We start from the raw sequence: 115343 nt of genomic DNA on the forward strand, positions 1-115343 counted from the left end.
CATGTTCAATCCAAGCTTGTCTCATAGACAAACTCTTCAAAATTAACGTCTGCACATTTTGGTGGTTACCACAAATCAATCTGATCTAAACCAAATCGATCCGTCGTCTCCAGGATGCACAGACTTTTGCGCCATAACGCTGCCCGCGCATCCCTTCCTTCTGATCTACAATGTCAAAGAACTCAAAGGCCGAAGCCCCGAACCGCTCGTTCCGCGTCGCCGTCTCGTTGGCGCCGCACCCCGTCGGTGGAGGCGGGTTATAGGCCCCACTCCCAGAACTGTCAAACACCTTTTTGCAAAAAAATGACAGAAATGTCGTTACGCAAAATTTTTGCGCGAAACCATATATAGGTTTCACTTTTATGACCTGCAAGGGGAGCAAAACCCGAAAATCGGGGCCGGATCGGATTGCCCTGCGCGATAATGCCGATAAGATGTTCGCGCACCACCAAGCCGAAGAAAGAATCACCCCTGCCAAAAACGGCAATTAATCCGGATCAACGCCCATGCCCCACGACAAAACGCCCCAGACATCGCAAAGTGATTCGCAAATCAAACCGACTTACCCAAGCCAAGAGACCCCGATTGAGGTGATCGACATGCATACCGGCGGTGAGCCGTTGCGCATCGTCACATCGGGCTATCCCGATATTCCGGGCGACGACATTCTGGCCAAGCGCCGTTATGCCCGCGACCATCTTGATCATTTGCGCCGCTTTTTGATGTTCGAGCCGCGCGGTCATTACGACATGTATGGCGCGATCCTGGTTGAGCCCAGCCTTCCGGAGGCCGACCTTGCGGTGCTGTTTATTCATAATGAAGGTTATTCGACCATGTGCGGCCATGCGATTCTGGCCCTTGGTCGTTATGCGATTGATTACGGACTTGTCAAAGCCGTCGCACCAATCACCACAGTTAATATTGAATGCCCTTGCGGGCTGGTGCGCGCCGAGGTCGAGGTCAGTGACGGCAAAACCGGCAAGGTGCGGTTTTCATCGGTGCCGTCCTTTATGTTTGCCAGTGACCTTTCCTTACAGCTCGCCGATGGCACGAACTTCAAAACCGATATCGGCTATGGCGGGGCGTTCTATGCCATCCTTGATGCCGGGCAATTTGATATCGCGATTACGCCAGAAAATGTTAGCCACCTGACACGACTTTCAGAGGAGATTTGTCAGGCAGTAAATGACAGTGTGACGCTATCGCATCCCGATCATGATGATCTGGCCTTTTTATATGGCGCAATCCTGACCGACGGGGGTGATGCGTATGGGGCATCCCCGACACGTAATATATGTGTGTTTGCCAAAAACCAGGTTGATCGCAGCCCGACCGGGTCCGGGGTCAGCGCCCGGCTTGCCATCCAGCATGCCAAGGGATTGATCACACCGGGACAGGTCCGGGTGTTTGAAAGCGTGATCGGATCAAGCTTTGAAGGATCGGTTGAAGCCACAACCAGCTTCGGTCCGCATCCAGCCATCATCGCCTCGGTCAAGGGCAAGGCGCATTATAGTGGCACGGCCAGTTTCTGGCATGACGCGGATGACGCGGTCGGGCGCGGCTTTATTGTCGGGTAAGCTCAACAGCACAGAAACAAAAAAGGGATGCCAACAGCATCCCTTTTTACGTTCCGGATTTCAGTTCGCCCTATTCCCGCGCCTTGCGCAGGCATTCCATCAGACTGTCGGCCGAGCTTTGGATATGGTTGGCAAGCAGTTCGACGGCTTCGTCGACATTGCCGGCCTTGCAGGCTTCGAAAATCTGGTGATGCTCGCGTTCGGCCCGGTCGGTTGCGCCGGACAGGGCCAGCTGCGCCTGGGTAAAGCGCACTGTGTTATTGCCGATCATGCGGACAATCTCGAGCGTCTTGGGACGGTTCGAGGCGCGATACAGGCGGTCGTGGAATTCACGGTTAAGCTCCCCCCACTTGGCGACATCGCCGGAGCGGAAAGCTTCGTCATAGACCATCAGGATGTCTTCGACCGATTTCAGATCAGCCGGGGTCAGGCGCGGGACCGCGTGACGCAAAAGATCGCATTCCAGCAGCTTGCGGACTTCAAACAGTTCCTCGATCTCATCAAGCGAGAGCTGCGAGACGATGGCGCCCTTGTGCGGCTGGAAGGAAACCAGTCCTTCAGCGTCCAAACGCTGCAGGGCTTCACGGACCGGAATGCGCGAGACATTATATTCACCCGCAATGGCATCCTGCCGCAGCTGGTGACCCGCAGGGAAATCGCCCGTCAGAATGCGTGCACGAAGGTCTTCGGTCACCTGATCGGTGATGGTACGGCGGGTAAATCGCGGTGATGCGGTCATTTCAGCTCTTTTACGGTGTTATCCCGACGATACATGGCATGCCGGTCGGTCGGGTCTTTTATTCTGCCCGACAGAATTTGTCAGTTTTGCTATTCATAGCGTTGGGCCAGCCAAGTCGCAATACAATTGCATACTGTATACCCCCCCACACTTTGCCGAAATACGACGAAGGGGGCATAGAGCCCCCTTTTTATATCAAGATGTGATCAAGAACACTCTGTCCTGTTCACCTCCGACCTATTTGACGATGAAGCCATGGGCGTATGGATCGCGATCATCGATGAAGATCGTGTTGTAGCCATGCTTGCGCGCCCAGCCTTCAATACCCGGCACGACGGCATCAAATTCACCGACCTTGGTTTTCTCGACGACGGAAACGCGGAACTGCGATCCGATGATGCTTTCATGGACCAGTTCATCCTTGGGATCCCACTGCCCCTTGGCAACCAGTTGCGCCAGACGGGCTGATGTCCCGGTGCCGCATGGCGAACGGTCAATACCCTTATCGCCATAAAACACGGCATTGCGGTGCGTGCTGTCTGGCTGGGTCGGCTTACCGGTCCACTGGATGTGCGACAGCCCCTTGATATCGGGATAAAGCGGATGAACGAATTCGTTTTGTTCATTCAAACGGCGGCGGAGTTCCGGGCTGATGCGCTGCAGATCCCCGGCCGAGAAATCCGCCATGTCGCGGTAGTTTTCCTGTGGCTCGACAATCGCATAGAAATTGCCGCCATAGGCAACATCAACCTTGATCGGGCCGATATCGGGGCAATCGACTTCGATATCGGTTTTATAAAGGAAGGACGGCACGTTGGTGAGCTTGACCGATTCAACGTAATCGCCGACCTGATTGTATTCCGCGATCACCAGACCAGCTGGCGTTTCAAGGCGCAAGCGCCCCGGCGTTTTGGGCTTTACCAGCCCTTCCTCGATCGCCATGGTCACCGTGCCAATCGTGCCATGACCGCACATCGGCAGGCAGCCGGATGTTTCGATAAACAGAACGGCGACGTCATAGTCATCGGACGTCGGATCATACAGGATCGAGCCCGACATGACGTCATGGCCACGCGGCTCAAACATCAGGCCGGTACGGATCCAGTCATATTCCGCCAGGAAGTGCGCCCGCTTTTCGAGCATGGTGGTGCCTTTAAGCTTGGGACCACCGCCGGCAACGAGACGCACCGGGTTGCCGCAAGTATGACCGTCGACACAAAAGAAACTGCTTTTCGCCATGAGTGGGGCCTTTAGAAACCGGTGAAACCAGAGAAACGATTAATACGATACGGGGTCATGTCGACCGGAGCTTCGCCATCTGCCATCAAATCGGCAACAAGACGCCCGGTCGTCGCCCCTAGTGTCAGGCCAAGGTGACCGTGACCGAATGCAAAGAATGCATTGGTGTGACGCGGGCTTTTGGAAATGACCGGCGTTGAATCCGGCATGGACGGCCGGAAGCCCATCCATTCCGTACCGCCTTCGCCATTAAGCTTGGGCAGGACTTCCTTACCCTTGGCAAATAGCGCCTTGGCGCGTTCATAGTTGGGTGCAGCCAGAAGGCCGCCCAATTCGACCGCACCACCGACGCGAATACCCATTTCAAGCGGGCTTAGAACAAAGCTGTCATCGGCACAAACAATCATGCGCGACAGTTTGGCATCGTGGTAAGGGACAGTGGTGTTATAGCCGCGCTCCGTATCAAGCGGAACAGGACTGCCCAGCCGCTTGGCGAGCGTCTTTGACCAGGCACCGCAGGCGACAACCACCTGATCAAAGGTGATCATGTCACCGGCATCGGTGGTGGCCGCACGGGGCTTGCCATCGCGGAACACGAAATTGGTAACGTCAGCGGTTTCGAATTTTCCGCCGCGATCGAGGAAGTGCTTGAAGATACCAGTGGTAATTTTGAAGGGATCAAGGACATGGCCCCAGTCCTCTTCCATCACGCCACAGGCAAAGATCGGTGCCAGATCGGGTTCGATATCGCGAACCTCATCACGCGTCAGATCGCGCAGTTTGATACCGTTGCGCCGACGCAAATCAATGGCATATTCGGCGGCCTTGCGCGATTCCGTGCTGCGATACACCGCCATGGCGCCGTGCTTTTTGAAAACGGCATCGGTAAGGCCCGCTTCCTTCAGAACCGGGTCATAATCATCCCAGGCGCGGTTTAGCAGCGTCGCCATATTGGTTGCGATCTGCTCCACCCGGGTTTTGCTGCTTGCCGCCAGAAACCGAAGCAACCAGGGCATCATTTTCGGCAAATAGCCCCAACGCACCGATAGCGGACCTAATGGGTCCATCAGCCAGCCCGGCACATTCATCAGCATTCCCGGCATCGCGACCGGTGCACATTCAGACACCGCAATACCGCCCGCATTGCCAAAGGAAGCCCCCATGCCCGGTTCGCCACGATCAAGGATCGTGACGTCATAGCCCTTACCCAGCAGGGCCAAACCAACATTGACGCCGACAATACCGGCACCAATCACAACGACCTTTTGGGAATCAGACTTGTCAGATGAACTTGCGGCTTTGGCTGGCGTCATTTTTGGGGCCTCACGATTTGGGATATGTGGCGCTTGGTTTTCTAATCCACGGGCACATCGCAGGAAACTCCCCCGCAACATGCGCGGAGGAGCCTACTGTTTCATCAAATACAGTGCCAGTGCAATCATGATTGCAAAGCACAGCCCTTAGAGTGACGGGCGGGTATCGATGGCTTTCTGGATGGTCGCCTTGATGGTCTCAAGTTCTTCACCAACCAGCGGCAGACGCGGTGCACGAACGTGCGGTTTGCCAACGCCGGTCATTTCCTGGGCAAGTTTGATGTACTGAACCAGTTTGGCATGCACATCCATGTGCAGAACCGGGGTGAACCAGCGATAGATTTTAAGCGCTTCGGTGTATTTGCCCTCGGACAGCAACTTCCAGAGTGCAACCGATTCTTTCGGGAAGGCATCGGTGAAGCCCGAAATCCAGCCAACCGCACCCAAAACCTGGGTTTCCATGACAAGGTCATCCATGCCGCAGAACAGAACGAAACGATCACCGCAGGCGTTGTAGATGTCGGTAATACGGCGCGGATCGCCGGAGCTTTCCTTGATCGCGACAAGGTTTTCGACATCGGCAAGCTGATTGAACTCATCTGGCTTGATATCGATGCGATAGGCACCCGGGTTGTTGTAGATCATGATCGGCAGCTTGGTCGCGGCCGCAACAGTGCGGAAATGTTCGATATTTTCGCGCGGGTCGGCGGTATACACCATGCCCGGCAGAAGCATCAGGCCATCGGCACCGAGCTTTTCACATTCCTGGACATAACGGATGGCCGAACGGGTGGAGCTTTCAGCGACACCGGACAAGACCGGGATACGGCCCTTGGTGACTTCGACGGCCAGTTTCAGGACGGCGATTTTTTCGTCGGGATCAAGGGCGGTATTTTCACCAACCGAGCCCAGCATGACCAGACCATCAACACCGGCGGTGATCAGATCTTCGATCTGCTTTGCGGTCATATCGAAATCGATCGAACCGTCTTCGTTCATCTGGGTGGCAACGGCGGGGAAAACGCCAGTCCAGTTTACCTGCATGGAAAAGTAACCTCCTGATATGGCGCAGCGATGGGGCCGCACCCTTAAGCCTGAAAGCCCTGATAATCTTGGGCTGCGTTCAATTAATGTATATTGTATACAAAATTAAAAATCGCGATGCAACGGGATTTTTGCTCAAGTTTGTTTCCGCAGCAAAATCCACAGATGGCGACGATGAGTTTACGGGGTAACGACTGACGGTTTGGTCATCACCGCAGATAAGGAAAAGCGTGCGTCAATCATCATCGACAATAACGCGTCGACCAGATAGCACTACATATGATTTAATCACCATCACCCTTTTCAACCCATTAGCGTCGAGGGCGATAATGACGGAGATGAAGGCCCTGTTGCGTTTTCCCGGCGCACGTAAGCTTGCGCTCACTGCTTACCCTATTCCGGAACCGGACAGGAACGCCGTCCGTGTTAAAACGCGTTACTCCGTCATTAGCCCGGGCACCGAATTCTCCCAAGCCCGTCAGGCCCGCGCCAACCTTTTTCAAAAGGCATGGCAGCGACCGGATCTGGTTGCGTTGACCCTACGCCATCTGAAATCCGAAGGATTGCGTCGCACACTGACACGTGTTGATCATCGCCTGGGGCGGCCGATGCCGATGGGGTATTGCGCCATGGGTCGGGTTGAAGTTACGGGGTCGAATGTCTCAGACATCACAGCCGGTCAGCGCGTTGCCATTGCCGGCATGGGGCAGGCCAATCATGCTGAGTGGAACCGGGTTTCGGTGAACCTTGCCTGCCCGGTGCCGGATACGGTGCCCGATCAACAAGCAGTTTTTGCGACACTTTATGCCTTGGCCTTACATGCCCTTCGACAGGGAGAGACTTCGATTGGTGATCGGGTGGCGGTTATAGGGGCGGGGTTGATTGGCCAGTTGGTTGCCGAAACGGCCTGCGTGGCAGGTGCCTTGGTGACGGTGATTGAACCTGATCCAACGCGTCGGGAGCTTGCTGAGAGAAACGAATGTTTGCGCTGTGTTGCAGCAATCAAGAATGCACCCGAAAGCAGCTTTGACAGCGTTTATATTTGTGCCCCGGGCAAGGGTGCACATCGTTTGATAGATGCCGCCACCCGGCTCTGTCGGGATCGCGGGACAATCGTTTGTGTCGGCGATGTCGCCCCGCATGGTGCGCGCAAGGCACTTTATGAAAAGGAAATCACCATTCGTCAGGTGCGTTCCTATGGACCGGGACGTTATGACCCGAACTATGAAGAGCGGAGTGAGGATTATCCGCTGGGTTATGTGCGATGGACGATCAAACGGAATATGCAGGCAGCCCTTGATCTGATGGCAGACGGACGGCTTGACCCAAGCCCACTTATTACATCCGAGATTGGTTTCGAGGATATCGCGGATCATTTCGCGAAGGGACCCGATCCCGCGCAGCTGGCAACGCTGGTGAGATACCGACAAACAGAATGCGTGCAAGAAAAGCCCCCAACTGCGTCGGAGCGAAAAGCGACACAGGCCACTGACCGTGTCCAGGTCGGACTGATCGGCGTGGGCAACTATCTGGGCGGCAGTTTGTTGCCCCTGTTACAGAAGCATCCTGAGGTCCAAATCGCTTCGTGCTGTTCACAAAGCGGATTGTCGGCGGTTGCGCTCGCCAAAAAGATTGCCGGGGTGCGCATGAGTGGCGGGGCGGACGAACTGCTTGCGGACCCGGGTGTAAACGCCGTTATCATCGCGACACGCCATGACAGTCATGCCGAGTTGGCCGCCAAGGCGTTTGCCGCTGGCAAGCATGTCTGGCTGGAAAAGCCGATTGCGGTTGACCAAGCCGGACTGGAGTTACTGCGGGACGCCATTGGGACTTCACCACAACGCGTCTTCATGGTCGGGCATAATCGGCGGTATGCAGCGATGACCGAAAAGCTGCGCGAGGCGTTGCCGACGAGCGCGAAACAATTCCGCTATCGGGTGCGGATTAGTCCGCTTCCCGCGGATCACTGGCTTCATCAGTCTGATCAGGGCGGCCGCGCGATTGGCGAGATCAGTCATTTTATTGATTTGATCATAAGCCTGATTGATAGCGACCTGATCGGGCTCACCTGTCACTGGATTGATCGCACGGCGGGCGACAGCATCTGGCACATGCGGTTTGCCGATGGGTCGGTTGGCGAAGTGAGTTACCTGCAGGGCAACCGACATGATCCCAAGGAAGTGCTTGAGATTGACGCGCCCAATTTCACTGCAACGCTGTTTGACTGGAGAAAGCTTCGCGTCAATGGCCGGACCACCCAGCGACACTGGTTCGGGCAGGACAAGGGTCAGGCCGCCGCGATAGATGCGTTTGTTAGTGCCATTGCGAGTGGCGAGCACCCTGCCCTGACGCCGCGGATCGAAGATGAAATCGATGTGATGGGGCGTATACTGATGGCGGCCAATTCGACCAAATCTGATTAATGCGGTCCGGCGTAAAGGATCAGGAGCGGCAGGGTCAGCATGCTGATGATGGTGGTCAGCAGGATCGTGGTTGATGACCGGTCGATACAGACATTATAGCTGCCCGCCACAATCGCGACATTGGCACCACTTGGCAGTGCCGCGACCAGTGTCACGATCATCAGCCACAGCGGCGGCAGATCGAAAATGAAATGACCGACTGAGAAAACCAGAAGCGGCTGAACAAACATCTTGGCCGTGGTGCAAAGCAGGCTGGCGCTTAGGTTACCGCGCACCGACTGGCCATAAAGCCCGGCACCGACCAGCAAAAGTGCAATGGTTGGGCCTGCGGTGCGGAACCGTTCAAGCGTGCCGTCGACCATTTCCGGCATGCGAATTTCAAACAGCGACGCCAGAACACCCAGCACAATCGCGGCAATGATCGGGTTTCGCGCAACACGGGCGATACTGCGAAACACGTTGGACAACCAATGCCCATCGCCACCGCGGCTACCCTCGACGATCATGATGGTCATGCCCATCAGGGTCACCGGATGGATCGAAAGAACGATCAGAAGTGGTACCAGACCTTCTTCGCCATAAACCGCCTGCACCAGCGGAATGCCCAGCAAAACGATGTTGGAAAATACCCCGCCCATGGCGGTGACGGCGGCCTCGTCTGTCTTGGCGCTGAGCCACACACGCGCAGCAACAAACACAAAAGCAAAGTTCAACAGCACGCCGGAGTAATAGCTGCCCCACAGGCGCAAATCGAAATGCGCACTGATGTCGGATTGCGACAGGGTCTGAAACAGCATCGCCGGGATAAAGGCATTCATGGCGAGCTTTGCCAGAAACGGTATGCCTTCGCGCTTGATGATCTTGATATGGGTAAGCAGGAAACCGCACAGGATCGTCAAAAAGACAGGTCCAACTTTTCCGACGATCAGATCAAGCATGGTTCCCCCAAGGCAACAATGGGCAAGGATGCACAGCACTGCGCAACAGATCGGGAAAACCGCGTCGATCACGCAAAAAGAAAGGACAGCATCATTGACGCTGTCCTTGAATACTACAAATCATTTTACTGACTTACCAGCCCCGCACCGCAATTCCATCGGCAAGGCTGCCATGCGTATCAGTCACTTGGGTCAGTCAGATGGCGAAGTCTGCACCCGTTTGACCGCATCTTTCCAGCCATCAAGCAAACCCTTGCGGCGGCCCGGTTCGATATCTGGTTCAAAACTGGCATCAAGGTGCCAATTCTCGGCAATATGATCGAGATCGCGGTAAATACCGGCCTGCAACCCGGCAAGGTAAGCAGCCCCCAGTGCCGTGGTTTCGGTGACTTCGGGGCGCTCTACTGAAATGCCCAGAACGTCTGAAAGCATCTGACACATCCAGTCATTGGCAACCATGCCGCCATCAACGCGCACCGCCTTGGGCGATACGCCATCAGCCGCCATTGCTTCAAACAGATCAAATGTCTGATAACAAACGCTTTCAAGGGCGGCGCGGACAAACTCGCGCGGACCGGTATCACGCGTCAGGCCGAAAATCGCCCCGCGGGCATCCGGGTCCCAATAAGGTGCGCCAAGACCGGTAAAGGCTGGCACCAGATAAACTCCGTGATTGCCACCAAGGGATTTTGCCAGCCCTTCGGTCTCGGCCGCGGACTTGATGATACCAAGCCCGTCACGCAGCCATTGCACAGCCGCCCCGGCAACAAAGATCGCACCTTCGATGGCGTAGCTTGTTTTGCCATTGATGCGATAACCAACCGTGGTCAAAAGGCGATGCTTGGAGGTCACGGCCTCATCCCCGGTATTGAGGATAACAAAGCAGCCGGTGCCATAAGTGCTTTTGATGTCGCCCGGCTCAAAGCAGCATTGACCAAAGGCCGCTGCCTGCTGATCGCCCGCCATGCCAAGAACCGGAATTTCAGCACCAAACAGATCGGCATCGGTGACGCCGAAATCAGCGGCACAATCCTTGACGTCGGGCAGCATATTGCGCGGAACACGGAAGATGTCGCAAAGTTCATCATCCCAAGCGTTTTCGCGGATGTTAAACAGGTTGGTGCGCGCCGCGTTGGTCGCATCGGTTGCATGTGATTTGCCACCGGTCAGACGCCACAACAAGAAACTGTCAACCGTGCCAAAGGCCAGATCGCCCTGCTCAGCGCGCGCACGCGCGCCCGAGACATGATCAAGGATCCAGGCAACTTTGGTTGCCGAGAAATAGGGATCAATCAGAAGGCCGGACTTTGCATTGACCGTGTCTTCAAGCTTGGGATCGCGCTTTTTAAGATCATGACACAGGGCGGCTGTCCGACGGTCCTGCCAGACAATGGCGTTATAGATCGCCTTGCCGCTCTTGCGGTCCCAGACTACGGTGGTTTCGCGCTGGTTGGTGATGCCGATTGTAGAGACCTTCGCGATATCAACGCGTGCCAAGGCCTCCTTGCAGACGGCGACCACGGTATTCCACAGGTCTTCCGGGTCATGTTCGACCCAGCCACTATTGGGGAAATGTTGTGGAAATTCCTGCTGGGCGACGGAAACCGAGCGGCCGTTTTCATCAAAGACAATGGCGCGTGAGCTTGTCGTTCCCTGGTCAATGGCAAGGATATAGCGCGTTTCTGACATGTTTGTTTTCCTCCCGAGCCGGCAGGTTTCCTGCGATCCGACCCTGCATGCATTGATGCGTTGCGGCCCGCCCATATGACGGTGCCATTGGTTTTATCGCTCTATTTAGAAAAAAATCGTGGCAAAAAACAATTCGTTTTCGAAAATTTTTCTACGCACATCCCACAGACCACTGTTTTATCGCGAAAAATTAGAGTTGAGTTTAACAGCGATCCGGACGGCAAAATTAACCGCCCTGATCGCGGCACATCATTTGCAACGAAAACGGGAGAATGAATTTCAACCGGCATCTTTTTCCCATGGAGGGTTGTGATGGGATTGTATGAAACCCTGTCTGCTGTCACCAATACCGCGCAAAGCGCCAAGAGTGCGGCCAGTTTCCGTCAGACCATTTCATCAAGCAGCGTCCCGCTTCCTGAAGAAAAGAAGGAAGAAAATGCCGAGCTGGCCTATATCCGCGAGCACGGCTTTACGACCTATGTAAAGGAGATCGAAGAACGCAAGATCGAAGAAATGCGTGCCAAGATCCTTAAAAGCATGGGGCTGGATGAAGAAAGCCTAGCCGAAATGGATGCCGAAGATCGCCAGGCCATCGAAAAGGCCATTGCCGATGCCATCGAGCAACGCCTGAATGGCAACACCCTTGCCGAAGCCGAACTTGGTAAAGGGGCGAAAGGCGATGAAACCGCCGATGAACGCCGGGATCGTTTGCAGGCCAAGATCGCCTTTAACCCGAATATGTTTGATGTGTTCACCGAATTGCAATCCGAACTACCAAGCGGCTCCTCACAGTCGATCACCGGCAATGGTGATGAGAATTCCAACGCATCCGGTGCACGCAAGAAAGGCATCTTTGACGTCTGATGCGCGGGCATAAACATCATTCCGATCCCGAACGCAGAAAGGGCGCTGCAATCTGCAGCGCCCTTTTTCGTCTATGTAAGGTGGTTGTGACGATTATTCGTCAACGCCACCGATGCAGACATATTTGACTTCGAGGTAATCCTCGACACCGTATTTGGAGCCTTCGCGGCCGACACCGGACTGCTTGAAGCCGCCAAACGGTGCAACCTCTGTCGCCATGACGCCGACATTCACACCAACCAGCCCGCTTTCAAGACCCTCGGCCAGCTTCCAGATACGCGAGATATCACGCGCGTAGAAGTAGGACGCCAGACCGAATTCGGAATCATTGGCCATCTCAAGCACTTCATCATCGGTCTTGAACCGGATCAGCGGTGCCATCGGGCCAAAGGTTTCCTCGCGGAAGACCAGCATGTCGCGGTTGGCATCGGCAATCACGGTCGGCTGGAAGAACGAGCCGCCCTTTTCATGACGTTTGCCACCGGTAAGGATACGACCCCCTTTGGAAAGCGCATCGGCAATCTGGTTTTCGACCTTTTCAACCGCTTTTTCGGTAATCAGCGGGCCGATGATTACGCCATCTTCGGCGCCATTGCCAACCGGCATTTCGGCGACTTTGGCAGCGTATTTCTCGGCAAACTCGTCATAGACCGCGTCATGAACAAACAGGCGGTTGGCACAAACGCAGGTCTGACCGGCATTGCGGTATTTCGAGGCAATCGCGCCTTCGACAGCAGCATCAATATCCGCATCTTCACAGACGATGAACGGTGCGTTGCCGCCAAGCTCAAGACTGATTTTCTTGACCGTATCGGCACACTGGCGCATCAGCAAACGGCCAACCGGTGTGGATCCGGTAAAGGTGAGCTTGCGGACCTTGGTGTTTTCGGTCATTTCCGCGCCAATTTCCTTGGCGTCACCAGTGACGATCGAAAGCAGACCTTTCGGCAGGCCCGCACGTTCGGCCAAGATCGCCATCGCAAGTGCAGAATACGGGGTTTCCATTGCCGGCTTGACCACCATCGCACAGCCAACGGCAAGTGCCGGGGCGGCTTTGCGGGTGATCATCGCAGTCGGGAAGTTCCACGGCGTGATCGCGGCACAAACGCCAACGGGTTCTTTGAGAACCATCACACGGCGGCCTTCGGCATAGGTCGGGATCACATCACCATAGATGCGTTTGCCTTCTTCGGCGAACCACTGCAGGAAGCTTGAAGCATAGGCGATCTCGCCCTTGGCTTCAGGAAGCGGCTTGCCCTGCTCGGCAGTCATCAGCGCGCCAAGATCGTCCTGATTTTCCATCATCAGGTCGTACCATTTCATCAGAATGGCAGAGCGTTCCTTGGCGGTGCGTTTTTTCCAGGCCTTTTGCGCCTTTTCGGCGACGTCAACGGCATGGGCGACCGCATCACGGCCAAGCACGGGAACCGTGCCAAGCACTTCGCCGGTTGCCGGGTTGGTGACCTGTTCGGTTTTCCCGTCTGGGGCATCGACCCATTCCCCGCCGACATAGGCCTGCTGGGTGAAAAGACTGGGGTCTTTAAGCGAAATCATTTGAGTGCCTCCGGAAAGCATTATTGGGAGCGACATGATCGAACACTGGTCCTTATCTAGTCTGCTCCGTGGTGGATGCCACATCTTTGCGAGATATTTCCCCAATAGCAATCGCAAACCGGGGTCATTGCCGCCTTTGCCATAAGATTGCATGCAACCACGCCGCATCGCCAGAATTTAGAAGAAACTGCGACGTTTGGTTAAAAAGCGGGAACAACCGTCGCTGTTCCCGCCCCAATGTCGAATTTGGATGTCTCGCCAGATACCTGACGAAAGCCTAGTTCAAAAGCGCCCCGAAATAGCCCGGCTGATAGTCAATTGGCAAAAACCGGTCATGGAGTTGTTTGAAGGTTTCATCGGGATCCAGATCGGCAAACAGATCGGGATGGAACCATTTGGCCATCTGCTGAATAGCAACAAACTGATACGGGCTGTTGTAAAACTGGTGCCAGACCGCGTGGAAATTCCTCGCCTTTTGCGCGTCGATACCAAGATAGGCCGGGCGGGTCGGATAGAACTTAAGTTTCTCGATCACCTGTTTCGGATCAGCACCGGGCCCGACCGGCACCCAATTCCCGCCTGGCACATAAACATCCCACATCGCGCTGGTGACGATGATATGGGCCGGGTTTGAGACAATCACCTGCTCTGCATTAATCTGGCCAAACGTTCCCGGGATAAAATCCTTGGCGATGTTATCGCCACCGGCGAGCTCGACCATCGCACCGAAATTGCTGTTGCCAAATGAATGACAGCAATCCTCATAGAACCCGCCCGCACGATCGATGAACACTTTCGGACGTTCCCGTTTTGCATCCGCCAGCCGATCGGTGACCTTGGCGATCTCGGCTGCTCGGAAGGCAACAAATTCCTCGGCGCGTTCCTCACGGCCAAACAGCTTGCCGAACAGGCGGATGGATGGTTCGGTATTAACTTCCGGGCTGTTGCGGAAATCGACATAGACCACCGGGATATCGAGTGCGCCAAGCTTTTCGATATAGGCGGCCTCTTCCACCGCGCGCTTGGTTTCAAGATTAAGGAACACGATGTCGGGCTTTTGCGCGATTGTGGTTTCAATATCGATCAGGCTTTGCTCAAGCCCCTCAAAGGCCGGGATATCGCCAAAGGCCGGGAACTTTTGCAAATAGGCCTGATAGGTCGCCGGGTCGGCCTCGATCAGATCCTTGCGCCAGCCAACAATGCGCGCGGTCGGATTTTCGCGATCAAGGGCGGCAATGATGTAAAGCTGGCGCCCTTCGCCAATAACCGCGCGCTTGATCGGCATATTGACCGTGACGTCGCGCCCGGCAATGTCGGTTACGGTAATGGTTTCGGCCTGTGCAGGATTCTGCACGACAAGACCCATCACCAGAATGGCCAGCATATGAAACAGTTTTCTCATTATCCGCTTACTCCCCAGAAACGTCCGATGGATTTGCCGCGCGAAAGGTGTTTGCCCGCGTGAAAGCGGTCAGCAACAGACCGACGAAATAGACAAAACCAACCAGAAAATAGATGTTTGAAAGTCCGGAAACTTGGGCAAACCAGCCGCCCAACGCGATCCCGGCAATTGATGAAAATTGCGCTGTGCCCTGCGCCAGTCCCAGCAGATGCCCCTGACGATGATCCGACGTACTGCGCGACAGAAGTGCGGTCAGAACCGGCGTTGTTGCCCCAAGCAGCATCCCCCAAAGGAAATACATCGCGGCAAAGACAATGACTGATCCGGTCAGTCCGGCAGTCACGGTGACGACGATGCAGCCCGCAATCACCAGACACATCCGCCCCAGAACATCACGCGCAGCACGCCCCTCGAAATAGCGCGCCCAAAGCGATGCGGTTGCGACAAAGCCCATCGCCAGCAGGCCGTAACAAAGCCCGACAACCCAATTGCCGACCTCAAACGTGCTGAGCACGTAAATCGAAAACGGCGACTGCGTCACCATCCGCCCCAGCAACAAGACACCAATGATGGCAAGCAAGGAGATGACCTGTGGTGATCGCAGAATGCTCGGTTTGGTTTCCGGTCTATCACCTGTCTTAGACCGCTCCGGAGTGACAACAGATGGGAGCAATACCCAAACAGAAATCATGCAGAACGCACACAGGATGGCAGCCGAAAAGTTGATCCAGAAGAAACTCGCCAGATCAAGGATCACGCCCCCAATCAACGCCCCACCCAATGAGCCGACATTGGTTGATACCTGCAGATAGGCAAACAGCTTCGCCCGGCGCGCCGGGCTTTCGATGCTGACCCCATAGGCCTGGGCCGGCGCGATATACCCCGCACACGCACCTTGCAAAAACCGCAGGATCAGGATCGAGAAGACGTCACCGGCATAAGCCAGTGCCAGCTGGGTTACGGCCAAGCCAAACAGGGCGCGCATCATCATCGCCCTGTGCCCGAACCGATCACCCATCCGCCCCCAGAAGGTACTGGTCAACATGATACCCAGCATCGGTCCGACATAGACGCCAATGCTGGCAAACGTGAACAGATCATCTGAACTGGTAAGCGAACGCAGATGAACGGGCCAGAACGGCCCACTCATTTCCATTGCGCCCATGGATACCAGTTGCAGGACAAACAGGAGATGGATTTTCCTGTTTGCCCCGATCACATCGGCAGTCACATCAGAAGTCCGCAGTGAGCGACAGCAATGCTGTACGCGGAGCCCCCAACGAGACGAAGCGCCACTGGTTCACACCGGAATAGTAGCTTTCGTCTGTGACGTTCTGAACCGTCGCACGGATGGTCACCGGTGAGTCGTACAGCTTGGTCTTGTAGCGTGCACCGATATCAAGCGTGGTCCATTCTGGGATATCTTGGGTATTGGCGGCGTCGACAAACTGTGACGAGGTATGGGTAACCGTACTGCTCAGCGTCAAACCATCGACAAACGGGGTATCCCATTCACCAACAAGGTTGATCTGCATTTCCGGCGTGCCGACTGGGCGCTTGCCCAGGTCATCATCGTTAACCGCCTTGGTGATTTCCGATTCAAGGAACATCACCCCACCAAGCAATCGAATGTCGTCCGTCACCTGACCAAAGACATTCAACTCGATACCGCGGTTTCGCTGTTCGTTATCGGCAGTGAAGATATTGGTGACATCATCAGTATCGCCATCAGGCTGAGTAATCTCGAAAGCCGAGATCGATCCACCGACGGTGCCGAAATCAAGCTTTACACCTGCTTCCATTTGCTTGGCAACATACGGCTCCATCGCTTGACCCGCATTAGCAGCGCTACCATCAGCAATTTCACCTTGGTTCAGACCTTCGATATAATTAGCATATACAGACACGGTCTCGGTCGGTTTTACGACCACACCGGCCATCGGGCTGACCACACTGTCATCATAGGAACTGCTGACGACCCCACTGCTGTAATTGTCCACAGCAATGGTTTGGTGACGCGCCCCAAGGGTGACAAGAACCTTCTCATCAAAGAAGGCCAGCGTATCGGCCAAGGCAAAGCCGGTCAGCTCCGATGCAGATGTTTTGGGTTTGCTGGTCGGGGCACTGACGGCAATCGGTGCAACCGCAGCCGTGGTATAAATGTTGGCCGACGGGTTGGATCCGGCATTGCTGATGCCCTGACGGAGCTCGTCTTCATAGCGCGTTGCCTGCAGTGACAGCTTGTGCTTGACCTCACCCGTTTCAAATTCGCCCCTGACACCGGTGCTGGCAGACCAGCGATCGGTCTGGAAGCGGCGATAGGACAGGCCATTATCGATATAATCACCAGCCGCATTCTGAACCGTCGGCGTTCCGAACAGACGATCAAGCTCGGTCCGGCCACCGCCGAAACTGCCAAAGACAGTGACGTTATCGAGCACATCATATTCGGCTTGGATCATACCCGATTGATCAACCGCATCCGACCATTCCCAATCCTGAATGGCGTTGGTTGAACCATCCGGTGCATCGGGAATGGCAAAGCCGGAATTGAAACGAAATTCACGTGCCGGCGCATCAAGATTTTCACGCTGATCAATCAGATCAAGCGATGCCCGGAAACGGTCGCCTTCATAATCAAGGGCCAGCGCCCCAAGCGACGCTTCGCGTGTCTGACGATCAAGATAGGTATCACCATCGTGATAGCCGCCATTAAAGCGCACACCAAACTCATCATCGCCCCCGAAACGACGGCTGAAATCGAGATTACCGCCGGCTTGTTCCCCACGCCCGTAATCAACGCTTGTGCGGGTCAGGTCCTTTTCCCCCGCACGTTTGGGCACGATGTTGATCGCACCGCCAACCGCACCGGTCGGCGACATGCCGTTCAGCAATGCGTTTGGTCCTTTAACGACCTCGATCCGCTCTGCCATCCCGGACATGACGCGATAGGTTGGTGCCACCCCATAGGCGCCATTGAATGAAACTTCGCCGGTATTAAACAGGTTCACGCCAAAACCACGAATTTGATAGGTATCGAGGTTGGCGGTTTCAGCATTCGGGGCCCGTACCGAGGGATCATATTGCAGCACGTCAGCAATGGTTTCGGCCTGCTGATCGGCGATATATTCGCTGGTGTAGCTGGTAATGCTGACCGGGGCATCCATGATATCGGTATTGCCCAACATCCCCAACCGTCCGCCGGTTGCCACCTGCCCACCAGCATAGGCCGGGGCCAAGTCGGATTGTGCGCCAGTGGCTTCGACAATGACCGGATCGGTCACCATTTCGCCACTTGCATTATCCTGCACGCTTGCATCGGTAATGATCAATGAACGGCTGCCCGCAGCACGATATGACAATCCCGTCCCGCGAATGAGAATGTCGATTGCTGCTGTGACGGAAAGGTCACCGCGAATTTCGCGCGTTCCTGAAATCTCGGGCAGTTCGATCGTGTAGGCGATACTCCAGCCGGAAACATCGCCAATCTGACTGATGCCATCGGCAATGGACGTCACACTCAGATCAAAACTGTAAAGCGCCTGTGCGACTTCGACCTGATTTCCCGACAATATCTGTTCGTTGGTTTCTGCGGCCATCAAAGCGGTTGGAAATCCGATTGTGGACGTCATCAACAATGCCGAGATCAGGATATTCTTTTTTGATTTTGCCTGCTTGGAATACAAATTCCCACTCCATTCCATGTTTGGTTTTTCAGGCAGGTCCCCCTGCATCTAGAAAAACAAACGAGCGGGAAAAAGAACTCCTCACATGAGGATCACATTTTTTGCGAATTTTTCGCAATCTTAATAAATAACGGTCAACCAGGGTGAGGTTCTGACAACCTGTCCACCCACGGCAACGCCAAGGGTTTCAAGGGATCTGGCCACATCGTCGGTCGGGAAACTCCCCGAAACCGTCTTGTTTCCGATCTCACCCAAAACCATCAGGCGCCCCGGCGCAAAATTGTCCAGGCGGGCAATCAGATCCGCAAGACGCACATTCTGCACACTAAGACGCCCATGCATCCAGCTTTGAACGGAGGCGATATTGATCGCCTGCTTGGCTTGCAAACCGCCATCCCGGACAGCAACCTGATCGCCCGGCCCCAGCAAAACAACGTCCTCTGTTTCCACGCCGGTTGAAACCCGCACGGCCCCTTCTTCAACACCGACCTGTGTGTTGTCTGTCAGGTAGTCGACATTAAAGCGCGTCCCGACCACTTCCACCGTCGCGTCACCGGCCTGTACCCGGAACCGATCACCGTCACGATGCACGACATCGAAAAAGGCCTGCCCACGCAGGAGCTCGACATCACGGTGCCCATCCTCAAAATCCGTTGTCATTGCACTGTTGGCCGCAAGAAAAACGGTCGATCCGTCCGTCAACGTGACTTCGGTGACGGTTTGGGCATTGGTCACAATATCGGCTTCGAAGTTTTCCAATGCATCGGGATTAAGGAAGATAGCCACCGCCACAACCGCCGCAGCAGCAATAGAGGTGGTAACAATCCGCGCCGGAGAATACCAATCCAGAACCTTGCGCCACCTAGAAACCCGGTGCGTATTCACCGTTGCAATGCGTGCGGCCGGTTCTTCAACCTGTGCCCACAGAACGCGCATCTGATCATAGGCAAGCCGATTACCGCGATCGGCATTAAGCCAAGCGTCAAATTCGCTTTCCTCTGCGGATGTCAGCGATCCTCCGGCCCGTTTAACGTGCCAAAGTGCTGCTTCATCCTTTTGCGCATCGGTTGGTTGGGTGTCGCCTTGCATTGATCTTATGTCTGTCCACACGTTACCGGCCGCGAAAACAGCCATGGGGCTGTTCTGTGATGTCTATACCTAATAAACGGATAACAGGGAAACATCCTCAAGCCGTTATCGCCAAACATTTCAGTCAGCATCGCGATAGGCCTCCAACCGTTGCTGACAATGACGCATCGTGCGTGCGAGCTGCTTTTCCACCGCACTGACCGAAATGCCATACTTCTTTGCCAGTTTCGCGTTCGACACGCCCTCTACCCGATGCAAGACAAACATCTCGCGTGCCTTGGGGGAAAGTTCCAGCAAGGCCTGATCAAGTGCAGAAAGCGCCTGGCGTGACTGGGCATGTTCCTGGGGCGAAGATGTTTCCTTTTGCCAAAGCTGCGTTGGCAAAATGCGACTCATGACATTTGTCCGCCCGGCATTGCTGCGGTGATGATCAATCACGGCATTGCGTACAGACGCATACAGAACCTTGACGTTTTCTTCCTCTGTTCCGTGATCACCCGATCGCAGAAGCCGTGCATAAACATCCTGCACGATTTCAAGCGCGGTCTCACGATCTCCGACGCGCCGGTTCGCCATCGACACCAATTGTCGACGGTGATCCTCAAACAGCTTTGAGAGCGTGTTCTGCCAGCGCTTCATCTTCAGATAATACCACCACCCATTGGTCACCCCTGACCGCGCCTGTTTGATCCCAAGTCACAAACAGCCGGGTGGCGCAACCTAACAACAATGATAATCATTAGCAATCGCAAAACTTATAACAACCTTCAACACCGCAGATTCCGGGATACTTCCGTCTCTTTTTTTCAGTTTTAACCGATTCACACGGATTTACCGGCCTGATTGCAAACGAAATAAAGCATCAGAAACCCCGCCCCTGCACATGGCACTCAACAATATTTCAGTAATTACAATCTGTTACAAACCCGCAGGCGACGTTCGTTATCGAAAATTTCAAATCATCATAATTTTCGCTTGCAATTATTTTGGGCCATCCGTAACTTTTGTGAAACAACAGAACGGCAGTTGCGAACAGCTGTCACAAATAAGAGCAATTGGGGAGGAATCGGTTGCTCACTCCAGAAACATATGACATCGCCATCATTGGCGGTGGGATCAATGGCACGGGCATCGCCCGTGATGCGTCGGGACGTGGACTGAGCGTTTATCTTTGTGAAAAAGATGACCTTGCCAGCGCGACCTCGTCAGCCAGCACGAAGCTGATCCATGGCGGCCTGCGCTATCTTGAACATTATGAATTCCGCCTTGTGCGTGAGGCGCTGATTGAGCGCGAAGTTCTGCTGCGCGCCGCCCCGCACATCATCTGGCCCCTTCGTTTCGTCCTGCCCCACGTTAAGGGCTTGCGCCCGGCATGGATGATCCGACTTGGCCTGTTCCTGTATGATCACCTTGGCGGGCGCGAAAAACTGCCCGGGTCAGAGGGCATCAAGCTTGCCACCCACCCAGCCGGTGCCCCGCTGGTGAACGGCATGGAAAAGGCATTTGTCTATTCCGATTGCTGGGTTCAGGACGCGCGTCTTGTGGTGTTGAATGCCATGGATGCCCGCGCACGCGGTGCGGATATCGAAACGCGCACCGAATGTGTGTCGGCCAAACGCGAAGGCGATCTGTGGGCTGTTACCCTGCGCGATATCGATACCGGGTCGGAAAAAACCATCAAGGCCAAATCACTTGTCAATGCCGCTGGCCCCTGGTGTGCGGAGCTTCTTGAAAGCCGGGTTGAAGCCAAGAAGAAACAGGGCATTCGCATGGTTCAAGGCAGCCACATTGTGGTGCCCAAGCTGTTTGACCATGAGTTTTGCTATATCTTCCAGAACCCGGACGGGCGAATTGTCTTTGCCATCCCCTATGAGCAGGACTTTACCCTGATCGGCACAACCGACCGTGATTACAAGGGCGATCCGGCCAAGGTCGCGATCAGTGCCGATGAAACCAAATATCTCTGCGAACTTGCCAATACCTATTTCGAAAAGAAAATCACCACCGATGATGTTGTCTGGGCCTATTCCGGGGTTCGCCCGCTTTATGGCGACGGCAGCGAAGACGCATCGCAGGTAACACGCGATTATGTTCTGGAAATTGACCGGGGTGACAGTGCCGATGATGGTGCACCGCTTCTAAACATCTATGGCGGCAAGATCACCACCTATCGCAAGCTTGCTGAATCCGCGATGAGCAAGCTGTGCCCGCTGCTTGGCCGCGATGATACAAGATGGACGGCGACAAAACCGCTTCCGGGCGGCGATATCCCCGATGCGGATTTCGAGCGCTATCTTACCGCGACGCACAAGAAGTTTCCCTGGATTCCGGACGCACAAATCTACCGCTACGTGCAAAACTACGGCACACTCACCCATCAGATCATTGGGGACGCCCGCGATCTGAAAGGGCTTGGAAAGCACTTGGGTGACGACGTATACGAGTGCGAATTGCGCTATCTGGTGGATCAGGAATGGGCCAGAACGGCCGATGATATTTTGTGGCGCCGCTCCAAACTGGGGCTGCACCTTTCGGATGAGACGCGTAATGCCATTGTCCAATGGTTCAAAACCGAACCGACATCGAAAAACACCGTGAAAGCGGGCGAAGGAAATACTGGAAAATGACCCTTACGCTTGAAAACATAACCAAGACCGTGGGTGGGGAGACCCATATCGACGATGTGTCGATGACGCTCGAACCGGGATCGTTCAACGTCCTGCTTGGGCGGACACTTGCCGGCAAAACCACCCTGATGCGGATCATGGCCGGGCTTGAGCCCCCGACCAAGGGCCGCATTCTGGTTGATAATGCTGACGTGACCGGCATGGCCGTGCAGAAACGCAATGTCGCCATGGTCTATCAGCAGTTCATCAACTATCCGTCGATGACGGTCTTTGACAATATCGCATCCCCGCTGAAGCTTCAGCGTGTCGATAAGGCCGAGATCGAAAAGCGTGTGCGTTCGACGGCCGAACTGATGCATATCGAACATCTGCTTGACCGCCTGCCGCAGGAACTTTCCGGTGGTCAGCAGCAGCGTACCGCCATGGCACGCGCCATGGTCAAGGATTGTAAATTGCTGCTGCTTGATGAGCCGCTGGTCAACCTTGACTACAAGCTGCGCGAGGAACTCCGCGAAGAAATCCCGAACCTTCTGGCTGAACGCGATACCATCGTTGTTTACGCCACGACCGAGCCGATGGAAGCGCTGCTTCTGGGCGGTAAATGTGCGGTGATGCATGAAGGCCGGATGACCCAGTTTGGCCCGACGACACAGGTTTATCACAACCCGGCATCCGTCGAGACCGGCCTGATCTTTTCCGATCCGCCGATCAACCTGGTGGAGGCCGAAGTCCGCGATGGCGCGATCTTTATGAAAAGCGGCCATCAGGTCCCGCTTTCGGGACATCTGGCAAATCTTGGCAATGGCCAATACACCCTTGGCATCCGCGCCAACCATCTGTCGGTTGATCCGACCGGTGATGACACGGTCGCGATGCAGGGTCAGGTCGAACTGGCTGAAATCACCGGTTCGGAAACCTTTGTCCACGTGCATTTCAATGACGTGTCCTGGGTGATCCAGGAAGAAGGTGTTCACAACCCGCGCCTTGGCGAAGCTACCCAGTTCTATGTCGATCCGACACGCCTGTTTGCCTTTGATGCGAATGGTGCGCTCGTGGCGGCCCCGCCGGTCGAAATCACCAACGGCAAAGCGGCGTGAGGAAGAGTAAGTAAAATGGCACGTATTGATCTTAAAAGCCTTGCGCATAGCTACTTCCCCGATCCGAAAACGGACGAGGATTATGCGCTGCGTCGGATGGAACATGTCTGGGAAGATGGCGGGGCTTATGCCCTGCTCGGTCCGTCGGGCTGTGGCAAGACCACTTTGCTCAACATCATTTCCGGTCTTCTGACCCCGTCCCATGGGCAGGTCCTGTTTGATGGCAAGGATGTCACCAACCTGGCCCCGGAAGAACGCAACATCGCACAGGTTTTCCAGTTCCCGGTGATCTATGACACCATGACGGTCTATGACAACCTGGCCTTCCCGCTGCGCAACCGCGGTGTCGATGAAAAGCGCGTGGACGCCCGTGTGCGGGAAATCGCCGGCATGCTGGATCTGACCGGCAAGCTCAAGCAAAAGGCGCGTGGCCTTGGTGCGGATGAAAAACAGACGATCTCGCTTGGGCGTGGTCTGGTGCGTGACGATGTCTCGGCCATTCTGTTTGACGAACCGCTGACCGTGATTGACCCGCATCTGAAATGGGTCCTGCGTCGCAAGCTTAAGGAAATTCACAACAAGCTGCGCCCGACCATGGTTTATGTCACCCATGACCAGGTCGAAGCGCTTACCTTTGCTGACAAGGTCGTCGTCATGTATGGCGGCAAGGTCGTGCAGTTGGGAACCCCGCAGGAACTGTTTGAAAATCCGGCCCATACCTTTGTCGGGTACTTCATCGGAAGCCCGGGCATGAACATCATGGATTGCAAGATCGATGATGGCGCGGCCTGGGTTGATGGGCAGCGTATCGGCCTTTCCGACCGTCACCTTGACGCCATTTCGAAACAGAGCGGCAAGATCGAACTGGGCATTCGTCCCGAATTCCTGACCCTTGAAACCGGCAATACCGACAAGGGTGCAGACGGGATCGAAGTCAACATCACCAAGGTCGAGGACCTTGGCCAGTTCAAGATCGCGACCACCCGTTTTGGCGCATCTGAAATCAAGGTCAAGCTTGGCGAAGACGAACAGGTGATCGGCCAGTCCGGCATTCTGCGCTTCGCACCGGAATGGACCAAGCTTTACGCCGACAGTCAGTTGGTCGCGTAAGGGGGGATGAGGAAATGAACAAGATTACCAACAACAAGGCCTGGTTCCTCGTCCTGCCAGTGTTCTTTATCGTTGCCATCAGTGCGATCATTCCGCTGATGACGGTTGTGAACTATTCAGTTCAGGACATTTTCGATCCGCAGACGCGTTTCTTTGTCGGCACCGAATGGTTTGAACAGGTGCTGGGTGACAGCCGCCTGCATGACGCGCTGATCCGTCAGATCATCTATACCCTTTCGGTTCTGTTCATCGAAATCCCGCTGGGTATTGCGGTCGCACTGACCCTGCCGCGCAAGGGCTGGGGTGTGTCGGCATCGATGGTTCTGCTGGCCCTGCCGCTGCTTATTCCATGGAACGTTGTCGGCACCATCTGGCAGATCTTTGGCCGTGCAGACATTGGTTTGGGTGGCTATCTGATCAACCTGATGGGCATTGATTACAACTACGCCCAGAACCCGATGGATGCCTGGCTGACCGTGCTTGTCATGGATGTCTGGCACTGGACCAGCCTGATTGTGCTGCTGTGCTATGCCGGTCTGCGCTCGATCCCGGATGCATATTATCAGGCGGCCAAGATTGACGGTGCTTCGCGCTGGGCCGTGTTCCGCTTCATTCAGCTGCCGAAGATGCAGTCGGTTCTCGTGATCGGTGTTCTGCTGCGCTTCATGGACAGCTTCATGATCTATACCGAACCGTTCGTCCTTACTGGTGGCGGTCCGGGTAACGCAACCACCTTCCTCAGCCAGTTCCTGACCCGGATGGCAGTCGGTCAGTTTGACCTTGGTCCTGCTGCGGCCTTCTCGCTGGTCTACTTCCTGATCATTCTGCTGGTTTGCTGGGTTTTCTATACCGTCGTGATGAACGCCGGAAAGCAGGGGGAACAATAAAATGCAGTTCCAGAAACGTCATATCGGACTTCTTCTTTATATCCTGTTCCTGTTGGTTCCGATCTATTGGCTGTTCAACATGTCGATCAAGACCAATACGGAAATCCTGGGCGCAATGACCCTGTTCCCGGACAATCCGACATTGGCCAACTATGCAACGATCCTGACCGATCCGGCATGGTACACGGGTTACATCAACTCGATGATCTATGTCGGCATCAACGTGGTGATTTCGCTGGTGGTCGCCCTGCCCGCTGCTTATGCCTTTTCGCGGTTCAACTTTACCGGCGACAAGCATCTGTTCTTCTGGCTTCTGACCAACCGCATGGCACCGCCGGCCGTGTTCCTGCTGCCGTTCTTCCAGCTGTATTCAAGTGTCGGCCTGTTTGACACCCATATCGCTGTGGCATTGGCACACTGCCTGTTTAACGTGCCGCTGGCTGTCTGGATCCTGGAAGGTTTCATGTCGGGGATCCCCAAGGAAATTGATGAAACCGCCTATGTTGATGGTTATTCGTTCCCGCGCTTCTTTGCCACGATCTTCATTCCGCTGATCCGTTCGGGCATCGGTGTTACGGCTTTCTTCTGCTTCATGTTCAGCTGGGTGGAGCTTCTGCTGGCCCGCACGCTGACATCGGTCGAGGCCAAGCCGATTGCTGCCACCATGACCCGTACCGTTTCGGCATCGGGACTTGATTGGGGCGTTCTGGCGGCTGCGGGTGTTTTGACAATCGTCCCGGGCGCCTTGGTGATCTGGTTCGTTCGCAACTACATCGCCAAAGGTTTCGCGATGGGTCGCGTGTAATCGGAAAACAGGAGGAATATCAAAATGGCATGGATGGCCTGGACCCCGATAACCGCCGCATTCTTTGGCTGCATCTTCTTGATGCTGATCGGAATGGGAATTTGGCAGGCGGTTTCACCGACCGTTCCGCGGCGTGGCTTTTTGCCACTGACCACCACACGCGGTGATCGTCTGTTTATCAGTTTGCTTGGAGCCGCCTATATCCATCTGGGCTGGCTGGCATTTACCGATGCCGCCCTTTGGATCGGCTCTGTCATCGCACTTGTCTGGCTCGTCATTGTGATGCGCTGGGGCTAAGTCACCGGAACGGCACTGTGTCCTACAGCGGTGCCGTTCCTGATCTATTCATTACGCTGGGCTGTCCGTCTTCCCCCAGTGTTGATGACCGGTTTCACCGGATGAGCAATAAGGAAGACGACCAGGGAGAAAACGACATGATCGTTAAAGCCAAAGGTGCTTCGAGCGTTGTTAAAGGCAGCGCAGTTGCAGTCGCCCTTGGTCTTGCTGTGCTGGCAAACCCGGCCATGGCAGATCAATATACCGACGCGGCGAAGAAATGGGTCGACAGCGAGTTTCAGCCGTCGAGCCTGAGCAAAGACGCCCAGATGGCCGAACTGGAATGGTTCATCAAAGCAGCAGAACCGTTCCGTGGCATGGACATCAACGTGGTGTCGGAAACCATCACCACGCATGAATACGAATCCAAGGTTCTGGCAAAGGCCTTCTCGGAAATCACCGGGATCAACCTGACCCATGACCTGATCGGCGAAGGCGATGTGATCGAAAAACTGCAGACCCAGATGCAGTCGAACCGCAACATCTATGACGCCTTCATCAATGACTCGGACCTGATCGGTACGCATGCGCGTTATGACGCGGTTGTGCCGCTGACCGACTGGATGGCTGGCGAAGGTTCGGACGTAACCTCCCCGACGCTTGATCTTGATGACTTCATCGGTCTGTCCTTCACCACCGGTCCGGATGGCAAGCTTTATCAGCTTCCTGACCAGCAGTTCGCGAACCTCTACTGGTTCCGTTACGACTGGTTCCAGCGTGAAGACCTGCAGAAGCAGTTCAAAGACAAGTACGGCTATGACCTGGGTGTTCCGGTCAACTGGTCAGCTTATCAGGACATCGCCGAATTCTTCACCAATGACGTTGGTGAAATCGATGGCCAGAAAGTCTATGGCCACATGGATTACGGCAAAAAAGACCCGTCGCTTGGCTGGCGCTTCACCGATGCGTGGCTCTCCATGGCTGGCGCTGGCGACAAGGGCATCCCGAACGGCCTTCCGGTCGACGAATGGGGTATCCGTGTTGAAGGTTGCGCACCGGCTGGTTCGAGCGTCACCCGTGGTGGTGCCGCAAACGGCCCGGCAGCGGTTTATGCTCTGACCAAATACATTGACTGGCTCAAGGCTTATGCTCCGCCAGAAGCAGCAGGCATGACCTTCGGCGAAGCTGGTCCGGTTCCGGCACAGGGCCAGATCGCACAGCAGATCTTCTGGTACACCGCCTTCACCGCCGACATGGCGAAAAAAGGCACCCCGGTTGTGAATGACGATGGCACGCCGAAATGGCGTATGGCTCCGTCGCCGCATGGCCCGTACTGGGAAGAAGGCATGAAGCTTGGTTATCAGGACGTGGGTTCCTGGACTCTGATGAAGTCCACCCCGGTTGAGCGCCGTAAAGCTGCATGGCTCTATGCACAGTTCACCACCTCGAAAACCGTATCGCTGAAAAAGACCCTCACCGGTCTGACACCGATCCGTCAGTCTGACCTGGATACCCAGGAACTCACCGACATCGCTCCGAACTGGGGTGGTCTGGTTGAGTTCTATCGTTCGCCGGCCCGTGTTCAGTGGTCGCCGACCGGTACCAACGTTCCGGATTATCCGAAACTGGCACAGCTCTGGTGGCAGAACGTTGCCGAAGCTGTAACCGGCGAACGGACCCCGCAGGAAGCCATGGACAACCTTGCGACCTCCATGGACCGTGTTCTGCAGCGTCTGGAACGTGCAGGCATCGGTGGCGAATGCGCACCGAAGCTGAACGAAGAACGTGATGCCCAGTACTGGTACGACCAGCCGGGCGCACCGAAACCGCCGCTTGCCAACGAAAAACCGCAGGGTGAGACCGTCAAATATGACGATCTGATCGCGGAATGGCGTGCAGCCCAGTAATTCGGGCTACACTACTGGGGGTGTCGGGGGTGATTTTTTTCGCCCCCGACCGTCCCGGACTTTGTTCATCTCTTTTGATTTTTTCATATCCGACCGCCCGGTATTTTGCGGGCAAAGGTAATTTTTCGATGCGTCTGTCTTCCTCCCTCCGCCGGACTGTTCCCGCTCTTGGCCGTGCTGCCCTCACGGCACTGGCCATGAGCGGTTTTCTTGCCACCGGTGCTGCGGCGTCTTCGGCCCTTGATGACGGCATCAATGCCTATCGCCACGGGGAATTTGAAAAGTCGGCGGGTATTTTCGCGTCGCTGGCAGACAATGGCGATGCCACCGCGCAATATCTTCTGTCCTGTCAGACCATCAACGGAGTTGGCGTCGCGGCCAACGAAGATGCCGGTTGGGCGCTGATGAAACAGGCAGCAGACAATAGTAATCCCGATGCCAGCGTTGTTATGGCCCGCCGCCTTGAAGCCGTGGGCGGGGACAAGGCCAATATTCGCGGGCTTTATACCGCTGCTGCCCAACACAACAACACCCAGGCGATGTTGTGGCTGGCCCTTGATGCCCTTGACCAGGGCGAAGGCACAAAGGCCGAAGCGCATTTGAAACAGGCTTGGGAGCTTGGTGATCCGCGTGCGGCCACCCTGCTTGCCAACCGCTTTGCCAAAAGCGATGTTGATCGCCTGACCTATCTGCGTCGCGCCGCCCAACACGGCGAAATGCGCGCAGCCGCCTATCTTGCCGAAGAAGCCCGCACGGTCGATGACAAGGCCGAGGCCGTTGGCTGGTGCGCCATTGCAACTGGCATGCCCGGCCATAACGAAGATGTCGACTGGAAAACCATCGGTGAAGCGGTCGAGAAAAACTGCGGCCAGTTCGACAAGGACCTGTCGCCCAAAGACCGCGCCATCAACCGCGAACGCGTCGATCATTTCCTGGCTGGTTTCTTCAAGAATTATCAGCCGTGGCAGCCTTGGCGAGCCTGCGCAGTCGACTAACCCTGCTTAGATACAGCGCTCGCAAAGGCATGGTTAATCAGTTTCAGGTCATCGGGCGTATTGACGTTGGTAAAGGGTTCCAGCCCGTCAACGACATCTTCAAACACCACCCGCGGCGCATTCAGTGCCTGCAACGGTCCGCGGACACGGCGATCATCGGAAGTCAGCAAATCCGCAATGACTGAGGCCGCATCACGATGCCAGATGCTCGATAGGTAATGGTCACGGTCGGCATGGCTGGCAAAGGCCGCCTTCGCCCCGGCATCTATGGCTGCAGCCTGCAAGCGCGCCGCCATATCCAGCGGCACAATCGGGCAATCGACCGGGAAGGTCACAAGCCAGTCGATACCGTCTGGCAAGGCCAACAGTCCCCCCAGAACGCCCCCCAACGGCCCCTGCCCCGGTGCGGGGTGATCAGCTACGACCGGCAGGCCGTAGTCCGCGAAGGTTTCGACCCCGGCATTGGATGAAATCATCACCTGATCGCATTGTGCTTGGGCAACATCAATCACCCGCCCAATCAGGCTTTTACCTCCAACCTCGCGAAAGGCCTTATTCCCGCCCATGCGGCGTGCCTCGCCCCCGGCCAAAATAAGGCCAAGAATCGGGACATTGGAGGATCGCGATTGATCAGGTTTCGTCACGACGTCGGCAAACCTTTGAATTGGGCCACGTAATTTGGTGGCCTCATCATAGTCGAGAGCTCGGCGGCATGCATCTGTCGTCTTGCCGTAATGACATATTCAAGCCCGAGCAATCATGCTGCACTGCGTCATTTTTACATTGTCGCACCGCAGCCGTTGAATTAGACTGATTACAGATACTTCGACTTTCCACCTAGATACCGGACGACCGGTATTCCTGATCCGATCAATGGGGACGGCCCCGTAAGACAGGAGGCCCCATGGCCTGGACAGCGTTGGTTATTGCCGGATTTCTCGAAATTTGCTGGGCGATTGGCTTGAAATACACAGAAGGCTTCACCAAGCCTATACCAAGCGCCCTTACCATTGCTGCAATCATCGCCAGTTTCTGGCTGCTTTCAATCGCTATGCGCTCAATCCCGATCGGAACGGCTTACGCGATCTGGACCGGTATCGGTGCGGCGGGTGCCGTGATCTTTGGCATCATCATGGTCGGCGAACCCGCCAACCCCGGACGATTGGTTGCGATTGCGCTGATCCTGTCGGGGATCGTGATGCTGAAATTGTTCAGCCCGTCCTGACGCACCAATCACAACACACGAATGCAAAACGGGGCAGCCACTAGCTGCCCCGTTTTTTTTGATGGATCGTTTTCGGTCGGCTTAAACGCCAGCCGGAATACCCTTACGCTCGACCTTGCGCGGCGAGGTGATTTCTTTCCATTTGGAAAGCGCCTTGTTGACCGCAGGATAGGGTTCGCGGGCGATGAATTCGCCGTCGCCGCATTTGGCAAGCACCACACCTTCTTCGGCGGCAATGCGGCCGCGGCTGAGCGTATAGCGCGGAAGGCCGGTAACCTCGATGCCTTCGAACACATTGTAGTCGATCGAGGACTGCTGATGTTCGGCGGTGATGGTTTTCGAGGCCTTCGGATCCCAGACCACAAGGTCCGCATCCGCCCCCACCAGAACTGCACCCTTGCGCGGATAGATGTTGAGGATCTTGGCAATGTTGGTCGAGGTGGCGGCCACGAACTCGTTCGGGGTCAGACGACCGGTGCCAACGCCATAGGTCCAGAGAAGCGGCATGCGGTCTTCAAGGCCGCCGGTGCCGTTCGGGATCTTGGTGAAATCGCCAACGCCATAGCGTTTCTGATCCGTGGTGAAGGCACAGTGGTCGGTTGCGACAACCTGCAAGCTGCCCGATGCCAGACCATTCCAAAGACCATCCTGATGTTCCTTGCTACGGAACGGCGGAGACATGACGCGACGTGCGGCATGGTCCCAATCGGGATTTTTGTATTCGCTGTCATCCAGAATAAGGTGCTGGATCAGCGGTTCGCCAAAGACGCGTTTGCCGTTCTGGCGCGCGCGGCGGATGGCTTCATGCGCCGGTTCGCAGGATACATGTACGATGTAAAGCGGCACATTGGCCATATCGGCAATCATGATCGCACGGTTGCAGGCTTCGCCCTCAACGTCGACCGGACGGGAATAGGCATGTGCTTCCGGGCCATTGTTGCCTTCGGCAAGCAGTTTCGCCTGCAGGGTTGCGACCACGTCACCGTTTTCGGCATGCACCAGCGGCATCGCGCCCAGTTCCGAGCAGCGCGAGAAGGATGCGAACATTTCGTCATCATCGACCATCAGCGCGCCCTTATAGGCCATGAAGTGCTTGAAGGTGTTGATGCCCTTTTCCTGCACGATGGTCTTCATTTCATCAAAGACCTGCTCACCCCACCAGGTGATCGCCATGTGGAAGGAATAGTCACACACTGCCTTGGAAGATTTATTATCCCAGGCCTGCAGCGCTTCAAGCAGCGACTGTTCAGGGGCCGGAAGGCAGAAATCGACAACCATGGTCGTGCCACCAGCAACGGCGGCCTTGGTGCCGCTTTCGAAATCGTCGGCGGAATAGGTGCCCATGAAGGGCATTTCCATATGGGTGTGCGGATCAATACCGCCGGGCATCACATAGCAGCCGTCGGCCTCGATCACCTTGTCCCCGGTCAGGTTTTCTCCGATCGCGGCGATCTTGCCGTCTTCGATCAGGATATCGGATTTGTATGTCAGGTCTGCGGTAACAATGGTTCCGCCACGAATAACCATGGACATGGGTGGCTCCTTGTCTGTCTTTGCGGCGAAAAGTTGCGGGCCATCCCGGCATTTCGCCCGTTGTCTGCAAACACCCCGAGGGTATTCAATCGTCGTCGTTCATCGTTCGTAGTTCGGGAGGCAATCCCGTCCGGCGAAGCAAACACCCCGCCGGACGGGCAAAGATCACAAGACGTTCAAATTACATCTTGTCGGTAACAGCGTGGGTCCAGGCACCTTCCGGCTCCTTGGTGATCACCGGATCGGAACCACCCGAAAGCAGGCTGTCAACAGTACGCTGATAAGCTGCTTCGTCGAGAACCGCAGAATCACCAAGCAGTTTAGCGATTTCGGTCATCATGCGGACCTGGTGTTTTTCGGTCTGGGCACCGGTCATGTCGTTATCAAGAACGATCATTGCGGCGTCTTCCGGGTTTTCCTTCGCCCAGTTCCAGCCCTTCATGCTGGCATCAACAAAGCGTGCCATCTTGTCGACGAATGCCGGATCCGACAGGTTGTCTTCAAGAACATAAAGACCGTCTTCAAGGGTTGCGACGCCCTGATCTTCATATTTGAAGACCTTGAGGTCATCTTCCGGGATACCGGCATCAATGACCTGCCAGTATTCGTTATAGGTCATGGTCGAAACGCAATCGGCCTGTTTCTGGATCAGCGGATCAACGTTGAAGCCCTGTTTCAGGACGGTCACGCCATCATCGCCACCTTCGGTCGGAATGCCGAGTTTCGACATCCAGCTCAGGAACGGATATTCGTTGCCGAAGAACCACACACCAAGGGTACGACCCGGGAAGTCGTCCGGGCTTTCAATGCCGGTTTCCTTCAAGCAGGTCAGCATCATGCCCGATTTGGCGAACGGCTGTGCGATGTTGACCAGCGGCACACCCTTTTCGCGCGATGCCAATGCGGACGGCATCCAGTCAATGATCACGTCGGCACCACCACCGGCAATTACCTGCGGCGGGGCAACGTCCGGACCACCCGGATTAATCGTCACATCAAGATCGGCTTCTTCGTAGAAACCTTTGTCGAGTGCGACATAGTAGCCTGCAAACTGGGCCTGCGTGACCCATTTAAGCTGCAGGGTTACCTCATCTGCTGCCATCGCAGAAAACGATGCCAGCCCGAAACTCAACCCCATAGCAGTCGAAATAAACTTATTCATTCGTCGATGTCTCCTCAGGTTGTAGTCAAGTCCTCCCGGCGGGTCGTCTTGTTTTATGCCTTTAGTGGCGACGTACCCGGAATGACGGATGCCATGACGTTGCTTTTCTCTCAATATAAGCCACGGCTCCGTAGAAGGCGGTCCCCGCAAGGGCCGCCAATGCGATTTCCGCCCAGACCATGTCGATATTCATCCGCCCCACCTCGGTCGAGATGCGGAAGCCCATACCAACAATCGGGGTGCCAAAAAACTCGGCGACGATTGCGCCAATCAGCGCGAGCGTGGAATTGATTTTAAGTGCGTTGAAAACAAACGGCATGGCAGCAGGCAAACGCAGACGAAACAGCGTTGACCAATAACCCGACGCGTATGTCGCCATCAGATCCTTTTCAAGCTTGCCGGCCGCATTCAACCCGGTGACGGTATTCACCAGCATCGGGAAGAAGGTCATGATCACGATCACGGCAGCTTTCGACTGCCAGTCAAAGCCAAACCACATCACCATGATCGGCGCGACGCCAATGATCGGAAGTGCGGAAACCATGTTGCCCAGCGGCAAAAGACCGCGTTTGAGGAACGGCACGCGGTCGACCGCAATCGCAACGATAAAGGCCGAACCACAGCCCATGACATAACCGCTCAAAACGGCCTTCACAAAGGTCTGGTGGAAGTCGGATGCCAGAATGTCGGTCGAATTGACAAAGCGTTCGCCAATCATGCTGGGCGGCGGCAGAAGAACCTGCGGCACGCCAAAGCCCGAAACGACCACTTCCCAGACAAACAGAAGCCATACGCCAAAAGCCACCGGCACAATCACGTTGGCCAGATGTTGTTTGCCGCGATCGAGGCTGTGGAAATTGGCAATCACATCAATCCCGCGCCAGACAAACGCCCAAAGCGACAGGATGAACAACCAGAAGCCAAGCCCGGCATAACCGGCAACACCGTGATCATAAAGAACACTCACCGCCTGCCAGCAACCAAACACCGCCACCGCCAGAATGGCGATCCCGGCCTTGACCGAGCGCACGCCAAGCCAGGTGAAAGCAGCACCGGCAATCACGCAAAGCGCCATGGCAATGGCAAGGCCCGGGATATCGCCAACAAAGGCAACCTGTTTGCCGGTATCGCCATCAATGCCCGACAGCGGAAAGATCAGGGCCAACAAGGCCGCAATTGCCGCGACAAGACAGAATTTATCAAGTTTCATCGTCATGGCTTTACCCCCATGCGCGCAAGGACCTTGCGTTCACACCAGCCAACGATCACCACAAGGATGGCCGCAACAAAGGCCGCTGTCAGAAGGGCCGACCAGATTTGAATGGTCTGTCCATAGTAGGAACCTGCAAGCAAACGCGCACCAAGGCCTGCCTGCGCACCGGTCGGCAATTCACCGACGATGGCACCCACCAGACTGATCGCAATCGCGACTTTCAGGCTGGCAAACAGAAACGGCATGGCGGACGGCAAACGAAGCTGCCAGAAGGTCTGCCATTTCGAGGCGTTATAGGTCCGCATCAGATCAAGCTGGATCACCTGCGGGGAGCGCAGGCCTTTGACCATGCTGATCGTGACCGGGAAGAAGCACAGATAAGTCGAAATGACCGCCTTTGGCACCAGTCCCTTGATCCCGATGGCGCCCAGAACAACGATGATCATTGGCGCAATGGCAAGGATTGGAATGGTTTGCGATGAAATCACCCACGGCATCAGGCTTTTTTCAAGCGTCATGACATGAACAATGCCCACCGCCAGCAACACACCAAGCAACGTACCGATCCCGAAGCCCAGAAGGGTCGAGGAAAGCGTCACCCAGCTATGATACACCAGCGACCGTTTCGACGTGATCTTGATGGCAAAGATGGTGTTATACATCTCGACCGCGACCTGATGCGGAGCCGGCAGGATCGGACGTTCCTGGGCAAGGGTATCTTCGATCAGCTGGCCTGTGGTCCAGGTCTGATCTGCACGTTCATAACGGTCGATCTGGGTCGGCGCGTTCATGAAAACGGCCCCGACATACCACAGAACAAGAAGCGCAATCAGGACAACGCATACCGGGCCGGTCTGACCCGACATCATGCGCGTCCAGATCGATGGTCCGGCAAGCGTGCCGGTCATGGAAGCAGCATTAGTCGTCATTGCTGTGCCCCGCGCGCAGCCCTTCACGAACCCGATGCGCAATCTCGAGGAATTCCGGCGTTTCGCGGATATCAAGCGTGCGGTCTTTCGGGAAGTCGGTTTCGATCACATCAATGATCCGCCCCGGACGCGGCGACATGACGACAATCTTGGTCGACAGGTACACAGCCTCGGGGATGGAGTGCGTGACAAACGCCACCGTCTTGTTGGTGCGCGCCCACAATTTCAGAAGCTGCTCATTAAGGTGATCACGCACAATCTCATCAAGTGCGCCGAACGGCTCATCCATCAACAGAAGATCGGCATCGAAGGACAGGGCACGCGCAATCGATGCACGTTGCTGCATGCCACCGGACAGCTGCCATGGGAATTTCTTTTCAAAGCCATTGAGCTCGACCAGTTTCAGGGCCTCCTGGGCGCGCTTGATGCGCTCTTCCTTGGAGATTTCCATGATTTCGAGCGGCAAGGTCACATTGCGTTCGATCGAACGCCACGGCAGCAGGGCTGGCGCCTGAAACACATAGCCATAAGCGCGCTGTTCGCGGGCTTCGTGCGGCGAAACACCATTGATCGAAATGTCGCCGCCAGTGGCTTGCTCCAGATCGGCGATCACACGCAGCAGCGTGGTTTTGCCGCAACCGGACGGACCGATAAAGGAAACGAAATCGCCTTCTTCGATGGTCAGATCGACATCGGAAAGGGCGTACACAGGACCATCTGCCGTCTGAAAGGTCAACGACAGTTTCTTGATATCAACAACAGCTTTTTTTGATGCGGGCATCTCAGCAACATTATTGACGACTTGTTTTAGCGTCATGGGGTTTCCCCTGATCGTATGTCTCTCTTCCGAACCAGAAAGATTTTCTGGTCCGACTTATTGGAAGCCTCCCTCAGGGACGTTGCCCTGAACCTTGTCGACAGTCGATCAAACGCATAAAGCCTTTGTCCGGTCATCGCCGGGAATGGGGAATGATACCCCAGCTGTCGATCAAGGCAAAACGGCGAGCAGCAAGAAACCGCTCGCCGGTAACATGAAATCAGTTTCCGTCGGTCAGACGGGTATAGGTCGACGGGCGACGATCGCGGAAAAACTGCCAGTTGTCGCGGATTTCGCGCACCATCGACATATCCATGTCATGGACCAGCAATTCGTCCTTGTCGCGGGACGCCTGGGACTCAATCTCGCCGCGCGGATTGACGAAATAGCTCTGACCGTAAAACTCGCCAATGTTCCAGGGCGCCTCGGTGCCGACGCGGTTGATCGCGCCGATGAAGCAGCCATTGGCCACAGCCGATGCCGGCTGTTCGAGTTTCCAGATATATTCCGATACCCCGGCAACGGTCGCCGACGGATTGACGATATATTCTGCCCCGTTAAGCGCAAGCGCACGCCAGCCTTCCGGGAAGTGGCGGTCATAGCAGATATAAACGCCAAGCTTGCAATACTGGGTGTCAAAGACCGGCCAATCCGATGCACCCGGCTTGAAGAAGAATTTCTCCCAGAAACCGGCGACATGGGGGATATGAGTTTTGCGGTATTTCCCAAGATAGGTACCGTCGGCATCAATGACGGCAGCGGTGTTGTAATACACACCGGTGATGTCTTCCTCATAGATCGGAACAACGATCACCATTTTGTATTTTGCTGCCAGTTCGCACATCAGCTGTGTGGTCGGGCCATCCGGGATTTTTTCCGCGGCCGCATACCACTTCTTGTCCTGGCTCGGACAGAAATAGGGCTGGGTGAAAACTTCCTGAAAGCACAGGACCTGCACACCTTTTTTGGCTGCCTCTTCAATATAGGGCAGATGTGCGTCAATCATGGCCTTGCGGATTTCTTCTGGCGTCTGATCGGTTGACCCTTTCAGACTCATTTGAATCAGTCCGCCTCTCAGCATCGACATCCGAGATACCTCCTTGATCTGATATTTTTATGTCCTTGCCAGCTTTTGCTGATCTTTGGACTTATGCCCTCGCGCGCCCCAAGAACCCTGTTTTGTTTTATGCGGGTCCATTCCCAGACGGGACGCGATCAGAAAAATCGCGAAACAGATGTTTCCTCCGAGCGTTGCAGAACCGTTTGATTTTTATAGGCCCTGCAAGCCGATGCCCCCTGCCCGTTTGACCGGACAAGGGGCAAATGCCGTGATCTTAATCGATCTCTTTAAGCACTTCGCGCAACGTGCCGAACAGCTGATCAATGTGTGATTTTTCAAGGATCAGCGGCGGCGACAGCGCAATGATGTCACCCGTAGTACGGATCAGGATGCCTTTCTCGAACGCCTTAAGGAAGGCATTGAAGGCACGCTTGGTCGGGAAGCCTTCAATCGGCTCCAGCTCGATCGCACCGATCAGACCCAGGTTACGGACATCCTTGACCAGCGGCAGGTCGATCAGGCTGTGCACTGCATCTTCCCAATACTGACCAAGATCCTTGCCCTTGGAATACAGACCTTCTTCTTCATAGGTCTCAAGCGTTGCCATGGCGGCCGCACAGGCAACCGGGTTACCCGAATAGGTGTACCCATGGAACAGCTCGATCATGTTTTCCGGGCCGGTCATGAAGGCATCATGGATGTCGTCGGTGGCAAACACAGCACCCATCGGAATGGTGCCGTTGGTAAGGCCCTTGGCGGTCGTGACCAGATCCGGCTGCACACCGAAGTAATCAACGGCGAACGGTGCGCCAAGGCGACCGAAACCGGTGATGACTTCATCAAAGATCAGAAGAATGCCGTGCTTGGTGCAAATCTCGCGCAGGCGCTCAAGATAGCCCTTCGGCGGGATCAGAACACCGGTGGAGCCTGCAACCGGCTCGACAATCACAGCAGCAATCGTGGACGGATCATGCAGTGCGCAGATGCGCTCAAGATCTTCGGCCAGAAACGCACCATGTTCCGGCATACCGCGGGTAACACCGTTTTCTTCCGGCAGATAAGTGTGACGCATATGGTCAACACCGCCCAGCATCTGGCCAAAGGTTTTGCGGTTACCCGAAATACCACCAACCGAAATGCCGCCGAAGTTCACACCATGATAGCCGCGTTCACGACCGATCAGACGGGTGCGCTGACCATCGCCGCGTGCACGGTGATAGGCGAGTGCGATTTTAAGCGCGGTCTCAACCGATTCAGAACCGGAGTTGGTATAGAACACATGGTTGAGGTTGCCGGGCATCAGCTGCGCAAGGCGGCTTGCCAGCTCGAACGCCTTGGGATGGCCCATCTGGAACGCCGGTGCGTAATCCAGCTCATCCATCTGCGCCTTGACCGCTTCGACGATTTTCGGACGCTTGTGACCGGCGTTGCAGCACCAAAGGCCTGCGGTACCGTCAAGGATCTCGCGATTGTCGTCGGTTTTGTAATACATGCCATCCGCCGAGACCAGCATACGCGGGGTCTGCTTGAACTGACGGTTGGCCGTAAACGGCATCCAGAACGCCGAAAGATCGTTCGGACGGCTGATTTTCGTGGTGGCTGTCATCAAAAGGTCTCCCGTACCTTTTTAAGTGCTTCTCTCGACCGGTTCGGTGGCGGGCACCGTGCACCGGCATCTGATATTCTTCATCCCGTTTTCGCGAAAGGTATCTGGTCAACTGACCAAAATGTCGCACATTCGCCTGTTCGGGATCGCCCGTGTTACGGGCACGTAAAAGTCGTTAGCATGAGACATGCCCATGCACTAGCGCTTTAACACCACCGCGGAACTGTTTCGAATATTCGACCGTCAAACACCATTTCGGCGACCCTGATTTTTGTTTACGGCGTCTATTTTGTGTTTATCTTTCATCGGGACTGTTCGATATTTCGGACAAAACCGACTCTTGAAATGACGCGCATAAAAAAGTTTCTTTTTGATATTAGAAGTAGAGGTTATTTTAACCTGACCAAACGGTCAAGATAAATGACGCGATTTATATAGCTTGATTATGATGTATCAAAATCGGCGCGAAACGGGACAATAAAATGAGCACAAAACCCGCAGTAAACGGCGCACACAAGGCCGCGATCCGTCAGGAAAACGAAGAGCAGATTCTGGCCGCGGCCGAACGGGTCTTTGCCGACTTCGGGTTCAAGGGCGCAACCACTGCACGGATCGCCGAAACCGCCAATGTCCCCAAGGCCAATGTTCATTATTATTTTAGCACCAAAGAGGCGCTTTATCGCCGCATCATGGAAGATGTCTGCGACCACTGGCTCGAAGCAGCGATGACGTTTGATAACAGTGCCGACCCGGCCGTGATCCTGCGGGGCTATATCGAAGCCAAGATGGATCTGTCCCGCGCCCGGCCCTATGGCTCACGACTGTGGGCACATGAAATCATTCGTGGTGCGAAATTCTCGTCCGAATACATCTCCAGCACGGTCAAGAACTGGCTTGATAGCCGCGTTGTCGTCATCCGGGGCTGGATCGACGAGGGCAAGATGGATGATGTTGAGCCCTATACGCTCATGTACATGATCTTTGCCACTACCCAGCACTATGCCGACTTTGGACGTCAAATCGAGATTTTCAACAACAACAAGCCGCTCAGCGACGCGCAATTCGCTGAGGCCAAGGAAAATGTCGTGCGCATCATCCTAAAGGGTGTAGGCCTGTCCTGACTTTCAACCAACGCCATCTTTTTTTTTCGGCCCAAAACGCCCGTTTTTGGTCGACACAAGTTGAATAGATAACACCCCGTTCATATCTGCATAATCGGATATAACGAGGAAACGGACGGGGCGGAGAAAATGCGGCTAAAGCTGCCAAGCGCCAAATTTATTAGAATATTTTCATTCTGTGCGATATCGACCCTTTCAATCGGACTTTCATCGCCGCTGAAAGCCCAGCAATACACGGATCAAAGAACAAGTTGCGACACCATTACCATCGGTGGCCCAGCAAGCTGGCAACCTGTTTCCTATATCGCATCCGATGGTCGGCAAACCGGTCTGGGCATTGATATCCTCCGGGAATATGCAGAGCGTCACGGCATCAATGTCCGGGTCGATATCGAACTGCCCTGGGCCAGAACCCTTGATTTGTTGCTTCAGGGCAAAATCGATGTCACTGCGGGGGCCTATTTCAATGATGAACGCCAACTTCTATATCGATACAGCGATCCCTTTTTCACAGATGACATCATGGTGTTTCAGCATGTTGACCGGCGATTTGGTTATGCGGAAATCGACGACCTGAGGGGATATCGAGGCGCAAGACCGCATGGTGGCAGCCTTGGCAACAAGATCGACACCTATTCCGAGCAGCAGCTTGATATCGTTTATTCACCAATCAATGACCACATCTTCGATCTACTGCTTGCAGGTCATGTCGACTATGTTTTGCTTGCACGTTATGATGGGGTTGCAACGCTTCAAAAACTGGGCGCACAGAACACAATCATCGCAGTTGAGCCACCAGTCGATCACAATTCAGTTCGCCTGATGTTCTCACGCAATAGCCCGTGCATTGAACATGTTGAACAAATCAACCTGTTGATTAACGAACTCACCCAAAACGGCACCATAAAGGAACGCACCCAGTATCATTTGGAACAGACCTTGTTCAATCGCGAAACCGGCAGCTGAAACCCACCCTTTGGCGCATCATTTTTCCCGGTTTTTCGCCAGATAAGCACCACTTCTGGATAGTTGACTCACTGAAAGCCATAACCAACTTTAGATATCACTTATAATAACAACGCTTTCAGACGATCATGGTGTGCATCAGGCTTTCATTTCGCGCCGTCTGTTTATGGGTGCTTGTCGTGGTACTTTTGGGGGCAATCCCCCCGATGATATCACCGGCATTCGCCCAATATTCCTCGACCAAGCCGACGCAGACGACCTCACCCAAAACCATCTGCCGTACCCTTGCGGTTGGCGGCGCCGATGGCTGGGAGCCCATCACTTATATCAACGATAATGGCCAGCATACCGGGCTTGCCATCGACATCTTGCAGAATTACGCGGAACGCACCGATTTGCGGCTTGATGTCAATCTTGATATCCCCTGGCCGCGTGCAATCCAGATGTTGCGCAATGGCGAACTTGATGTGATCGCCGGGGCCTATTTCACCAATGAACGCGACCAGATCCATTTTTACAGCGTGCCATTCGCCCATGACGACATCATGGTGTTTCAGCATCGCGACAACCGGTTTGCCGTTTCTGACCTGCATGATCTGATCGGTCATCGCGGCGCCCGCCCGCAAGGCGGAAGCTATGGTGATTATATCGACAGGTTCGCTGAACAACGCCTCGACATGATGTTCTCGCCAACCGGAAACCGCATTTTTGATGTGCTGATGAATGGTCGTGTTGATTACGTGATGCTCGGCCGCTTTGACGGGTTGGCCAATATCTATCGCGACAAACTCAGAGACGACATCAAGATCGTCGAACAACCAGTCGATAGCAATGATGTGCGTTTCATGTTTTCACGCAAAAGCCCCTGCATGGTGCATGTCAAACAACTCAATCTTCTGATTGAGGAACTGAGCGAAGACGGAACGCTGGACTTCTGGACCCACAATCACCTGATCAATCTGTCCGAGGGCGAAAGCTGATCCCCCGCGCCCACCAAAACAAAAAGCAGGGCGCATGATACGCCCTGCTTTTTTTGATGTCTTGTATCTGGTCCGGAAGACTTGGCTATTGGAAACCGCGAAACCTATTCTTTCATGACCGTTTCATCGGCCTTGGCCAGAACGGCGTGTAGCAGAACCTGCCCGCCGGCATCGGACCACGGCTTGTGGATTTCCTCGATCTCGTTATGGGAAATACCATCAACACACGGGATGAAGATCATCGCAGTCGGGCAAACCTGGGCGAGATAGCAGGCATCATGACCGGCACCCGAAACGATTTCGCGTGACGAGAAGCCTCCAAGTTCCGCGCCCTTGCGCACCGCATCAACGCAGGATTTGTCGAACGGAACCGGTGCGTAATAGAAGATTTGCTCGAACTCGGTTTCAAGGCCGATGTCCTTTGCGATCTTTTCAACGCCTTCGCGCAGTGCCTTGTCCATATCGGCCAGAACCGCATCATCGGGATGGCGGAAATCAACCGTGAAGAACACCTCGCCCGGGATGACGTTGCGTGAGTTCGGATGGATCTGCATCATGCCGACCGTCGCACAGGCAAGCGGGGATCGATCCAGACCGGTCTTGTTGACCAGTTCGATCACGCGCGCGGCACCCAAAAGCGCATCCTTGCGGGTTTTCATCGGGGTCGGGCCGGCATGGGCTTCGACACCGGTGAACTTGATTTCATACCAACGCTGGCCCTGGGCATCGGTGACGATGCCGACATCCTTACCTTCGTCTTCAAGGATCGGACCCTGTTCGATATGGGCTTCGAAATAGGCCCCCATCGGATGGGCATCAATGGTGGCCTCGTCCGGCCCCATATAGCCGATCCGTTCCAGCTCCTCGCCCATGGTTTTGCCATCGACGTCAGCACGGGAATGACCGTATTCAAGATCAAAGACCTTGGCAAAGACGCCCGATGCCACCATTGCCGGGGCAAAGCGCGAGCCTTCTTCGTTCGTCCAGCAAACGACTTCAAGCGGCGCTTCGGTTTCGTATTTGGCTTCATTCAGCGTACGGATGACCTCAAGCCCGGTCAGAACGCCATAAACACCGTCATACTTACCGCCGGTCGGCTGGCTATCAAGGTGGCTGCCCATCACGACCGGGGGCAGGTCCGGATTGCGGCCTTCGCGACGGGCAAAGATGTTACCCATCTTGTCGATGCGGATCGAGCAGCCCTCGGCCTTGCACCATTCGATAAACAGATCACGGCTTTCACGGTCAAGATCGGTCAGCGCCAGACGGCAAACGCCGTCCTTTTCGGTTTTGCCGATCTTGGCCATTTCCATCAGGCTATCCCAAAGGCGATCACCATCAATTGAAAGGTTACGTGCACTGGGTTGAGCAGTCATTAGTCAGTCCTTCTGGTTTGGTGGCGCGGGTGGCGCACGAGGAACCCGTCTGGGTTACTCAGCGGCCATACGCATGGGATTAAGCGGATGTTCCGGCCAGGTCATCGGCGGCTTGTCGGTTTTGACCGGCTCCATCGTGATGCAATCCGGGACCGGGCAAATGTGATAGCAAAGGTTACAACCCACACATTCCTCGTCAACGACCTCAAACAAACGGCCGCCTTCGGGCTTGCTGGTCATGGTGATCGCCTGGTGCGAGGTATCTTCACACGCAATGTGGCAACGACCGCACTCAATGCAGTTATCCGGGTTGATCACCGCCTTGGTGTCGAAGTTCATGTTAAGCTCGTTCCAGTCGGAAACCTGCGGAACGGCCGCGCGGGTGAACTGTTCGACACTGGTGTAACCCTTGTCATCCATCCACTGGCTCATGCCATCAATCAGATCATCAACCACGCGGAAGCCATAGATCATGGCAGCGGTACAAACCTGAACCGCGTTCGAACCAAGTGCCATGAACTCGACCGCATCTTTCCAGGTTGTGATGCCACCGATACCGGAAATCTCAAGATCACGGGTTTCTGGCGTACGGGCGATTTCAGCCACCATGTTGAGCGCAATCGGCTTGACCGCCGATCCGCAATAACCGCCATGGGTGCCTTTGCCGTCAACAACCGGTTCCGGCACCATGTTGTCGATATCGACCGATACGATGGAGTTAACAGTGTTAATCAGCGATACGGCATCCGCCCCGCCCTTAAGCGCTGCTTCGGCCGACCAAAGGATGTTGGTGATGTTCGGGGTCAGTTTGGTAAAGACCGGAATATCGACCGCATCCTTCACCCAACGGGTGACCTGTTCGACCATTTCCGGCACCTGACCAATGGCCGATCCCATGCCACGTTCACACATGCCATGCGGGCAACCAAGGTTAAGCTCCAGACCATGCACACCGCTTTCGGCGATCTGCTGGGCCAGGTCTTTCCAAGCGCGTTCCTCAATCGGGGCCATCATCGACCCGATGATGACGTGATCAGGGTATTCAACGCGGCATTCGCGGATTTCCTGCAGGTTGGTGGCAAGCGGACGATCCGAGATCAGCTCGATATTGTTGATACCCAGCAGACGACGGTTCTGGTCATGGTGCGCGCCATAGCGCGAAGACACGTTAACCACGGGCGGATCAATGCCCAGCGTCTTCCAGACAACCCCGCCCCAGCCGGCTTCAAAGGCACGAACGACGTTGTATTTCTTGTCCGTCGGCGGCGCGGATGCCAGCCAGAACGGGTTTAGCGAATCAATACCGGCGATTTTGCAGCTTAGATCAGCCATTTTTCTCTCTCCCTTTGGCTAGCGGTTCAGGCGGATTTCAGGAATGCATCAATGGCGATGGCGGCCTGTTTGCCGTCTTCGACCGACTGAACTGTCAGGTCTTCGCCACTCTTGATACAGTCCCCACCGGCGAACACGCCCGGGGCGGTTGTCTGATAGGACTCATCGACCACGATCTTGCCGCCGGCGATCTCCATTCCGGCGAGGTCATCGGTTTTGATTTTCTGTCCGATGGCCTTCAAAATCTGGTCTGCACGCACGTCAAAGGTTTCGCCTGTACCGACAAGCTTGCCATTGGCATCAAGCTCGGTCTTTTCGAACTCCATGCCAAACAGTTTGCCGTTGGCCTTGATCGCAACCGGCTTGGCCCAATAGCGCACAACAACGCCGTTGGTTTTGGCCAGATCCTGTTCGAACTCGGTCGCTGACATGTTTTCCGCACCCCGGCGGTAGACAAGGGTGACTTCCTCAGCCCCAAGGCGCTTGGCCTGCACAGCGGCATCAATTGCGGTGTTACCACCGCCAATGACGATGACCTTTTCGCCAACCGGCATGTCGGATTTCGGTTCGGTCTGACGCAGTTTTTCGATGAAGGTGATGGCATCATCAACGCCCGGGAAATCTTCGCCCTTAAGGCCAAGATCATTGGTCGAACCAAGACCGACACCGACAAACACGGCATCGTATTTTGCTTTGAGGTCCGCAAGGTTGATGTCCTTGCCAAGCGCCTTGTTATATTCGATTTCGATCCCGCCAATGCCCATCAGGAATTCGACTTCGTGCTGGGCGAAATCGTTGGTCATCTTGTAGGCGGCCAGACCGTATTCATTAAGCCCGCCCGGTTTCGGCTTGGCTTCAAAGACGACAACGTCATGGCCCAGCATCGCCGCACGGTGCGCACAGGAAAGGCCCGCCGGACCAGCACCAACAACGGCGATGGTCTTGCCCGTTTTGGGCGCACGTTTGAACGGATGGGGCAGATCGCGCGCCATCAGGTGGTCAACCGCATAGCGCTGCAGGCTGCCGATCTCAACGGCGGTATCTTCGGCGACGTTACGAACGCAGGCCTCTTCACACAGCACTTCGGTCGGGCAGGCACGCGCGCAGGTGCCGCCCATGATGTTGGCCGACAAAATGGTCTTTGCCGCACCATCCGGATTGCCGGTGCTGATTTTGCGAATGAAGCTTGGAATGTCGATGGATGTCGGGCATGCGGTCACGCATGGCGCATCATAGCAATACAGGCAGCGGTTGCTTTCCGCCATGGCCTGCAGCGTGGAATAGGCCGGGTGCAGATCGGAAAAACCGTCATCTGCGTCATTGTGGCCAGCACCGCCATGGACGGCACCGGATTTTGAAACTTGCTTGGCCTGCAAGGTGGTCATTTGTTTGTCTCCCTGCCAAAAAGGCGTCCTCTCCTGACGTCATCGAGAGACAAAACAAGAATGAAAATACAATCGACCGCGGGCCAGATGTGATCGCAGCTTGCGCGCGATCAGAATACAGCTATGGCGTTACGTGGACGGGCGGGCCCGACCAACACAGGGTCTCTCATACTGACATTCTTGGCGTATCCGTTCAGCTTAAGCTGAACTGTTTCCCAGTATTTGATCTGCCGTGTGTTTATAGTTTCGGGGTTATCCCCGGTTGATGACACGTGCAGATGCCTCTCTCTGACAAAAACAGCATGTCCAATCCTGATCATTTGGTCAAGATTAAAAATCCGAATTCTTGGTTGAAGACCAAAACACCCCTGTTCGCCTTGGAAATCTGCCGTTTGGCATAAGCTGATAGGGATGGCTTTTCACAGCATCGAACATCTCGCATGCCCCTGATTTGGCAATATTTTATGCTGGCTTTAATTGGATAAACTAAAGTAACGTCATCGCATCAGATCAATTCGGAACGCCTTTGATGACCCTTAAAAACGATGCAACCGACACCCTGCCTGACCGTCAACCGTCGGTTCGTGCCGTTGCCATGCCATCCGATACCAACCCGACCGGAGATATTTTTGGCGGCTGGCTGATGTCGCAAATGGACCTCGCGGCCGGAACCGCTGCGGCACGCCGCGCCAAGGGCAGAACCGCCACCGTTTTTGTCGATAGCATGTCGTTCCTGCGCCCAGTACATGTGGGGGATGAGGTCTCTTTCTTCACCGAAATCATCCATGTCGGACGTACATCACTTCGCATCAATGTCGAAGCCTGGCGCCAAACCCGGTTTGAAGAAACATCGGACAAAGTGACCGAAGGCATCTTTACTTTCGTCGCGCTGGATGAAGATGGCCGGCCCCGGCCGCTTGATCCCGAGATCGAAAATCACGCCTGATCAAACCGGTTGGACGCACTTTTTTTAAGCGTTCTTTTGAAACATTCCCGTGCGCGCCGATGAATTCGGCGCGTTTTATTTTGTTTCGGCGGTGAATTTCACGCCCATACAACACATCACATTTCGTCAACTCAACTTTTTGGCGAATTTATTTCAGTTTTATGTATCATTTCCGGATGTCGTTTCACTTGGCGTCGGTGAAATGAATTCGGGGGAACCGTTGTGTGCTGGCGTCATTGGCTTGGGTTTCGACCCTAGTGCGGCATGGTACAGGCCGACACCTGTATTGCCAGAAGTGGGAGAATTAATCTGACATTTCAGTCTCTGATCAGGAGAAGCACATGACCGATCAGCCAATTCTTGTGGGCTATGACGGAACAGATGCCGCGCAGCGTGCCGTGGAATTCGCGGGCACTCGCGCAACAGCCGTAGGCTGCGCCATTCATCTTGTTTATGTTCTTGAATGGTCCCCTTACAGCTTCCTGTCGACACAGGAACTTGAAGAACGCCATCAACGGCGAACAGAAGAATTGTCACGGGCAGAGGAAACCCTCAAGCCCGCACTCGAGGCACTTAACAAGCTTAAAATACCGGTAACTTCGGAAGTCCGTTACGGCCATTCCGGCGAACTGATCTGCAAAATCGCCGAAGACAAGGGCGCATGCCAGATCATTGTCGGCCGGAAAGGTGGATCGGCACTGGGCGCAAGACTGCTGGGCAGTTTGCCGCTCACACTGGTTCAGGCATCGCCTGTGCCGGTCACGGTCGTGCCGTAAGGCAATCACGAAAAATCAAACCGGAGAAGCATCATGTTCTGGAAAAAGACAGCAGCGGCCAGCGCCGTTGCAATGATGTCGGCCACCCTGCCCCATATCGCAAACGCGCAGGAAGCCGGCCTTGATGAGAAAATCAATCAGGCGATCGCACCGATTTCTAACGTGATTGCCGGCACCATGTTCTATTCCGTGCCGATTGGCGGTACGGCCTTTCCTTTGATCGTTGGCTGGCTGGTTGTTGCCGCCACGATATTCACACTGTATTTCGGCTTTGTTCAATTCCGCCGTTTCGGCCATGCGATTTCGCTGGTCAAGGGCGACTATTCCCACCCCGAAGATGCCGGTGAAGTTTCCCACTTCCAGGCATTGGCCACCGCCCTTTCGGGCACGGTCGGCCTTGGCAATATTGCAGGCGTTGCTGTTGCCGTTTCCATCGGCGGACCGGGGGCGACATTCTGGATGATCCTTGCCGGCCTGCTTGGCATGGCATCGAAATTCACCGAATGTACGCTGGGCGTTAAATACCGTAACGAATATGAAGACGGCCGCGTTTCGGGCGGCCCGATGTATTACCTGTCGAAAGGCCTCGCTGAAAAAGGCAAACCCGGCCTTGGCAAGGTACTCGCCATTATCTTCTCGATCTGCTGTATCGGCGGGGCTGTTGGTGGCGGCAATATGTTCCAGGCCAATCAGGCCTTCCAGCAGATTGTCAATGTAACCGGCGGTGACGAAAGCTTCCTTGCCGGTTCCGGCTGGTTGTTTGGTCTGGTCATGGCGATTGTTGTGGGGGTCGTGATTATTGGCGGCATCAAATCGATTGCCAAGGTGACCGAAAAGATCGTGCCGTTCATGGCGGTTATCTATGTTACCGCGGGCATGATCATTATCCTGTCAAACATCTCCATGATCGGTGATGCATTCGCCCAGATCTTCGTTGGCGCCTTTACCGGTGCCGGTGTTGCTGGCGGGGTTGTTGGCGCACTGATCCAGGGTTTCAAACGTGCCGCCTTCTCAAACGAGGCCGGCATTGGCTCGGCCGCCATTGCCCATGCGGCCGTTCGGACCAAGGAGCCGGTGACAGAGGGTTATGTCGCCCTGCTCGAACCGTTCATTGATACGGTCGTGATCTGTACCATGACGGCCCTTGTGATTACCATCAGTGGCGAACTTAATTCCGGACTGACCGGGGTTGAGCTGACCTCGGCGGCATTCGCATCGGCCTTTACCTGGTTCCCGCTGATCCTGGCACTGGCAGTTGTCCTGTTTGCCTTTTCCACCATGCTGTCATGGTCCTATTACGGGCTTAAAAGCTGGACCTATCTGGTCGGTGAAGGCAAAGGCAAGGAGATCATCTTCAAGCTGTTCTTCTGCCTGTGCGTGATTGTTGGTGCATCCATGAGCCTGGGTCCCGTGATTGATTTCTCGGACTCCATGATCTTTGCCATGGCGATCCCCAACATCATCGGCCTTTACTTGCTGATGCCCGTCGTTCGCGGCGAGATCAACCAATACTGGGCCAAGATCGAAAGCGGCGAGATCAAGAAGGTCAAATAAGCCAGCATTTTGAAACGATTCCAAACACCCCTGCCCTCTAGCGGGGGTGTTTTGGTTTGCGCCCTGCAAGTCCGACATGGCTGCTGATCAAGCCTTCCGCTTTGCAAACCCCGGCAAATATGCGATTTTAATCGGCACAGGCAGCAGGCTGTGATAGAAGCCGCGCCAGAGAGATTTCCCGTATGACCTATAAGAAGACCCGCAAGTGATGAGTGATCAATCGCGCCGTTCCGAATTGCTGATGCCCGCAGGCTCGCTCGAAAAGCTGAAAGTTGCCGTGCTTTATGGCGCGGATGCCGTTTACATGGGCACGCCGGACCTGTCGCTGCGCGTCAAAAGCCAAATGTCACTGCAAGACGTGGTCGACGGCATCGAATTTGCCCACAGCCATGGTGTGCGTGTTTATCTGACGCTGAACCTGTTTTCGCATAACAAGGATATCGACAAGCTGCCGGAGTATGTCGATACCGTGCGCAAATGTAAGCCCGATGGCCTGATTGTCGCCGATCCGGGTGTGTTCATGTTTGTTCGCGAACATGCGCCGGAACTTGATCTTCATGTCTCGACCCAGGCCAATGTCTGTTCCTGGCAGTCTGTGAAATTCTGGCAGAGCATCGGGGCCAAGCTTGTTGTGCTCGGCCGTGAAGTTTCCTACGAGGAACTCACCGAAATCCGCGCAAAATGCCCCGACATCAAGATCGAGGCCTTCGTGCATGGTTCCATGTGCATGACCTATTCCGGTCGTTGCCTGCTGTCGAACTTCATGGCCGAACGTGGCGCGAACCAAGGCGCATGTGCGAACTCGTGCCGCTGGAAATACAAAGTCCACATGAAGCTCAAGGACGGCACGGTCAAGGAACTCAAACTGACCGAGGAAAACCTCGAAATGTTTGACTTCTTCCTTGAAGAAGACATGCGTCCGGGCGAACTGATGGAAATTCAGGAGGACGAGCGCGGCTCCTACATCCTGAACTCCCGCGATCTGTGCATCATGCCGAAACTTGAGGATTACCTCAAAATCGGTGTCGACAGCCTCAAGGTCGAAGGCCGTGGCAAAAGCCCCTATTACGCCGGTCTCGTCGCCCGTGCGTACCGCATGGCGATTGATGACTGGTACAAGGATCCGGAAAACTGGTCGGCCGAAGAATATATGAAGGAACTCTCGACCATTCCGAACCGGGGCTACACGCTGGCCTTCCATGACGGGCGCCTGACCAACTACGCGCACGGCTATGACAGCAACACCAACGTCTCCGACTGGGAATTTGCCGGTCAGATCGTCGAGGTCGAAGACGACGCCTTCATCATGACGGTCAAAAACCGCATGTTGCCGGGCGATGTGATCGAAATCGTGCCGCCGCGTTCGCGTCAGACCATCTTCATCCGCATGTATGAATTCATCGATGCCAAAACCGGCAAGGTCGGTGAAGCCGTGCACGCCAACACCCATCCGCTGATCCGTCTGCCGTTTTCCCTGTTTGAACAGGAAGACCCGGAATTCCTTAAGCGTGAAATCGTCCCGATGACGATCGTGCGCAAGGAAAAGGCGCTTTCGGAAGATGAATGGCAACGCCTGAAACTTGATCAGGAAGGCCACAAGTTCGAAATGGGCAAAGGCAACGAAGAACGCTATGACGCCAAGCGTGATGCGCTTCAGACCGCCCTTGATGACCGCCAGAAGGAACGCTCCTTCCGCACTCCGCGTGTTGGCACCAAGGGTTGCTGTGGCCGGGGTTGCAATGGCTGTCTGATCTTCTGGCACGATGAAAGCTACGCCAAGGCGCGCGAAATCCTTGCCAAGCGCAAACAGGGCGAGATGCTTGAAAAAGACGGCAAGACGATTGCTGCTGAATAAGCAGAACTAAGGTAGACTTGACCTTCAAGACCCAGTGTTACATCTTAAGGGTGAAGGGAGATTGAAATATGCTCAATTTCATCAGAAAGCTGTTTCTTGACAGTGACCAGCTTGAGTTGATTAATAAGCTTAAAGAAACTCCTGATCGCGTGCGCATAGTCGGTCGCGGAACTGTGGTTGCAAACCAGGATATGCTGGTTCAAAGCCCACAGTACAAGCAGGCGGTTGAGAACGCAGCCAAACTTGTTGCAAGCAGGTAACTCCTATTGGGCCTGCTCTTAACAATCCCCATTCTTGTTGCAGGATTTTGGTTCTGCCACCTACACGCGCCATTGCGCTACAAAATGCACCGAGCAGAAAACCAGTATTTGTATCTGCATTCCGCTCAATATGGTCTCGTGCTATTCTTCTTCTCGTCATTGCTTTTGTTCGCAATCAAAAACCTGACTTTTGTTAGCGAACAAATGAACTCGTGGTCTGTTGGCCACGAGTTACTGCATTTAGCAGTTCCAGGGAAAACCTACCTTGAGTACAACACAGCCTTATTCATCTTGCTATGCCCTTTTGTACTCGCCTACGTTTTTCCAAAAGCTTTGAATTGGCTTTCAGGATACCCAGAAGGATACAAAACTTCTGTGATCGAGAAGATTTTAAAAGACAGCCCCCTCGACAGCTTCCTGTTTGACGCACTTATCAAAGAAACTCAAATTATGCTCTCCATGAGTGATAGGAAAGTTTACGTCGGTTTCGTGTTGAATATGGGCGAACCGAACGAGCACAAAGGAATGGATCAAGAAATCCTCCTACAGCCTGTTCTCAGCGGTTACAGAAGCAGTGAAAACTTAAAAGTAACGTTTACAACAAACTACAATCTGGCCAGCTCAAACGATGAGTCCAAGAAACTTGGAATCGTCTTAAAGCAAGACAACATTGTTAGTGCGACGAAGTTCGACAATGCCTTATTTAAAGACATTGCCGACACTCCGACGGATCAAACTAAACCTTAGTTAATTTGCCTCAAGCCAGCTCGAACTTGATCGGCTGTGCGCCTTCCCACAGGGTCATTTTGCCGAGCTTCTCGACATCTTCGAGATTGCTGGTGATGGTGATGAAATGGTTGCCGGCAAGTTGGCCAACCTTGGAGGCGAAATGCACCCCGCCATATGCCAGCAGGATTTCGGTTTCGCTGATACCACCGGGATAAAGGATGATCTGGCCCGGTGCCGGGAAGCTGGTGTGGTTTTCATAACCGACACCAAACTGATAATCGCCCAGCGGCATCCACACACCCTCGCCGCTCCAGCGGACATGCACGGCCTTGCTTTCAAACGGCATGCGATCAAGGAATGCCTTGCAGGTATGCGGTGCCTTTTCGATTTCGAGCACGCCATCAAAGGTGAACGGACCGGCGGTGATTTTGATATTGGACATAAGAATTTCCTGATTGGATGGCGCAAAAATACGGCGCGCCTTACGACGCGGCGACTTTGCGCCGGAATAAATGCATGCCCCAAGGGCTACACCGACCATTCAAAACCGTCAATCGCCTTCAAAATCAGCCTCAACTTATGCGCAAATTGCAATGCCCCATACCAAAACCTGCCAACTGAACTTATTGCAAATCCTGAACGCGGCCATTTGAGCCATTTTTTTGCGTTGCGGCATGACTTCTTCGACGATCCTGCGATTGTTTCAGGACAAACGCGCGAAAATTTCACTTGCGCGCAGATTGGAACGGGCGTAAATCCCGCCTTGCCCAAAGTCGCACGTGCCTGTGGTGGTCCTGCTTACTGGAACCCGTAGGACTTACTTAAAGCAACGACGGTGTAGGGCTTTTTTGGTCTCAGGTGGCGTCCAAATCCACCGACACTAAAGAGGCACACCATCATTGCCCACGTGCGGAACGGGAACTCCCCATTCCATAGCGAGGCAGACTTAACTTCGCAGTTCCGGTTGGCCCCGGAGCTAAACAGCAGGCAAGTAGTCCGCGTTATCGCGCCTCCACCGCGCGCACGCATCAGGTACATGCACGCTGCCATATCGTGGAATGGGAGAACGCCCCAATGGCAACTCAGCGTATTATTGATTTTCTCGCACAGAACCGTCCGGAAGGCCCGTGCCTTGTCGTTGATCTCGATGTTGTTCAGCGCAACTTTGAGACCTTCACCCGTGCGCTTCCGAGCTCGCGCATCTTCTATGCCGTCAAAGCAAACCCGGCACCGGAAGTTCTGAGCCTGCTTGCCGACCTTGGCAGCAACTTTGACACCGCATCCGTCCCGGAAATCGAAATGGCGATGGCTGCTGGTGCAAGCCCTGACCGCATTTCCTTTGGCAACACCATCAAAAAAGAACGCGACATTGCGCGCGCTTTTGAACTCGGTGTACGTCTTTATGCGGTTGATTGCGTCGAAGAAGTTGAAAAAATCGCCCGTGTCGCACCGGGTGCGCAGGTTTTCTGCCGCATCCTGACCGATGGCAAAGGTGCAGAATGGCCGCTGTCGCGCAAATTCGGTTGCGCGCCTTCCATGGCACTCGAAGTTCTTGAGCATGCTCATCACATGGGTCTGGATGCCTATGGCGTGTCCTTCCACGTTGGTTCGCAGCAGTGCAACCTTGATGCATGGGACACCGCCCTTGCCGAGGCATCCTCGATCTTCCGTACCCTTGCGGACAAAGGCATTGTTCTTCGTATGGTCAACATGGGCGGGGGCTTCCCGACCCGTTACCTGCGCGACATTCCGGCGACCGAAGCATATGGCGCGGCGATTGTTGATGCGCTTCACAACCACTTTGGCAACCACATGCCCGAAACCATTATCGAACCGGGCCGTGGCATGGTTGGTGATGCCGGTGTGATCAAAGCCGAGGTTGTTCTGATTTCGCGCAAACATGCCGACGATCCGGTGCGCTGGGTTTACCTCGATATCGGTAAATTCGGCGGCCTTGCCGAAACCATGGACGAAGCGATCCGTTACCCGATCACCACCATCTATGACGGCGGCGATGTTGCACCTTGTGTTCTGGCCGGTCCGACCTGTGACTCTGCCGACGTGCTCTATGAAAAGACCCCGTATGACCTGCCGGTCTCTTTGACCATCGGTGACGAGGTTCTGATCGAAGCAACCGGTGCTTATACCACCACTTATGCATCCGTGGCGTTCAACGGCTTCTCGCCGCTTGCCGCCTATGTCATCTGACCCCATTCGGGAAAGATAGGCCAATGATCACGATTGATCGCGAAGGCGCTTATTCGCACATCGAACGCGAAAAGCTGCTTGATCGCGTAATGGGTCAGGCGCGGTTTCAGAAATCGTCTGAAATCCTGCGCCGCAACCGCCTTCCGGCGGACGGTCTGGCGTTTGTCGCCCACGACGGCAAACAGATGATCGGCACCGTCCGGTTGTGGAATGTCAATGCAGGCAATGCAGGTGATGCGTTGCTGCTCGGCCCGCTTGCCGTCGACAAGATCTATAGCGGGTCCGGCGTGGGTGCCGGTCTGGTTTATGCAGCGCTCAATGCTGCGCAAGCCAGCGGTCACCGTTCGGTTCTTCTGGTGGGGGATCCGGATTACTATGCGCGCTTTGGCTTCCATGCTGCGCCTGCAAGCGGGCTTTTGATGCCCGGCCATTTTGATCGTCACCGGTTCCAGGCGATCCAACTTGGCAATGACGATGTGCTTAGTGGTTCAACCGGTATGCTGAGTGCCACCGGGGCCATGATCCACTAGGACCTCGACGCTTAAAGACAAAAAAATCCCGGCCCGGGTTTCCCCGGCCGGGATTTTTGTTTCTGCATGCCATCCTGATCAGATCAGCAGGTCTTTTCCGACAGCCAGCCGATAAAGACACCATTCTGCTCAAGCCGTTCATGGTCAAAGCATTCCCCACCGGGATAGGCACCACTGGCCGGGGTGAAGCGCACGACATCTTCGCCGGGCAGGATATTGGTGGTGGCCTCAACCATTTCGGTATGGGCGGTACCCAGACCATCGGACGGCACCAGGCAATCATAACGCCCGCCATTGCCATTGATCGTGCGCACACCAACCATGCCATGGTTCATCGGCCAGGCTTTCAGAACCGAAACCAGATCGCCGGGGTTCTTGGCAAGGCAGGCGGTGATGGCGGGCATCATGTCATCGAAATAACGCGTCCAGATGCCATCGCCCTCGGCTTTAAGGTCGGCCACCGACACCACAGGGAAATCGCCGGGTGCAAGTGCAAGCCGGGCGGTTTCCGCCGAAAGCGGTGATACCGCGCAATGGAAATCACCCGACGGGGTAGTCCAGATCGCGTCAGCGCCCTTGCCGCGCAGTTCATAGATATCGTTGCCATAACCATATCCCGACCCGGTCCGCATGATCGGCAGGATCAGCGGTTCACGGCCCGGGAATTCGACAACTGCGCGTTCACGATCGCGATCAAAGGTCACGGCAAAGCGGCTTTGATCATCACAAACAAACAGTTCCGGGCCGGTGATCGGATCCGGGCTGCTGTTCATCTGGCTTAGCATCGCATCAATGCGGCTGAGTGCGACCTTGCTTTGCGACAGCGCGCCGCTGATTTCATGTTCGTCAGGCTGGCTTGCGATATCGTTCACCGTCTTGGTGCCCGATGAATAACGCCCCTGCGCGAAATCAAGTTTCAGCGTGTAATGCAGTGGCGCATCGCTTTCCGCTCCGCCGTAATTGACGCGCTTGGCGTCCTCGGCAAAGCGCAGAAGCTGGCCATTGCGGTAATAGAATTTAACGTCGCTTGATCCGTAATCGCCAAGGTCGCGATGCTCATCCACCAGAACCGGTTCCCCGTCCGGCGTGACATAGGCCTTGTAGGTCACAGTATGATCAGATGCCGAATACTGGCCGGGAATGACGCGCAGGTCGGTCAAGCGGGCCTCGATCGCGGCGATGTCATCGACGATATCGGAACCATCACCGTTGCGCGCACCGTCGCTTTGCATGCGCGGGATCTGGATGACCGTGATATCGACATCACTTGGCGCACCGCGGGTCAGGACCGGGTAGCTTTGATCATTGCGAAACAGAAGGTCGTCATTGCCATTTACGATCTTGGCTTCAAGCACGTAGCTATGGCGCGGATCGATATCATCAAGATCATAAGGCAGGATGAAGACCATCGGCGGATTGGCGACCGGTTGGCGCAGTGCAGCAACCTCAACCGATGGCGCATCTGCCTTTGATACATCCAGCAGGCGGACAACAAGGAAGGTATTGTCTGGCGAAAGCGCGATCCGTTCGCGATAGCTGACCGACCCGGTAACGCTGTTACCAGGCGATTGCAGGGCCGCACAGCCCGAAAGTATCCCGACCATGCCAAGAACAATAAACGTCCTTGCCCACATGATTGCGGCGGAAGCAGGTTTCATTTTAACCCCGGTTTGCTCGTATTTTTTGGTGGCGCATTTGTTGCGCCAGACAATGGTGACGCCAAACATACCGAAAACCAAGGCCAAAAATGGGCAAATCGGGTGCAGTGCCGCATTATTAACAACCAACGGTCGTTTTAGCCCTTAAATCGGTGGCACGGCTGCCCGGCAATATCGGTCTGGATCGACAGCAGCGCCCCTTCAAGCGCATTGCCATTCCCCTCCAATCCGACCGAGGCCGAGGTGATATAAAGCGTTTTAAGGTCGGGGCCGCCAAACACACAACTTGTCGGCTGGGTCACCGGAAGATCAATCACCCGATCAACACTGCCATCCGGCGCAAAGCGTATCAGACATCCCCCGCCCCAGCGCGCATTCCAGATATAGCCATCCGCATCCATCGCCGATCCATCCATATTGCCGCGTTCCTGCGGGCCAAAGAACGGCTTGGGATTGGATGGCACGCCGGTTTCCATGTCAAAATCATAGACATCAAGCGTGTCCTTGATGGTATCGCCAAAGAACATCTTCGTACCGTCCGCAGACCAGAGCAGCGTATTGGATATCCCGATATTGGCCCCGAACCGAACGGTTTCACCATCCGCGCCAACCCGGTTGAGCGTCCCGGTCGAGATGGTGACAGGCAGGTCTTCGCCATTCGGTCCGATATTGTTTTGCATTGTGCCATGCCAGAACCGCCCCATCGGATCGACCCGGCTTTCGTTCGACCGGTTACCTGCATGATCGCTATCGGGCGCGACAAAAGGTGTGGTATCGCCACTTTCGGGGTCAAGAAACGCCAGCCCGTCGGCAAGGGCGACCAGAAGCCCGTCCTTTTCACGCGGCACGATGGCCGCAACCGGCTGATCAAATTTCCAGCTGCGTGATCCACCCTGATCGGGGCGCAGCGCATAGGCGGTCTTGCCGACAATATCGACCCAATACAGAACCCCGTCTTCGGCATCCCAATGCGGGCCTTCGCCCAGCGTACATCGCAGGTTTGGCAATACGGTTTTGACGTTGGACATGGTTTCTCCCTGATGACGATGCGGTTGTTTTTTCCGCTTTGTATTGGTGTGATCATTCATATCGCGGCAGACGGCCAGATACGATCACAATCTCTGATTAATAGTGCTACCCAAAATGGTCGCGCCTGAAAAGTCATTTTATATGATGATTATATTGATGACGCACTTTTTTGGCATTCTGCAATCGCAACTCGGTTGCATTTGCGTCACGTAATTGATAAGCATTCTCAGACCTTACAGCGCGCTTATCCGCCGCCGATTGGCGATGGCGCAAGTGATCCATCCCCGGCGCATGAGTTTCTTTCCATGTTCGATCTGACAGACGTCGCTTTCAAAAGCGATGGCAAAAAGCCAAAGACATTGCTTGAAGGCATCACGGTCGGCTTCCCGACCGGGGCGTTTAGTGCAATTGTCGGCCATAACGGATCGGGCAAAAGCACGCTGATCAAGCTTCTGGCGCGCAAAAACAAACCGGCATCCGGGGCAATCGCCCTTGATGGGCAAGACCTTGCCAACCATGGCACGCGCGACTTCGCGCGCAAGGTTGCCTACCTTCCGCAAAACCCGGTTGTGCCGCCGCACTTAAGCGTGCGCGAACTGGTGGCCTTTGGCCGTTATCCCTGGCGCGGCGCCCTTGGGCGCTACCGCGACGAGGATCATGCCAAGATCGATCAGGCGATGGAACTGACCCACGTCACCGGCTTCTCCGATCGTCTGGTTGCAAGTCTTTCCGGCGGGGAGCGCCAGCGCGTCTGGCTTGCCATGTTGCTGGCACAGGATGCCCCGGTGCTGCTGCTCGACGAGCCGACCTCCGCCCTTGATGTCGGCCATCAGCGCGACATTTTGCAACTGGTCGCCAACCTTAAGGATCAGAACAACCTGACCGTCATTGCCGTCTTGCACGACATCGACATGGTCGGGCGTTTCGCCGATCACATTCTGGCACTGCGAGGTGGCAAGACCTGCTGGCAGGGAACACCGCGCGATTTCATGCATGGCGAAACCCTGCGCGACATTTTCCAGACCGACATCGATGTCATTCATCTTGCCGATCATGACCGCTTTGTCAGCTACGTCGCCTGACGCGCCAATCAGCCACCATTTCAACAGGGATCAAGGGAAATCATGATGTTTACGCCTTGGATGGGTCGCACGTTTGCGGGCCTTGCAATCGCCACCGGAACCGCCATCGCGTCCCTTGGCCCCCTGCCCGTCCTGGCCGAGGAAACCTTTACCCATGAAATGGGCGAAGTCACCCTTGAAACCACCCCGACCCGCTTTGCCGTCTCAAACTGGGCCCTGACCGAAAGCCTGATCGCACTGGGTATTGACCCGGTCGCGATCCCCGAGGCCGAGGGTTACCGCGCCTGGGTGGTGGAACCGGAATTGCCAGAAAGTTTCACCGATCTTGGCACCCGTCGCGAACCGAATTTCGAGGCGCTCCGCGAAGCAAAACCGGACGCCATCCTGATCAGCACGGATGTCGCCATGGCGCTTGAAAAGCTCTCTGGCTATGCGCCTACTTTCGTTTACTCGATCTACAATACCGGCAGTGACGAACCCGCAATTGACCGGGCCGAAGACCTACTGCGCAATGTCGCCAAACTGGCTGGCAAGGCCGATACCGCCGAGGACGTCATTGCATCGGTCAATGCCCGGATTGAGGCCGCAGCCAAGCGTATTCGGGGTCATGTCGGCGATGATGCCAAATTCGCTGTCGTGCGCATTCTTGATGAATCCCACTTCCGCATTCATGGCAAAACGTCGCTGTTTGGCTCTGTCCTTGGTCGCATGGGCTTTACCAATGCCTGGGATGGCGAGGTCAATGGTTGGGCGTTTTGCAATGGTGATGTGTCCGACCTTGCCAAGATGGGCGATGTGCAGCTTGCCTATATCGAACCGGTCGCCCCGACCACGCGCGAAAGCCTGTTTAACTCCGCGATCTGGAAGGCCATGCCGTTTGCACGCAATGGCAATGTCCATGCCATCCCGGCAAGCTGGACCTTTGGCGGGGTTCTGTCGGCAGCACGCTTTGCCGAATTGCTGGCCGATGCGGTCACCGGCACTGACACCACCGCAAGCGGATCGTAAGGGATACCCGGCATGAAGATCCTTCGCGCGCTTGTCTGCCCGGTTTTGCTATGCGTTGCCGTTATCTCAATGGCTATTTCACCGGCCTTGGCCGACCCGATCGAGATCGAACATGAACGCGGCATCCTGCGCCTTGAAGCGCCGGCCAAGCGGATCGCGACCATCAACTGGTCCTTTACTGAAAGCGTGATTGCCCTTGGCCTTGATCCGGTGGCCATTGCCGACCCACAAGATTACGTCGACTGGGTTGCAAAACCTGATCTGCCCGAAAGCTTCGTTGATCTTGGGCAGCGCGCATCGCCCAATCTTGAAGCCCTTCGCGCATCGAAGCCCGACCTGATCATCAGCGTTCCCGATATCGGCATGGCTTATGAAAAGCTTGCCGAAATCGCCCCGGTTCTGGAACTGCGTTTGTTTGACGGCAAGACCCCGGCCTTTGAAACCGCCCGCAAGGTTTTTGGCAAAATCGCCAAGGCCACCGGGCGCGAGGCAGAGGCCAAAGCTTATCTGGATAATGTCGATCAGAAGATGATCGATTATGGCAAGCGCATCAAAACCGCCATCGGCCCGTACCAGAAGATCAACGTTGTTTTCTTCTTTGATGAAAGCAATGTCGGCATCTTTGCCGATATCTCGCTGCCTGGTTCGGTGATGACGGCGATGAATGTGCCGATTGCCTATGACGGCGAGGTCAACAAATGGGGCTTTGGCCGTGGCGGGCTGGAAATCCTTGCGCCCTACGCCAAGGAAACGCTGGTCTATACCAACCCGGTGCCTGATGTGGTCCTCAATAAGCTTCTGAATTCCCCGATGTGGAAGGTGATGGATTTCACCCGCAACAACCGGGTGTATGAACTACCCGTCGTCTGGGCCTATGGCGGGGTGCCATCCGCCCTTCGCTTTGCACGCCTTCTGACCGAGACGATTGAAAGCGGCCCGCAACAATGAGCACCGCGACTGCGCGCAATGCAAACCTTCGAGGGACGCTGTCCCTTCCAGCCATCCTGACAGGCATTCTGGGCGTTTTGGCCCTTGCCGTGCTGGTGATTGATTTCTGGCCCTATCTTGCAAATGGCAACATCTCGCAGGCTCTGTTCAGCCCGGATGAAACCGATTTTGACCAGATCCTGTTTCATTTCAGCACCCTGCCCCGCCTTGCGATGGCGTTTTTGTGTGGGGCCGGATTGGCGCTCGCAGGGGCGGCAATCCAGACGGTGTTGCGCAACCCGCTGGCATCCCCGACCACCCTTGGCGTTGGGGCGGGTGTTGAATTTGCCCTGACCCTGTTTGTCCTTCTGGCCCCGGCATCACTTGCCATGTTTCAGGAGGCCTTTGCCCTTGCCGGGGGTCTGATTGCGCTCGGTGCCGTTTATCTGATTGCGGCCAATCGCGGCAATGCGACGCTGTGGCTTATACTCGCCGGGATGATCGTCAATCTGCTGTTGCAGTCGGGATCGCAGATCATCTTGCTGTTCAATGAGCAATATCTGCAATCAATCTTCATGTGGGGGGCTGGTGATCTGGCCCAGAATGGCTGGGACGACACAGAATTCGTCTGGCCGCGTGTACTGATTGGCATGATTGCCATTCTGGCCCTGTCGCGCCCGCTTGATCTTCTGGCCCTTGGTGATGACACGGCAAGTTCACTGGGCGCCAAGGTAACAGTTCTGCGCCTTCTGATCCTTGGTCTTGCAGTCTTTATCACAGCCTCGGTGATTTCAGCAGCTGGCATGATCGGTTTTGTCGGCTTGGCCATCCCGGCCGCCCTTCGCATTGCCGGGCTGTCGCGATCGCGTGATTTGATGATCTATTCGGTTTTCACCGGTGGCTTTGCGCTTCTGATCGTCGATTTTCTCGTCCGTCAGTTTAATACACTTGGTGGCGATCCCCTGCCAACCGGGGCGGCAACGGCCCTGTTTGGCGCGCCGTTTATCATCTTCATGCTGCGCAAGGCGCGCATCATGCCGGGCAACCAGAATGATGATCAACATAGCGATCAACAGATCGTCTCGAAAAATGCACTTTCGATTGCCCTTGCCGTCAGCCTTGTCATCGGTGTCGTATTCTCGTTGTTCGTCTCGCTGGATGGCAGCGGCTTTGTTATTTTGGGCTGGCAGGACAGCAGCCTTGATATCCTGATTGGCCGGTCTGAACGCACCTTTGCCGCGATGATCTGCGGCGCAGCACTGGCAGTTTCGGGCACGCTTATTCAGCGCGTCGGACGCAACCCGCTGGCAAGCCCCGAAATCACCGGGGTCAGCTCGGCCACTGCGCTCGCCATGATCCTGGCACTCGCCGTATTTGGCTTCGGGCAGCGTGCGGAGCTGATGGTGATCGGTGCTGCAGGCGGGATTGCATCGCTTTTCGTATTGCTCGCCCTTTGTCGTAAATTCACCCATGCGCCGCATTACATGTTGCTCAACGGTCTTGCCATGACCGCCATTCTGGGCGCGATGGTAAGGATTGTTCTGACCCGAAGCGGCACCCAAACATCGATGCTGATGTCCTGGCTGGCTGGCACGACCTATTTCACCAATATGAACGAGGTGATGATTGTCGCCGGTGTCACCGGCATTCTTCTGGTGGTGGCAATCGCGCTGCGCCGTCCGCTTGAACTGGCATCCCTTGGCACGGATCAGTCGATCTCGCTCGGCCTTGGAATTTCGGGCTTCCAGTTTGCCATGATGCTGCTTGCGGCCATTCTGGCCGCAAGTGCGACCCTTCTGGTCGGACCGCTCAGCTTCGTTGGGCTGATGGCCCCGCATCTTGCCCGCGTCGCGGGTTATCGTCTTGCTGGCGGGAATCTGCTGGGTGCGGTTCTGATCGGGGTCAATGTCATGATGGTCGCCGAATGGCTGGCACGAAACATGATCTATCCGGCCCAACTCCCCACCGGCCTGATCGCCGCCCTGATCGGCACGGGTTATTTCCTGATTTTGGCCGCCCGCAAACGCTAGGCCGGGCAAACGCCGTTAGTCTTTTGAAACCGCCGCCCAATTGCGCGCCAGATCAAAGGCGTGATCAAGGCTATCGGTGCGTTTGACGGCAAAGGGCAACATGCGGGCAAAGTTGCTGTCCTCGGCATCCTCGTGCGCGTCTTCATGATCGTGATCATCATCGCCGTGATGATGGCCTTCATCGACGCGGATCAGGCCCTTGGCAAAGACACCCAGCCGATCGCGGTTACGCTTGAACCATGCGGCGGCCTGTTTGCGGATTTCGTGATCCTGATTGATAAAGCCCGCCACCCGAAAGATCAGAATGGCCGGTTCACTGCGTTCGGCTAGGGCATCAAGGGCCGCGATATAGGCCTTTCCATCCGCATCACTTTGCTGATCAATCATTTCAAACAAAACGATATCGCTTTCGGGTGTTGATGATCTGAACACCTTAAATTCTCCGTGCGGAAATGGCCCGGCAGGAAAACCGCCGGGCCATGGGTCAACGATGTTTCAAGCCGAAATGGCTATAAACCCGATCAGAACTCGCGACGATAACCAATCGTCACAGTGCGACCGTGCCCAGCAACCGAATAGCCACGCAGTGCAGTCGCCGCCGGGTTTTCGTAGCTGGTATCGAAGATATTCTCGATCCCGAAACGGGCCACCCCGCCCAGCAGCGGATAATTACCCGACAGATTGAAGACCAGGCTCGGCTTTATTTTTTCATCTTCGATCTTGTAACGGCCCGCCGTATAGGTCCCGTCAAACCGCATATTCAGATCGCCCCAAACGTAACTATCAACATAGCCCGTAAAACGGAATGGCGACGGAATACGGTTGTTCGGCAACCATTCTTCTAAATCGCCGTCTTTGTCCTTGTCGTAACGACCTTCGACATAGGACGCCAGCGCACCAACATAGGTATCTTCGCTTATGTCGTATTCACCGTTCAGTTCCGCACCGATGATGCGTTCCTTCTGTTGGCTAAGCTTGTTGGTCGCAGAATCAAAGGTATCACCACGTTTGTTGGTGCTCATATAGATGGCACCGCTGGTGCGGAAATCTTGACCAGTATAACGTGCGGCGATCTCATAGGTTTTGACCTTGGATGCATCAACGTCAATACTTGCGAAGTTAAGCGGTGCACCGGAAACGCCAGCACGACGGGTATAGGCGCCGACATCAGGAATAGAAAAACCTTCGCTGTAACTAAAAGATGTATCGAGCTTTTCGGTCCAGTGAACAACTGCGGACGCATTATACGTTACGGCGTTATAGCTGGTACTTCCCCCAGTAAACTGGGCAGCAGCAATCGGTGTGGTACGGTTATAAAGATAGTTTGGACGCAAATAATCATCGACGGTCAAGTCGAACTTCTCGTAGCGGACACCACCAGACAGATCAACAAACTGCGTCACCGGCGCGCTTAGCTGTGCAAATACAGCTTTGCCATCCTGTTGCATCGGCGCACCGATATCGCGACCGCTGACCGAACGGTATTTGACATCATCATAGATCAAGTCCCCACCCCAGGTCAGAGTCATACCGTCATAGACCTGATCAAGGCTGGTATCGGTAGAAAGTTTCAGCCCGTATTTGACCGTATCGATCACCGACTGCCCCAACGGATCAAGTGCGGTTGTACTGTCGGCAAGTACGAGCTGGAAATTGTTGTGAGTTGAGTCAAAGTCAGACAATGCAGCCTGTTTGTAACTGTCATTGTAAAACAGCTTCAGGTCACCTTTGCCCATCTTGCCAAAATCATATTCATAACCGCCGGTGAAATACTGGCTTTCATCTTCAAGTGGCTGGCCGGTATAGGCATTATCATAATTGACAGAAACCGGGTCGGTGGTCAGATCCGTAAAATATTCGATGTCCTGACGGAACCGCACGACTTCCGAAGACAGGAACACACGATGACCTTCAGCCAGCGTCACGCCGGCCTTGCCGAAAACATTGAGGTCTTCGGCGTTGTCAAATCCCCCCTGACCGAGCATCGCGTCGGACGGCACCTGATTGCCATAGCCGTCATAGGCATTGCCGGTTTTTGAACCGGTGACACTGGCCGCAAGATCAACCGCGCCAAAGCCACCGCGGCCCGAAACTGTCAGCGACGGCGAGAAGCTTTCTCCGATATCGTCGGTGTAGCTTTTGGCATGGGCATCTACGACAAAGACGTTTTTGCCGACTTCACCGGTCTTGGTGATGATGTTGATCGTGGCCCCCGTCGCGCCATCGCCATTCATCGCGTTCGAGCCGGGGATGACTTCGATGCTTTCGACCTGCTGGATATCGATCATCGATAGGATACGGCTGCTGTTACGAAGCGGCGTATTGCGCGCAACACCGTCAACAAGAACCTGCACATCACGGCCACGGAAGGTTTCAGTGCTCGAGATCAGGCTTTGGTCATCAAACATGAAGCCCGGCACATTGTTGCGAATGACATTGGTAATGTCGCTGCTTTTGGCCGACTGGGCTTCGATCTGATCGGAGCCAATCACAACGACTGACGGCGACATGGTGGCGATCGAGCGACGTGAACGGGTCGCGGTCACCACGACTTCGGGCAAGATCAATGTCCCTTGTGCATTGCTGGTGGTCGCCGATACCGGGCGGATAATCACACTGTCATCCGAGACGAACTCAAACCCGTAGCCCGAGCCTGACAAAAGGCTTTGCAAAGCGTCGCGCGCCGACATGTCCGCAGACAGATTGCCACTTTCCATCCCGGAAAGATCCCCCTGCACGACAAGCTGCAAACCAAACTGATCGGCAACCTGATCAAGGGCGGTGCGCAGATCCCCTGCGGCAACCGCAACCGGCTGCGCTGTATCCGATGCGGTTTGCGCCATGGCCTGCGGGACCGATGCGATCATCAGTGTCGCGACAAGTGCCGTGCTGCCCAAAAGACGGGACATTCCGAGCTTCCCGGTTTCCCCAAATTTCACGATCTTCAAGTTCGAACCCCTTCGCATGAAAATAATAATGCAAATCACTATTACCTTCATGACGAACACCCCCGCGAAATGAGGAGGTAAAATTTTCTATTTTTTTGAAATTATTCTGAACCCGCCCGGAACGGCGCGGTCCGTGAGGCCATAAGCCGCCAAAATCGCGCCATAGGCCCCGTCCGGTTTGGTCAGATCGAAACTGCCCGAAACGGTAATGTCGCCCATGCGCGGATCGCGCACAAAGCTGGTATCATCCAAAAGCGGTGATAACCGTGCAAACAGCTCATCAATCGGCATGTCATTGACCACCCAGCGGCCAGTGCGCCATGCCGCCACCCGATCAAGTGCCACTGTGCCGTAATGCATATCACCATCGGCATCCTGCCAGGACGCCCGGCCCGCAGTCAGACGGGCGAGCTTGGCCGTGCGGCTTTCAAGATCAACCGTGCCTTCGGATACCTCAACCCGGACATGCCCACCCCATTTCGAGGCACTGAATGCGGTGCCCACAGCGGTTGCCGTCAGTTTGTTGAGGTGAATGCGAAGCGGTCTTGTGCTGTCCTTGGCGACCTCGATAAACACGCCGCCTTCCTGCACGGTCAGATCGCGATACTGATCGCTATAGGCCATGGCAACGCGCGTCCCGGGCTCCATCCAGATGCGTGATCCATCGGAAAGTTCATGTACTTCGCTGACAACACCGGGATTGCTTGCGGCAATCAGATCGGCATCAGGTTGAAACGCCGAATAGCCCCAGAGCCCGACCAGCAACAGAATGGTGAAGATTGCCAACATCGGACGCACGCGCCGCTTGGCCGACCGCATGCCCGGCAGGCGACCATTGCCACCTTCAAGCGCGCCCAACCGTTCCAGATCACGACGGACGGCTTCGCTATCAAAGCCGAGATGATCCTGCTTAGGCGACGGCGCACCCTTGGCGGGATCGTCCATATCCGAAAGCTCTGCCGCGGCGATTTCCATGCTGTGCCATGTCTGGCGTGCACGGATGAGGCGCGCAGGATTTTGCGGGTCTGCCGCCTGCCAGCGTTCAAAGGCGATTTCCTCAGCCGCAGTTAACTGCACATCATCAAGGCGCACGGCCCAGTAATCGGCAATGTCATCATTGCTTTGGCAGTCGTCGGGATAGCGGAATTCAGTCATGGCAGTGTCGTTACCCGGCTTCTGGCTGAGGATGCTGTTGTTTATTTGACGAACGAGCCGCACAAAAGAGGATGTCGGAAGTCCTGATCCTAGTTTTCATGGCGCGCCAACACCTGTTTGCAATGTCCAAGCGCCTGACGCAAATGCTTTTCTACCATATTGCGACTAATGCCAAGGTGCTCTGCCGCCTCAACCGTGCTGAGATGATCACGCTTGCAGAGCAAGAACACCTCGCGGCAGCGCGGCGGCAGGTCGTCAATCGCACGGCGAATGATATCAAGGCGCTGGCGATCCGAGCTGATCTGTTCCGGGGTTGCCGACTGGCTTGTCGCCCCATTCATGTCACTGATCTCTGCCGGATCGGTGAATTCAACCGGGTTGCGGTTGTTCCGGCGCAAGGCATCAATTGCCAGATTGGTGGCCATCCGCATCAGAAAAGCCGGCGGGTTGGCGATATCGTCCGGGTCGATATTCCGGTGGCGCAGCTGCACATAAAGGTCCTGCAACACGTCATGGCTTTCGTCGCGCGCGGGCAGATACTTCTGCACCTGCCGCAACAAACGATCATGATATTGCTGATAAAGACTATCCCAGGAACGGTCGCAGACCGCCATAGCTGCACATCCAGAATTCGATAATGATAACTGTTATCATTTTCATTAGTGCTTATAAGCAATCCTGACCATCCGTCAATTCAAAAAGCAGATGCCCTTCTGGCAGGCGATAACAAGCACATGTTGACCCTAAATTAGAATTCTCTGGACAAGATTGCGTTTTAATAATAATGATAAATTCAGGCATCAACTCCTAATTGCGCGTTTTACACGTAGTAAACGTCGCCAATTTCCAAGTAGGAAAACAAAAATGGCACTAAACATCATATCAAACTATGCAGCCAATGTTGCACATCGCAACCTGTCTGCTTCTGATGCGATGGCGACGCGGTCGCTATCAAAGCTGTCCTCGGGTACGCGCGTTGTCTCTGCGCGCGATGATGCGGCGTCCATGGCGATCGGCGCACGACTTAATGCGACGACCCAGGCGCTTAAAACTGCATCTGTAAACGTTGGTCAAGCCAACTCGATGTTGCAGATTGCCGACGGTGGCATGGCAACCATTGATGATGTTCTCGTCCGCATGAAAACGCTGGCGGTGCAGGCTTCATCAGGTAACCTTTCTGATACCGAACGCGGCTTCCTCAATGACGAATTCACCGAACTGCGTGACGAGATTGACCGTATCGCATCCTCGACCAACTTCAATGGCATTCAACTGCTTGGCGATGGGGGTGATGTTGCAATTAATCTCACACCCGCTGCCAACAATGCCGCGCTCACACCCGCTTTCGGCTTTGACGGGTTCGCGATCACGGACAACAATTACTGGGCACAGGACCCAGGTGAAGATGGTGTCGATGATAACGGGTTTGAGATAAGAATTAACGAAGGTTCCGGCGAACAGGTCATCATGACTGTACTTACGGCGATTGAGAACATTGTCGTGCGGACCCAGTCAATTGATATCACCGATTTGGCGGCAACCGGCGGAACGCGCGCAATTGCGCCCGGTGAAAATGCGGTGTTGAACTTTGACGAGTTGGGCCTTTCAATTACAGTAAACACCAACTTCTCGGACACCGTTGATTACATCAGAGCCGGTACCGGCGGTGCCAATGATTTCGGTTTTACTTCAACCAATACCGATTTCATGGGAACTGGCGTCGACACATCCGCCGGTCAACTCTTCTTCATGGAAGAGGACAAAGGCCAGAAGCTTTCCAACACAATCGACTTCCAGGTCGGCGGCGGCAACACCGCGAATGATCGTCTTTCGATTAACCTGAGCGCAGTTGACTCTGCCGTTTTGGGATCGTCCGGGCTCGGTCAGGAAACGTTGGAAGACCTTGGCGCTAATGCTATTGACACTGCTGCTGGTGCCCAGAACGCGGTCGAGGTTGTGACGCGCGCCATTGATGATTTGCAGCGCGCCCGCGCTGCCATCGGCACATCCCAGAACCGTTTGGATTTTGCGGCACAGAACCTTGCATCGACGCAGGAAAATACTGAATCCGCTCGTTCGACCCTGCTTGATCTGGATGTCGCAGCGGAAATGACGTCCTTTACCTCCAAGCAGATTCTAGTTCAGTCCGGTGTCGCAATGCTGGCCCAAGCCAACCAGATGCCGCAAAACCTGCTGCGGTTACTGCAAGGCTAACGGACCACATCTGACAAACGTTTTGACGTGCCTACCTGTTGCAACAATGGCCCGAACGAAACTCGTTCGGGCCATTGATTTTAGGCGGATCTAAGATCGCAAGACGATCCTGTATCAGTCTTCAAAATGGCCCTTGGCGGCGAAACCACCGCCCTGATACATCACAGCCGGATCATTGCGATCTTCGGGCGGGAAGGCAGCCTCGATCTCGGCCCGGAATTGCTCCGAGCTATCTTGCGGTTTCCAGCCAAGGAAATCGGCGTGATCGTTGCTCCACCATTTCGATTTGTTGTCCGAAACGCCATACATCACCAGATGACCGGTCATCGGCGCAGCAAAGATCGCCTTCATCAGCGAGATAAAGTCACGCGGGCTCATCCAGGTCGAAAGCATCCGGCGATCACGCGGCTTTTCAAAGCATGACCCGATGCGCAAGGACACGGTTTCAACATCGAACTTGTCGTAATAATAGCTCGCCACTGCCTCGCCATAGCATTTGGTCACACCATAAAGGCTGTCGGGGCGCAGCTCGGATTTGTCATCAAGCTTTTCGGTGCGTTTATGGAAGCCAATCGCGTGGTTGGAGCTGGCAAACATGATCCGCCCGACCCCGTTCTGACGTGCACCCTCATAAAGGTTATAGGTCCCGGCAAGGTTCGCCTGAAGCAGGTCATCAAAGGCCGCCTCGATCGAAATGCCGCCCAGATGAATGATACCATCAACATCCTTGGTCAGTTCGATCACGGCTTCCCGATCCGAAAGATCACATTGCACGACTTCCTCGTTCGGACCGGCCGGATCCACGGGTGAAATATCGGAAAGGCGAATGACATCGGCATAGCCCTTAAGCCCTTCGCGACAAATCTTGCCAAGGTTTCCACCGGCACCGGTAATCAGCAAACGTTTCATAACCATCCTCTTTGATATCGATTTTGCCCGCGATCCGTTACTCGCCGAACACAAGGTTCGGCAGCGTCATGGAAATCGCAGGGATATAGGTTGTCAGCAAAAGCGCACTCAGGATCGCCAGATAAAATGGCCAGATCGACTGCACGGCTTTTTCGATTTTAACCCCGCCAATCGCGCACCCGACAAACAAGCACGATCCCACCGGCGGCGTACACAGGCCAAGACCCAAATTCATCATCAGCACCATGCCGAACTGGATCGGGTCCATACCAAACTGCATGGCAAGCGGCAGGAAGATCGGCGTACAGATCAGGATGAGGGCTGCCATATCCATGATCATGCCGGCAATCAGCAGCATGATATTGATCAGCAACAGCACCATGATCGGATTGTCGGTGATGCCGGTAATCGCCTCGGCCAGGGCATCGGGCACCTGATAAAAGGCCAGCATATAACCATAAGCCGACGCACAGCCAACCAGCAACATCACAAGCGCTGTCGTCTTGGCCGATTGTTTGACCGCGGCAATAAAGCCAGCCCAGCTGAGCTCACGATAAACCAGCCCCGTGATAATCAGCGCATAGGCCACACCAATCGCACCGGATTCTGTCACGGTAAACACACCGCTCAAAACCCCGCCAACGATGATGACGGCGGTAAAGAAGCCCGGTATGGCACGCACAGCCGTGCGCCAAACCACCGCCCAGCCCGGGAACGGTTCGGCCGGATAACCATGGCGGATCGCAACCAGCCATGTAGCAAGGCCGAGCAACACACACATGATGATGCCCGGAACGACACCTGCCATGAACAGCTTGGAAATCGAAATGCCCCCGCCGGCCGCAACCGCATACAGGATCATGTTATGGCTTGGCGGGATCATGATACCGGCAATCGAAGACGTCACCGTCACGTTGACGGCGTAATCCGCACGGTAGCCTTCCTTTTTCATCACCGGGATCAGGATCGATCCAAGGGCGGATGTATCGGCCACTGCGGAACCGGAAATACCGCCAAACAGCATCGATGAAAACACGTTCACAATGCCAAGGCCGCCACGGCGACTGCCAACCAGTGCGGTTGCAAATTGCACCAGCCTTGATGCAATCCCGCCATGAAGCATCAGCTCACCGGCAAAGATGAAGAAAGGAATGGCCAGAAGCGAAAAGGCCGAAATCCCCGACCCGATCCGCTGAAACGCAATCAGGGTTGGCAGGCCTTCGAAAAAGAACGCACCAAGGGCAGCAATGCCAAGTGCGATGGCAACGGGCATGCCAATCAGAATACCAATGGCAAACACGCCCAGAAGAATGGTCATGCCCATGTTATTTCACGTCCTCATTAAGCAGGTCATCATGGTAAAGGCGGGCTTGGGCGATTGTTTTCCAGTGGGCCACGATCTTGAGGACATGCACAACGCTGTAAAACAGGATCCCGGCGCCGCAAACCGCCATTGGCACCGAACGCCAACCGTCCGAAATATGAATGATCGGCATTTTCTTGGCCCAGTTAAAGGCCACAAGATCCATGCCCCCCATCAGCATCCAATAGCCAAACCACGCCATGGCGGCGTAGCTGATCGCAGCGACGATCGCGGCGATCTTGGGCGGCAGTGCATCACGGAAGAATGAAACGGACAGATGGCTGTTATCGCGCATGCCCGCAGCTGCGACCGGAAACGTGATCAGCACAATCAGAATAAGGGAAATCTGCTCAACCCATGTCGGGGTCTCATTGAGCACATAACGCCCGAACACCAGCCAGCCAAAGCTCGGGATCAAGGCTACAAGTGCCAGACCGCCAATCAGATTGAGCAGACCGGCGATGCCGCCCCCAAGGCGGTCGATCAAAGTGATAAGACGAGAAAACATCTACGCGCCGCCAGAAATAAAGACAAACTGGAAATAGAATTATCACAGACAAAAAGTCGGGCGGCGATTAATTCGCCGCCCGATCAGATATGCTGTTTTATTTCTGAGCATCCTGGATGGCTTTAACCAGATCAGCCAATTCCGGGTTGGTTTTCAGGAAGTTGTCGTAAACCGGCTGCATGGCGTCCTGGAAGGCCTGCTTGTCAGCGATTTCGTTAACTTCGATGCCAGCAGCAATGACTTTTTCCTTGGACTGCTCGGCACGGGCGGCCCATGCGGCACGCTGCACTTCAACCGATGCATCAGCTGCTTCCTGGACGATCTTTTTCTCTTCGTCCGAAAGGCTGTCATACAGGTTTTTGTTGATGCACAGGCATTCCGGCAGGATCAGGTGCTGGGTGACCGAGTAGTATTTGGCAGCCTCGAAGTGGCCGGAGCTGTCATAGGACGGATAGTTGTTTTCAGCACCGTCAATCACGCCGGTTTTCAGCGACTGATAAACTTCGCCGTATGCCATCGGGGTGGCGTTACCACCAAGGGCACCAACCATCTGAACATACAGATCGTTGCTCATGACGCGGAATTTCAGGCCCTGCAGATCGGCCGGGGTGTTGATCGGGTGCTTGGTGTTATAGAAGGAACGCGCACCGGAATCATACCAGCCAAGCGGCTGAAGGCCAGCTGCGATCAGGCCATCGGCGATCTGCTGACCAGCCGGGCCGTCCATGACCTTATGCATGGCATCGACGTTTTTGAAGATGAAGGGCAGCGAAACAACGTTGGCTTCGGGTGCGACTTCACCAAGCGGGCCAAGGTTGAAAACAGCCCAGTCCAGACCACCAAGACGGACCTGCTGAATTGCATCAGGCTGGTCGCCAAGAACACCACCGTGATAGACCTTGGCTTCAAGGTCGCCACCGGATTTTTCATTGATCAGCTTGGCGAATTCTTCCATGCCGGTCGAAACCGGGTATTCCGGCGGATGGATGTTCCAACCGCGCCACTCTTTAGCCTGCGCACCGGATGCCAGCGTAACCGAAACGGCTGCCGCCGCGATCGTCAGTGTGGTGGTTTTGATAAACTTGTTCATTTGGGTTCCTCCCGAGACGATTTGTCATTTGGTTAAAGCCTTGATGCCCCTTTGGGGTCATTTTTTTCTCATATAATCCTACAATCCGTTACTTGTAACAACAACTGTAAGGTTTATTAACAACTAGTCTAATAGCTGCTTCGTTTTTCTGCGCGCCGATTGTTGTTTTGGCGTCGCAATCAGTTACCCCGGCAAGTCACACCTGCCGGGGTAAAAGGCAGGTTCATGCAGGCATAGCGCCCCGATTTCAAATCAGGCAGCGCGCAGTGCATCCGCGCCATAGGCCTTGCGGATAACATCGGCCAACATGTCATGTTCCTTGTCAGTCAAATCGGTCAGCGGACTGCGGACCGGACCGGTATCGCGCCCGATCACACGCATGCCTGCCTTGACGATGGACACGGCATATCCCTTTCCGCGATTGCGGATATCAAGATACGGATAGAAGAATTCGGTCAGTGCACGGCTCATGGCCGCATCATCATCACGCGTCAGCGCGTCATAGAAATCGAGTGCCTGTTGCGGCAGGAAGTTGAAGATCGCCGATGAATAGGTTGTCACACCGGCTGCCTTGTATGCCTTGGCAAAAACTTCGGCCGTTGGCATGCCACCGATATAGGACAGGCGATCGCCAATCACGGTGCAGACCTTGGTGACCATTTCGATATTGCCATGGCCATCCTTGAACCCGACCAGGTTCGGGCAAACCTCGCACAGCTTGGCAAGGGTTTCAGCCGTGATGATCGAATTGTCACGGTTATAGACAATGACACCGATATCAACCGCATCACAAACCGCCTTTACGCGGGCAAACAGGCCTTCCTGCTCTGCCCCGACAAGATATTGAGGCAACAGCAACAGGCCATCGGCCCCGGCCGCCTCACACGCCTTGGCGAGGTCGACCGCCATTGCGGTGCCATAGCCGCAGCCAGCAATGATCGGGGTATCGCCCGCGACTTCCTTGGCCGCGCGCACGGTTTCAACCACTTCTGCCGGGGTCAGGGAAAAGAATTCCCCGGTGCCGCCTGCAGCAAACAGGGCGGTTGCCGGATATTGCGACAACCAGCCGACATGCGTGCGATAGGCCGCAAGATCAAGCGCGCCCTCGGCATCAAAAGGCGTTACCGGAAAAGAAAGCAACCCGGCGCCAATCGCCTTTTTCATCTCTAGATAATGCATCAAGCGTCCTTAATATCTGTATGCGTCAAAACAACTATGACGATTCTATAAATTCATCATATCACTTTGTCAAACATAATACTCAGACTTTTACAAAACCCTGAGAAAGCCGAAAAAACCGAGATTTCTGCGACATTTCCGGCTCTTTCGACTTTGGTATAAAATGGTGGTTTTCGTCCGATTTTCTCGAATCGGATTGATTGGTATGATGACTTTGCGATCAAAGCCCGTTAGGCTCTGGCGATCCATTCAACGCCACAGCCAAGAAGACCGGGAATGACTGATATCACTGCTGCCAGCCGCATCCTTGCCGATGCCTTTACCAACCACACCCTGATTGATCCCCTGCCCGCGGACATCGCCCCCAAAACCTTTGACGACGCCTACGCCATTCAGGATGCCACCCTGGCACTTGTCGGCATCGCGCAGGCGGGCTGGAAGCTTGCGGTTGCGACCCGCGCGGCACAGGAAAAGATCGGCGCGGACGGCCCACTTGTTGGTCCGTTGCTCGAAGGCCGTATCCTTGGCGATGGCGCGACACTGACCACCGATGACATCCATTTCCCCAATATCGAGGCGGAAATTGCCGTTGTCATGGACAGCACGCCGGCCCCGGATGCGACATCAAGTGACATCCTTGATCATATCAAAAGCATGCATCTGGCGATCGAGATTGCCGATCGCCGCTATCACGAAAAGCAGGATCCGATCCAGACGCTGGCCGACCTTAATTCGACCAGCCACTTTATCCTCGGCCCGGAAATCGAAGGCTGGCGCGACCTTGGCTTTATCGGCGGCAAAGTCACCACCAAAAGCGACGGCGAAGTGCTTGCCAGCAATGATGATCCTGATGCCTGGCCGGAAATCTTTGGCGGGCTGGAATATCTTGTCGGCTTCCTTGCCAAGCGCGGCAAGAGCCTTAAGGCAGGTGATGTGATCACCACAGGTGCCTGCGCCCTTCCAACCATCAGCCCGCATGGCAAGATCGAAGCGATCTTTGAAGGATTGGGCACGGTGACGGCCGAGATCAAAAAGGTCTGACCCGAACGGCTTACAGTCCGAAAACAACCCAACAAAAAAGCCATGCGACATCCCATCGCATGGCTTTTGTTTTAACGCGCGGCGGGCTTAGCCGTTTTCGCGGAACTTGTGGACCGGAACACCGGGCACTTCAACGCGCAGCTTGACCAGCTTCCCGGCATGGGGGAACTCAGCACGCTTTTCCGGGCTGTAATTTTCCTGATGGCTGGTGACATAAAGCGTTTTCATGTCCGGTCCGCCAAAGCACGGCATGGTCGGATTGGGCATCGGCATCGGGATTGATTTCAAAAGCGTGCCATCCGGTGCAAAGCGATTGAGATTGCCCGCCGACACACCGGCCGACCAATAGCAGCCTTCAAGATCAACCGCCCCGCCATCCGGGCGGCCCAGCGTGTCATCAAGATCGAGATAGCGCGTGCAGTTGGTGATTTTACCCGTGGCAACGTCAAAGTCCCACCGGTTGACCCACGGCCCGCGAGAATCGGAGTGATACATTTTCGATCCATCCGCCGACCAGGCAATGCCGTTGGAAATCTTGAAGCCGGTTGCCTTTTCCTCGACCTTGCCGTCACCGGTAATGCGATAGAGCGAGGCAATCGGCATTTTATCCGGATTGTCATCCATGGTGCCGACCCAGAACGCCCCGTCCGGGCCGATCTTGCCGTCATTGGTGCGGCTGTTAATCCCGTCTTCGATCCGACAAAGCGGCGCACAATCACCGGTTTCCGGATCAAGGAAAATGATATCCTTGCGAAGGGCTATGATGATGCGCCCGTGATCGGTCAGACCAAAACAGCCAAGCTCACTATCAAAGGTCCATGTCTTGCGTGCACCCGTTGCCACATCAAGGGAATGCAGCTTGCAATTCAGGATATCGGTCCAGTAAAGCCGGTTGTTGGCAGCATCCCAGTTGGGGCATTCCGCCAATGTGAAGGTTTCGTCAGAAAGAATTTCCGGCTGATACATCACACCACCCGTCATCATACACACTCCCGAATTCATATGATTATTTATTGTTATGTTCTGGTGTGCCGTTTGTGGCCCCTGCTTGTCAACAGGATTGTCATGACAATCGGCCTTCTGCCCGGCCCGTTTCGCAGCAGACAGGCGGCATATCACGCAGTTCAGCCCACTGAAAAAACAGGAATCCGGGAGTTCCGGGTATTGGTGACAGTTCTACTGTGATTACCGGTCGCGGGCGTGATCGGTGACACGCTGGCGGGCCTGATGGAGGTGGTAGCGCATCAGAAGTTCGGCACTTGCGCCATCATGGCTCAGGATCGCATCATAGATCTGGCGATGCTCGCTCAGAACCTTTTGCGCACGCTCGGCCGATCCGCCGCGCGTGATGTTCAGTGCGACCCGCATGGATTTCCCCATCACTTCATGCAGGGAGTTCAGAATGGTGACGAAAATCTCGTTTCCGCTGGCGCGCGCGATGGCCATGTGAAAGGCCAGATCAGCCTTATCGGCGATGTCACCGGCAGCCACCCCGTCTTCAAGCATCTTGAGCGCATTTTCAATTTCGCGGTGATGGCGCGCGCTGGCCCGTTCGGCTGCCATGCGCGCGGTTGTGCCTTCAATCGCCGACCGGGCCTCAAAACAACGCAGGAGGCCCGCGACATCACTCACCCCGCCAAATTCGATCAGGCCTTGTGGCGGGCGTTTTTTAACGAACGACCCCACCCCCTGGCGGGCATAGACCAGCCCGTCGGATTGCAGTTTGCGCAATGCTTCGCGCACAACCGGGCGCGACACGCCAAAGGATGCGCAAATCTCGTTTTCCGAGGGCAGCTTGGCACCCTCGGCAAGATTGCCCGAGATGATCTGTTCAAGGATCTGACCATAAAGCTGATCGGCGAGTTTTTCGCGTTTCTGGACTCTCAGCAGCAGTTCGGACATCCGTCCCCCGGACTTGTTATCTTGTAAAACTTACTTGTAAGTTTTATCGCCAAAGTTCGGGTCGGTAAAGCCCCTGCCAAACCACCGATGCACGCGATCAATCGACCAGCGAATAATCCCGATTTCCCGGAATACCGACGATCTCGTCATCATCGACCAGTCCACTATCGGGTTGTTCAAGCAGATGGGGGATCAGCGTCATCGTGCCGGTCAGGGTCTGGTTCTTGTCAAGCACGACAAGATCGCCATGTTCCTTGAATTCGGGACGGTTATGGACGTTGGGCACATGCGAGACCGGCTCGACACAAAACGTCTTGCCGTCTTCGGGGATGTAGAACTGAACGTTCGGCAAGGTATCGCTGGCAATCATTTTGACACTATAGCCAGCGTCCTCCCACACCATGTCGGCTTCAAGATGCCAACCGGCATAGTGGGCATCGAGCGTCCGGTTATGGCGGATCATTTTGCCATCGGAAAAATCACGCCCAAGGTCAATCACCGTGCGTGCCGTCGGCAACATGTCTTCATCGGTGGCGAAACTGTCCGTTGCAATGAAGGCCACCGACACATCATCCCCACCCGGGAACCACGGATGCAGGCCGATGCCATAGGGCATCGGGGTTCTGCCAAGATGACGCACACCGATTTCAATCGTCACATCGCTCTCGGTCACCTTGAATTCCTGCCAGGCGACATAGACAAAGCCGCTTTGCGGGTCATCATGTTTGTGATTGAAGCGCAGCGTATCGACCGTCGGGCGTTCGATCTTCCATTCCGCAGACCGGCCAAATCCATGAATGGCATGCGGGCTGGGCGGACGGTTGGCCGGGACCTTGACGATGCGGCCATCAAATTCGAATTCGGCAAAGGCCAGCCGATTGGCAAACGGCACCATCGGAAAACAGCCAAGGCTTGACGGATTGCCAGATGCAATCGCATCAGCCGTGACAGGTCGCAAAAGATTGATGATGCCCTTGCCATCCGGGCGGATCCAGTCGATCCGCGATATCGCCCCGCCCTGCGGGACAATTCCGATCTGAAATGGACCACTGTTCCAACGGTATTCAGGTTCGCCTTTTTTGGCCATGCCTGCGCGCCTCAAATCCAACCAAAATCATATGATGACTTTACAGAACCACTATCGTTCGATTATGTGAAGATGGTAATTCCCATGGCGCCAAACAAACCTTAACGCCAAATCACCTTCTTATATCTGGTTGTTCTACACCGGATTTATCGGATACGCAAAATGAACAAGCCCCGTGTATCGGCAGCACCGCGCAAAGTTTCGCTGACCGAAAAAGTGATCGCCAGCCTGCGCCACGAAATCGAAAGCGGCCAACGCGAACCCGGCAGCAAACTGCCCACCGAACCGGTCCTGACCGAACAGTTCGGCGTCAGCCGCACCGTGGTGCGCGAAGCGATTGCAGCCCTCAAGGCCGACGGGTTGCTTGAACCGCGTCAGGGCGCTGGTGTTTTTGTCCTGTCGCCACAGGCACGCAGCAACGAGACATCAATCTTTGCCGTCGATTACGCGCAGGTATCCGACGTTCTGGAAATTCTTGAACTGCGTATGGCGGTCGAGATCGAGGCTGCCGGCCTTGCCTGCACGCGCAGCTCTGTCGCTCAACAGACCAAGATTTACGAAGCCATGGCCAAAATGGAACGCGCGCTTGAAAAAGGCGAGCCGACCGAACAGGCCGATTTCGAATTCCACAGCGCGATCGCGGCTGCGACCAACAACCGCCGCTTTGCCGAATTCCTTGAACATCTGGGCGACAAGACCATCCCGCGTGCGCAGCTGCGCCGCCGCCCGCCCGAGGCCAAGGACCAAAAAGCCTATATGCAGATGATCATGGGTGAACATCGCCGGATCTATGATGCAATTGCCGCCCGTGATGAAGACACTGCTCGCAAGGCGATGCGCGATCATCTCAGCCTCAGCCAGACGCGCTATCAGAAACTTCTGACCCAGCGTTAAACCGGGATCACGTTAAGCCGGAATGGCACGTGCGAGGTTTGCCATATCATCAATAACGATATCGGCCCCTGCCGCATAAAGCCGCTGGCAGGCTGTTTCGCGGTCATCAGCATAATGCCCACCGCCAACAAACCCGACGCATTTCATGCCCGCCGCCCGCGCGGCCGTCACGCCGGCAACAGAATCCTCGATCACGATGGTATGTTCGGGCGCATGGCCCATACCATCAGCAGCATGCAGGAAAAGATCCGGGGCCGGTTTGCCGTTCTCGACGAAATCGGCACTATAGACCTGGCCTTCAAACCAGGGACCAAGCCCCGTGACCTGCATGGTCTTTTCAAGGCGTTCGACCGAACTGCTTGAAGAAATGCAAAAGGCAATATCGCGCGCCCGAAGCGCGGCCAGAACATCATCGATCTGATCGATCTTGGTCAGATCCCGGTCATAACGGGCAAACAGCATTTCATAGTAGTATGGCTTGAACGCCGCGGTCACGTCCTGCCCGGTCTGCTCCTTGATATATTCAATCGGGGCAGAGCTTGATCGGCCGGTAAAGCGATCGGAGACTTCGCGCAGGCTAAGCGGTGCGCCAAAATGCTCAAGCACATCGACAAGGGTCGCGAGCGAGATCGGCTCGCTATTGACCAGAACGCCGTCACAGTCAAACAGGACAACACGACAGGTGTCAAACAGACCTTCGATGTCTGATGCTGACGTTACGATCTTGGCTCCGACTTCGTTGGCCGGGCCTTGGACATTGTTTCCTCGGGGCATGTTGAACCTGGCTTGTGTGATTTATGTTGTCAGGGTCAGGACCTACTAATTTGGTTAGAATGGTCGCTCAGATTTGTGCGGATACGCGAAGCAAAACCGCAGGAAGATAAATATCTTTCAAGGTTTTGCGACAAAGTAGGCCGTGCAAATCTGAGCGATCCGAAGGACAGAGCTTATATTTGCAAACTCCTGCGTCAAATCCCTTGTCCGGGGTGCCGACCCGCTCTGCGGGACTTTCCTTGGATTTCACAAATATAAGCTCTGCCATTCCAATCAAATTAGTAGGTCCTGACCCTAGCGTAGCGAACGGACAAGTTCAGCGTCAACAAAAATGAACATTTGACCGATCAATGAACTTTTGATCAACTCAGGCCAAACTGAGCCCAAAACAGATCAAATACAGACCAGACAAAAGACCACCCGGTACCGTCCAACACAAAGAAAACCGGGGGAATTGCGGAGGAGAACCCCATCATGAGTCCCACTTATCCTTGCTTTGTCGGCGTGGATGTCGGCACCGGAAGCGCGCGCGCAGGCGTGTTTGATGCCACTGGCAAACTGCTTGGCAGTGCCGCGCACGCGATTGCAATGAACCGCCCGAAACCCGATTTCGTCGAGCAGGATTCTGAAAATATCTGGCAATCGGTCTGCCAGTCGGTGCGTGATGCCATGGCCAAATCCGGGGTCCCGGCCGAAAAGATCGCCGCCATCGGGTTTGATGCCACATGCTCGCTCGTCATCCGTGATCAGGATAACAAGCCGCTGGGTGTTACGCCGAACGGGGCGGATAATTGGGATGTGATTGTCTGGATGGATCACCGTGCCGTGCGCGAGGCCGAAGAATGCACGGCCACGGGGGCGAAGGTTCTGGAATATATCGGCGGTACCATGTCGCCGGAGATGGAAATCCCCAAACTGATGTGGCTGAAACGCCATCATAATGCCGCCTGGCAGAAAATGGGGGCGGCTTACGATCTGGCGGATTTCCTGTCCTTCCGCGCGACCGGCAGCAATGCGCGCTCCTGCTGCACGGTGACATGCAAATGGACCTACCTTGCCCATCAGGATGAACCGTGGGATCGCGATTTCCTGAAATCCATCGAGATGGAAGACCTCAATGACAAGATCAACATGCATGACAGTGCGCTTGCGGTTGGCGATCTGATCGGGAAACTTTCCGAACAGGGCGCAGCTGATCTTGGCCTGACGACCGATTGTGTTGTCGGTGCTGGCCTGATTGATGCCCATGCCGGTGCACTGGGCACCCTTGGTGAATATCTTGATGGCAACCTTGATCAACATTTTGCGATGATCGCGGGCACCTCGACCTGTCATATGGCGCTGTCAAGCGAGCCACGCTTCATCAAAGGTGTCTGGGGCCCCTATTTCGGTGCGATCGCCCCGAACCTTTGGCTCAATGAAGGCGGGCAATCGGCGACCGGTGCGTTGCTTGATCATATCGTTGCCATGCATCCGTTTTCCCATGATATGGGGCGCGCAGCACACAAGCTTGCCGGCGAAAAGCTGATGCCAATGATGGCCGAGAAAACCGACCTTGCCCCGCGCCTGCATGTCCTGCCCGATTTCCACGGCAACCGGTCCCCGCTGGCCGATCCCGAGGCGCTTGGTGTGATTTCCGGTCTGACACTCGATCAAAGCGAGGAAAGCTTCCTTAAGCTTTATTGGGCGACGGCCTGCGCGATTGCCTATGGCACCCGCCACATCATCGATGCGATGAACGATACCGGTTACGACATCACCCACATCCATCTGAGTGGCGGCCACACTGCAAGCCAGGTTCTGGTCAAGCTTTATGCCGATGTCACCGGTTGCACGGTTGTGATGTCTGATTGCGAGGAGCCGGTTCTTCTGGGATCTGCCATGCTGGCGGCCGGTGCGCTGGATGCCGATGGCGGTCTTGCCAAGGCAGCCCGCAAGATGGCGGGCAAGGAAACAAATCATGCCCCCGATCCTGCCGCCAAGGCCGACCATGACCGCCGCTACGTCATTTTCCATCAGATGCATGCCCACCGTCAGACCCTTGATGGCATGAGCAAAAACTGATTTTACCGTCCCCGGAATGCCATATCCGCAGGCCTTTGGCCTGTTTTGCGGGACTTGACCTAACCAAAAGGCGCTTGACGTCACTTTTGGTTAAGGTCAAAACAAAAGGGCCGATGCAAAAGCATCGGCCCTTTCTTTCGCACGCGCAACGGCGGGGTCGGGGGATCATGCGGATTAGGGCCTTCACCGAAGGCTCTAAATCTGCACCGTCACGGCGCGATGCTTTTTAAGGCCAGCCTTTTTAGAAAGGCTGGCCTTAAATTTTATTCAGCCGGATGTTCGTGGGCTGCCTGGACTTCACCGCGCTTGGTGCGGTTTTTCGCAAAGGTCCCGACAATCAGAACAAAGAACAGCGGCACGAAGAAGATCGCAAGCACCGTTGCGGCAATCATCCCGCCCATCACACCGGTACCCACGGCCACACGGGCCCCGGCACCAGCACCGGTCGAGATCGCCAGCGGCACGACACCAAGGGTGAAGGCCATCGACGTCATGATGATCGGACGCAGACGCTGACGGGCTGCTTCGACGGTTGCTTCAAGAAGGCTCATGCCGTCGTCGTAAAGTTCGCGGGCGAACTCGACAATCAGGATGGCGTTCTTGGCGGACAAACCGATCGTGGTCAGGATGGCAACCTGGAAGTAGACGTCATCAGGCAGACCACGCAGCATCGCTGCGATCACCGCACCAAGGACACCCAGCGGCACAACCATCATCACCGAAATCGGGATCGACCAGCTTTCATACAGGGCTGCAAGGCACAGGAAGACAACGATCATGGACAGGGCATACAATGCCGGTCCCTGCTCGCCCGCTTCGCGTTCCTCATAGGACAGACCCTGCCATTCCAGACCGATATCACCCGGAAGCTGTGCGACAAGTTCTTCCATCGCGGCCATGGCATCACCGGACGCAACACCCGGTGCCGCAGCACCCTGAATGTTGAGCGACGACAGACCATTGAAGCGTTCCAGACGCGGAGAACCATAGGTCCACTCACTCGTCGAGACAGCCGAAATCGGCACCATCTCGCCCGACTGGTTGCGGACATACCAGTAATCCATGTCCTCGGGCATCATGCGGTATTTGGCATCAGCCTGCATGTAGACCCGTTTGACGCGACCATTTTCGATGAAGTCGTTGACGTAGCTTGAACCCCAGGCCGCTGCCAGCGTCTGGTTGATATCGGCAAGGTCAACACCAAGGGCGCTGGCCTTTTCCTGATCAATGTTGATGTTGAACTGCGGCGTATCGTTCAAGCCATTCGGACGCACACCAACAAGACGCGGGTCCTGAGATGCCATGCCCAGAAGCTGGTTACGCGCTGCAATCAATGCATCGTGTCCAACGCTGCCACGGTCAACAAGCTGCAGGTCAAAACCGTTTGCCGTACCAAGTTCGACAATCGCCGGCGGCGCAAAGGCAAAGACCATGGCTTCGCGGATACCGGCAAACGCACCATAGGCACGACCAATCACCGCATCGACCGACTGATCCGGACGGGTACGTTCCGACCAGTCCTTGAGGTTCACGAACGCAATACCCGCATTCTGGCCACTACCGGCAAAGGAGAAGCCGGCAACGGTGAACAGGCCATCGATATTCTCGGCCTCGTTCTCCATGAAGTGTTTTTCAAGCTTCTTGAGAACATCGACCGTACGTTCCTGCGACGCACCGGCAGGCAGCTGCACCATGGTGAACATGATGCCCTGGTCTTCTTCCGGCAGGAAGGAGCCCGGCAGACGGCCAAACAGCGCGATCAGTGCCGCAACAAGAATGCCGTAGACAAACAGGTAACGCCATTTGCGGTTCACGACATGACCAACACTGCCCTGATAGAAGTTGTTGGTCTTATCAAAGCCGCGGTTAAACCAGCCAAACGGACCTTTCTTCTTGCTCGGATCCGTGTGACCGGGCTTGAGCATGGTCGCGCAAAGCGCTGGTGTCAGAACGATTGCCACAACAACCGACAGCACCATCGCCGACACGATCGTGATCGAGAACTGGCGATAAATCGCCCCGGTCGATCCGGCAAAGAATGCCATCGGCACGAACACCGCCGACAGGACAAGCGCAATACCGATCAGTGCACCGGTGATCTGGCCCATGGATTTACGGGTGGCTTCGCGCGGCGGCAGACCGTCTTCGTGCATCACACGTTCGACGTTTTCCACCACAACAATCGCGTCATCCACCAGAAGACCGATGGCCAGAACCATGGCAAACATGGTCAGCGTGTTGATCGAATAGCCGAAGGCCGCAAGGATCCCGAACGTGCCCAGCAAAACAACCGGCACCGCAATCGTCGGGATAAGCGTCGCCCGCCAGTTCTGCAGGAACAGGAACATCACCAGGAAGACGAGAACAATCGCCTCGAACAGGGTGTGAACCACTTCCTCGATCGAAACTTCAACGAACGGGGTCGTGTCATACGGATAGACGATCTCGATCCCTTGCGGGAAGAACGGCTGCAACTCGGCCAGACGTGACTTGATCGCCTCGGCTGTATCAAGCGCGTTGGCACCGGTTGCAAGGTTGATACCGATACCGGTTGCCGCCTGCGCGTTATAGCGCCCGACGATCTCATAGCTTTCGCCGCCGATTTCGATGCGGGCAACGTCGCCAAGACGCACCTGCGCCCCGTCGGTTTCAACTTTCAACAGAATGTTGGCGAACTCATCGACCGTCTGAAGCTTGCTTTGGGCGGTAATGGTTGCGTTGATCTGCTGACCGGCAATTGCCGGCGCACCACCAATCTGACCAGCCGTGACTTCGGTGTTCTGCGCCTCAATGGCGGCATTCACATCCATCACGGTCAGGTTATAGGACAGCATCTTGTTCGGATCGAGCCAGATGCGCATGGCATGCTGGGCACCAAACACCTGCACCGAACCAACACCGTTCACACGTGCAATCGGATCTTCGACCGACGAGACAACAAAGTCCGAAAGGTCTTCGGCATTCATCGAACCATCGCCCGACACAAAGCCGACAACCATCAGGAACGAACCGCTGGACTTGCTGACATTCACACCCTGTTCCTGCACTTCGGCCGGAAGGGATGACATGGCAGCCTGCAGTTTGTTCTGCACCTGAACCTGGGCAATATCCGGATCGGCTTCGGGCTCGAACGTCAGCGTAATCGACGCCTGACCATTGCCCGACGAGGTCGAAGACATGTAGCGCAGATAATCAAGACCGTTCATCTGCTGTTCGATCACCTGGGTGACCGTGTTTTCAACAGTTTGGGCCGAAGCACCAGGATAGGTTGCCTCAATTTCAACAGAAGGCGGCGCGATCGATGGATACTGTTCCACCGGCAACTGCCAAAGCGAAAGTCCCCCCGCCAGCATGATCACCAGGGCAACAACCCAGGCGAAGACGGGGCGATCAATAAAGAATTTTGCCATTGAATAAGTCCTTATTCGGCGGCTTTGGCGGTTTCAACAGGCTGCGGCGCGACCGGGGCGCCCGGGCCGATGCGCTGAACGCCATCGACAATCACCTGAACACCGTCTTCGAGACCATCCGTGACCAGCCAGTCCTGCCCCTGCGACTTTTCAATCGTCAGATCGCGCGACGCGACCTTGCCGTCTTCAACGACATAGGCATAGGCCGAACCATCCGGGCGACGCATGACCGCTTTCTGCGGCACAAGGAAGGCGTCCTCAAGATGGCCCTGACGGACCTGACCACGCACAAACATGCCCGGCAGAAGCGTGCCTTCCGGGTTCGGGAAGACCGCACGCAAACGGACCGTACCAGTGGTTTCATTCACCGTCACATCCGAGAACTGCAGCGTACCGGTATGCGGGTATTCCGCACCGGTGGCATCGATGATCAGGTTCACTTCGATCTGACCTTCGCTCACACCCTTGATGCGACCGTTCTGAATGGCCTGCTTGATTTTGAGCAAGCGGCCACCGGCCTGGGTGACGTCAACATAGATCGGGTCAAGCTGGGTAATGGTGGTCAGTTTTGCCGACTGGTTGGTCGTAACCAGCGCACCTTCGGAATAATCCGAAGAGCCGATCTGACCGGAAATCGGTGCCGTCACCGTGGTGTAGGCCAGATCAATGCGGGCCTGTTCCAGTTCCGCACGGGCAGCAGCAACAGATGCCTTTGCCTGTGCTTCGGCGGCAACCGCATCATCATAGGTCTGCTGGCTAACAGCCTGCGACTTGATCAGCGGGTCATAGCGCGAACGGGTCTTGGTCGTCTGATCAAGGGTCGCACGCTGACGGGCAAGTTCGGCCTGCGCTGCGTCAACACGTGCGAGGTAAACTTCCTGATCAATCATGTAAAGCTGCTGACCGGCTTCAACAAACGCACCCTCGGTGAAGTTGCGTTCCTTGATAATGCCATCGACCTGCGGACGGATGTCTGCCTGACGGAAGGCCACGGTGCGGCCCGGCATTTCTTCAACCAGGCCAACGGTCTGCGCTTCAAGCGTTACGGTGCCGACCGGCGTTGCCTGGGGCTGCTGCTGGGCACTGGCCTGCTGCTCGCCGCCGTTATTTTCCTCGCTGCAAGCTGCAACAAGAACGACAAGCGCTGCCATACCAGCGAATTTCAAACAAGATCGCATGGACAAAATGCTTATTCCTTCTAAGTCCGTGCAAAGCAGTGTGGTGGGCGCTTTGCCATTGCTTTTATAAATACTGTACGGTACAGTACACTTTGTGCGCTGCACGATCAAGACCCAAAAACAGCAGAGCCAAGAAAGATGAGTGAGACGCCCGAAAAGCTTGAAAAGCAACGTTCCCGTGGATCAGCACGCCGTCGGGCGATGATGGATGCTGCATGGGCGTTACTGCTTGAACGTGGCTTTGCCGGCGTGACACTTAATGATGTTATTTCGCAATCGGGCGGGTCACGTACAACCCTTTACGAAGCATTCGGCGGAAAGGATGGCTTGCTTGCAGCGGTTATGACCGAGCAATGCAAGGAATTCTCCGCAGAGTTGCATATCTCACTGGAAACCGATCTCCCTCCCCGCGATGCCCTGACGGACTTCGGCACGAAACTGGCGCAAAAGATTGTAACCGAGGAAGTCGCCCGCTTCACCCAGATTCTGTATTCCGAAGGCCAGCATTTCCTGCCTCTGATCGAGAAATTCTTCGAAGTCGGCCCCGACAGCACACGCAAACACCTTGCGGACTACCTTTCACGACAACAAAAACTCGGCCGGATCAAAGTCGAAGATCCCGACCACGCGGCAGAAATGTTCGAATGCTTGATCATTGGCGACTGGCAATCGCGCATCATGAAACACAATCCCCGCCCACCAATGACCGATCAGCAGGTCCGTGAACGCGTATCCCGCGCGGTTGATACATTCCTGTGCGGGATTGCGACACCCGAAACGCGCGAAACGTTTGGCTGCGGCAACTAAACCCTCCCCCTTCTCTTATGAAGAACGTCAAAGCGTTGTAACGCTTCCCTACTGACAGCGTCCTGTCAGTTACCATCACTGCGTGCATAGGTCTTGCCGCGGGTGATCTGCATCACATCTTGTTTACCTTGCCCTAACATTACCAAATTTGGGATAAACTCTGGGCTGCGTTACCCACAGAGGGAGCTCTGACCTCCCTCCCGGCAAGCAAAAGGACCCCGTCATGCAGTTGCGAAAGGCACTTACCGGCTTTGGCGTTCTTGCAATTTCCATTGCAGGCCTGAGCGCGCGCGCCGATGCCATTTCCATCGAAGACGCCCGCACCGCCGTTGATGCGATCCTGATGCAATCGGGCATTTCCGCGACCGAGGTCGATGCCCGCACGGTTGAAGGTAACGCGGTCGAGCTGGTCTATGACGGTATTTCGCTTGATCTCACCGGCTATTCCAGCCCGCGCCAGCTGGTGATGGATGATGTTCTGGTCTCAGTCCGCGATACCGATACCGCCGATCATGTCGACCTTGATGTCAAACTGCCCCAAACGGCAAAAATGCAGGCAGAGGCCACCAGCGATCAGCGCGACCTGACGCTGCGCAATGCCGGTGGCTATCTGCGCTGGGATACCGCGCGCAATGTGCCTGTGACCTTTGATGGCTTTGCCGATTTTCTGGTTGGTGATGAACCGGTTTCGCGCAAGCACTGGATGATGAATGGCCTGATCATTCAATGGCTGCCGGAAATGGCACGCATTGCCTGGCAGGCCGCCGAATGGACCGGCCCGAACCGCGAAAAGCGCGGCTCGATCAAATCGGCCAACTTTACGCTCTATCCCGGCGAAGACGGCAACACCCATCTTGATTACGCCCATGACGGCTTGTGGCTGCCAAGCCTTCTGCAGCCGCGCACGGTGCGCGTCAAAACCAGCAGTGCCGGCCTGCCATGGTCCGAAGCCCAGCCGATCATTGAAAAGGGTTTTCATGACATCCTGACCGGCACCGCCCCGCGCTTTGCCCGCCGCCAGATCGGCGATGCGCTTTGGAAAAAGGCCGCGCAAAACGGTGCCCCGGTCAAGGTTGATGAATTCTATGTCGAATCCCGCGGGCTTGAGGCCCTTGGTTCCGGCGAATTCATGGCCCAGGCCGCCGCACGTTACGGCTTTACCGGTGATTTTGATTTCCGTCTTCTGGGCCAGGACAAGCTTGTCGATCTGCTCGGCACCCCCGACAGCCCGACCCTGCTCGGTGCGCTTGTCCCCTTCGCCGTCAACGGCCTTGCCGCCGGTCGCCCCGGCCCGCAAGGCACCACCGAATATGACGGCCAACTGCTGCCCGATGGCCGCATTGTGGTGAATGGCCTGACGGTGTTTCGCACGGCTGATGGCAGCTAGGGAATGGCCCCCGCTTCTCAATCCCCCAACCCAACGGGCCCGTGCAGCCGACTTGTCATGTATTGCCACGACATCGATGCCATGGTGGCGTTTTACAGCACCCATTTCGGCTATCAGGCCTTTACCCGGGACGGTGATCGCATCGTCGAACTGCGCCGTGCTGATGGCGGCCTGATCCTGATGCTGCATCCGGCCGGCAAAGGCCAGAAAGCAGGGCAATCGTTGATCAAACTGGTCTTTGACGTCGAGGATGTCGAAAGCACCCGAAACACCCTGATCAAAGCCGGGGTCGATGTCGGCCCCATCCATCAGGCCGACAACTACCAGTTCGCGAACCTCAAGGACCCGGCAAAGAATTCGGTTTCGATCTCCAGCCGGGCGTTTGCCTGATCAACGTCCGGCAAACAGTCATAAAAAAAACGGCCGCCCTCAGCATGAGAGGCGGCCGTTTCGTTAAGCAGTAAAGTCGTTACCAGCTATATTTCAATGTCGCCAGAACCGTGCGGCCCTCACCATAGAACCGGCTACCAAAGGTGTTTGAGGAGACATATTCACGATCAAACAGGTTCATGGCATTCACGGATAGACTGACGTCATCGGTCACGGCATAGTTGATCGCCGCATCAAACACGCTGTTTGACGGCAGCGTTTCGGTATTGCCGTCGTTACGCTGACGTTCGCCAACAAAACGCACACCACCGCCAAGGGTCACATCTCCAAAGGCACCCTGCCCCGGAATGGTATAATCAAGCCAGGCAGATGCTTGGTGCTTGGGCACGTTGGCCGGGCGGTTGCCGATATTGGCCGTCGTGGCGTCATGCTTGATTTCGGCATCAAGGAAGGTATAGGCCACCGTCATATTGGTCTGCTCACCCAGCGACATTTTTCCTTCAAGCTCAAGCCCGCGCGAATTGATTTCGCCGATCTGCTTGTAGGTCGCCGTTCCGGAATCATATTGCGATACGTTTTCCTGGGTCAGATCAAATACTGCCGCAGTAAACAGGGCATCGATTGCTTCGGGCTGGTACTTCACGCCAAGTTCGTATTGCGTACCTTCCTGCGGCTTCACCCCATCCGGACGCGATGCCAGGCTGGAATAAACCGGCTGGTAGGATTCCGAATAGTTCCCGTAAACCGAAACTTCGTTGGTCGCCTTATAGGTCAGACCAAAACGCGAAGTGAATTTGTGATCGTCACGCTCGGCAGTCGTACCGCTGCTGATCGTGTCGGTATCACTCTGAACATAATCAAAACGCCCACCAACAGTCGCGATCCAGTCATCAGCAATCGTCAGCTGTTCCTGGGCATAAAGGCCATAGGCCGCCTGAGTGATTTCGGTATCAGATGTGAAGTTCAAGTTGATGCATGAAATGCCGCAATAGGACGGGTTGTACGGATCAATCGGACTTGCCGTACCGTCAAAGCGGCGCTCACGGTTCTGATCGCGATTGTAATCAAGCCCAACCAGCGTCTTGCTATCGAAAGTATCGTTGATCGCGGTGTCATACTGGAGCTGGTTATCAATCGCGAAACGATCAAGCTCACTATAAACCGCAAACGCATATCGGTTGCCAAGCGGCGTGGTATCGTTGAGATAGACCGTCTCATAAGTAAGATCGACATGGGTGTAGCGCGCATTCTGACGAAACTCGAGCTTGTCATTGATCTGGTGCGACAGCTCGTAACCGATATTGGTTTCTTCGGTATCAAAATTGTTGAAATCCGGCTCGCCAAAGAATGCATCGCGGCTGGTTTCAATGCCTGCCGGAAAACCATAACCAAGGCCGCTTTCCCGATCACTATAGCTCGTCAGGATGGTCAGCTTGGTATCCGCATTCGGGGTATAGCTGAATGCCGGTGCGACATAGATGCGGTCATCCTGTGAATAGTCCTGCCTGCGCTCGGCATCCTGCCAAAGCGCTGTCAGGCGATAGGACCAGTTGCTGTTTTCGCCAACCGGGCCGGTCACATCGCCTGCACCGCGCAGATGGTTTTGACCAAAAGTGGTCAGAACCTCCCCGCTGGCTTCATCCTGCGGGCGCTTGGTCGTCATGTTGACCAGACCACCCGGGCCATTCATGCCAAACAGACTGGATGTTGAGCCCTTGAGCACATCAACCTGCTGCAGGCCATAGGTCTCCGGCCGGCTGGTGGTGAAATTGTAGATCCGCGAAGACAATCCATCGCGATAGGTGCCAAGATTCTGCTGCCCGAAACCACGGATACGCACATAGTCATACCGATAGTCCGTACCGTATTCGCCCGCCTGCACACCAGCCGTATAGGAAACCGCTTGCTGAAGATCCTGAACGTTACGGGTTTCAAGTTCTTCCTGCGTCACCACCGAAACCGCCGATGAGTCGTCCAAAATGCGCGTGTCGGTTTTCGATGCAGTCCGCGAGCGCGATGCGACAAAACTGTCGGTGATGGCGTCGGTGGGTCCAGATGCCTCTGCTGCGTTGGCTTCAACGCGCAGCGTATCAAGCACTTCCTCGCCTGCACTGCTGGTCACGGCTTCGATCACAACCGTGCCATCGCTGGTGACATCGTAATCAAGACCCGAACCACGCAGAAGCGCCTCAAGGGCTGTACTTGCCCGCATGCTGCCATTGATTGCCGGCGCATCAAGGTTACGCGCGAGCGCACCATCCACGGTCACCTGCAAACCGGCCTGCACACCAAACTGCGCCAAGGCGCTGGTCAGTGACTGTGCCGGGATATCAAACGCGTGCTCTGCATTGATCCCGCTGGCACTGGTCTGTGCATTGGCAGTCGGTACAAATACAACCGGTGCCAAGGCACTTGTCATCATCAAGGCACTGGCAATTACCACAACACGACCACGATTTTGCAGTCGGGCTGTACCCCCATTCATCATTTTATTCTGTCTCCGTTTCATGTCCTATGCCTGAACAAGATTGAGAATGCAAACGCTTCTCAATGGCGCATAAAAGACAAAACGGCTGCCGATTTTGTTTTTTCAAAAATTTTTATGGAAATTCATCACATTGGCGCAAAATCCGCAGAGTTTTGCGGGTTTTCAATGCATGTTTTTTTTCACAAGCTGAGAAAACCGGGTTGCTGAAAGCAGACACCCGAGGCCATCAGGAAGGCGACACCACCAGAATCCACGGGGTGATTTCACGCACGCTTGCCTTCTGTGCGCGTGCCATACCGCGCAGCGCCGAAACCGGATCATTAAGGCGATAAACCCCCGTCACGGTCTGGCTTGCCAGCACCTCATCGGTGATCACGATCGTGCCGTTAAAGTAACGACGCAACTGATCAACCACCTCCAAAAGCGGCTGATCCTGAGCAATCAGCTGGTTCTTGCGCCATGCGCCAATCTGGCTGGTCGGCGTTTCGCTGCGCAGTACCGACCCGTCCCGGCCAACGCGCACCTGCTGACCCGCTTCAAGCTTTTCAAACACCGCTGGAACATCGGCGGCATTTTCAACCTGCACCAGACCATGCTCGACCCCGACGCTTGAGGCATCTGTGCCCTCGGACACATCAAATCCCGTACCCAACACGGTGACGGTCAGGTTATCCGCCCCGACGCGAAACGGCTTTTGCGGATCGGGCGTCACGTCAAAAAACGCCTCGCCATCGAGCAACTCGACAAAGCGTGTCGTGCCGTCGAAATGCACGGTAATCGCGCTTTCCGGGGCAAGGGTGACGGTGCTGTTATCCGCAAGGGTGATCGTGCTGATCTCGCCGGTCGCCGACACATGATCGGCCTGCATCCGGGTGGCAATATCCGGTCCAATGACAGCCGCCATCAGAGATGCCGCCACCGCAACACCGCCCAACCCGATCCCGCGCCAAGACATGTTGCCACGCTTCTGAAAACGGGTTTGCGCCGAGATGACCTTGCTTTCGGCCACCGCCTTTTCGTAGTCAATATTGAGCAGTGCGTCGACCGCGTCATTCGGCGCACGGTCAGCCGTATTATTACGCTTGGCATCAAGGAACTGTTGCCAATCGGCCTTGCCAGCCGGTTTGGCCTTTGCCATCAAATCGGCTGTGCGTTTGGTGGCATTCCAAGCATCCAGATGCGCTGGATTTTGCGCACACCAATCGGCAAACCGTGATTGCAGATCAGGGTTGTTCGGTTCTTCCCGCAAGCGGATCAACCATTCGGTCGCGTCCTGCGCTGCCTGCTTTTGAACTGGATCGGTTATCCCTGCCATCACCCTATTGCGTCCCCATTGCACCGTCTGGTGCGGTTCGGGCCGTATAGCCCAATTCGGTGAAGACGTCACTACCTCTGCGGATTTTGCCGCCAAATTCTTCGCGATGGCAATGTGCTGTCAAATGATCAAAGCACCTCATGGCCAGCCGCCCAGCCGTTCGCGGCAATGATCAATCCCGTCAGTGACAAGCTTGTGGGCAAGCGGCACGGAAATTTCGAGATAGTCGGCAATCTCGCGCAGCTTGGCTCCGCCAACCCGATGCATCTCACACGCAATGCGCGTGCGTTCGGGAAGCTCCGCCAACGCCTGCATCAGGATTTCAAATTCGTCCTTATAGACCGCAACGGTTTCCGGGTCCGGGCTGTCAGATGCCTGCGTTTGGACGACAACTTCATAGTCGGACGCACCAGTCAGGCTGCTTTCACGCGCATCGCGGCGTTTGCTATCAAGCGCCAGGTTGCGCACGATCCGGTAAAGATAACCCGTCGTGTCCTCAAGAAACCGGCCGCGCGTCGCATCGTCAAAACGCAGCCATGCTTCCTGCACCAGATCTTCGGCCTGCACACGGTTGCCGATGATGCTGCTGGCATAGTTCACCAACGCCGATCTTTGGCGCATAAACAGGCTAAGCGATGTCGCGTTTGAGGGTACGCTTCGGGGCAATCAGAACGTCCTTTGCAGAATGCGGACAGGCGCCCTAAAGCTCACAATCCGCGCGTGCCGCCACGATTAACGCAAATGATACTGATTATCAACATCTATCGCAGACCCTATCCATCCGCCTAGGGCATCCTTTATGCCTGAAGCTTGCACCCTGCACCTTCAGCACGTCCACCCTCTGCCACACAACAGCGAATTTCTTAGATCCCTGTAGGGTTCGCAGTCATGACATAGCGGCAAAACGATCGTCCTGCGCACCTACAAACCCTACCTATACGTTTTCTTTGATTGACACTTGCGCCTCTGGATTGCAAACAAACATAATTTTAATGCGTAATAATAAAATGGCGGAGGACGCGCGTGTGGAGCATCGGGCAACAAGACTTGTTAGCAACACGCTGAACAAAAAAAATGGGCGAAACAGCTCTGACAAACTCAAGAAGCAGATAATCAGCCACCTCGTACGGCTTTGTATCGCAACCGCATTTTTGGTTGCCGCCCCCAATAGCGTATATGGCTATAGCGTCACGGACGATAATAACGCCCCGTTTGAAACAGTGACGATTACGAACGAAGCCATCGGAACATTTGGCGGTGATAAGATAGCGTTCTTTCACGACGCCAACCCTGCCCCGGCCGGTTTTGCCGCAGGTGACACGCTAGAGATTGCATTAAGTGGTGGGGCAACCTTTGCCGATGCCAACATGGTCTTTGAAGGCATGCACGGTGGAGCAGGTAACAATCAACTGGATTGGGTAACCTTTTCGGGCTCTCCACAAGGCAAGTCAACGCTCAACCTTACAATCAAGCAAGGCACGATCCCGGCATCATTTGCGCTGTTTGACGGCTTGGTTCTTAGCGGCGACACAATTCCCGGACAAACCACAAACTTCAATCTTCCCCAGATTGCCGGACGAGATATCTTTATAACTTTCACCTTGCGGGACTCTGTCGGCACGCTTAAGGCAACGGTAAAACAAAAGCTGTTTGACAACACGCTTGCCCCTGCGGGCGATCTTGCAGAGTCCCAATCGGCGATTAAAAACGTCATCTCGACCCACATTCGAAACATGACATCGCAAAGCGTCGGTCTTTCAGGATTGATCACCGGACGCGGTTTTGGGCGCGGCGGCGGCAGCCTTGGTGGGTTGTTTGATGGCAATGCTGCGTTTGGAAATGCGCTCGGCGAGGCGACCGGCCTGACATTGCCTGTCGCATTTGAGATGAACGAAGGTAAGGGCAGCTTTGCCGCAAACCTCAATAGCGTGATGAACTGGACCGGAGAACTGGCCGCAGGAAACCAGGGTACAGGTAATCTTCCAACAAGCGAATTTTCCGACTTTAAGAGCCCGCTAAATGCCTGGGTCAAAGGCAGATGGGAAGGCATCACTGACAGCCGAGGCGGCACCGAAGGTGACGGCGATTTCGGCCTGTTCATGACCGGTGTCGACTATCGCCTGAACAAGGACACCATGATCGGTGTTCTGGGACAATATGACCTCTATAAAACATCCAGCACCGGCCAAAACAGCCAAGGCAAGGGCAAAGGATGGATGATCGGCCCCTATATGGTTTCCCGACTGGACGAAAACCTTATCTGGGACGGGCGCGTTGCCTGGGGAAAATCGCACAACAAAATCAATCCCGTCGGCCGGGGCTGGGACAAATATGATGGTGAACGTTCTCAGGTCGAAACCAATCTGACCGGCGACATCCGCACAGATGATTGGGAGTTTTACCCGCAAATCGGCATGAACTATTTCCGCGAAAGACAAAAAGCTTACACAAACTTTGGCGGGGAGCGGATCGAAGCCCAGACAATAACCTTTGGAAACCTGACCTTCGGCCCGGAAGTTGTCCGCGTTTTAAAGGTTGAGGATGGACCGACATACCGGCCGTTCGTTGCTCTGCGGGGCATCTGGGATTTCCGAGCACCTCCGATTGATCATGACAACGGAAGTCAGGTAAACACAGAAACCATACGCGCCAGAGCGGAGCTTGGTGGCGACATCACATTTGCCGATGGCGGCAGTATCTATGCCAAATACGCCTATGATGGCATTGGTCTGGCAAACTATGCAGCACACAGCTTTGAACTGGTTGCCAACACGCCTGTGACATTCGGCTTCCTGCCAGACAATACAAAGTTTAGGTCATCGTTTAATCAGGCTGTAAACACAACCCGGGCAAGCACTCTGCGTGTAGGGCTCGATATTCCGCTGAATTGACCTACGCCTGAAAACAAAAAGGGGGTGACATAACATCCCCCCCCCTTTTTTTAAACGCGTCCGATGCAAATCGATCGGAAGCACTACACTTAAAGTTCGATATTTAAGAAGCCATAAGCGCAACACCCGCAGCCGCAATTACGCCGCCACCGACGCGGACAGCGACGGGTGCGATTTTCTCGACGACCTTTTTAACCGCAAGACCAAACCCAAGGCCAACTGCGTGCAAAATGGCCGTGGCGATCGCAAAGCCAACGCCATATTCAATGCCACTGGCATCAACCGGCATCTCGGTGCCGTGCGCATGACCGTGGAAAATTGCCAGCACACCGACCAAAGCCATCGCAGCGCCGGTTGGCATATGTTTTCCAAGTGCGATAACCGCTCCCAGAACAATCACCGAACCAACAATACCCAGCTCAACAAACGGCATTGCTACGCCCGCAACGCCCAAGGCGCCACCGACGACCATCATCGCCACGAAGGAAACCGGCAAAAGCCAGATCGCCTTGCCACCCTGCTGAGAGGCCAGAATACCAACCGCAATCATGGCCAGCAAATGATCCAGACCGCCCATCGGATGGCCAAATCCCGATGCAAGTCCGGAAACCGTCCCGGCCCCGGTATGCGCCAGTGCAGGCGTTGCGACCAGAACCGAAAGTGCAAATGCGTAAAGCGGTAAATTTCTCATTCCCGTATCCCCTGAATGAAACAGATCAAAATTGTATGACGTTTTTCATTTTATTCATACCGCCATCAAAAAGCAACGACCACGCCTTAGGAAATTCGTTACCTTGCCTTGCTATACAGGTCGATCATCTGACAACAGACCACCACGCCTTTGGGGAGCGCACCATGCAGAAAACCAGCCTTGTCATTCTTGTGACCGGGATTGTTGCCTTGGGCATGTGGGGCATTGGCGACTATATGGCGCATCAGGGCGAGGAATATGGTGATGTCACCAGCGGTCAATCGATTGCCGAACAGACCTGCCTGCGCTGCCACACCAAATTCGAAGGCGATCCCCTTCCCGACCCGAACGTGACAACCGCCCCGGCCCTTGCCAGCTTCGGGCAACGCTGGCCGCTCGAAAACCTTGAAGAAGCCTTGGCCGAGGGCATTACGGTGTCACATGACAACATGACCATGCCCGAGTTTTCCTTTACCCCGGAAACCATCGCCGATCTGTTGAGCTACATGGAACAGCTTACAACTGAGGCGAACCAGCAAGCCAACAAATAAACTTAAACGCGCACATCCCCTTAATAATCTCAATCCGCTTGCCATATGACACAGGTACCCTGATTTTCCGGCATCGGAGACGGACTTGTTTTATCGGCTTGCGGTTGCTGTTTTAAGCTTTCTGATCCTGCCCCTGATCGCGCGGGCGGAAGAAACGCTTGTGATTGCGACCAACATTTACCCGCCATATGTCAATGAAGATGTCGAAAACAGCTTCCTACCCGAACTGTTTGCTGAAATCGGCACGGAAATGGGTGTTACGTTTGAGATAAGAATCCTGCCGTGGCGACGCTGCGAACAATCAGTTTCCGACCTGGAAGCATGGGGTGCCATCCCATACACCCACACAGAAGAACGCGATCTGAAATATCTTTTCTCTGACACTTTATATGTCTCTGACTCGAAGTTTTTTGCCTATAGCGATCTGCTTAAAGAAAGCTTCTCACTACCACCTAAAACCTTTCAGACATTTGCCGACCTTCAGAGTTGGAATATTGGTGGCATTCAAGGTTACTACTATGAGGAAATCTTCGCAGAAGCCGGGCTTACCGTCGATTACGTGCGCTCAGAAAGTCAGGGGTTTGAGCTGCTTGCTGCAAACCGCATTGACCTGTTTCCAGCATCAGTCACCGTTGGCTGGCACACAATCCGGAGCATGTTCCCCCCGGAGATTGCAAATAACTTCTACACGCTAGACAAGCCGCTGTCTGACGGTGGAACGCTGCATCTGATGACATCGAAGGATTATCCAAACACCGACATATTGCTTAAGCGTTTCAATACGGCCATGGCAAAAATCAAATCGTCGGGCACCTACGCGCAGCTGGCTGAAAAGCACGGCTTGGTGCTGCGTTATTAAAGAATTCAGGCCATGGCAGGGGTGCAGCCCCGCCATGGCCTGTAACACCGCGACTTTGCGAACACCGCACAATCGTCCGCAGGCCCCGGCGCTATGGTGTATGGCGCTATGCCAATTTGGCGAAAACCTTTTGCCATTCCGGCTTGGGCGTGATGCCAAAGATATCTTCAAGTGTCTGGGCGATATCGCCGACCGAAAGCGTGTGACGCTCTTCCTCGCCACTAACAAGGCGGATGGTCAGGCGGTTATTCCGCAGCGTAAAGCGCGCAAAGACGGCTGATCTCGCCGCAATCAGGGCAGTGTTGAAACCGCCTTCGGGATGGTGGGCGGCATACCAGTTCATGACCTCGTAATCGATATCGGCAACGGGGGCGAAGTCGATTTCATGCACCGGTTGCCAGATGCCACCGCGCTCAAGCTCGACCCGGTAGCCATGCTCAAGGGTGATGACGCGATAGGTGTCATGGGATGTGACCTGCGGCGCACTGGTTTCCAGCAAAAGCGGTGCGGTCGGCACACAGCCGCCCAACCCGACATCGGCAAGCCATGCCTCGCCATCAATCGTCACCCGATTGACCATGTGACAGCGCGGACGCGGCATTTCGTGCGCGCCATAGCCCCACAAAACCCGGCCTGCCAGTCCTTCGACCTCAAAGCCCAGACTGCGCAACACCCGGCGAAACAGGGAATTATGCTCAAAGCAATAGCCACCGCGCCCCGAATGGATCAGTTTGCGGTCGATATCGGCGGGTGCCAGGCTGACCGGTTTGCCCATCAGGACATCAATCGCCTCGAACGGGATGTTGGCAGGATGCAGGGCATGCAACGCCTGAAGCACATCAAGGCTTGCGGTGCGCGGCCCCTCGTAGCCGATGCGATCGAAATAGGCGTCCAGATCGACCTCCGGCTCCGGTGTGCGGATCGGCTTGGCCCAGCTGGCATTGATGCGGCCCTGAAGATCATGACGGTCATTGGCGAGCAGCACTTCGTCGGCGATTGGTTGCGGGCTGTTCATCACTGGGCTCCATCCGTTTCAAAGACGTTTTTGTTCCTCTGAAGCCAGACGATAGAACCTCAACCTATGTTCAGGTCAAAAAGAAAATCACCCAAATCGGTAAATCGAATAATCTGCGAACAATTGAGCTCAATATCGACCACATCATCAACTCATCACCCCATCCACGGCCCATACAAGCAACAATTCACCTTTTGCACGCACGATACAAAGCTTTTGCACGACAGATTGCCAGCGCCTGTGATATCAAGAGACCAAGGGTCAGGACCTATTAATTTGATTGGAATGGCAGACTTTATATTTGTGAAATCCAAGGAAAAGCCCGCTGAGCGGGTTGGTATCCCGCGCGAGGGGTTTGACGTCGGAGTTTGCAAATATAAAGCCTGTCCTTCGGATCGCTCAGATTTGCACGGCCTACTTTGTCGCAAAACCTTGAAAGATATATATCTTCCTGCGCTTTTGCTTCGTGTATCCGCACAAATCTGAGCGACCATTCGAACCAAATTAATAGGTCCTGACCCTAGAAACGTTAAAACAGATGGTCGCCATGGATCGAAACCCGATCGCATCAAAAGGCCGACCGATGGAAACGTCGCTTTATCCACCAAGCCGGATCGCAGCAGGTCCGCTTGCCAGACAGGAAAGTTACGATGCGCACTGTTTATGTGAACGGCGAGTTTTTGCCGGAAACCGAAGCAAAGATTTCGATTTTTGACCGATCCTTCCTGTTCGCCGACGGCGTGTATGAAGTGACATCGGTGCTTGATGGCAAGCTGATTGACTTCATGGGTCATATGAAGCGCCTCGAACGTTCGCTCAAGGAACTGAAATTCAAATTCAAGCCCGATATCGATCAGCTTCTTGAAGCGCACCGCGAACTGGTGAAACTCAATGACATCACCGAAGGCCTGATTTATCTGCAGGTTTCGCGTGGCTCGGCCGGGGATCGTGATTTCGCAATCGACCCGGAAACCCCGCCGACCATCGTCATGTTCACGCAAAGCAAATCGCTGATCAAATCGGCCCTTGCCGAACGCGGTCAGAAGATCGTGACCTTCCCCGATATCCGCTGGCGCCGGTCGGACATCAAAACCACCCAGCTTCTGTATGCATCGCTCCTCAAAACCGATGCGGCCGCCAAGGGCAAGGATGATGCCTGGATGGTGCTGGATGGTTACGTCACCGAAGGCTCAAGCAACAACGCCTATATCGTCACCAAGGACGGCACGATCGTCACCCGCGAACTGTCGACCGACATTCTGCACGGCATCACCCGTGCCGCAGTTCTGAAATGTGCCGAGGAACTGCAGCTCAAAGTCGAAGAACGCCACTTCACCATCGAAGAAGCGCAAAATGCGGCTGAAGCCTTCTCGACCTCGGCATCCGCCTTTGTCTGCCCGGTTGTCGAAATTGACGACAAAAAGATCGGCGACGGCGTACCGGGTCCGGTCGCCAAGCGCCTACGCGAGATCTATATCGAAGCCAACCGCAAGATGGCGGTCTGATCTGCCTTTCAAAGCATCCGTATGATCGTCTCCTCAAAGCCGATCAAACCGCAAAACGCCGCCCGTGATCGGGCGGCGTTTTGTATTGGGTCGGGCCTCACCAAGCTGGGCTATGCCACCCCTTAGGCAGCAGTCCTTTGCTCCCCATTGCTAGATAAAGAGCTCAGATCAATCACGTGATCGGCAATCTTGTTTGCCAGAACATGATCATGGGTCACCAGCATCAGGGCCAGATTGCGTTCGCGTACCTGTGCGACCAGAAGGTCAATCACCCGTTTCTGACTGACTGGATCAAGGCGCGATGTTGCTTCATCGGCAAATAGCATCGCAGGTTTAAGCAACAAAGCCCGCGCAATGGCAAAGCGTTGCAGCTCCCCGCCGGAAATCGCATCGGGACGACGGGCCAGCAATCCAGGCTCAAGCCCCAGATCATCAAATATCCGGTTGATCGACGCTCCATCAATGCCATGACGTTTGCGCAAATCGCCAAAGGCATCACCAAGCGTTTGATGGGGAATGAAGGCGGCTGGCGGGTCCTGATAGATTTTCTGGTATTTGAAGGCAGGCAGATTTCCCGGTCTTTCGACTGTACCGAAATCGGCCTTGATCAATCCCAGCAGGATATTGCCGAGCGTGCTTTTGCCACAGCCACTTGGCCCCAGCGCAACCGTGATCTCGCCAGATCGCAATGTCAGGTCAAGCTCTTTGAAAAGCGCCCTCTCGCCAAAGGACTTGCCAAGGCTGCGAGCTGCAATCACCGGCTTTCCAGGCTCATGCGTGTTTTGCGAAGATGCTTCCCACTGGCTGGGCAAGGCAGCAACAAGTGATTTGGTGTAAGCGTCAACTGGTGCATGAAGCACGCTATCGGCCTTGCCCAATTCCACGAGCACGCCATTGCGCATGACGCCGATCATGCCCGTGGTCTGCATGGCAAGCTCAAGGTCATGGGTAATCACCATCACTGCACGGCCAAGTGATACTTCATGATTGATCATCCCGGCGACAACATCACAAAGGGCACGGTCAAGCCCCTTGGTCGGTTCATCCGCCAGAAGCACCATGCTTCCCGCCGCATGCGCCATGGCAATTGACGCACGCTGCGCCATACCACCAGACAGCTCGAACGGAAATGATCTGGCCGCGTGATCAAGCCCCACCGATTGCAAATCCTTCATCGCACGGGTCTTGGCATCGTTCCATGAGGCCCGGTGCAAGGCCGGATAAATCTCGGCGACTTGTGACCGGATAGTCATCGTCGGATCAAGCGATCGCGATGGTTCTTGCGGCAATAACGAAAATTTCCGCCCCCACAATGCGCGGCGTGCTGCGGCTGACAATGCCAGAAGGTTTTCACCATCAAGCAAGATGGCCCCTTCGCAGATCAATTCATCGGGCAGGCTGCCCATCACCGCATGCATGACAAGGCTTTTGCCTGATCCGGTTTCCCCAATCAGACAGATTGGATTGCCCGAACCAAACGCAAAAGACACATCACGCACCAGAACCGTGCCATCGCGGGTCTTGATGCTGAGGTTTTCCAGTCTGATTTCAGAACTCATCAGCTTTTCCTCCCGGCAAGCAACTGAAGCGACAGAACCAGCAGGAAAATCACGCCTGCGGGCATCAGAACCTGAAGCGGGGCTTCGCTGTAATAGGGCATCAGTTCGACAATCATCGCGCCAAGTTCCGGGGTCGGCGGACGAAGCCCCACATGAATGGCGCTTAATGTACTGACCGCAATGATGGCCGAGCCCATGGCAAAGGCAAACAGCGTCATCATCGGCCCCGCAAGTGCGGGCAAAACGATCCGGCCAAACACGTAAAACGGCCCAAAGCCCAGCAACCGGGTGGCTTCACAACAGGGCAAAGCCAAAACACGCGCCGTTTCAATCCGTGCCACGCGGAAAAACTCCACCCACAGATAAAGCGCAAGACCAAGATAAAGTGGTCCGAACTTGCCCGGCGCAAACGCCATCAACAAAAGCACCAACAACAATCCGGGCAAAGCCAGAACAATGTCAGACAGGGCAACAAGCCCGCGCTCGACCCAACCACCCCGGCTGGCCGCAAGAATGCCAAGAGCAATGCCCGGCACAGCGGCACTCAGTGCTGTAACAAAGGCCATGACAAAGGAAAGCTGCGCCCCGTGCACCAGGCGTGCGGCCATGGATCGCCCGAAATGGTCCGTACCCAACCAGTGGGCCGGATCACCCGGCGCGACAAGCACCGCAAGATAATCCTGAAAAAGCGGATCGGCCCCGATCACCAAGGGCCCGACAAAGGCAAACGCCAAAAGGGCCAGAAGGATCACCGCACCGACAATACGCACCGGCTGCCAGAAGGCCGGTTTGGCACCATCGCGCAGCTCGACCGGCAAGTGGGTTAAAGATGCTGTATTCATGCGGCCCTCCGACCCAGACGGGGATCAAGACGCAAACACATAAGATCGACAATGATGTTCAGCAGTACAAACAAGCCGCCCATCGCCAGCGCCGTTCCCTGCACCATCGGCACATCACGCGCAATGATCGCATGGACCAGTGCATGACCAATGCCCGGAAAGGCAAAGATGGATTCAACCACCACCACGCCTTCGACCAGATAAACCATCTGCAAACCAAGATAGGTCACCACTGGTAACGACGCGTTTCGTATGCCGTGGCGCATCACGACAGTGCGGTCTGACAGCCCCTTATAGCGGCCATGGGCAAAATACGGACTTGCAGCCACTTCGCTCATGGCGTCACGCATCACCCTTGATGACATCGCCGCCAGACCAAGTGCGAGTGTCAGGGATGGCAGGACCATGTTGCTCCAGCCGCCAAATCCGGCGGTCGGAAACCAGCGCAATGTCACGCCAAACACCATCATGAAAACAATCGCCAGCACAAAGGGCGGCACGGCGCGCAAGGCAACCGCAACCAGAAGACTGACCCGATCAAAGATTGATCCCGGGAACAACCCGGCAATCGCCCCGACAAGCGGGCCGATCACAAGCGCCAGCACAAAGGCAAGTGCTGCCAACCAAAGGGTATAACCAAGCTGAAGGGCAATTTCATGAAGAACCGGCGCACCAGACACCAGCGAGTGGCCAAGATCAAAGCGGATCAAGTCCCCCATCCACGCCAGAAACCGGAACAATACCGGCTGGTCCAGGCCAAGTTCGGCCCGGACCATATCCGATATCGCATTATCCATCATGTCCGGACCATAGCGACCTGCGGCAATGCGCAAGGCCGGATCACCCGGCAGGAAATACATCAGCGCAAAGCTGATCGATCCGACAATCAGGACAACGGCAACCAGCTGAAACAAACGGGTTGCAATCAGTTGCTTCATTTTACCCACCGAAGATCAGACAGGTAGTAGTTCTGCTCAAACGGGTCGACAAACAGGTTTTCAAGTTTGTCCGTTGTCGCCACGGCCAGTTCGCTCCAGACCACCGGAATGGTCGGCAACTCATATTGCAGTATCGATGTTAGCTGGTTTTGCATATCGGCGCGGACAGCACTGTCGGTCGTGCGACCAAGTGCGGCAAGAAGATCAGCGGCCTCGTCATTGTTCCAGTTCATCGCCCCCCAATCTGCACCACCGGGACCGTAATCGGCCATCACGGTTGCCAAGGGATCAGGCACCATCGAGAAACTGCGTGTGATCAGCGCGATCTCAAGGGTGCCATCTGCATGACCCGACGGAATTTCGGTATAGCTTCCAACGGAGATTTCCAGATTGATACCCACCGCTTTCAACTGGTTTTGAAGCGCGGTCGCGATCAAAGGAAGGTCCGGCCAGCTGGCATAGGTGCGCAACGTGATTGAGAAACGCTTGCCATCCTTTTCAAGAATGCCGTCTGATCCTTCGACCCAGCCCGCCTCGGCCAGAAGATCGCGCGCCTTTTGCGGATCAAATTCAAAAGCCGGGATCTGTTGATTGTTCCAGCCAACAATTGATGGCGGGAACATCTGGGTTGCCGCAAGATCAACATTGCGCATGACCACAGCAGCAATCGCCTTACGGTCAATCGCAAGGCTCAGCGCCTGACGTTCGATCACGTCATCAAAGAACGGCTTTGACACATCGAATTTCAAAAGACGGGTACGCGGAATGGTCGCGATCTCGACATTGACCGATGGATCATTATTCAACTGATTGACCGCAACCGGCAGCAAAGACAAAACCAGATCAGCATCCCCGCTTTGCGCCATCATGGCACGGGTTTCCCCACGCGAAACAGCAAGGTAGCTGACCTTTTCAATCTCTGCCTTGCCATTCCACCAGTTTTCAAAGGCGCTCATCCCGACACGCAACGGCGGGATCACTTCATCCACGCGATAGGCCCCGGTACCAATGATCGCAGTAACATCGCCAACTTCATCAAAGGATTTCGGTGCCAGAATAATGGTGCTGTAATGGGCCAGAAAGGCCGACAACATGGAAAACGGCTCTGACAAGGTAATGACGACTTCATTACCTTCCGCTGAAATCCCCGTGATCGGTGCACGACCCAAAACGCCCGGGCGATCAAATGCACGTTTGAGGTCACTTGCCACGACCTCTGCCGTCATGGCGCTGCCATCATGGAACTCAACACCATCACGCAGCTCAATATGCCAGATCAGACCGTCATCGCTGACATGAGTGTCGCTTGCCAGCATCGGCACCAGTTGACCCTGACGGTTGACGGTGAACAGAGTTTCAGCTGCCTGCATGCGGCTAAAAACATATCCCGACTTGGCCGGATCAAGCCCGGAAATCTCAAGCGGGCTGGCAATATCAAGGACTTCATCATCAGCCGCAGCCATTACAGGCGCAGAAAACCCGGTTGTCATCGTAAGCGCCAGAATTCCGGCCGATGCACACAGGTTGCGCAAAACCGATTGGGTCATTGTGAACTCCTGAAATCACAAATGTAATGTTATAACGTAACGTTACAAATCCGATCCCGACTTCAATGTCAATCAGTTTTGCGAAGTACTCTCAATTAAGTTTGTGATCGGCTTGAAATCGTGGGCAGATGACGTCAAACCGATACCGACCAACTTCTTTTCTGGTCACATCATCGCAATTGCCCTAAAGGTGGAAATGCGCCCCACCACACAGCAGGAAGCCCCATTGGCCAGCCAAACGCCTTCACGCCAGAACAACCTTGCCGGCATCATGACGATGTGTGGCGGAGTGGCCGCACTTTGCATCAATGATGCGCTGGCCAAAAGCCTGATGGATCATTATTCCCCGTTCCAGATCATCTTCCTGCGCAACATCATCGCCCTTCCCTTTGCCTTCCTGCTCGCCCTTAAGATGGGCGGCTATCGCGGGTTGCGCTCGACCCGGGTGGGAGTGCATTTCATGCGCGGCGTGATCTGGATTGCCGCCACCGTGATGTTCTTTACCAGCATCCATCACCTCGGCCTGGCCGAGGCCACCGCACTGGCCTTCGTTGCCCCGCTTTTCATCACCGCCCTGTCAGCCATTTTCATTGCCCGGGTCGGCTGGCGGCGCTGGTTGGCTGTCAGTGTTGGTTTTCTCGGTGTTCTGGTGATTGTCCGGCCGGGGGCGGCAACGTTTGAGCTGATATCACTTCTGCCGATTGCGACCGCGTTTACCTATGCGATCCTGATGCTGAGTGCCCGCTTTGTCGACACCCGCGAAACCATGTGGACATTGTTGCTTTATCTCAGCCTGACCAGTGCCATCCTGACCAGCATTCCGGTGCTGTTTGTCTGGAGCCCGGTCCGGGCAGAGGACATCTGGCTGTTTCTGGCGATTGCGCTGTGTGGCTCGCTCGGCATGGCCATGATCACCCAGGCCTTCCGCTTTGCCGAGGCCCCGACAGTCGCACCGTTTGACTACACAGCTCTGATCTGGGCCACCGCGCTTGGCTGGCTGTTCTGGGGCGAAACGCCCGATATGCTGACCTTTGTCGGGGCCGCGATCATTACCGCAAGCGGCCTGTTCGTCATCTTCCGCGAAAGCAAGGTGGCGTCTGAGACCTAATCGCGTGGTTTGACGCCATAGGTCCGCATGGCTCCTTCGCGCATATCGGCCTCAGTCACATCCTTTTTGAAACGATAGCTTGGGGCCAATATTTCATTGGCCTTGGTGACCGTGACATCAAACAGGGTCGCCACCCGAAAGGCATCGCCTGCCATGTCTTGCAGGATCGCTTGGCGATCTTCAAACCCGGCGTCACCTTTGCGCATCAGGATTGCCATGCCATAAAGCTGCCAGCCACGTTGTGAAAACACATCAACGAAACTGATGCAAACACGCGGATCACGGGCGATATTCTGTACCGACTGCGGGGAAACAATATTGGCAATGATGATCCGATCATCCCCAAAACACGCAAAAATTTCCTTGGGACTAACCGACGGCCCGGCGTCAGACGACGTCGCCATCCAACACAAAACCGAACGACTGGCGTAATCACGGACGTCATCGATCAGCATCGGGCATTTCCTTTATAACTTTGGGTGCGCGATCACCCTATCACCCACGCCTGACCAACAAAACAAAACCCGCTTTCCAATCGAAAAGCGGGCACGATCAACAGCGATGTCAGCAGCCATCAAAACAGCTTAATAGTTGGCCTTGAAAGTCGGCTCTTCACCACGCGCCCTGGCAGCAGCGGCAATATTGCGCAATAAGGCACGCTTGCTTTCGGTGCGGCGACGACCAGAATTTGGCTGCACGAAACCACCGCCAGAATAGCCCATCTCGGCTTTCTTCTGACTGACTTTCGCTGCCAACTCTTTAATCGTTATCTCGCGCATCCGCCTTCTTTTTCCAAAGTAAACTTTATACCATTGGTTTCCCAATAAGCTGGGTTGTTCGGTCGGGATCAGGAACCAAGTTCCCCCAAATACCGTTCCACAAATCATCATCATCAATCACAACAAAATTATATGATTCAAAATGAACATTACCTTTATGCAAAAGGAAAAGTTTAATACCCTCTTCAATCGGCATAATTTTACTGGAAATATCATCACTAGGAGATTTCACAACACAAACGATATCATCACCGCGCTTCATCAAAACAAGGGCGTAATCTTTATCGGAGTTGAAGAATCTTTTCGCAATTTTTGTAAAATTTGACATCACACTTCCAACCTTATTCAGTCATATCGTGTTCCATAAAGTTACAATACCAAGCAGAGACGTAACTTTAAGATAAAAAACCACTTTTATATAGCGTCTCGCTCACCAGCAGAAATCCCCCATCGCATAGGTGATGTGACGGCCCGTGGCGGCCAGAAGTGCATCAAGCTTTTCCCGTTCCGGCAGGGTGCCGCGCGGGGCACCAAGTTCATCGGCATGGATGCCGCCGGTGACGAGGACGACGTCAAGACCGGCATTGTTGGAGCCGGCAATATCGGTCGAGATGCTGTCGCCGACGACCAGAAGCTTCGCATCCGGGCCCTTGTCAAACGCCTGCAGGCAGAAGTCATAGGCACTTGCCAGCGGCTTGCCTTCCCAGCGCACATTGCCGCCAAGCTCTTCATAGCGCCCGGCAATGGCACCGGCACAGATGATGCGGTTGCCGCCCCGGATCACTTCGCGGTCGGGGTTCGGGCACAGCACCGGCAGGTCACGGGCCTTAAGCGCATGCAGAAGGTCCTCGTATTTCGACACCGGATCGTGATCCTCGTTCGGACCGGTGATCAGGACCCAGTCGGCATCATCGACTTCGGTGACGATTTCGACATCCTGATTTTCAAACATCGACATGTCGCGCACCGGCCCGACCATCAGGACCTTGCGACCAAGCTTTGCGTACCAGGGATCAGAGCGCGCAACGAGCTGGGCATAGGCGACCTCGCCCGAAGCAACCGCCGGACCATACAGATCGCGCGAAATGCCCATATCTTCCATCCGGTTGACCACGACCGAGGAACGACGCGGCGCGTTCGACAGAAGGGCTACCGGAATGCCGGCCTCCTTAAGGGCCGTCATCGCCGCAATCGAGCTTGGATAGGGTGTGACCCCGTCATGCACCACGCCCCAAAGATCAAGGATCACGGCATCATATTTGCCAATCACCTCGGACAGGCCATTGATCATTTCGTAGGAGGCGGTTTGCATGCGTCTATCCGTTTTAATTTGATAATTGTGAGATGCAGGTCGAGATTCCCGCCTGCGCGGGAATGACAAAATGTTGGACTGGCACCGTCATTCCCGCGAAAGCCGGAACCACGATCCACAAGCTCAATCCTTCTTGGCGGCCTCGGCCTCGCGCGCAGCGCGGGCCTCATCGACCGGAATATTCTTGCCCGAAATTTCCGGGAAGGCGGCCCCGACCGCATCCGCGACATTGGCAAAACCATCCTTGCGCAGACGCCGTGACAGGTCTTCCTTGATCTCGGCCACAAGCTCCACACCGTGATAGACCAGCGAGGAATAAAGCTGCACAAGCGACGCACCATTGAGGATTTTCTCATAGGCATCCTTGCCCGATGCAATGCCGCCAACCCCGATCAGCGGCACCTTACCCTCGGTCAGGCGATAGAAATCGGCCAGAACCTTGGTCGAGGGCGCCATCAATGGCGGGCCGGACAGGCCACCCTTTTCATCCTGATCATAGGAATTAAGCCCGACGGGCCGATCAATCGTTGTGTTCGAAACGATCATGCCATCAAGCCTCACCTTGGTCACCACAGCCGCAATGTCGGATTTGTCTTCTTCGGTCAGGTCCGGCGCGACCTTGAGCAACACCGGCACACCCTTGGCAAAGCTATTGCGCGCCTTGATCACGGCCTTAAGAAGCTTTTCAAGCGGCGCACGGCCCTGAAGCGCACGCAGGCCCGGCGTGTTGGGCGAGGAAACATTGACCACCAGATAATCGGCATAGGGGCCAAGTGCCTCAACCCCCTTGGCGTAATCACTTGCGGCATCTTCGGAATATTTGTTTTTGCCAAGATTGGCACCAAGTATGCCACGCCGCGCGCGTTTGCGCAGGCGATTGGCAACGGCCTCCGCCCCGTCATTATTGAACCCCATGCGGTTGATCACCGCGCGGTCGGAATAAAGCCGGAAAAGACGGGGTTTCGGGTTGCCCGGTTGGGGCAATGGTGTGACCGAGCCGATCTCAACAAAGCCAAAGCCGTGCGACAGCATCTGGTTGGGGACTTCGCCGTTTTTATCAAATCCGGCAGCAAGCCCGACCGGATTGGCGAATTTGCGTCCGAGAACCTCGGTCTCGAGGATCGGGGTTGCGTCCGTCGCGTCATCATCGCGCGGCACCAGATTGTTTTTCAACGCCCAGATCGCCAGACCATGGGCGGTCTCGGCATCGATCCAGCGGACAATCGGCAAAACCAGTGACTTATACCACCCCACGCGTCACACTCCGTGCTTGTAAAGACATGCCCTGTTCTTACGCGTGGACGCCCGACAGGGCAAGGAACAATCGCGCCCTGCCCTGTTGGAATATGGCCAATTTTATGCCTGATCAAGCATGCGGCGCGCGCTTACAAGTGCGGTATCGCGATCAGCAACGACCTCCATCGGGAAATTGAACAACCGGCCAGAAATCGTATCGATCCGCTTGGTCAGAAGCGCGCCGAGTTCCGCATCCGTCGTCACATAGACATAGCCCTTGCAATAGGTATTAAGCGCCTCACGATGGTTCTTGATCCAGATATTGGATGTTTTCTCATCCTCATGTGGCTCGTCATCATGATCGTGGCTCGCCGGGATCCAGACCGCGACAAACGGCTTCTCCTGCGCAAGCAAACTTGCCAGCCCTTCAAGCACGCCATTCACACGGTCTTCTTCGTGAAGTTCGGGAAAGCGGACAAACACGACTGGCCAGTGGCCAAGATCAAAAAAATCTGCGCGCGGGGCCGGGCCGATGAAACCGGCGGAAACGGAATGATCAACAGTCATCAGTCATTTCTTCCAAACAGGACAAGCAACAGGAACACCATCACAAGGAATGCAACCGCACCGGCCCCGTAAAACAGGCCCCATGTCAAAAGCGGTACGATCTGGGTCGCACCAACCGTCATCAGCGTGCTGACAAACCGGCTGATCCCGTAATAGGCGGCATAATCGGTTGCGGGCTGCGCCCCAACTGACCAGCCAAGGATTTTGGCGGCAATTGTGACGTAAACGCCACTGACCCCGGCGCCAATCGCCACCGCGCCAACAATCGCAATCAGCTGATGCTCGATGGAATAGCCAACAAGCATCGCAGCAAGGGAAGCCAAGGCAATGACGGCAAAGATCAGCATCGTTCGCACAAGGTCCAGATAACGCATCAACGGGATCGACACTGCCGAGGTTGCCAACATCGCAATCGGCCCCAGCGTCCCGACGATCCAGCCGATCTCGGATACCGGCACGCCAGTATCGACCAGCATCAATCTGTTCAGCCCGACCAGCGGAAACATGATGCCACAGGCAACACACAGGATGATCAGCCTGTTGCGCGAAGCCCGGTCACGCAACAGCCGCAGAAGACTGGCACCACCGCTGATCGCCTCAGCCTGTTCTGAAGCCGCACTTTCCTGCCCGTCAAATTTGCGCAGCGATAAAACCGGAAACAGAAGAACCACCAGCACAGCGGCCAGGATAAGAAACGTCAGCTGCCAGCCAAGATCACCGGCAAGGGCAACAAACGCCCCGCCGCCGATCATGCTGCCTGCCGACAGTGCGGCAAGCTTGGTCGCAGATGCACTCGGTCGCCAGTCGGCCTCGACAAGCTTTACCGCCAAAGCATCAAGCGCGATGTCCATGGTCGCAATGGCAAGGACGATGCCAAAACCCAGAACAAAAAGCGCCAGTGGTGCCAGCCCTTCGTTGAAGGCAACAACCACAAGCCCCAGAACCGCAAGCGCCTGCATGGAGACTATCCAGCCAACCCGTTGCGATAAAAACGGCACGCGCAATCGGTCAATCACCGGCGCCCACAAAAACGTCAGGCCAAAGGGCAAATACAAAAGATACAGCCAGCCCGCGGTCGATATATCGATCCCCTGCGCACGCATCACGGTCGGCAGGCCGCCATTGACCACACCAATGATCATGCCGAAGCCAACATAAAGCGCATTTAACCCAAACAGGATCAGGGCATGACGGCGAAAGGCGGAGGGGTTACCCCCCTCCGCACCTGCATTCATCATCGAAGACATGCCTGCCTCACCATGCGTATTTCAGCGAGACATAAACCGTCCGGCCATTGCCATAGTTACAGAAGTTATTGGCAAGACAGGTGACATAGGTTTCATCAGCCAAGTTGGTGATATTCATCTGGGCCGACAGGTTTTCCAGACTACTATCAAGCGCCCCAAGATCGTAACCCAGCATGGCATCAAACAGGGTATAGCCCGGCACATCGATGCGCTGCGCGCTTGCACTCGCGGCATTCGGGCTATACCCGCCAACCGTTTCGCCGACATAACGCACGCCACCACCAATCTTCAGACCATCAACAAAGCCACGATCAAATTTGTGATCGAGCCAAAGCGAAGCGGTGATATCGGGAATGGCAATCGGCGCATCGCCAAGATCATTGACGACACTTTTGGTGATTTCGGCATCCGTGAAGGTGAAGTTGGCAATCGCGTTTGTCTGCTCGGTCAGGGCAACCTTGGCTTCAAGCTCGACACCCTTGGATTCTACTTCACCCGTCTGATAGCGCTGGTTGGGGTTGATCTGGCTGACGACATCTTCCTGGGTGATGTCGAAATAGGCCATGGTAAACAGGGCATCAAAGCTGGTCGGTTCATATTTCAAACCGACTTCATATTGCTCGGCCGTCGTCGGGTCCATTGCGTCACCACTATAGTCGGTGCCGCTGACCGGCAAATAGGACGTCGCATAGCTGACATAGGGCGCGATGCCGTTTTCAAAGTTGTAAACAACGCCGGATTTCCAGGTAAACGCATCATCATTCTGGGTCTGACGCACGCTGGTCCGGTGGTTGTCTGTTATGGTCTGAACGTTGTCATAGCGCCCGCCAAACAGGAAATTCCAGTTGCCGATATCAAGCTGATCCTGAACATAAAGCCCGGACTGGCTCATGGTCTGGTCCTGATCAACAAAGGACGACAGGGATACAGACGTGGCAACACCATAAACCGGATTGAGATAGTCAATCGTCGGCGCGCTGGAGCCATAAAGACGATATTGCGAAGAATCCGAGTATTTGTAATCAAACCCGAACAGCGCGGTATGATCGATCATACCCGTGGTAAAATCGGCCTGCGCCTGCAAATCCGAACTGATACCGCGGGTTTGTTCGTCCGTGGTCAGGGCATAACGGTTGATCGTCTGGTTGTCTGCTGCAAGGCTGCTGGTCGCGATATCCTTGGTCGAGACATCAATGTCGAGATAGCGCAGATTGTGGCGAAACGCCCAAGTGTCGTTGAGCACATGCTCGAACTCATACCCCACAGAAAACTGTTCACGATCAAAGTCGGAAAATGCCGGATCACCATCATTGAAGCTGCGTGGAATGGCACCAGCGGGGCTGCTCCAGACCGTCCCGACCGTTGGCAGGATACCGTAATAGCCGCCTTCGGGATCGCGCTGATAATGGGTCAGCATGGTCAGCGTGGTGTCATCGGCCGGCTTCCAGGTCAGGGCCGGTGCAACATAAACGCGCTGTTCCTTGGTATTGACCACCTGTGTTTCGCTGTCGCGACCCAGGGCAACAAAACGATAAAGCAGCGAATTGTCTTCGGTCACCGGACCGGAAACGTCGGTTGCCAGCTGATAACGGTCATGGCTGCCAACAAGAACCTCGACCTCACCGCGCTCTTCCTCGGTCGGGCGCTTGGTCACGACATTGACCAGACCACCGGGCATAGCCGAACCATATGTCGTCGAGGCCGGACCTTTCAGGACCTCTACCCGCTCAACACCGTATGTCTCGGTCTGCGGAAAGGCATATCCCGGACCGCGCACCATATTAAGCCCGTCTTGATACTGGATCGGATCACTGGGCGAGCCAAAACCGCGGATATAGGGAATGTCATAGCGGGATGCCGAACCGCGCACCTCGGCAGCGACACCGGATGTATAGCGCAAGGACTGCGCAATGCTTTGCGCCTGCTGGACCTCAACCTGATCACGTGTGACAACCGAAATGGATTGCGGCGTTTCGATCAGCGGCGTGTTGGTTTTGGTTCCGCTCACACTCGTCGTTGCGATATAGCCATCGACGACATCTGTTGATGCGCCGCGACGCGTGCTGCCTTCAACAACCACCGCCGGAAGCACACTGCTATCTTCGCCGCTTGCAGCCACGCGCTGGATTTCGACCGTCGATCTGGAAACCGTGAACGTAAGCCCACTGCCAGCCAGAAGCTGGCGCAGGGCTGCTTCGCTCGACATGCTCCCCGTTACAGCAGGTGCAGACACATCGCGCGCAACGTCACCGTTCACCGTCACCTGAATGCCCGATTGCTGGCCAAAGGCCACCAGCGCGTCAGTCAGCGGCTGGGCTGCAATGTCAAAATTCTGAACCGCCTGAAACTTTTCAGCAAAGGCCGATGATGCAGACGCTTCCTGCGCCATGACCGGCAAAGAACCACATACCGAGCTCAAAGCCGTCGTCACCGCCAACGCTCCTGCAAAAGCAAGCGTGCGTTTCATTCCCCCGAAGCAGGTAATAACCCCCATAGTCACAATCTGTTCCACCTTCTTTTGGCCTGTTTGCATTTCGCCATTGCGAATGAGATTGCCTCTCAATGGCGCTTCTATTGATGGAACGTCGCCTGTTTCATTTTTTCTCTAAATTTTTGAGGATCTTTTGTAAGTAACTGATTTTGCGTAGTTAAATTAACGCGAAACAATCACCAACCATGGGGAAACCTGCCAGATTTCGGCATCGCCAGCGCGGGCAATCCCGTACAGGGCCTCTATCGGATCGGCCAAATTATAAACGCCTGTAACCGGCTCGGCCGACAGTTCATCACCCAGTACGACGATTTTCCCGCCATAGTAGCTGCGCATCTGATCAACCACCGACCCAAGTGCCTCATCACGCGCAATCAACTGATGTGCGCGCCAGGTCGCAATCTGGCTCAGTGGTTTCTCGCCGCGAACTGCCGCACCCGACCAATCAACATGAACCGATTGCCCGGCTTCGAGTGTCGCCATGACTGGCGAGATACCGTCCTTGACGTAATCTACGCGAACCTGACCGTGCTCGACCGAAACACCGACACCATCCTGTGCCCTCAAAACCTCGAACCCGGTGCCAAGCACGGTTGTTTCAACCTCATCGGCTTCAACAACAAAAGGACGTTTGGGATTGGTCGCAACGTCAAAGAATGCCTCACCCTCCAGAAGTCCGATGGTACGCTGATCTGCACTGTACGAAACCGTTACCGCACTTTCCGGGGCCAGTGTAATTGCACTGCCATCTTCGAGCATCACCGTCCGGGTTTCCGCGGTTCCGGTTGCGTAGTCTGATTGAATCCCTCGCAGAACCGACGGCCCGGTTACAGCAACCAGCAAACACGCCGCCAGGGCAACAACACCGCCACCAAGCGTCGCAAACCGACCAAACTTCCAGCCTGACGCTTGATAACCGCTACGACGGCGATGCGATGCGATGCTAGTGAGATTTTCCGCGCCCGCCGGTTTGGCCGCCTCACCACGGACCTCCGCCAAACGGGGCTGCCATTTGCCCGCCAAAACAGGTTTGGTTTTATCCATCGCCTCGGACGCCTGCTGCATGGCGTACCATGCTGTTTGATTGACGGGATTTTCGGCCAGCCACGCCTCAAAATCACGGCGCAACGATACGTCGTCCGGTTCCTCGGACAATAAAAGGAACCAGTCCGTCGCTTCGCGAGATGCGATTTTCTCAATCTGTTGCGCGTCTGCCGTCATAAGCTTCCTTCAACGCTGCCGCGTATTGTCCACAGCACCGGTGATCTATCGGAACAATTGCGAAATCGCTTCGCAACAGTTTCCCTAATGATCAAACGTCTAGCGCGCGCGTTTTTATACAACTTTCCAAACCCGAACAAGATCAAGGCCATCCGAGCCTCTCCTTGCAGTGTTGTAGCGCATCGGCAACCAGACGGTGTGCCAGTGGCAACGAGATATCAAGTGCCAGCGCAATTTCGCGCAGCTTCGCCCCGCCAAACCGATGCATTTCAAATGCCATGCGGGTGCGTTCCGGCAGCTCTGCCAACGCCTCCATCACCAGG

101 protein-coding genes (1 of these 101 running past the window's edge) are annotated in these 115343 nt (G+C 55.2%); 41 read left to right on the forward strand and 60 right to left on the reverse strand.

What is annotated here, in order from left to right; all coding sequences use genetic code 11:
• Positions 1–506: 506 nt before the first annotated feature.
• Positions 507–1577: a proline racemase family protein gene (locus UF64_RS14305; RefSeq protein ID WP_082049791.1), complete on the forward strand. Its 1071-nt coding sequence runs from the start codon at positions 507–509 to the stop codon at positions 1575–1577.
• 70 nt (positions 1578–1647) lie between these two features.
• Here the strand turns inward: UF64_RS14305 and UF64_RS14310 are convergent, their stop codons facing one another.
• The 4 genes from UF64_RS14310 to UF64_RS14325 all read right to left on the reverse strand — a co-directional run bounded on the left by UF64_RS14310 (position 1648) and on the right by UF64_RS14325 (position 5912).
• A complete protein-coding gene (locus UF64_RS14310; RefSeq protein WP_044829306.1) occupies positions 1648–2316 on the reverse strand; it encodes a GntR family transcriptional regulator in 669 nt (222 codons plus the stop codon).
• A 237-nt stretch (positions 2317–2553) separates the two neighbouring features.
• Positions 2554–3555 carry a 4-hydroxyproline epimerase gene (locus tag UF64_RS14315; protein WP_044829307.1) on the reverse strand — a complete coding sequence of 334 codons (1002 nt, stop codon included), beginning with the start codon at positions 3553–3555 and terminating at the stop codon, positions 2554–2556.
• Between the two features lie 11 nt (positions 3556–3566).
• Positions 3567–4868 carry an FAD-binding oxidoreductase gene (locus tag UF64_RS14320; protein WP_044829308.1) on the reverse strand — a complete coding sequence of 434 codons (1302 nt, stop codon included), beginning with the start codon at positions 4866–4868 and terminating at the stop codon, positions 3567–3569.
• Positions 4869–5015: 147 nt separating this feature from the next.
• A complete protein-coding gene (locus UF64_RS14325; protein WP_044829309.1) occupies positions 5016–5912 on the reverse strand; it encodes a dihydrodipicolinate synthase family protein in 897 nt (298 codons plus the stop codon).
• Positions 5913–6250: 338 nt separating this feature from the next.
• Here UF64_RS14325 and UF64_RS14330 point away from each other — a divergent pair, with 338 nt between their 5' ends.
• On the forward strand, positions 6251–8335 hold the full coding sequence (locus tag UF64_RS14330; RefSeq protein ID WP_044829310.1) for a bi-domain-containing oxidoreductase: 2085 nt from the start codon (positions 6251–6253) through the stop codon (positions 8333–8335).
• On the opposite strand, the gene UF64_RS14335 is transcribed toward UF64_RS14330, so the two are convergent.
• Both UF64_RS14335 and glpK read right to left on the reverse strand, forming a co-directional pair.
• Complete coding sequence (locus tag UF64_RS14335; protein ID WP_044829311.1) at positions 8332–9273, reverse strand: AEC family transporter; 942 nt, start codon at positions 9271–9273, stop codon at positions 8332–8334. The genes UF64_RS14330 and UF64_RS14335 overlap by 4 nt on opposite strands.
• Before the next feature lie 192 nt (positions 9274–9465).
• Positions 9466–10962, reverse strand: coding sequence for a glycerol kinase GlpK (glpK, locus tag UF64_RS14340; RefSeq protein WP_044829312.1), 1497 nt, complete (start codon positions 10960–10962; stop codon positions 9466–9468).
• 75 nt (positions 10963–11037) lie between these two features.
• On the opposite strand from glpK, the gene UF64_RS20950 reads away from it, so the two are divergent.
• The gene (locus UF64_RS20950; protein WP_235285076.1) at positions 11038–11238 is read left to right on the forward strand and encodes a hypothetical protein; all 201 of its coding nucleotides are present in this window, start codon (positions 11038–11040) and stop codon (positions 11236–11238) included.
• 36 nt (positions 11239–11274) lie between these two features.
• A complete protein-coding gene (locus UF64_RS14345; RefSeq protein ID WP_044829313.1) occupies positions 11275–11826 on the forward strand; it encodes a hypothetical protein in 552 nt (183 codons plus the stop codon).
• Positions 11827–11919: 93 nt separating this feature from the next.
• Here UF64_RS14345 and UF64_RS14350 read toward each other — a convergent pair whose 3' ends face one another.
• The 6 genes from UF64_RS14350 to UF64_RS14375 all read right to left on the reverse strand — a co-directional run bounded on the left by UF64_RS14350 (position 11920) and on the right by UF64_RS14375 (position 20196).
• Entirely contained in the window at positions 11920–13380 is a 1461-nt protein-coding gene (locus UF64_RS14350) for an NAD-dependent succinate-semialdehyde dehydrogenase (protein WP_044829314.1), read from the reverse strand.
• Between the two features lie 277 nt (positions 13381–13657).
• Positions 13658–14782 carry an ABC transporter substrate-binding protein gene (locus UF64_RS14355; protein ID WP_044829315.1) on the reverse strand — a complete coding sequence of 375 codons (1125 nt, stop codon included), beginning with the start codon at positions 14780–14782 and terminating at the stop codon, positions 13658–13660.
• Between the two features lie 7 nt (positions 14783–14789).
• Entirely contained in the window at positions 14790–16013 is a 1224-nt protein-coding gene (locus UF64_RS14360; RefSeq protein WP_044829316.1) for an MFS transporter, read from the reverse strand.
• A 1-nt stretch (position 16014) separates the two neighbouring features.
• The gene (locus tag UF64_RS14365) at positions 16015–18414 is read right to left on the reverse strand and encodes a TonB-dependent siderophore receptor (protein WP_235285077.1); all 2400 of its coding nucleotides are present in this window, start codon (positions 18412–18414) and stop codon (positions 16015–16017) included.
• Positions 18415–18588: 174 nt separating this feature from the next.
• Complete coding sequence (locus UF64_RS14370; RefSeq protein WP_044829317.1) at positions 18589–19557, reverse strand: FecR domain-containing protein; 969 nt, start codon at positions 19555–19557, stop codon at positions 18589–18591.
• A 120-nt stretch (positions 19558–19677) separates the two neighbouring features.
• The gene (locus UF64_RS14375; RefSeq protein ID WP_044829318.1) at positions 19678–20196 is read right to left on the reverse strand and encodes an RNA polymerase sigma factor; all 519 of its coding nucleotides are present in this window, start codon (positions 20194–20196) and stop codon (positions 19678–19680) included.
• A gap of 431 nt (positions 20197–20627) precedes the next feature.
• Between UF64_RS14375 and glpD the strand changes: the two genes are divergently transcribed.
• From glpD to UF64_RS14415, 8 genes are all read left to right on the forward strand, one after another.
• Positions 20628–22184, forward strand: a complete 1557-nt coding sequence (gene glpD, locus UF64_RS14380) for a glycerol-3-phosphate dehydrogenase (protein ID WP_044829319.1) — start codon at positions 20628–20630, stop codon at positions 22182–22184.
• Complete coding sequence (locus UF64_RS14385; protein ID WP_044829320.1) at positions 22181–23281, forward strand: ABC transporter ATP-binding protein; 1101 nt, start codon at positions 22181–22183, stop codon at positions 23279–23281. The genes glpD and UF64_RS14385 overlap by 4 nt, the downstream gene beginning before the upstream one ends.
• Before the next feature lie 15 nt (positions 23282–23296).
• The gene (locus UF64_RS14390; RefSeq protein WP_044829321.1) at positions 23297–24391 is read left to right on the forward strand and encodes an ABC transporter ATP-binding protein; all 1095 of its coding nucleotides are present in this window, start codon (positions 23297–23299) and stop codon (positions 24389–24391) included.
• 14 nt (positions 24392–24405) lie between these two features.
• A complete protein-coding gene (locus tag UF64_RS14395; protein WP_044829322.1) occupies positions 24406–25278 on the forward strand; it encodes a carbohydrate ABC transporter permease in 873 nt (290 codons plus the stop codon).
• Position 25279: 1 nt separating this feature from the next.
• Entirely contained in the window at positions 25280–26083 is an 804-nt protein-coding gene (locus UF64_RS14400; protein ID WP_044829323.1) for a carbohydrate ABC transporter permease, read from the forward strand.
• Positions 26084–26107: 24 nt separating this feature from the next.
• Positions 26108–26380 (forward strand): DUF2160 domain-containing protein, encoded by a 273-nt coding sequence (locus UF64_RS14405; protein ID WP_008890111.1) that lies wholly within the window; start codon positions 26108–26110, stop codon positions 26378–26380.
• A gap of 137 nt (positions 26381–26517) precedes the next feature.
• Positions 26518–28266: an ABC transporter substrate-binding protein gene (locus tag UF64_RS14410; RefSeq protein ID WP_044829551.1), complete on the forward strand. Its 1749-nt coding sequence runs from the start codon at positions 26518–26520 to the stop codon at positions 28264–28266.
• Between the two features lie 128 nt (positions 28267–28394).
• Positions 28395–29261 (forward strand): tetratricopeptide repeat protein, encoded by an 867-nt coding sequence (locus UF64_RS14415; RefSeq protein ID WP_235285078.1) that lies wholly within the window; start codon positions 28395–28397, stop codon positions 29259–29261.
• On the opposite strand, the gene mobA is transcribed toward UF64_RS14415, so the two are convergent.
• Entirely contained in the window at positions 29258–29905 is a 648-nt protein-coding gene (mobA, locus tag UF64_RS14420) for a molybdenum cofactor guanylyltransferase MobA (RefSeq protein WP_044829324.1), read from the reverse strand. The genes UF64_RS14415 and mobA overlap by 4 nt on opposite strands.
• A gap of 260 nt (positions 29906–30165) precedes the next feature.
• Here mobA and sugE point away from each other — a divergent pair, with 260 nt between their 5' ends.
• Positions 30166–30486 (forward strand): quaternary ammonium compound efflux SMR transporter SugE, encoded by a 321-nt coding sequence (sugE, locus tag UF64_RS14425; protein ID WP_044829325.1) that lies wholly within the window; start codon positions 30166–30168, stop codon positions 30484–30486.
• An 81-nt stretch (positions 30487–30567) separates the two neighbouring features.
• Here sugE and hydA read toward each other — a convergent pair whose 3' ends face one another.
• From hydA to UF64_RS14460, 7 genes are all read right to left on the reverse strand, one after another.
• The gene (hydA, locus tag UF64_RS14430; RefSeq protein WP_044829326.1) at positions 30568–32019 is read right to left on the reverse strand and encodes a dihydropyrimidinase; all 1452 of its coding nucleotides are present in this window, start codon (positions 32017–32019) and stop codon (positions 30568–30570) included.
• Between the two features lie 181 nt (positions 32020–32200).
• On the reverse strand, positions 32201–33181 hold the full coding sequence (locus UF64_RS14435; RefSeq protein ID WP_044829327.1) for an ABC transporter substrate-binding protein: 981 nt from the start codon (positions 33179–33181) through the stop codon (positions 32201–32203).
• Between the two features lie 61 nt (positions 33182–33242).
• Positions 33243–34397, reverse strand: coding sequence for an ABC transporter permease (locus UF64_RS14440; RefSeq protein WP_044829328.1), 1155 nt, complete (start codon positions 34395–34397; stop codon positions 33243–33245).
• Positions 34394–35302, reverse strand: a complete 909-nt coding sequence (locus tag UF64_RS14445; RefSeq protein ID WP_044829553.1) for an ABC transporter permease — start codon at positions 35300–35302, stop codon at positions 34394–34396. Before UF64_RS14445 ends, UF64_RS14440 begins: the two co-directional genes overlap by 4 nt.
• A 10-nt stretch (positions 35303–35312) precedes the next feature.
• Positions 35313–36104, reverse strand: coding sequence for an ABC transporter ATP-binding protein (locus UF64_RS14450; protein WP_044829554.1), 792 nt, complete (start codon positions 36102–36104; stop codon positions 35313–35315).
• Between the two features lie 256 nt (positions 36105–36360).
• Positions 36361–37197, reverse strand: coding sequence for a nitrilase-related carbon-nitrogen hydrolase (locus UF64_RS14455; RefSeq protein ID WP_235285079.1), 837 nt, complete (start codon positions 37195–37197; stop codon positions 36361–36363).
• A gap of 277 nt (positions 37198–37474) precedes the next feature.
• Complete coding sequence (locus tag UF64_RS14460) at positions 37475–38806, reverse strand: aspartate aminotransferase family protein (RefSeq protein WP_044829330.1); 1332 nt, start codon at positions 38804–38806, stop codon at positions 37475–37477.
• 482 nt (positions 38807–39288) lie between these two features.
• On the opposite strand from UF64_RS14460, the gene UF64_RS14465 reads away from it, so the two are divergent.
• The 3 genes from UF64_RS14465 to UF64_RS14475 all read left to right on the forward strand — a co-directional run bounded on the left by UF64_RS14465 (position 39289) and on the right by UF64_RS14475 (position 41873).
• Positions 39289–39927 carry a TetR/AcrR family transcriptional regulator gene (locus tag UF64_RS14465; RefSeq protein ID WP_044829331.1) on the forward strand — a complete coding sequence of 213 codons (639 nt, stop codon included), beginning with the start codon at positions 39289–39291 and terminating at the stop codon, positions 39925–39927.
• A gap of 129 nt (positions 39928–40056) precedes the next feature.
• On the forward strand, positions 40057–40893 hold the full coding sequence (locus UF64_RS14470; RefSeq protein ID WP_044829332.1) for an ABC transporter substrate-binding protein: 837 nt from the start codon (positions 40057–40059) through the stop codon (positions 40891–40893).
• Positions 40894–41099: 206 nt separating this feature from the next.
• Positions 41100–41873, forward strand: coding sequence for an ABC transporter substrate-binding protein (locus tag UF64_RS14475; RefSeq protein WP_044829333.1), 774 nt, complete (start codon positions 41100–41102; stop codon positions 41871–41873).
• Between the two features lie 104 nt (positions 41874–41977).
• On the opposite strand, the gene UF64_RS14480 is transcribed toward UF64_RS14475, so the two are convergent.
• The 3 genes from UF64_RS14480 to UF64_RS14490 are packed head-to-tail and all read right to left on the reverse strand — an operon-like array spanning position 41978 to position 45966.
• Entirely contained in the window at positions 41978–43249 is a 1272-nt protein-coding gene (locus UF64_RS14480) for a Zn-dependent hydrolase (RefSeq protein ID WP_044829334.1), read from the reverse strand.
• Between the two features lie 54 nt (positions 43250–43303).
• Positions 43304–44581 carry an NAD-dependent dihydropyrimidine dehydrogenase subunit PreA gene (gene preA / locus UF64_RS14485; protein WP_044829335.1) on the reverse strand — a complete coding sequence of 426 codons (1278 nt, stop codon included), beginning with the start codon at positions 44579–44581 and terminating at the stop codon, positions 43304–43306.
• Positions 44582–44607: 26 nt separating this feature from the next.
• Positions 44608–45966 carry an NAD(P)-dependent oxidoreductase gene (locus UF64_RS14490; RefSeq protein ID WP_044829336.1) on the reverse strand — a complete coding sequence of 453 codons (1359 nt, stop codon included), beginning with the start codon at positions 45964–45966 and terminating at the stop codon, positions 44608–44610.
• Between the two features lie 529 nt (positions 45967–46495).
• Between UF64_RS14490 and UF64_RS14500 the strand changes: the two genes are divergently transcribed.
• The 7 genes from UF64_RS14500 to UF64_RS19760 all read left to right on the forward strand — a co-directional run bounded on the left by UF64_RS14500 (position 46496) and on the right by UF64_RS19760 (position 52104).
• Positions 46496–46912, forward strand: coding sequence for an acyl-CoA thioesterase (locus UF64_RS14500; protein WP_044829338.1), 417 nt, complete (start codon positions 46496–46498; stop codon positions 46910–46912).
• Between the two features lie 49 nt (positions 46913–46961).
• Positions 46962–47225, forward strand: a complete 264-nt coding sequence (locus tag UF64_RS20180; RefSeq protein WP_152630699.1) for a hypothetical protein — start codon at positions 46962–46964, stop codon at positions 47223–47225.
• 28 nt (positions 47226–47253) lie between these two features.
• Complete coding sequence (locus UF64_RS14505; RefSeq protein WP_044829339.1) at positions 47254–47688, forward strand: universal stress protein; 435 nt, start codon at positions 47254–47256, stop codon at positions 47686–47688.
• A gap of 33 nt (positions 47689–47721) precedes the next feature.
• Positions 47722–49242 (forward strand): sodium:alanine symporter family protein, encoded by a 1521-nt coding sequence (locus UF64_RS14510; RefSeq protein ID WP_200892685.1) that lies wholly within the window; start codon positions 47722–47724, stop codon positions 49240–49242.
• 208 nt (positions 49243–49450) lie between these two features.
• On the forward strand, positions 49451–51097 hold the full coding sequence (locus tag UF64_RS14515) for a U32 family peptidase (protein WP_044829340.1): 1647 nt from the start codon (positions 49451–49453) through the stop codon (positions 51095–51097).
• Between the two features lie 68 nt (positions 51098–51165).
• A complete protein-coding gene (locus UF64_RS14520) occupies positions 51166–51357 on the forward strand; it encodes a hypothetical protein (RefSeq protein ID WP_044829341.1) in 192 nt (63 codons plus the stop codon).
• 6 nt (positions 51358–51363) lie between these two features.
• A complete protein-coding gene (locus UF64_RS19760) occupies positions 51364–52104 on the forward strand; it encodes a hypothetical protein (protein WP_152630700.1) in 741 nt (246 codons plus the stop codon).
• A gap of 10 nt (positions 52105–52114) precedes the next feature.
• Here UF64_RS19760 and UF64_RS14530 read toward each other — a convergent pair whose 3' ends face one another.
• A complete protein-coding gene (locus UF64_RS14530; protein WP_044829557.1) occupies positions 52115–52528 on the reverse strand; it encodes a DUF3830 family protein in 414 nt (137 codons plus the stop codon).
• Positions 52529–53160: 632 nt separating this feature from the next.
• Between UF64_RS14530 and UF64_RS14540 the strand changes: the two genes are divergently transcribed.
• Both UF64_RS14540 and UF64_RS14545 read left to right on the forward strand, forming a co-directional pair.
• A complete protein-coding gene (locus tag UF64_RS14540; RefSeq protein WP_044829343.1) occupies positions 53161–54294 on the forward strand; it encodes a type III PLP-dependent enzyme in 1134 nt (377 codons plus the stop codon).
• A gap of 23 nt (positions 54295–54317) precedes the next feature.
• Positions 54318–54824, forward strand: a complete 507-nt coding sequence (locus UF64_RS14545) for a GNAT family N-acetyltransferase (protein ID WP_044829344.1) — start codon at positions 54318–54320, stop codon at positions 54822–54824.
• Positions 54825–54907: 83 nt separating this feature from the next.
• Here UF64_RS14545 and UF64_RS14550 read toward each other — a convergent pair whose 3' ends face one another.
• Both UF64_RS14550 and UF64_RS14555 read right to left on the reverse strand, forming a co-directional pair.
• Entirely contained in the window at positions 54908–56482 is a 1575-nt protein-coding gene (locus UF64_RS14550) for a YbaY family lipoprotein (RefSeq protein ID WP_052657668.1), read from the reverse strand.
• 137 nt (positions 56483–56619) lie between these two features.
• Entirely contained in the window at positions 56620–57510 is an 891-nt protein-coding gene (locus UF64_RS14555; protein ID WP_044829559.1) for an SMP-30/gluconolactonase/LRE family protein, read from the reverse strand.
• A gap of 306 nt (positions 57511–57816) precedes the next feature.
• On the opposite strand from UF64_RS14555, the gene UF64_RS14560 reads away from it, so the two are divergent.
• The 4 genes from UF64_RS14560 to fhuB are packed head-to-tail and all read left to right on the forward strand — an operon-like array spanning position 57817 to position 62558.
• Complete coding sequence (locus UF64_RS14560) at positions 57817–58593, forward strand: ABC transporter ATP-binding protein (RefSeq protein ID WP_044829560.1); 777 nt, start codon at positions 57817–57819, stop codon at positions 58591–58593.
• Positions 58594–58638: 45 nt separating this feature from the next.
• A complete protein-coding gene (locus tag UF64_RS14565) occupies positions 58639–59601 on the forward strand; it encodes an iron-siderophore ABC transporter substrate-binding protein (RefSeq protein WP_235285080.1) in 963 nt (320 codons plus the stop codon).
• A gap of 12 nt (positions 59602–59613) precedes the next feature.
• Complete coding sequence (locus UF64_RS14570; RefSeq protein WP_044829346.1) at positions 59614–60549, forward strand: iron-siderophore ABC transporter substrate-binding protein; 936 nt, start codon at positions 59614–59616, stop codon at positions 60547–60549.
• Entirely contained in the window at positions 60546–62558 is a 2013-nt protein-coding gene (gene fhuB / locus UF64_RS14575; protein ID WP_044829347.1) for a Fe(3+)-hydroxamate ABC transporter permease FhuB, read from the forward strand. The genes UF64_RS14570 and fhuB overlap by 4 nt, the downstream gene beginning before the upstream one ends.
• A gap of 15 nt (positions 62559–62573) precedes the next feature.
• On the opposite strand, the gene UF64_RS14580 is transcribed toward fhuB, so the two are convergent.
• The 4 genes from UF64_RS14580 to UF64_RS14595 all read right to left on the reverse strand — a co-directional run bounded on the left by UF64_RS14580 (position 62574) and on the right by UF64_RS14595 (position 67275).
• Positions 62574–62990: a hypothetical protein gene (locus UF64_RS14580; protein WP_044829348.1), complete on the reverse strand. Its 417-nt coding sequence runs from the start codon at positions 62988–62990 to the stop codon at positions 62574–62576.
• 89 nt (positions 62991–63079) lie between these two features.
• Entirely contained in the window at positions 63080–65467 is a 2388-nt protein-coding gene (locus UF64_RS14585) for a TonB-dependent receptor (protein ID WP_044829349.1), read from the reverse strand.
• A 126-nt stretch (positions 65468–65593) separates the two neighbouring features.
• On the reverse strand, positions 65594–66661 hold the full coding sequence (locus UF64_RS14590) for a FecR domain-containing protein (RefSeq protein ID WP_044829350.1): 1068 nt from the start codon (positions 66659–66661) through the stop codon (positions 65594–65596).
• Between the two features lie 89 nt (positions 66662–66750).
• Complete coding sequence (locus UF64_RS14595) at positions 66751–67275, reverse strand: RNA polymerase sigma factor (RefSeq protein ID WP_044829351.1); 525 nt, start codon at positions 67273–67275, stop codon at positions 66751–66753.
• A gap of 250 nt (positions 67276–67525) precedes the next feature.
• Between UF64_RS14595 and UF64_RS14600 the strand changes: the two genes are divergently transcribed.
• On the forward strand, positions 67526–68875 hold the full coding sequence (locus tag UF64_RS14600; RefSeq protein ID WP_044829352.1) for a flagellin: 1350 nt from the start codon (positions 67526–67528) through the stop codon (positions 68873–68875).
• Between the two features lie 114 nt (positions 68876–68989).
• Here UF64_RS14600 and UF64_RS14605 read toward each other — a convergent pair whose 3' ends face one another.
• The 5 genes from UF64_RS14605 to kdgD all read right to left on the reverse strand — a co-directional run bounded on the left by UF64_RS14605 (position 68990) and on the right by kdgD (position 73924).
• Positions 68990–69784: an NAD(P)-dependent oxidoreductase gene (locus tag UF64_RS14605; protein ID WP_044829561.1), complete on the reverse strand. Its 795-nt coding sequence runs from the start codon at positions 69782–69784 to the stop codon at positions 68990–68992.
• Positions 69785–69821: 37 nt separating this feature from the next.
• Entirely contained in the window at positions 69822–71108 is a 1287-nt protein-coding gene (locus UF64_RS14610) for a TRAP transporter large permease (RefSeq protein WP_044829353.1), read from the reverse strand.
• Between the two features lies 1 nt (position 71109).
• Entirely contained in the window at positions 71110–71655 is a 546-nt protein-coding gene (locus UF64_RS14615) for a TRAP transporter small permease (protein WP_044829354.1), read from the reverse strand.
• 97 nt (positions 71656–71752) lie between these two features.
• A complete protein-coding gene (locus tag UF64_RS14620) occupies positions 71753–72745 on the reverse strand; it encodes a TRAP transporter substrate-binding protein (protein WP_044829355.1) in 993 nt (330 codons plus the stop codon).
• 252 nt (positions 72746–72997) lie between these two features.
• Entirely contained in the window at positions 72998–73924 is a 927-nt protein-coding gene (gene kdgD, locus UF64_RS14625; RefSeq protein WP_044829356.1) for a 5-dehydro-4-deoxyglucarate dehydratase, read from the reverse strand.
• A gap of 276 nt (positions 73925–74200) precedes the next feature.
• On the opposite strand from kdgD, the gene UF64_RS14630 reads away from it, so the two are divergent.
• Positions 74201–74965 (forward strand): 2-keto-4-pentenoate hydratase, encoded by a 765-nt coding sequence (locus UF64_RS14630; RefSeq protein WP_044829357.1) that lies wholly within the window; start codon positions 74201–74203, stop codon positions 74963–74965.
• Positions 74966–75052: 87 nt separating this feature from the next.
• Here UF64_RS14630 and UF64_RS14635 read toward each other — a convergent pair whose 3' ends face one another.
• The 3 genes from UF64_RS14635 to UF64_RS14645 form a co-directional block, all read right to left on the reverse strand.
• Positions 75053–75946 carry an SMP-30/gluconolactonase/LRE family protein gene (locus UF64_RS14635; protein WP_052657669.1) on the reverse strand — a complete coding sequence of 298 codons (894 nt, stop codon included), beginning with the start codon at positions 75944–75946 and terminating at the stop codon, positions 75053–75055.
• 204 nt (positions 75947–76150) lie between these two features.
• Entirely contained in the window at positions 76151–76867 is a 717-nt protein-coding gene (locus UF64_RS14640) for a FadR/GntR family transcriptional regulator (RefSeq protein ID WP_044829358.1), read from the reverse strand.
• A 97-nt stretch (positions 76868–76964) separates the two neighbouring features.
• Positions 76965–77954, reverse strand: coding sequence for a hypothetical protein (locus tag UF64_RS14645; protein ID WP_044829359.1), 990 nt, complete (start codon positions 77952–77954; stop codon positions 76965–76967).
• Positions 77955–78116: 162 nt separating this feature from the next.
• Here UF64_RS14645 and UF64_RS14650 point away from each other — a divergent pair, with 162 nt between their 5' ends.
• Complete coding sequence (locus UF64_RS14650) at positions 78117–78848, forward strand: FadR/GntR family transcriptional regulator (protein WP_044829360.1); 732 nt, start codon at positions 78117–78119, stop codon at positions 78846–78848.
• Between the two features lie 12 nt (positions 78849–78860).
• On the opposite strand, the gene UF64_RS14655 is transcribed toward UF64_RS14650, so the two are convergent.
• Positions 78861–79622 carry an HAD family phosphatase gene (locus UF64_RS14655; protein WP_052657654.1) on the reverse strand — a complete coding sequence of 254 codons (762 nt, stop codon included), beginning with the start codon at positions 79620–79622 and terminating at the stop codon, positions 78861–78863.
• Positions 79623–80096: 474 nt separating this feature from the next.
• On the opposite strand from UF64_RS14655, the gene UF64_RS14660 reads away from it, so the two are divergent.
• On the forward strand, positions 80097–81686 hold the full coding sequence (locus UF64_RS14660) for an FGGY-family carbohydrate kinase (RefSeq protein ID WP_044829361.1): 1590 nt from the start codon (positions 80097–80099) through the stop codon (positions 81684–81686).
• Between the two features lie 263 nt (positions 81687–81949).
• Here the strand turns inward: UF64_RS14660 and UF64_RS14665 are convergent, their stop codons facing one another.
• Both UF64_RS14665 and UF64_RS14670 read right to left on the reverse strand, forming a co-directional pair.
• The gene (locus UF64_RS14665) at positions 81950–85096 is read right to left on the reverse strand and encodes an efflux RND transporter permease subunit (protein ID WP_044829362.1); all 3147 of its coding nucleotides are present in this window, start codon (positions 85094–85096) and stop codon (positions 81950–81952) included.
• Between the two features lie 11 nt (positions 85097–85107).
• Positions 85108–86247, reverse strand: a complete 1140-nt coding sequence (locus UF64_RS14670; protein WP_235285081.1) for an efflux RND transporter periplasmic adaptor subunit — start codon at positions 86245–86247, stop codon at positions 85108–85110.
• Positions 86248–86412: 165 nt separating this feature from the next.
• Between UF64_RS14670 and UF64_RS14675 the strand changes: the two genes are divergently transcribed.
• The 3 genes from UF64_RS14675 (at position 86413) to UF64_RS14685 (ending at position 88858) form a co-directional block, all read left to right on the forward strand.
• Positions 86413–87081 (forward strand): TetR/AcrR family transcriptional regulator, encoded by a 669-nt coding sequence (locus UF64_RS14675; protein WP_044829364.1) that lies wholly within the window; start codon positions 86413–86415, stop codon positions 87079–87081.
• A gap of 223 nt (positions 87082–87304) precedes the next feature.
• Positions 87305–88468, forward strand: a complete 1164-nt coding sequence (locus tag UF64_RS14680) for a hypothetical protein (RefSeq protein WP_044829365.1) — start codon at positions 87305–87307, stop codon at positions 88466–88468.
• A gap of 3 nt (positions 88469–88471) precedes the next feature.
• The gene (locus UF64_RS14685) at positions 88472–88858 is read left to right on the forward strand and encodes a VOC family protein (protein ID WP_044829366.1); all 387 of its coding nucleotides are present in this window, start codon (positions 88472–88474) and stop codon (positions 88856–88858) included.
• Positions 88859–88937: 79 nt separating this feature from the next.
• Here the strand turns inward: UF64_RS14685 and UF64_RS14690 are convergent, their stop codons facing one another.
• From UF64_RS14690 to UF64_RS14700, 3 genes are all read right to left on the reverse strand, one after another.
• On the reverse strand, positions 88938–91346 hold the full coding sequence (locus UF64_RS14690) for a TonB-dependent siderophore receptor (protein WP_044829367.1): 2409 nt from the start codon (positions 91344–91346) through the stop codon (positions 88938–88940).
• Between the two features lie 226 nt (positions 91347–91572).
• Positions 91573–92661 carry a FecR family protein gene (locus UF64_RS14695; RefSeq protein ID WP_044829368.1) on the reverse strand — a complete coding sequence of 363 codons (1089 nt, stop codon included), beginning with the start codon at positions 92659–92661 and terminating at the stop codon, positions 91573–91575.
• Positions 92662–92799: 138 nt separating this feature from the next.
• The gene (locus tag UF64_RS14700; RefSeq protein WP_369792955.1) at positions 92800–93327 is read right to left on the reverse strand and encodes a sigma-70 family RNA polymerase sigma factor; all 528 of its coding nucleotides are present in this window, start codon (positions 93325–93327) and stop codon (positions 92800–92802) included.
• 326 nt (positions 93328–93653) lie between these two features.
• On the opposite strand from UF64_RS14700, the gene UF64_RS14705 reads away from it, so the two are divergent.
• On the forward strand, positions 93654–95552 hold the full coding sequence (locus UF64_RS14705; protein WP_082049795.1) for an autotransporter outer membrane beta-barrel domain-containing protein: 1899 nt from the start codon (positions 93654–93656) through the stop codon (positions 95550–95552).
• Positions 95553–95655: 103 nt separating this feature from the next.
• On the opposite strand, the gene UF64_RS14710 is transcribed toward UF64_RS14705, so the two are convergent.
• Entirely contained in the window at positions 95656–96243 is a 588-nt protein-coding gene (locus tag UF64_RS14710) for a HupE/UreJ family protein (protein WP_044829371.1), read from the reverse strand.
• A gap of 164 nt (positions 96244–96407) precedes the next feature.
• Between UF64_RS14710 and UF64_RS14715 the strand changes: the two genes are divergently transcribed.
• Positions 96408–96794 (forward strand): cytochrome c, encoded by a 387-nt coding sequence (locus UF64_RS14715; protein WP_044829372.1) that lies wholly within the window; start codon positions 96408–96410, stop codon positions 96792–96794.
• An 85-nt stretch (positions 96795–96879) separates the two neighbouring features.
• On the forward strand, positions 96880–97653 hold the full coding sequence (locus tag UF64_RS14720; RefSeq protein WP_044829373.1) for an ABC transporter substrate-binding protein: 774 nt from the start codon (positions 96880–96882) through the stop codon (positions 97651–97653).
• A 106-nt stretch (positions 97654–97759) separates the two neighbouring features.
• Here UF64_RS14720 and UF64_RS14725 read toward each other — a convergent pair whose 3' ends face one another.
• Positions 97760–98668, reverse strand: a complete 909-nt coding sequence (locus tag UF64_RS14725) for an arylamine N-acetyltransferase (RefSeq protein WP_082049797.1) — start codon at positions 98666–98668, stop codon at positions 97760–97762.
• Between the two features lie 650 nt (positions 98669–99318).
• Here UF64_RS14725 and UF64_RS14730 point away from each other — a divergent pair.
• The gene (locus tag UF64_RS14730) at positions 99319–100173 is read left to right on the forward strand and encodes a D-amino-acid transaminase (RefSeq protein ID WP_044829374.1); all 855 of its coding nucleotides are present in this window, start codon (positions 99319–99321) and stop codon (positions 100171–100173) included.
• A 122-nt stretch (positions 100174–100295) separates the two neighbouring features.
• Here UF64_RS14730 and UF64_RS14735 read toward each other — a convergent pair whose 3' ends face one another.
• Genes UF64_RS14735 through UF64_RS14750 form a run of 4 tightly spaced genes read right to left on the reverse strand, consistent with a single transcriptional unit; the run spans position 100296 to position 105059 of the window.
• Complete coding sequence (locus UF64_RS14735; protein ID WP_044829375.1) at positions 100296–101732, reverse strand: ABC transporter ATP-binding protein; 1437 nt, start codon at positions 101730–101732, stop codon at positions 100296–100298.
• The gene (locus UF64_RS14740; protein ID WP_082049799.1) at positions 101732–102574 is read right to left on the reverse strand and encodes an ABC transporter permease; all 843 of its coding nucleotides are present in this window, start codon (positions 102572–102574) and stop codon (positions 101732–101734) included. Before UF64_RS14740 ends, UF64_RS14735 begins: the two co-directional genes overlap by 1 nt.
• A complete protein-coding gene (locus UF64_RS14745) occupies positions 102571–103512 on the reverse strand; it encodes an ABC transporter permease (protein WP_044829376.1) in 942 nt (313 codons plus the stop codon). Before UF64_RS14745 ends, UF64_RS14740 begins: the two co-directional genes overlap by 4 nt.
• On the reverse strand, positions 103509–105059 hold the full coding sequence (locus UF64_RS14750) for an ABC transporter substrate-binding protein (protein WP_044829377.1): 1551 nt from the start codon (positions 105057–105059) through the stop codon (positions 103509–103511). Before UF64_RS14750 ends, UF64_RS14745 begins: the two co-directional genes overlap by 4 nt.
• A 196-nt stretch (positions 105060–105255) precedes the next feature.
• Here UF64_RS14750 and UF64_RS14755 point away from each other — a divergent pair, with 196 nt between their 5' ends.
• Positions 105256–106167 (forward strand): DMT family transporter, encoded by a 912-nt coding sequence (locus tag UF64_RS14755; RefSeq protein ID WP_235285082.1) that lies wholly within the window; start codon positions 105256–105258, stop codon positions 106165–106167.
• Here UF64_RS14755 and UF64_RS14760 read toward each other — a convergent pair.
• The 10 genes from UF64_RS14760 to UF64_RS14805 form a co-directional block, all read right to left on the reverse strand.
• On the reverse strand, positions 106164–106622 hold the full coding sequence (locus UF64_RS14760) for a pyridoxamine 5'-phosphate oxidase family protein (RefSeq protein WP_044829378.1): 459 nt from the start codon (positions 106620–106622) through the stop codon (positions 106164–106166). The genes UF64_RS14755 and UF64_RS14760 overlap by 4 nt on opposite strands.
• A 129-nt stretch (positions 106623–106751) precedes the next feature.
• Complete coding sequence (locus UF64_RS14765; protein ID WP_044829379.1) at positions 106752–106946, reverse strand: hypothetical protein; 195 nt, start codon at positions 106944–106946, stop codon at positions 106752–106754.
• Between the two features lie 25 nt (positions 106947–106971).
• A complete protein-coding gene (locus tag UF64_RS14770) occupies positions 106972–107274 on the reverse strand; it encodes a hypothetical protein (RefSeq protein WP_044829380.1) in 303 nt (100 codons plus the stop codon).
• A gap of 102 nt (positions 107275–107376) precedes the next feature.
• Positions 107377–108258, reverse strand: coding sequence for a TIGR01459 family HAD-type hydrolase (locus UF64_RS14775; RefSeq protein ID WP_044829381.1), 882 nt, complete (start codon positions 108256–108258; stop codon positions 107377–107379).
• 123 nt (positions 108259–108381) lie between these two features.
• Positions 108382–109512 (reverse strand): quinone-dependent dihydroorotate dehydrogenase, encoded by a 1131-nt coding sequence (locus UF64_RS14780; RefSeq protein ID WP_044829382.1) that lies wholly within the window; start codon positions 109510–109512, stop codon positions 108382–108384.
• A gap of 102 nt (positions 109513–109614) precedes the next feature.
• Positions 109615–110061, reverse strand: a complete 447-nt coding sequence (locus tag UF64_RS19765) for a hypothetical protein (protein ID WP_052657655.1) — start codon at positions 110059–110061, stop codon at positions 109615–109617.
• Complete coding sequence (locus UF64_RS14790; protein WP_044829383.1) at positions 110061–111308, reverse strand: MFS transporter; 1248 nt, start codon at positions 111306–111308, stop codon at positions 110061–110063. The genes UF64_RS19765 and UF64_RS14790 overlap by 1 nt, the downstream gene beginning before the upstream one ends.
• Positions 111309–111315: 7 nt before the next feature.
• Positions 111316–113739, reverse strand: coding sequence for a TonB-dependent siderophore receptor (locus UF64_RS14795; protein WP_161794625.1), 2424 nt, complete (start codon positions 113737–113739; stop codon positions 111316–111318).
• A gap of 222 nt (positions 113740–113961) precedes the next feature.
• Positions 113962–115020, reverse strand: coding sequence for a FecR domain-containing protein (locus UF64_RS14800; RefSeq protein ID WP_044829385.1), 1059 nt, complete (start codon positions 115018–115020; stop codon positions 113962–113964).
• 142 nt (positions 115021–115162) lie between these two features.
• Positions 115163–115343 carry the final stretch of a sigma-70 family RNA polymerase sigma factor gene (locus UF64_RS14805; protein ID WP_044829386.1) on the reverse strand. The gene runs 332 nt beyond the window's last position, so 181 of the gene's 513 nt are visible here — the last part of the coding sequence; its start codon lies off the right edge, out of view; it ends in the stop codon at positions 115163–115165.

Origin of the sequence: Thalassospira sp. HJ (assembly GCF_000948415.1) — a bacterium.
Taxonomy (GTDB): domain Bacteria; phylum Pseudomonadota; class Alphaproteobacteria; order Rhodospirillales; family Thalassospiraceae; genus Thalassospira.

Coding starts and splice junctions, on each gene's coding strand:
- UF64_RS14800 (WP_044829385.1), bottom strand. CDS start 115,020: ATGACGGCAGACGCGCAACAGATTGAGAAAATCGCATCTCGCGAAGCG.
- UF64_RS14745 (WP_044829376.1), bottom strand. CDS start 103,512: ATGAAGCAACTGATTGCAACCCGTTTGTTTCAGCTGGTTGCCGTTGTC.
- UF64_RS14510 (WP_200892685.1), top strand. CDS start 47,722: ATGTTCTGGAAAAAGACAGCAGCGGCCAGCGCCGTTGCAATGATGTCG.
- UF64_RS14600 (WP_044829352.1), top strand. CDS start 67,526: ATGGCACTAAACATCATATCAAACTATGCAGCCAATGTTGCACATCGC.
- UF64_RS14455 (WP_235285079.1), bottom strand. CDS start 37,197: ATGAGTCTGAAAGGGTCAACCGATCAGACGCCAGAAGAAATCCGCAAG.
- UF64_RS14345 (WP_044829313.1), top strand. CDS start 11,275: ATGGGATTGTATGAAACCCTGTCTGCTGTCACCAATACCGCGCAAAGC.
- fhuB (WP_044829347.1), top strand. CDS start 60,546: ATGAGCACCGCGACTGCGCGCAATGCAAACCTTCGAGGGACGCTGTCC.
- UF64_RS14440 (WP_044829328.1), bottom strand. CDS start 34,397: ATGACGATGAAACTTGATAAATTCTGTCTTGTCGCGGCAATTGCGGCC.
- hydA (WP_044829326.1), bottom strand. CDS start 32,019: ATGTCCATGGTTATTCGTGGCGGAACCATTGTTACCGCAGACCTGACA.
- UF64_RS14650 (WP_044829360.1), top strand. CDS start 78,117: ATGAACAAGCCCCGTGTATCGGCAGCACCGCGCAAAGTTTCGCTGACC.
- UF64_RS14715 (WP_044829372.1), top strand. CDS start 96,408: ATGCAGAAAACCAGCCTTGTCATTCTTGTGACCGGGATTGTTGCCTTG.
- UF64_RS14565 (WP_235285080.1), top strand. CDS start 58,639: ATGTTTACGCCTTGGATGGGTCGCACGTTTGCGGGCCTTGCAATCGCC.
- UF64_RS14655 (WP_052657654.1), bottom strand. CDS start 79,622: ATGCCCCGAGGAAACAATGTCCAAGGCCCGGCCAACGAAGTCGGAGCC.
- UF64_RS14680 (WP_044829365.1), top strand. CDS start 87,305: ATGCAGTTGCGAAAGGCACTTACCGGCTTTGGCGTTCTTGCAATTTCC.
- UF64_RS14305 (WP_082049791.1), top strand. CDS start 507: ATGCCCCACGACAAAACGCCCCAGACATCGCAAAGTGATTCGCAAATC.
- UF64_RS14670 (WP_235285081.1), bottom strand. CDS start 86,247: ATGGCAGCGCTTGTCGTTCTTGTTGCAGCTTGCAGCGAGGAAAATAAC.
- UF64_RS14740 (WP_082049799.1), bottom strand. CDS start 102,574: ATGAATACAGCATCTTTAACCCACTTGCCGGTCGAGCTGCGCGATGGT.
- UF64_RS14460 (WP_044829330.1), bottom strand. CDS start 38,806: ATGACAGCCACCACGAAAATCAGCCGTCCGAACGATCTTTCGGCGTTC.
- UF64_RS14375 (WP_044829318.1), bottom strand. CDS start 20,196: ATGAAGCGCTGGCAGAACACGCTCTCAAAGCTGTTTGAGGATCACCGT.
- UF64_RS14435 (WP_044829327.1), bottom strand. CDS start 33,181: ATGAATAAGTTTATTTCGACTGCTATGGGGTTGAGTTTCGGGCTGGCA.
- UF64_RS14645 (WP_044829359.1), bottom strand. CDS start 77,954: ATGGCCAAAAAAGGCGAACCTGAATACCGTTGGAACAGTGGTCCATTT.
- UF64_RS14725 (WP_082049797.1), bottom strand. CDS start 98,668: ATGAACAGCCCGCAACCAATCGCCGACGAAGTGCTGCTCGCCAATGAC.
- UF64_RS14545 (WP_044829344.1), top strand. CDS start 54,318: ATGATCACGATTGATCGCGAAGGCGCTTATTCGCACATCGAACGCGAA.
- UF64_RS14540 (WP_044829343.1), top strand. CDS start 53,161: ATGGCAACTCAGCGTATTATTGATTTTCTCGCACAGAACCGTCCGGAA.
- UF64_RS14515 (WP_044829340.1), top strand. CDS start 49,451: ATGAGTGATCAATCGCGCCGTTCCGAATTGCTGATGCCCGCAGGCTCG.
- UF64_RS14315 (WP_044829307.1), bottom strand. CDS start 3,555: ATGGCGAAAAGCAGTTTCTTTTGTGTCGACGGTCATACTTGCGGCAAC.
- UF64_RS14610 (WP_044829353.1), bottom strand. CDS start 71,108: ATGGGCATGACCATTCTTCTGGGCGTGTTTGCCATTGGTATTCTGATT.
- UF64_RS14555 (WP_044829559.1), bottom strand. CDS start 57,510: ATGTCCAACGTCAAAACCGTATTGCCAAACCTGCGATGTACGCTGGGC.
- UF64_RS14730 (WP_044829374.1), top strand. CDS start 99,319: ATGCGCACTGTTTATGTGAACGGCGAGTTTTTGCCGGAAACCGAAGCA.
- UF64_RS20950 (WP_235285076.1), top strand. CDS start 11,038: ATGACGGTGCCATTGGTTTTATCGCTCTATTTAGAAAAAAATCGTGGC.
- UF64_RS14385 (WP_044829320.1), top strand. CDS start 22,181: ATGACCCTTACGCTTGAAAACATAACCAAGACCGTGGGTGGGGAGACC.
- UF64_RS14400 (WP_044829323.1), top strand. CDS start 25,280: ATGCAGTTCCAGAAACGTCATATCGGACTTCTTCTTTATATCCTGTTC.
- UF64_RS14350 (WP_044829314.1), bottom strand. CDS start 13,380: ATGATTTCGCTTAAAGACCCCAGTCTTTTCACCCAGCAGGCCTATGTC.
- UF64_RS14505 (WP_044829339.1), top strand. CDS start 47,254: ATGACCGATCAGCCAATTCTTGTGGGCTATGACGGAACAGATGCCGCG.
- preA (WP_044829335.1), bottom strand. CDS start 44,581: ATGGCTGATCTAAGCTGCAAAATCGCCGGTATTGATTCGCTAAACCCG.
- UF64_RS14320 (WP_044829308.1), bottom strand. CDS start 4,868: ATGACGCCAGCCAAAGCCGCAAGTTCATCTGACAAGTCTGATTCCCAA.
- UF64_RS14395 (WP_044829322.1), top strand. CDS start 24,406: ATGAACAAGATTACCAACAACAAGGCCTGGTTCCTCGTCCTGCCAGTG.
- UF64_RS14520 (WP_044829341.1), top strand. CDS start 51,166: ATGCTCAATTTCATCAGAAAGCTGTTTCTTGACAGTGACCAGCTTGAG.
- UF64_RS14330 (WP_044829310.1), top strand. CDS start 6,251: ATGAAGGCCCTGTTGCGTTTTCCCGGCGCACGTAAGCTTGCGCTCACT.
- UF64_RS14560 (WP_044829560.1), top strand. CDS start 57,817: ATGTTCGATCTGACAGACGTCGCTTTCAAAAGCGATGGCAAAAAGCCA.
- UF64_RS14470 (WP_044829332.1), top strand. CDS start 40,057: ATGCGGCTAAAGCTGCCAAGCGCCAAATTTATTAGAATATTTTCATTC.
- UF64_RS14355 (WP_044829315.1), bottom strand. CDS start 14,782: ATGAGAAAACTGTTTCATATGCTGGCCATTCTGGTGATGGGTCTTGTC.
- kdgD (WP_044829356.1), bottom strand. CDS start 73,924: ATGCATTATCTAGAGATGAAAAAGGCGATTGGCGCCGGGTTGCTTTCT.
- sugE (WP_044829325.1), top strand. CDS start 30,166: ATGGCCTGGACAGCGTTGGTTATTGCCGGATTTCTCGAAATTTGCTGG.
- UF64_RS14325 (WP_044829309.1), bottom strand. CDS start 5,912: ATGCAGGTAAACTGGACTGGCGTTTTCCCCGCCGTTGCCACCCAGATG.
- UF64_RS14620 (WP_044829355.1), bottom strand. CDS start 72,745: ATGAACAAGTTTATCAAAACCACCACACTGACGATCGCGGCGGCAGCC.
- UF64_RS14410 (WP_044829551.1), top strand. CDS start 26,518: ATGATCGTTAAAGCCAAAGGTGCTTCGAGCGTTGTTAAAGGCAGCGCA.
- UF64_RS14415 (WP_235285078.1), top strand. CDS start 28,395: ATGCGTCTGTCTTCCTCCCTCCGCCGGACTGTTCCCGCTCTTGGCCGT.
- UF64_RS14635 (WP_052657669.1), bottom strand. CDS start 75,946: ATGACGGGTGGTGTGATGTATCAGCCGGAAATTCTTTCTGACGAAACC.
- UF64_RS14750 (WP_044829377.1), bottom strand. CDS start 105,059: ATGACCCAATCGGTTTTGCGCAACCTGTGTGCATCGGCCGGAATTCTG.
- UF64_RS14675 (WP_044829364.1), top strand. CDS start 86,413: ATGAGTGAGACGCCCGAAAAGCTTGAAAAGCAACGTTCCCGTGGATCA.
- UF64_RS14755 (WP_235285082.1), top strand. CDS start 105,256: ATGCGCCCCACCACACAGCAGGAAGCCCCATTGGCCAGCCAAACGCCT.
- UF64_RS14640 (WP_044829358.1), bottom strand. CDS start 76,867: ATGTCCGAACTGCTGCTGAGAGTCCAGAAACGCGAAAAACTCGCCGAT.
- UF64_RS14465 (WP_044829331.1), top strand. CDS start 39,289: ATGAGCACAAAACCCGCAGTAAACGGCGCACACAAGGCCGCGATCCGT.
- UF64_RS14480 (WP_044829334.1), bottom strand. CDS start 43,249: ATGACTGCTCAACCCAGTGCACGTAACCTTTCAATTGATGGTGATCGC.
- UF64_RS14365 (WP_235285077.1), bottom strand. CDS start 18,414: ATGACGTCCACAATCGGATTTCCAACCGCTTTGATGGCCGCAGAAACC.
- UF64_RS14450 (WP_044829554.1), bottom strand. CDS start 36,104: ATGCCCGCATCAAAAAAAGCTGTTGTTGATATCAAGAAACTGTCGTTG.
- UF64_RS14585 (WP_044829349.1), bottom strand. CDS start 65,467: ATGTCCCGTCTTTTGGGCAGCACGGCACTTGTCGCGACACTGATGATC.
- UF64_RS14390 (WP_044829321.1), top strand. CDS start 23,297: ATGGCACGTATTGATCTTAAAAGCCTTGCGCATAGCTACTTCCCCGAT.
- UF64_RS14335 (WP_044829311.1), bottom strand. CDS start 9,273: ATGCTTGATCTGATCGTCGGAAAAGTTGGACCTGTCTTTTTGACGATC.
- UF64_RS14660 (WP_044829361.1), top strand. CDS start 80,097: ATGAGTCCCACTTATCCTTGCTTTGTCGGCGTGGATGTCGGCACCGGA.
- UF64_RS14735 (WP_044829375.1), bottom strand. CDS start 101,732: ATGAGTTCTGAAATCAGACTGGAAAACCTCAGCATCAAGACCCGCGAT.
- UF64_RS14765 (WP_044829379.1), bottom strand. CDS start 106,946: ATGCGCGAGATAACGATTAAAGAGTTGGCAGCGAAAGTCAGTCAGAAG.
- UF64_RS14445 (WP_044829553.1), bottom strand. CDS start 35,302: ATGACCGGCACGCTTGCCGGACCATCGATCTGGACGCGCATGATGTCG.
- UF64_RS14770 (WP_044829380.1), bottom strand. CDS start 107,274: ATGTCAAATTTTACAAAAATTGCGAAAAGATTCTTCAACTCCGATAAA.
- UF64_RS14695 (WP_044829368.1), bottom strand. CDS start 92,661: ATGGCAGGGATAACCGATCCAGTTCAAAAGCAGGCAGCGCAGGACGCG.
- UF64_RS14665 (WP_044829362.1), bottom strand. CDS start 85,096: ATGGCAAAATTCTTTATTGATCGCCCCGTCTTCGCCTGGGTTGTTGCC.
- UF64_RS14570 (WP_044829346.1), top strand. CDS start 59,614: ATGAAGATCCTTCGCGCGCTTGTCTGCCCGGTTTTGCTATGCGTTGCC.
- UF64_RS14475 (WP_044829333.1), top strand. CDS start 41,100: ATGATATCACCGGCATTCGCCCAATATTCCTCGACCAAGCCGACGCAG.
- UF64_RS14490 (WP_044829336.1), bottom strand. CDS start 45,966: ATGACCACCTTGCAGGCCAAGCAAGTTTCAAAATCCGGTGCCGTCCAT.
- UF64_RS14685 (WP_044829366.1), top strand. CDS start 88,472: ATGGCCCCCGCTTCTCAATCCCCCAACCCAACGGGCCCGTGCAGCCGA.
- UF64_RS14705 (WP_082049795.1), top strand. CDS start 93,654: ATGCGTAATAATAAAATGGCGGAGGACGCGCGTGTGGAGCATCGGGCA.
- UF64_RS14630 (WP_044829357.1), top strand. CDS start 74,201: ATGACTGATATCACTGCTGCCAGCCGCATCCTTGCCGATGCCTTTACC.
- UF64_RS14690 (WP_044829367.1), bottom strand. CDS start 91,346: ATGATGAATGGGGGTACAGCCCGACTGCAAAATCGTGGTCGTGTTGTG.
- UF64_RS14710 (WP_044829371.1), bottom strand. CDS start 96,243: ATGAGAAATTTACCGCTTTACGCATTTGCACTTTCGGTTCTGGTCGCA.
- UF64_RS14550 (WP_052657668.1), bottom strand. CDS start 56,482: ATGAAACCTGCTTCCGCCGCAATCATGTGGGCAAGGACGTTTATTGTT.
- UF64_RS14760 (WP_044829378.1), bottom strand. CDS start 106,622: ATGCTGATCGATGACGTCCGTGATTACGCCAGTCGTTCGGTTTTGTGT.
- UF64_RS14530 (WP_044829557.1), bottom strand. CDS start 52,528: ATGTCCAATATCAAAATCACCGCCGGTCCGTTCACCTTTGATGGCGTG.
- glpK (WP_044829312.1), bottom strand. CDS start 10,962: ATGTCAGAAACGCGCTATATCCTTGCCATTGACCAGGGAACGACAAGC.
- UF64_RS14405 (WP_008890111.1), top strand. CDS start 26,108: ATGGCATGGATGGCCTGGACCCCGATAACCGCCGCATTCTTTGGCTGC.
- UF64_RS14370 (WP_044829317.1), bottom strand. CDS start 19,557: ATGCAAGGCGACACCCAACCAACCGATGCGCAAAAGGATGAAGCAGCA.
- UF64_RS19765 (WP_052657655.1), bottom strand. CDS start 110,061: ATGACTGTTGATCATTCCGTTTCCGCCGGTTTCATCGGCCCGGCCCCG.
- UF64_RS14310 (WP_044829306.1), bottom strand. CDS start 2,316: ATGACCGCATCACCGCGATTTACCCGCCGTACCATCACCGATCAGGTG.
- UF64_RS14790 (WP_044829383.1), bottom strand. CDS start 111,308: ATGTCTTCGATGATGAATGCAGGTGCGGAGGGGGGTAACCCCTCCGCC.
- UF64_RS14605 (WP_044829561.1), bottom strand. CDS start 69,784: ATGAAACGTTTGCTGATTACCGGTGCCGGTGGAAACCTTGGCAAGATT.
- UF64_RS14615 (WP_044829354.1), bottom strand. CDS start 71,655: ATGTTTTCTCGTCTTATCACTTTGATCGACCGCCTTGGGGGCGGCATC.
- UF64_RS14775 (WP_044829381.1), bottom strand. CDS start 108,258: ATGCAAACCGCCTCCTACGAAATGATCAATGGCCTGTCCGAGGTGATT.
- UF64_RS14590 (WP_044829350.1), bottom strand. CDS start 66,661: ATGACTGAATTCCGCTATCCCGACGACTGCCAAAGCAATGATGACATT.
- UF64_RS14595 (WP_044829351.1), bottom strand. CDS start 67,275: ATGGCGGTCTGCGACCGTTCCTGGGATAGTCTTTATCAGCAATATCAT.
- UF64_RS14500 (WP_044829338.1), top strand. CDS start 46,496: ATGACCCTTAAAAACGATGCAACCGACACCCTGCCTGACCGTCAACCG.